General features: G+C 46.6%; 92 protein-coding genes. 43 read left to right on the plus strand and 49 right to left on the minus strand.

Annotated elements, in window-relative coordinates; all coding sequences use genetic code 11:
• Positions 1–43 precede the first annotated feature (43 nt).
• Complete coding sequence (locus QUA20_RS13140; RefSeq protein ID WP_333189255.1) at positions 44–1,429, minus strand: NACHT domain-containing protein; 1,386 nt, start codon at positions 1,427–1,429, stop codon at positions 44–46.
• Positions 1,430–1,578: 149 nt separating this feature from the next.
• On the opposite strand from QUA20_RS13140, the gene QUA20_RS13145 reads away from it, so the two are divergent.
• From QUA20_RS13145 to QUA20_RS13155, 3 genes are all read left to right on the plus strand, one after another.
• The gene (locus tag QUA20_RS13145; RefSeq protein WP_333189256.1) at positions 1,579–1,782 is read left to right on the plus strand and encodes a hypothetical protein; all 204 of its coding nucleotides are present in this window, start codon (positions 1,579–1,581) and stop codon (positions 1,780–1,782) included.
• A 111-nt stretch (positions 1,783–1,893) separates the two neighbouring features.
• Entirely contained in the window at positions 1,894–2,115 is a 222-nt protein-coding gene (gene vapB, locus QUA20_RS13150) for a type II toxin-antitoxin system VapB family antitoxin (RefSeq protein ID WP_333189257.1), read from the plus strand.
• A gap of 1 nt (position 2,116) precedes the next feature.
• Positions 2,117–2,500, plus strand: a complete 384-nt coding sequence (locus QUA20_RS13155) for a type II toxin-antitoxin system VapC family toxin (protein WP_333189259.1) — start codon at positions 2,117–2,119, stop codon at positions 2,498–2,500.
• 138 nt (positions 2,501–2,638) lie between these two features.
• Here QUA20_RS13155 and QUA20_RS13160 read toward each other — a convergent pair whose 3' ends face one another.
• From QUA20_RS13160 to QUA20_RS13200, 9 genes are all read right to left on the minus strand, one after another.
• Positions 2,639–3,535 (minus strand): M48 family metalloprotease, encoded by an 897-nt coding sequence (locus QUA20_RS13160; RefSeq protein WP_172190088.1) that lies wholly within the window; start codon positions 3,533–3,535, stop codon positions 2,639–2,641.
• Positions 3,536–3,839: 304 nt separating this feature from the next.
• Complete coding sequence (locus QUA20_RS13165; RefSeq protein WP_333189260.1) at positions 3,840–5,432, minus strand: B12-binding domain-containing radical SAM protein; 1,593 nt, start codon at positions 5,430–5,432, stop codon at positions 3,840–3,842.
• A 397-nt stretch (positions 5,433–5,829) separates the two neighbouring features.
• A complete protein-coding gene (locus QUA20_RS13170; RefSeq protein WP_333189261.1) occupies positions 5,830–6,795 on the minus strand; it encodes an NAD(P)-dependent oxidoreductase in 966 nt (321 codons plus the stop codon).
• Positions 6,796–6,954: 159 nt separating this feature from the next.
• Complete coding sequence (gene hemE / locus QUA20_RS13175) at positions 6,955–8,019, minus strand: uroporphyrinogen decarboxylase (protein WP_172190091.1); 1,065 nt, start codon at positions 8,017–8,019, stop codon at positions 6,955–6,957.
• 380 nt (positions 8,020–8,399) lie between these two features.
• Positions 8,400–9,185, minus strand: a complete 786-nt coding sequence (locus QUA20_RS13180; RefSeq protein ID WP_333189262.1) for a hypothetical protein — start codon at positions 9,183–9,185, stop codon at positions 8,400–8,402.
• A 168-nt stretch (positions 9,186–9,353) separates the two neighbouring features.
• Entirely contained in the window at positions 9,354–10,283 is a 930-nt protein-coding gene (locus tag QUA20_RS13185) for an LD-carboxypeptidase (RefSeq protein ID WP_333189263.1), read from the minus strand.
• A gap of 326 nt (positions 10,284–10,609) precedes the next feature.
• Positions 10,610–11,371: a type I methionyl aminopeptidase gene (map, locus tag QUA20_RS13190; RefSeq protein ID WP_333189265.1), complete on the minus strand. Its 762-nt coding sequence runs from the start codon at positions 11,369–11,371 to the stop codon at positions 10,610–10,612.
• A gap of 43 nt (positions 11,372–11,414) precedes the next feature.
• Positions 11,415–12,491: a glycosyltransferase family 4 protein gene (locus tag QUA20_RS13195; RefSeq protein WP_333189266.1), complete on the minus strand. Its 1,077-nt coding sequence runs from the start codon at positions 12,489–12,491 to the stop codon at positions 11,415–11,417.
• A gap of 107 nt (positions 12,492–12,598) precedes the next feature.
• On the minus strand, positions 12,599–13,798 hold the full coding sequence (locus tag QUA20_RS13200; protein ID WP_333189267.1) for a HEAT repeat domain-containing protein: 1,200 nt from the start codon (positions 13,796–13,798) through the stop codon (positions 12,599–12,601).
• 913 nt (positions 13,799–14,711) lie between these two features.
• On the opposite strand from QUA20_RS13200, the gene QUA20_RS13205 reads away from it, so the two are divergent.
• Entirely contained in the window at positions 14,712–16,460 is a 1,749-nt protein-coding gene (locus QUA20_RS13205; RefSeq protein ID WP_333189268.1) for a CapA family protein, read from the plus strand.
• Positions 16,461–16,502: 42 nt separating this feature from the next.
• Here the strand turns inward: QUA20_RS13205 and QUA20_RS13210 are convergent, their stop codons facing one another.
• The 4 genes from QUA20_RS13210 to QUA20_RS13225 form a co-directional block, all read right to left on the minus strand.
• Positions 16,503–18,257, minus strand: a complete 1,755-nt coding sequence (locus tag QUA20_RS13210) for a Rieske (2Fe-2S) protein (protein WP_333189269.1) — start codon at positions 18,255–18,257, stop codon at positions 16,503–16,505.
• A 131-nt stretch (positions 18,258–18,388) separates the two neighbouring features.
• Entirely contained in the window at positions 18,389–19,483 is a 1,095-nt protein-coding gene (locus tag QUA20_RS13215) for a PfkB family carbohydrate kinase (protein ID WP_333189270.1), read from the minus strand.
• 104 nt (positions 19,484–19,587) lie between these two features.
• Entirely contained in the window at positions 19,588–19,767 is a 180-nt protein-coding gene (locus QUA20_RS13220; protein ID WP_333189271.1) for a hypothetical protein, read from the minus strand.
• 2 nt (positions 19,768–19,769) lie between these two features.
• Positions 19,770–20,324 carry a response regulator gene (locus QUA20_RS13225; protein WP_172190102.1) on the minus strand — a complete coding sequence of 185 codons (555 nt, stop codon included), beginning with the start codon at positions 20,322–20,324 and terminating at the stop codon, positions 19,770–19,772.
• Positions 20,325–20,522: 198 nt separating this feature from the next.
• On the opposite strand from QUA20_RS13225, the gene lipA reads away from it, so the two are divergent.
• Together lipA and QUA20_RS13235 are read left to right on the plus strand one after the other, a co-directional pair.
• Complete coding sequence (gene lipA / locus QUA20_RS13230; protein ID WP_333189272.1) at positions 20,523–21,479, plus strand: lipoyl synthase; 957 nt, start codon at positions 20,523–20,525, stop codon at positions 21,477–21,479.
• A 168-nt stretch (positions 21,480–21,647) separates the two neighbouring features.
• Positions 21,648–21,752 (plus strand): photosystem I protein PsaX, encoded by a 105-nt coding sequence (locus tag QUA20_RS13235; protein WP_333097955.1) that lies wholly within the window; start codon positions 21,648–21,650, stop codon positions 21,750–21,752.
• 204 nt (positions 21,753–21,956) lie between these two features.
• Here the strand turns inward: QUA20_RS13235 and QUA20_RS13240 are convergent, their stop codons facing one another.
• Positions 21,957–22,322, minus strand: a complete 366-nt coding sequence (locus QUA20_RS13240) for a hypothetical protein (protein WP_333189273.1) — start codon at positions 22,320–22,322, stop codon at positions 21,957–21,959.
• A 78-nt stretch (positions 22,323–22,400) separates the two neighbouring features.
• Between QUA20_RS13240 and QUA20_RS13245 the strand changes: the two genes are divergently transcribed.
• Entirely contained in the window at positions 22,401–22,991 is a 591-nt protein-coding gene (locus QUA20_RS13245) for a DJ-1/PfpI family protein (RefSeq protein ID WP_333189274.1), read from the plus strand.
• A 254-nt stretch (positions 22,992–23,245) separates the two neighbouring features.
• On the opposite strand, the gene QUA20_RS13250 is transcribed toward QUA20_RS13245, so the two are convergent.
• Positions 23,246–24,136, minus strand: a complete 891-nt coding sequence (locus tag QUA20_RS13250; protein ID WP_333189275.1) for a sugar ABC transporter permease — start codon at positions 24,134–24,136, stop codon at positions 23,246–23,248.
• 59 nt (positions 24,137–24,195) lie between these two features.
• On the opposite strand from QUA20_RS13250, the gene QUA20_RS13255 reads away from it, so the two are divergent.
• The 3 genes from QUA20_RS13255 (at position 24,196) to QUA20_RS13265 (ending at position 26,941) form a co-directional block, all read left to right on the plus strand.
• Positions 24,196–24,771 (plus strand): GNAT family protein, encoded by a 576-nt coding sequence (locus QUA20_RS13255; protein ID WP_333189276.1) that lies wholly within the window; start codon positions 24,196–24,198, stop codon positions 24,769–24,771.
• 263 nt (positions 24,772–25,034) lie between these two features.
• Positions 25,035–25,706: a phosphoribosylglycinamide formyltransferase gene (purN, locus tag QUA20_RS13260; protein WP_333189277.1), complete on the plus strand. Its 672-nt coding sequence runs from the start codon at positions 25,035–25,037 to the stop codon at positions 25,704–25,706.
• Positions 25,707–25,906: 200 nt separating this feature from the next.
• Positions 25,907–26,941, plus strand: coding sequence for a class I SAM-dependent methyltransferase (locus QUA20_RS13265; RefSeq protein WP_333189278.1), 1,035 nt, complete (start codon positions 25,907–25,909; stop codon positions 26,939–26,941).
• A gap of 100 nt (positions 26,942–27,041) precedes the next feature.
• Here QUA20_RS13265 and rlmN read toward each other — a convergent pair whose 3' ends face one another.
• A complete protein-coding gene (gene rlmN / locus QUA20_RS13270) occupies positions 27,042–28,151 on the minus strand; it encodes a 23S rRNA (adenine(2503)-C(2))-methyltransferase RlmN (protein WP_333189279.1) in 1,110 nt (369 codons plus the stop codon).
• 366 nt (positions 28,152–28,517) lie between these two features.
• Between rlmN and lgt the strand changes: the two genes are divergently transcribed.
• The 4 genes from lgt to QUA20_RS13290 all read left to right on the plus strand — a co-directional run bounded on the left by lgt (position 28,518) and on the right by QUA20_RS13290 (position 31,999).
• The gene (gene lgt, locus QUA20_RS13275; RefSeq protein WP_333189280.1) at positions 28,518–29,411 is read left to right on the plus strand and encodes a prolipoprotein diacylglyceryl transferase; all 894 of its coding nucleotides are present in this window, start codon (positions 28,518–28,520) and stop codon (positions 29,409–29,411) included.
• 120 nt (positions 29,412–29,531) lie between these two features.
• On the plus strand, positions 29,532–30,338 hold the full coding sequence (gene cobM, locus QUA20_RS13280) for a precorrin-4 C(11)-methyltransferase (protein WP_333189281.1): 807 nt from the start codon (positions 29,532–29,534) through the stop codon (positions 30,336–30,338).
• A gap of 189 nt (positions 30,339–30,527) precedes the next feature.
• Positions 30,528–31,367 (plus strand): dienelactone hydrolase family protein, encoded by an 840-nt coding sequence (locus QUA20_RS13285; RefSeq protein ID WP_333189282.1) that lies wholly within the window; start codon positions 30,528–30,530, stop codon positions 31,365–31,367.
• Between the two features lie 149 nt (positions 31,368–31,516).
• Positions 31,517–31,999 carry a flavin reductase family protein gene (locus tag QUA20_RS13290; RefSeq protein WP_015178074.1) on the plus strand — a complete coding sequence of 161 codons (483 nt, stop codon included), beginning with the start codon at positions 31,517–31,519 and terminating at the stop codon, positions 31,997–31,999.
• Between the two features lie 113 nt (positions 32,000–32,112).
• Here the strand turns inward: QUA20_RS13290 and QUA20_RS13295 are convergent, their stop codons facing one another.
• Positions 32,113–32,634 (minus strand): pyroglutamyl-peptidase I family protein, encoded by a 522-nt coding sequence (locus QUA20_RS13295; RefSeq protein ID WP_333189339.1) that lies wholly within the window; start codon positions 32,632–32,634, stop codon positions 32,113–32,115.
• A gap of 46 nt (positions 32,635–32,680) precedes the next feature.
• Here QUA20_RS13295 and hisH point away from each other — a divergent pair, with 46 nt between their 5' ends.
• The 9 genes from hisH to hpsP all read left to right on the plus strand — a co-directional run bounded on the left by hisH (position 32,681) and on the right by hpsP (position 41,608).
• Positions 32,681–33,316, plus strand: coding sequence for an imidazole glycerol phosphate synthase subunit HisH (gene hisH, locus QUA20_RS13300; protein ID WP_333189283.1), 636 nt, complete (start codon positions 32,681–32,683; stop codon positions 33,314–33,316).
• Between the two features lie 121 nt (positions 33,317–33,437).
• Positions 33,438–33,980: a 16S rRNA (guanine(966)-N(2))-methyltransferase RsmD gene (gene rsmD / locus QUA20_RS13305; RefSeq protein WP_333189284.1), complete on the plus strand. Its 543-nt coding sequence runs from the start codon at positions 33,438–33,440 to the stop codon at positions 33,978–33,980.
• A gap of 258 nt (positions 33,981–34,238) precedes the next feature.
• Positions 34,239–35,699: a phosphoglucosamine mutase gene (glmM, locus tag QUA20_RS13310; protein ID WP_333189285.1), complete on the plus strand. Its 1,461-nt coding sequence runs from the start codon at positions 34,239–34,241 to the stop codon at positions 35,697–35,699.
• 191 nt (positions 35,700–35,890) lie between these two features.
• Positions 35,891–37,537, plus strand: coding sequence for a glycosyltransferase family 39 protein (locus QUA20_RS13315; protein ID WP_333189287.1), 1,647 nt, complete (start codon positions 35,891–35,893; stop codon positions 37,535–37,537).
• Positions 37,538–37,555: 18 nt separating this feature from the next.
• On the plus strand, positions 37,556–38,530 hold the full coding sequence (gene hpsN / locus QUA20_RS13320; RefSeq protein ID WP_333189288.1) for a hormogonium polysaccharide biosynthesis glycosyltransferase HpsN: 975 nt from the start codon (positions 37,556–37,558) through the stop codon (positions 38,528–38,530).
• A 37-nt stretch (positions 38,531–38,567) separates the two neighbouring features.
• Positions 38,568–39,737, plus strand: a complete 1,170-nt coding sequence (gene hpsO / locus QUA20_RS13325) for a hormogonium polysaccharide biosynthesis glycosyltransferase HpsO (RefSeq protein WP_333189289.1) — start codon at positions 38,568–38,570, stop codon at positions 39,735–39,737.
• Positions 39,738–39,780: 43 nt separating this feature from the next.
• A complete protein-coding gene (locus tag QUA20_RS13330; protein ID WP_333189290.1) occupies positions 39,781–40,128 on the plus strand; it encodes a hypothetical protein in 348 nt (115 codons plus the stop codon).
• Complete coding sequence (locus tag QUA20_RS13335) at positions 40,125–40,304, plus strand: hypothetical protein (RefSeq protein ID WP_333189291.1); 180 nt, start codon at positions 40,125–40,127, stop codon at positions 40,302–40,304. Before QUA20_RS13330 ends, QUA20_RS13335 begins: the two co-directional genes overlap by 4 nt.
• A gap of 47 nt (positions 40,305–40,351) precedes the next feature.
• Positions 40,352–41,608: a hormogonium polysaccharide biosynthesis glycosyltransferase HpsP gene (gene hpsP / locus QUA20_RS13340; RefSeq protein WP_333189292.1), complete on the plus strand. Its 1,257-nt coding sequence runs from the start codon at positions 40,352–40,354 to the stop codon at positions 41,606–41,608.
• 73 nt (positions 41,609–41,681) lie between these two features.
• On the opposite strand, the gene QUA20_RS13345 is transcribed toward hpsP, so the two are convergent.
• From QUA20_RS13345 to QUA20_RS13365, 5 genes are all read right to left on the minus strand, one after another.
• Positions 41,682–43,661 (minus strand): TerD family protein, encoded by a 1,980-nt coding sequence (locus QUA20_RS13345; RefSeq protein ID WP_333189293.1) that lies wholly within the window; start codon positions 43,659–43,661, stop codon positions 41,682–41,684.
• Positions 43,662–43,862: 201 nt separating this feature from the next.
• Positions 43,863–44,030, minus strand: a complete 168-nt coding sequence (locus tag QUA20_RS13350; RefSeq protein WP_333189294.1) for a hypothetical protein — start codon at positions 44,028–44,030, stop codon at positions 43,863–43,865.
• A gap of 33 nt (positions 44,031–44,063) precedes the next feature.
• Entirely contained in the window at positions 44,064–44,630 is a 567-nt protein-coding gene (locus QUA20_RS13355) for a TerD family protein (protein ID WP_333189295.1), read from the minus strand.
• Between the two features lie 226 nt (positions 44,631–44,856).
• Positions 44,857–45,282, minus strand: coding sequence for a DUF4359 domain-containing protein (locus QUA20_RS13360; protein WP_333189297.1), 426 nt, complete (start codon positions 45,280–45,282; stop codon positions 44,857–44,859).
• A gap of 225 nt (positions 45,283–45,507) precedes the next feature.
• Positions 45,508–46,473, minus strand: coding sequence for a M48 family metallopeptidase (locus tag QUA20_RS13365; RefSeq protein ID WP_333109567.1), 966 nt, complete (start codon positions 46,471–46,473; stop codon positions 45,508–45,510).
• A 225-nt stretch (positions 46,474–46,698) separates the two neighbouring features.
• On the opposite strand from QUA20_RS13365, the gene QUA20_RS13370 reads away from it, so the two are divergent.
• The gene (locus QUA20_RS13370) at positions 46,699–47,250 is read left to right on the plus strand and encodes an acireductone dioxygenase (RefSeq protein WP_333189298.1); all 552 of its coding nucleotides are present in this window, start codon (positions 46,699–46,701) and stop codon (positions 47,248–47,250) included.
• A gap of 71 nt (positions 47,251–47,321) precedes the next feature.
• Here the strand turns inward: QUA20_RS13370 and QUA20_RS13375 are convergent, their stop codons facing one another.
• Positions 47,322–48,941 carry an NAD(P)/FAD-dependent oxidoreductase gene (locus QUA20_RS13375; RefSeq protein WP_333189299.1) on the minus strand — a complete coding sequence of 540 codons (1,620 nt, stop codon included), beginning with the start codon at positions 48,939–48,941 and terminating at the stop codon, positions 47,322–47,324.
• A 3-nt stretch (positions 48,942–48,944) separates the two neighbouring features.
• Between QUA20_RS13375 and QUA20_RS13380 the strand changes: the two genes are divergently transcribed.
• Positions 48,945–49,070 carry a hypothetical protein gene (locus tag QUA20_RS13380; RefSeq protein ID WP_333189300.1) on the plus strand — a complete coding sequence of 42 codons (126 nt, stop codon included), beginning with the start codon at positions 48,945–48,947 and terminating at the stop codon, positions 49,068–49,070.
• A 106-nt stretch (positions 49,071–49,176) separates the two neighbouring features.
• Positions 49,177–49,782 carry a chorismate lyase gene (locus QUA20_RS13385; RefSeq protein ID WP_333189301.1) on the plus strand — a complete coding sequence of 202 codons (606 nt, stop codon included), beginning with the start codon at positions 49,177–49,179 and terminating at the stop codon, positions 49,780–49,782.
• Positions 49,783–49,884: 102 nt separating this feature from the next.
• On the opposite strand, the gene QUA20_RS13390 is transcribed toward QUA20_RS13385, so the two are convergent.
• From QUA20_RS13390 to QUA20_RS13450, 13 genes are all read right to left on the minus strand, one after another.
• A complete protein-coding gene (locus QUA20_RS13390; protein ID WP_333189302.1) occupies positions 49,885–51,183 on the minus strand; it encodes a cytochrome P450 in 1,299 nt (432 codons plus the stop codon).
• A 201-nt stretch (positions 51,184–51,384) separates the two neighbouring features.
• Positions 51,385–56,343 (minus strand): PAS domain S-box protein, encoded by a 4,959-nt coding sequence (locus QUA20_RS13395; RefSeq protein WP_333189303.1) that lies wholly within the window; start codon positions 56,341–56,343, stop codon positions 51,385–51,387.
• A 637-nt stretch (positions 56,344–56,980) separates the two neighbouring features.
• Positions 56,981–58,987: an ABC transporter ATP-binding protein gene (locus QUA20_RS13400; RefSeq protein ID WP_333189304.1), complete on the minus strand. Its 2,007-nt coding sequence runs from the start codon at positions 58,985–58,987 to the stop codon at positions 56,981–56,983.
• 184 nt (positions 58,988–59,171) lie between these two features.
• A complete protein-coding gene (locus tag QUA20_RS13405) occupies positions 59,172–59,684 on the minus strand; it encodes a hypothetical protein (RefSeq protein ID WP_333189305.1) in 513 nt (170 codons plus the stop codon).
• A 326-nt stretch (positions 59,685–60,010) separates the two neighbouring features.
• Positions 60,011–60,214 (minus strand): hypothetical protein, encoded by a 204-nt coding sequence (locus QUA20_RS13410; RefSeq protein WP_333189306.1) that lies wholly within the window; start codon positions 60,212–60,214, stop codon positions 60,011–60,013.
• 167 nt (positions 60,215–60,381) lie between these two features.
• On the minus strand, positions 60,382–60,819 hold the full coding sequence (locus QUA20_RS13415) for a DUF3574 domain-containing protein (RefSeq protein ID WP_333189307.1): 438 nt from the start codon (positions 60,817–60,819) through the stop codon (positions 60,382–60,384).
• 574 nt (positions 60,820–61,393) lie between these two features.
• Positions 61,394–61,744, minus strand: coding sequence for a hypothetical protein (locus QUA20_RS13420; protein WP_333189308.1), 351 nt, complete (start codon positions 61,742–61,744; stop codon positions 61,394–61,396).
• 333 nt (positions 61,745–62,077) lie between these two features.
• Complete coding sequence (locus tag QUA20_RS13425; protein ID WP_333189309.1) at positions 62,078–63,160, minus strand: ABC transporter ATP-binding protein; 1,083 nt, start codon at positions 63,158–63,160, stop codon at positions 62,078–62,080.
• A 111-nt stretch (positions 63,161–63,271) separates the two neighbouring features.
• Complete coding sequence (locus QUA20_RS13430) at positions 63,272–64,135, minus strand: carbohydrate ABC transporter permease (protein WP_333189310.1); 864 nt, start codon at positions 64,133–64,135, stop codon at positions 63,272–63,274.
• Between the two features lie 105 nt (positions 64,136–64,240).
• Entirely contained in the window at positions 64,241–65,134 is an 894-nt protein-coding gene (locus QUA20_RS13435; RefSeq protein ID WP_333189311.1) for a sugar ABC transporter permease, read from the minus strand.
• A gap of 210 nt (positions 65,135–65,344) precedes the next feature.
• Complete coding sequence (locus QUA20_RS13440; RefSeq protein ID WP_333189312.1) at positions 65,345–66,658, minus strand: ABC transporter substrate-binding protein; 1,314 nt, start codon at positions 66,656–66,658, stop codon at positions 65,345–65,347.
• A 662-nt stretch (positions 66,659–67,320) separates the two neighbouring features.
• A complete protein-coding gene (locus tag QUA20_RS13445) occupies positions 67,321–68,655 on the minus strand; it encodes a DUF4912 domain-containing protein (RefSeq protein WP_333189313.1) in 1,335 nt (444 codons plus the stop codon).
• A gap of 98 nt (positions 68,656–68,753) precedes the next feature.
• Entirely contained in the window at positions 68,754–68,957 is a 204-nt protein-coding gene (locus QUA20_RS13450; protein ID WP_172187033.1) for a hypothetical protein, read from the minus strand.
• Positions 68,958–69,222: 265 nt separating this feature from the next.
• Here QUA20_RS13450 and QUA20_RS13455 point away from each other — a divergent pair, with 265 nt between their 5' ends.
• Positions 69,223–69,345, plus strand: coding sequence for a hypothetical protein (locus QUA20_RS13455; RefSeq protein ID WP_333189314.1), 123 nt, complete (start codon positions 69,223–69,225; stop codon positions 69,343–69,345).
• A gap of 103 nt (positions 69,346–69,448) precedes the next feature.
• Complete coding sequence (cysS, locus tag QUA20_RS13460; RefSeq protein WP_333189315.1) at positions 69,449–70,987, plus strand: cysteine--tRNA ligase; 1,539 nt, start codon at positions 69,449–69,451, stop codon at positions 70,985–70,987.
• 50 nt (positions 70,988–71,037) lie between these two features.
• Here the strand turns inward: cysS and QUA20_RS13465 are convergent, their stop codons facing one another.
• The gene (locus QUA20_RS13465; protein ID WP_172187031.1) at positions 71,038–71,226 is read right to left on the minus strand and encodes a DUF433 domain-containing protein; all 189 of its coding nucleotides are present in this window, start codon (positions 71,224–71,226) and stop codon (positions 71,038–71,040) included.
• A 110-nt stretch (positions 71,227–71,336) separates the two neighbouring features.
• Between QUA20_RS13465 and QUA20_RS13470 the strand changes: the two genes are divergently transcribed.
• Positions 71,337–71,564, plus strand: a complete 228-nt coding sequence (locus QUA20_RS13470; RefSeq protein WP_333189316.1) for a hypothetical protein — start codon at positions 71,337–71,339, stop codon at positions 71,562–71,564.
• A gap of 324 nt (positions 71,565–71,888) precedes the next feature.
• Here the strand turns inward: QUA20_RS13470 and QUA20_RS13475 are convergent, their stop codons facing one another.
• Entirely contained in the window at positions 71,889–72,845 is a 957-nt protein-coding gene (locus QUA20_RS13475; protein WP_333189317.1) for an alpha/beta fold hydrolase, read from the minus strand.
• Between the two features lie 143 nt (positions 72,846–72,988).
• Here QUA20_RS13475 and QUA20_RS13480 point away from each other — a divergent pair, with 143 nt between their 5' ends.
• Positions 72,989–74,101, plus strand: a complete 1,113-nt coding sequence (locus QUA20_RS13480) for an AI-2E family transporter (RefSeq protein WP_333189318.1) — start codon at positions 72,989–72,991, stop codon at positions 74,099–74,101.
• 130 nt (positions 74,102–74,231) lie between these two features.
• Here QUA20_RS13480 and QUA20_RS13485 read toward each other — a convergent pair whose 3' ends face one another.
• Entirely contained in the window at positions 74,232–75,167 is a 936-nt protein-coding gene (locus QUA20_RS13485; RefSeq protein ID WP_333189319.1) for an OmpA family protein, read from the minus strand.
• Between the two features lie 734 nt (positions 75,168–75,901).
• On the opposite strand from QUA20_RS13485, the gene QUA20_RS13490 reads away from it, so the two are divergent.
• Positions 75,902–76,573 (plus strand): hypothetical protein, encoded by a 672-nt coding sequence (locus tag QUA20_RS13490; RefSeq protein ID WP_333189320.1) that lies wholly within the window; start codon positions 75,902–75,904, stop codon positions 76,571–76,573.
• Positions 76,574–76,578: 5 nt separating this feature from the next.
• Positions 76,579–78,657, plus strand: a complete 2,079-nt coding sequence (locus QUA20_RS13495) for an abortive infection protein (RefSeq protein ID WP_333189321.1) — start codon at positions 76,579–76,581, stop codon at positions 78,655–78,657.
• A 175-nt stretch (positions 78,658–78,832) separates the two neighbouring features.
• Here QUA20_RS13495 and QUA20_RS13500 read toward each other — a convergent pair whose 3' ends face one another.
• The 4 genes from QUA20_RS13500 to QUA20_RS13515 form a co-directional block, all read right to left on the minus strand.
• Positions 78,833–80,005, minus strand: coding sequence for a DUF4335 domain-containing protein (locus QUA20_RS13500; RefSeq protein ID WP_333189322.1), 1,173 nt, complete (start codon positions 80,003–80,005; stop codon positions 78,833–78,835).
• 3 nt (positions 80,006–80,008) lie between these two features.
• A complete protein-coding gene (locus QUA20_RS13505) occupies positions 80,009–80,635 on the minus strand; it encodes a DUF3038 domain-containing protein (protein ID WP_172187058.1) in 627 nt (208 codons plus the stop codon).
• 307 nt (positions 80,636–80,942) lie between these two features.
• Complete coding sequence (locus tag QUA20_RS13510; RefSeq protein ID WP_333189323.1) at positions 80,943–81,503, minus strand: hypothetical protein; 561 nt, start codon at positions 81,501–81,503, stop codon at positions 80,943–80,945.
• A 76-nt stretch (positions 81,504–81,579) separates the two neighbouring features.
• Positions 81,580–83,946 carry a cation:proton antiporter domain-containing protein gene (locus QUA20_RS13515; RefSeq protein WP_333189324.1) on the minus strand — a complete coding sequence of 789 codons (2,367 nt, stop codon included), beginning with the start codon at positions 83,944–83,946 and terminating at the stop codon, positions 81,580–81,582.
• Between the two features lie 268 nt (positions 83,947–84,214).
• Here QUA20_RS13515 and rpsB point away from each other — a divergent pair, with 268 nt between their 5' ends.
• The 7 genes from rpsB to QUA20_RS13550 all read left to right on the plus strand — a co-directional run bounded on the left by rpsB (position 84,215) and on the right by QUA20_RS13550 (position 94,207).
• Positions 84,215–85,045 (plus strand): 30S ribosomal protein S2, encoded by an 831-nt coding sequence (rpsB, locus tag QUA20_RS13520; protein WP_333189325.1) that lies wholly within the window; start codon positions 84,215–84,217, stop codon positions 85,043–85,045.
• Positions 85,046–85,360: 315 nt separating this feature from the next.
• Positions 85,361–86,020: a translation elongation factor Ts gene (gene tsf / locus QUA20_RS13525; protein ID WP_333189326.1), complete on the plus strand. Its 660-nt coding sequence runs from the start codon at positions 85,361–85,363 to the stop codon at positions 86,018–86,020.
• A gap of 200 nt (positions 86,021–86,220) precedes the next feature.
• The gene (locus tag QUA20_RS13530; RefSeq protein ID WP_333189327.1) at positions 86,221–87,162 is read left to right on the plus strand and encodes a hypothetical protein; all 942 of its coding nucleotides are present in this window, start codon (positions 86,221–86,223) and stop codon (positions 87,160–87,162) included.
• Positions 87,163–87,312: 150 nt separating this feature from the next.
• Positions 87,313–89,820, plus strand: coding sequence for an ATP-dependent DNA helicase RecG (gene recG / locus QUA20_RS13535; protein ID WP_333189328.1), 2,508 nt, complete (start codon positions 87,313–87,315; stop codon positions 89,818–89,820).
• Positions 89,821–90,396: 576 nt separating this feature from the next.
• The gene (gene fusA, locus QUA20_RS13540) at positions 90,397–92,481 is read left to right on the plus strand and encodes an elongation factor G (protein ID WP_333189340.1); all 2,085 of its coding nucleotides are present in this window, start codon (positions 90,397–90,399) and stop codon (positions 92,479–92,481) included.
• A gap of 352 nt (positions 92,482–92,833) precedes the next feature.
• On the plus strand, positions 92,834–93,478 hold the full coding sequence (locus tag QUA20_RS13545) for a Uma2 family endonuclease (RefSeq protein WP_333189329.1): 645 nt from the start codon (positions 92,834–92,836) through the stop codon (positions 93,476–93,478).
• 294 nt (positions 93,479–93,772) lie between these two features.
• The gene (locus QUA20_RS13550; RefSeq protein ID WP_333189330.1) at positions 93,773–94,207 is read left to right on the plus strand and encodes a hypothetical protein; all 435 of its coding nucleotides are present in this window, start codon (positions 93,773–93,775) and stop codon (positions 94,205–94,207) included.
• Positions 94,208–94,276: 69 nt separating this feature from the next.
• Here QUA20_RS13550 and QUA20_RS13555 read toward each other — a convergent pair whose 3' ends face one another.
• From QUA20_RS13555 to QUA20_RS13565, 3 genes are all read right to left on the minus strand, one after another.
• Complete coding sequence (locus QUA20_RS13555) at positions 94,277–96,907, minus strand: calcium-binding protein (protein ID WP_333189331.1); 2,631 nt, start codon at positions 96,905–96,907, stop codon at positions 94,277–94,279.
• A gap of 302 nt (positions 96,908–97,209) precedes the next feature.
• On the minus strand, positions 97,210–99,168 hold the full coding sequence (locus QUA20_RS13560) for a hypothetical protein (RefSeq protein WP_333189333.1): 1,959 nt from the start codon (positions 99,166–99,168) through the stop codon (positions 97,210–97,212).
• A gap of 871 nt (positions 99,169–100,039) precedes the next feature.
• Positions 100,040–101,425, minus strand: a complete 1,386-nt coding sequence (locus tag QUA20_RS13565; protein WP_333189334.1) for a UDP-N-acetylmuramoyl-tripeptide--D-alanyl-D-alanine ligase — start codon at positions 101,423–101,425, stop codon at positions 100,040–100,042.
• 409 nt (positions 101,426–101,834) lie between these two features.
• On the opposite strand from QUA20_RS13565, the gene QUA20_RS13570 reads away from it, so the two are divergent.
• Together QUA20_RS13570 and QUA20_RS13575 are read left to right on the plus strand one after the other, a co-directional pair.
• A complete protein-coding gene (locus tag QUA20_RS13570) occupies positions 101,835–103,118 on the plus strand; it encodes a hypothetical protein (protein ID WP_333189335.1) in 1,284 nt (427 codons plus the stop codon).
• 286 nt (positions 103,119–103,404) lie between these two features.
• On the plus strand, positions 103,405–103,734 hold the full coding sequence (locus QUA20_RS13575) for an RNA recognition motif domain-containing protein (protein ID WP_172192890.1): 330 nt from the start codon (positions 103,405–103,407) through the stop codon (positions 103,732–103,734).
• 227 nt (positions 103,735–103,961) lie between these two features.
• Here QUA20_RS13575 and clpS read toward each other — a convergent pair whose 3' ends face one another.
• On the minus strand, positions 103,962–104,243 hold the full coding sequence (gene clpS, locus QUA20_RS13580; RefSeq protein WP_172192892.1) for an ATP-dependent Clp protease adapter ClpS: 282 nt from the start codon (positions 104,241–104,243) through the stop codon (positions 103,962–103,964).
• A 287-nt stretch (positions 104,244–104,530) separates the two neighbouring features.
• Here clpS and QUA20_RS13585 point away from each other — a divergent pair, with 287 nt between their 5' ends.
• The gene (locus tag QUA20_RS13585; protein WP_333189336.1) at positions 104,531–105,127 is read left to right on the plus strand and encodes a DUF3172 domain-containing protein; all 597 of its coding nucleotides are present in this window, start codon (positions 104,531–104,533) and stop codon (positions 105,125–105,127) included.
• Between the two features lie 173 nt (positions 105,128–105,300).
• Here the strand turns inward: QUA20_RS13585 and QUA20_RS13590 are convergent, their stop codons facing one another.
• Positions 105,301–106,632: an AMIN domain-containing protein gene (locus QUA20_RS13590; RefSeq protein ID WP_333189337.1), complete on the minus strand. Its 1,332-nt coding sequence runs from the start codon at positions 106,630–106,632 to the stop codon at positions 105,301–105,303.
• Positions 106,633–106,722: 90 nt separating this feature from the next.
• Here QUA20_RS13590 and QUA20_RS13595 point away from each other — a divergent pair, with 90 nt between their 5' ends.
• Positions 106,723–107,280, plus strand: a complete 558-nt coding sequence (locus tag QUA20_RS13595) for an NUDIX hydrolase (protein WP_333189338.1) — start codon at positions 106,723–106,725, stop codon at positions 107,278–107,280.
• Positions 107,281–107,599: the final 319 nt, after the last annotated feature.

The following is a 107,599-nucleotide window of genomic DNA, read 5'->3' on the forward strand; positions in this document are numbered from 1 at the left end:
ACTGAGTATGCTTTCATTGGTATAATATTATTTTTAGTCGATTCTATTGTACCTCATAACATCCGGAAGTGCTGTATCCTTCAATCTCCGTCTGCTCAAACAACACATACTGCGTCTGCTCAAACTTCTTCACCGCTAGATAACTCAGTAACTCCAACTTTCGCTGCACTGACAAATCTCGATAAATCTCATCTCGCTTAATCTCCCGCGACTTGTCCCACTTCTCCAGTAGCAACTCCAAGCCCTTTTTATAAAGCATCGATCGCTTCGAGTAAAACTTCCCATTATGGTGATATACAACACAGGTTAAACTCAGCAAAATCGGCGTAATCGCCAACTGCAGAATCGGCTTATTCTCTTCTCTAAAAAGCAGCTCCAGAAACTCCTGTGCCTTCGTCAGTCCCGCCGACTCATCCCCTCTCACTGCCTTAAACCAATGTTCTGAAAACTCTTCCACTTGCGACTGATTAAAATCCGCTACCTCCACAAACTGAAAGCTTAGAGATTTCCAGTCCATTTCGCCCGTAAAACTCTGCGTTCGACACGTCACAATTATTTGCACCTGCGGATAGTCACGAGCAAACTTCTTAATTTCGTCGGTGATATTCTTTCCATCCTCCCCGGTCACCTCATCTAAGCCATCCAACAGAACCAGCACCCGACCTTGCTTGAGTAGGCTTTCTGCATCTGATAATTGCCAATATTTCTCTAAATAAGGCTTTAGGGGATAGGCTACCTCACCTCCATCCTTCACAAAACGTCCCTCCTTCACAAAATCCCGCAGCCTAATCAAAACCGGAATCCGGTGCGCTTGTAATTTTCCTGCATTGCACTCCGTCACCACTCGTTGCAAATAGGTGGTTTTTCCCGAACCCGGTTTGCCCACCACCATCAGGTTTGTATTCTTCGCCACCACCTCTAAGCCTGACTTTCGTTCCTGTTCCCTGCCCAAGCCAATGCGATCAAAACTGCGATAGCTGGGATTTTTGCTGAAATCCTGCCACAAGTCATCGAGTTCAGACATACGACTACTGCTGAGTTTCTCCAGAATATAGACATCCACAAACAAATCGCCCAAGGGCACCGGACAATCGACAACCCAAAGTGGCATCGTGCCATGTAAGCCTTGGATGTCATCATGGAGGCGCGATCGTACCTGCTGAACTAACGCATCGAGATTAGAGTCTTTGTTTTGCAATGGTTCTGCTGCTTCTGGTTCAGCAATGTCTTCCCACTTGAGCCCTACCTGTGTGCATACATTCATGAAAACATCGCAATCAATTGGGTTGCCTTGCAGCAAACTCCAGATGGTTTGTCGAGAACAACCCACCGCACCAGCCAGGTAAGTTTGTCCTCCTTGTTTTCGTTTCAAGGCTTTTCGGATGTCTTTAATACCTTGTGTAGAAGCTTGGAGTGTTCGCCGTGCCATTAACAAACCTAGAAGTTTATCCTCTCAATTATGGCAAATCTGACAAGTCTGACAAGTCTGACTTGTCTGACAAATAGCCAAACACTTACTCTGACCATGCTTGAGAGCATTTTTGAAATGATGTAAGAGTCGATTTCAAACTACTCCGGATGAAACTTTCCAACAAAAAGAAATGGCTCCAAGTAATCGAGTTTGCGGTGGTTGGCTTTGCGACTTTGTGCGATCCAACAGCAGGCGGGTTACTGTTTCTGCTCAAGCTGTGCTTTCAAATCCTGACAGCCTTGCAGAAAGATGAGCCGACTGAAACAGACAAGGGCAAACAGACAAACCCGCGTTTGTGCGATCGCAAGTAATCGTATTAAGGGAGAGCAATCACAGGGCGTTCTCCCTTCGCACCAAACACCTTCTGACTGCCATTACAGTATAATTGGTGAATATGACATAGTAAAAATTGTACAGAAATCATGACTATCGAGCTACAGATTTTTCAAACTGTCGTCAAGATGCCAGAATCTCTCAAACAAGAGATATTGCATTATGCAAAATATCTACTTGAAAAACACGCCAAAACACAATCATCTCCCGAACAAATTGAACAACCTCATGGTTATGGTAGTTGGGCCGGTCAGATCGTTATGTCTGATGATTTCGATGAACCACTGGAAGATTTAAAGGAATATATGTAACATGGAATCCCTTTTAGATACTCATGCCTTTCTGTGGTATTTGCTTGGCGATTCCAATCTAGGTAGTAAAGCAAAAGAAGCGATCGATACTAAAACAGGTTTATATTTTAGTATTGCCAGTCTGTGGGAAATCTCTATTAAAATTAATGTCGGTAAGCTTCAACTGAATCGACCATTTGAAGACCTGCCGAAAGAATTGCAATACATTAACGCTCAAATTCTACCAATTACACTTGAAGACACTGAGATTTACGCAGGTCTTCCTCTGCATCATCGAGATCCCTTCGATCGCATTCTGGTAGCACAGACCCTGAATCATTCGCTGGTTTTGATTAGTCGCGATGAGGCTTTTGATGCTTATCCAATTCAGCGAGTTTGGTTATGAAGAAGGCAAAAGTTTTATACTAGCGATCGCCCCTACCTATCTAATTAGTCGCTCCCTACAGTTACCATTACAAACATACAGAAACCCGGCTGTTCAAAACACCGGGTTTCTAAATATTGTTGCTGCATTTTCGATCGATCAAATTCCGGGCACGTAGGCCATAACTGGAGTACCTTGCTGCTGCTGCGCGATTTCCAAAAGGCGTTGAATGCGCTCCTCTGTCGGCGGGTGAGTGCGGAAAAGTGATTGCAAACCTTTAGTCGAAAAAGGATTCACAATCAGCAGCGGCGACATCGCAGGATTGCCGTGCATCGGAATTTCACGACCGATTTTCTCCAGTTTTTGCAGCGCGTTTGCTAAACCGATCGGGTTATTGGTAATTTCCACCGCACCGCTATCTGCTGCAAATTCCCTCGTCCGAGAAATCGCCAATTGAATTACAGTTGCTGATAGCGGTGCTAAAATGATTAAAAACAGCAAACCAAACGGATTCGGGCCTTGTCTGCTATCCCGCGTCACCGGGCCGTAAAGCGCTCCAAAAGTCAGAATTCGCCCGACAAATGTAATCGCGCCGGCAATTGTCCCTGCAACTGCTTGAGTGAGTGTGTCGCGGTTGCGGATGTGCGTGAGTTCGTGCGCTAAAACGCCTTCCAATTCTTCGCGGGAAAGCAGATTGATGATGCCTTCAGTAACTGCTATTGTCGCGTGTTCCGGGTCTCTTCCTGTGGCGAATGCGTTCGGAGATTGAGTGGGAACTAGAAATATTTTCGGCACCGGAATTTGGGCTTTTTCGCTCAGCGATGCTACCATATCGTAGATTTCTGGTGCTTCGCTGCGGGCTATCGGCTGAGCGCGGTAAGCCATTAATGCGGCCGTGTCGGAATAGTACCAAGAGCTAAAACTTGAGAAGGCGGCTAGCGCTAAACCGATGTAAAGTCCTTGCTCGTTGCCGATTAAATAATAACTTCCTAAAACGAGAAGGCCGCTTAGGAGTCCTAAGAGAGCGGCTGTTCTGAGTTGATTTGTTCCTAACATGGCGGGTTGAGGGCGATCGAGATTTTTTTATTTTTGAGCTTGTGATTAGATTTTCATATTTGCGGGCGATCGCGCCTCTATCTGCCGAAATAACTGCTGCCGCCAATAGTAGTATTTCACGTTTTCAGTGAGAAACTGGAAATCCCTCGGGAGGCTCTCTCGCCTGCTCTCAAGAGGCGGTAGAGTCGCAGGATATGACATTTCCAGCCAGAACCTGGAAACGAGATTAAAAATAAAATAAACGCAGACAATCTTACATTCATCTGCGTTTACCTGTGTTCATATGCGGTTGAATTCTCGAACCCTAAACCGCTTGCACTTGCTTTTCCTCAACAGCAACAGGTTCTTGATATACCGTTTGAGACTCATTAGCCAAAAAGTCAGCCAATTGAGCTTCAATTTCATCCCGCACAATCTGGCGGTATTCCAGAAAATGCTCGTTGTGAGCACACACAGTCAAATAATGATCCCAAACCGCAGGATTGCGCTTGAGAATGCTGAACAAATGATGCCAAAACTTCCAGCGAGTGCTACGCTTGACTCCCTGCCGCCACACCACAGTTAGCAGTGCTCGCAAGTCTATCCAACTGGGAACTCTCGCAGGTATCTTTGCTGTAGGTGCACCTAACATTAAGAAATGGCGATAAGTCCGGTCTAAATATTTCTCAGCATCGTACACTTCGCAGAATGCCTCGACATATTCGCGGGCAATATCTTCGAGAGGCCGCGTCGGGATAAAGTTCATTAAAGTAGTCTGATTGAGGTTGCCAGATTTGTCGCGCAACCGCCCTTCTTTTGCTAGCCTGTGGGACAATGCAGTGTGCGGCAAAGCTTGCAGCATTCCAAAGGTTGTGCTCGGAATAGCTGCTGCTTCGGCAAACTGGACAATCCGCTGACCGGCACCGGGTTTTTCGCCGTCGAATCCGATGATGAATCCGGCCATTACTCGCAAACCAGTTTTCGCAATTAACTCTACTGATTCGATCAGGGAATTGCGGGTATTTTGGAATTTCTTGGTCATTTGCAGGCTTTCTTCATCAGGGGTTTCAATCCCGAGAAACACTGCATTGAAATTGCAAGCTACCATCATCTCCATCAATTCTTGGTCTTGGGCTAAATCGATGGATGCTTCTGTGTTGAAAGTAAAGGGGAATTTGTGTTCTTCTTGCCAAACTTTTAAGTCTTTTAGCAACAGTTTGACGCTGCGTTTGTTGCCGATAAAGTTGTCGTCTACCATGAACACGCCGCGCCGCCAGCCCAAGTTGTAGAGATAGTCTAATTCTGCTATCAATTGTTGGGGGTTTTTGGTGCGGGGTTTGCGGCCGTAGAGGACGATGATATCGCAGAATTCGCACTGGAAGGGACAGCCTCGGGAAAATTGAATCGACATCGAATCGTAGGCGTCTAATTCCAGCAAGTCGAAGCGGGGAACGGGGGTTGTGGTAACATCGGGTTTTACGCCGTCCGATCGATAAATTCCGCTTTTTTCGCCCCGTTGTATTGCTTCGACGAACATCGGCAAGGTGATTTCGCCTTCGTCGAGAATCAGGTAATCTATGCCCGCTGCTTGAGGTTCTTCGGGTACGGAAGTGGGGTAGGGGCCGCCGCAAGCTACGGATTTACCGCGCCGTTTTGCTTCACGAATTATGTCTAGCAAATCTTCTTTTTGGACAATCATTGCGGACAGAATAACGAGCTCTGCCCATTCCCATTCTGCTTCGGTGATTTGTCTGATGTTGCGATCGACTAACTTAAATTCCCATTCTTGGGGTAAAATAGCTGCTACCGTTACCAAACCCAGCGGTGGCAGCAGAACTTTACGATCGACTAATTCTAGGATTTTCTCGTAAGACCAAAATGTTTTCGGAAACAGGGGATAAACTAGGAGAACTCGCATTATATGTTAAACCTCACATCAGTAAACAACTTGCGATCGGGCTGGCGTGTTTGAGAGTTCGATCGACTCTCAAGACTTAATGTTAAGGCTAAAATTACGATCTTGCACTCGATCGAATATCTGGCGAGGGGTGAAACCCCCTAAGACAAAGATCGTCAGCGCAATTTTTAGCTTGCAGTTCCCTGTTAAAGTTGGCAAATGCTGATATCTTATCGTATTTGACCCTTAATTGACGATAATCGCATTTAAAAAGCATGGGACTAAGGCAAAAAAGAATTTGAAAAACTTACATTATTCGTAAAATACACCTCGGCGCACCCTACATATATTTCGTAAGGTGCACATTCCCTCTTCCCTCTTCCCTCTTCCTTCTTCCCTCTTCCCTCTTCCTTCTCCCCTAATTTGAATCTTTGCCGGGAATCCCGCTAGTTCTTAACATATCGGCCACTGTGCCGCAGTAACTCGGCATTCCTATGCTTTCGGGATTCACAATATTTTGATAGGTAAAATGGCGGTAGCTGATGCAAAATCTATCCCAAGCAGCCACCTGAATTCGGAACAGCCAAATAAAGAAATTGGCTAGCCAAGCTGAAAGAGTAATCCGAAAAAATATTTTTTTATTCAAATACTGGCAAGCTTGTTCTACCACTTCGTTAGCTGTAATTGCCGGATTTCCTAGCACAAAATGTCGCGGTTCCTCGGAAGCAGGCGGATGTTCTACTAAATAATTAACTACTTTGGCAATATCTGCGCCGTGGATGAAGTGAAAACTGCCATCTGCCTTAAACCAGCGAATCAAACCAATCCATTTTGCGACAAGTGGCAGGCCAGATGACAAGTGAGAAACTGGTTTTTCTGCGTCTCCTCCCAATACTAATGTCGGGTAAAGTGCCGTAATTGGAGGCAAATTTTTCAAAGCTGACAAATGCACCATGCAGTTGTATTTTGAGCTAATATAATCTGTCCCCAGTTCCCCGGCCTCTTTCAGCAAATTGTTGTCTCGACCGAGAATACTGGCTGTTGAAAAATAAATTACTTGTTGGCAAGTCTGTGGCGACAGTAGTTGAATTAGCCGGAGAGTTTTGGTTACGTTAACGTCAAACACTTCTTGAGTTCCTCCCCAAGCAGTGGCAGCTAAAATTGCGACATTAATTGTTTGCAGAAGTTCGGCGTGTCGATCGATATCTCGCATATCGCCTTGTAATATATGGATGCCGGGGCGGGCTTTCCAGTCAAATTTTAATTTTTCGGGGTTGCGAACTAATAAGTAAAGTTCGTGGTTTGTCTCTTGAATCAAAGTTTCGGCCATGTAGTGACCGATACAGCCACTTGCACCCGTCACAAAAATTTTTTTGGAGTTCATTTTGCCGCAGGGGAAGAGGGAGGATTTGACGCTTTTTCTACGGTAGGGAAACGGCATTGCCGTTTCCTTTTTTCACTGTAGGGAAACGGCATTGCCGTGTCCCTACAAATATCAGGTGCAATTAACCGGATTTGATCGGATTTTAAAATCCAAATCAAATCAAGCAGCAACTGCAAGCAATTTGTCGGCTTGTTTTGCAGTTTCAAAGAAAAAACGCACGTTATCTTCGGGAGTTCCCGGTAATACGCCGTGTCCCAAATTGAGGATGTGTCCGCGATGACCGGCTTTGCGAATTGTATCAAGAATTCGATCGCGAATAAACGGTTGAGAGCCAAACAACACGCCCGGATCGAGATTTCCTTGAACGTTCATATTCGGGCCCAAACGTCGGCGCGCGTCGGCCATGTCAACAGTCCAATCGACGCTGACGATATCCGCGCCGGATGTGGCCATGCGTTCGAGGATGCCGGCACTTCCCGTGACTAACAGAATTAGCGGGGTGTCGGGATGGGTTTTTTTGACTTGCTCGAATACTTGTTTCTGGTAAGGTAGAGCGAAAGTGTCGTAGTCTTGCGGGGACAGTTGGCCGGCCCAGGAGTCGAACATTTGCACTACTTGCGCGCCGCAGTCGATTTGATAGCGCACGTAAACGGCGATCGCATCTGCGAATTTCGACAGCAACTGATGCAGTAAAGTTGGATCGGAAAATGCCATGTTTTTGATGATGGCATAATCCTTAGAACCTTTGCCCTCAACAGCATAAGCCGCCAGCGTCCACGGCGCGCCCACAAAGCCGAGCACGGTGGATTTGTTGCCGACTTCCTCGCGCAGGGATTTCAGGATGGTTTTGATAAACGGCAAGCTTTCTTCCGGGTTCAGCGGTTGCAGGTTGTCGATTTGCTGCTGAGTGCGGATGGGTGCGTGGATAATCGGCCCTTTGCCTTCGGCGATGTCCATGTCGATGCCCAAACCCGGCATGGGGGTGACAATATCGGAAAACAGAATTACGCCGTCGGGTTGAAACGCACGCCACGGCTGAAGGGAAACTTCGATCGCAACTTCGGGAATTTCGGAACGTTCGCGAAACGAGGGATACTTTTCTCGCAAATCTCGATAAGCCTTCATGTAGCGGCCGGCTTGGCGCATCATCCATACGGGCGGGCGGTCTAGGGTTTCGCCACGGGCAGCCCGCAACAACAAGGGAACTTCATTTAATGCCGACATTTTAACTTTTCTCTACCTTAGATATTTCAATGCCTTTGGTAGCTTACCACTGTGTGATCGTCCTTTTCGACAAAATCTTGTGTGTACAAATGTGTATTTTGTCATGGCCAAAGAAAGTGAGGCGAGGGCCAATCGATTTTAGATTTTAGATTTTAGATTAAAGAATTGAAGCATTGACCCCACGGATAAATTCGGGGGCTCCTTTATCGGATACAGGTTTTTTATTTCTGGACGGATGAATCCGGGGGCTTGTATCCTGGATGCTTTCGGTCAGAGATCGACTGTATATAAAGGCCTGGTATAAATCCTGTGTATACGCAAAGAAACCGGGTTTCTACGAAGAAACCCGGTTTCCGATCCCGCGCTACAGTTTGATCTACTTACCTCGTTACGCACACTCCGCCTACGGATACGCGACATTGATCGCGGCCCTCATCGAACCTCCTATTATCATCCACCCTCGCCGAATCTAAATCTCTAGTCCGCGAATTGTAGTAATAATCTCCCGCCGGAAAGTTTCTAGTCGGGACAGCGCAGTAAGTCGAGTTTTGATTATTATCGTCAAACCTTACTCTCACCACAGAACGTCTCTCGCGACAATCAACAGACCGCAAGCCAAAATCATCTTGCAGAAGCTGTGCTCTGTCAGATCTACTGTCATATCGGTCGTTATCTCGCCCGGTGTACCAATCGTCCCGCGAATTGCGAGATCGTCTGTCGCCCCCATCAATTCCCGCAACTTCTAGGGTGTAGCTACCGCCTCTGGCAGCATCTTTTGCTAATACTAAAAGTTTGTACTCGCCACCACGGGGAATTTGATAATTAAAAGAACGGTCTTGCGTAAAAGCAACTTGTTTGTTGTTCTCGTAAAACAGTACCATCACGGGAGTAAAACCGCGACTTCTATCTGTGTTTAAAAACACTTCAATGTTATCGCCTTCGCGAGCGCTGAACGTGTATTCCTGGCCGCGCAATTCTTCCGTCGGAGAACCCGGAACCCACATATTCCGGAAACGGTAAATCGGGGAAGTGCGGCGAATTACTCCATCTATGCGATCGTTATTCTGTATCTGTTCGCCAACTGCACTAGACGAAATGCCCGTGAGTGCCAATCCTGCAACTAGCACAGTGGCAGCAATACTTTTTAACAAGTTGTGCGTTCTCATATCAACCTCTGGAAAATTTTAAAATCTTTGTGCTTTCTTGGCGCCGACATTTGCATACACAATCCATTTTAAATGTAATTTCTGCCAACCGTGTCAACCTCACCCAACCCCAGGGCTGTTTAGCTGGTGCAAAATCTCATGTTAAATTTATAGACGTCGATCCTTAACCTAAAGTTGCGATTTATCGCCGCAAATCAGCAATCCCGATTCAGCGTCGAGACAAGCCCTAATTCCCATCGGTAAAGCAGCGTTAACCCCCTCGTGGCCGAAGGGCAAATCCGAGACAATGGGAATATTCAAGTCCCCCAGCCGATCGCGCAAAACCTCTTCAATGCTAAAACTGGGAATACTCGGGTCAATCTCGCACCGACTGAAGCGCCCCAAAGCAATGCCCCGCACGCCTGCGAAAGCCCCCGCCATCCGCCACAAAGTCAGCATTCGATCGACCCTGTAAGGAGCCTCGGAAACATCCTCAAATGCGAGAATAACCCCGGTCAAATCCGGTTGATACGGGGTTCCGAGCAAATGAGAAGCCACCGTCAGATTCGCCGGAAACAGCCGTCCCGTGGCTTTTCCGCTGCCCCATCCTTTACCTTGCAAAGATTGTAAGGGACGACCTTCGATGCAGTCAAAAAGTCGATCGACAGACCAATCCGGTTCAGCAGCCAAAGTTGTCAGCATCGGCCCGTGAACGCCCCAAATACCCAATTTGTCGTGATTCCACAGCAAAGCAGTAATGTCGGAAAAGCCGATCAACCATTTCGGCGAATGGGAATCGGGAGTTGGAAATTGGGAGTTTTCCGCCTTTCCCACATTTCCTTTTTCCAAAAGTCGAGTGCTGCCGAAACCGCCACGAGCACACAGAATACCGCGACAATCCGGGTCATTGAGGGCATCTGCTAGCTGTCGGACGCGGTTTTCATCGGAACCGGCCAAATAGCCCCAGCGATCGTCAAAACCCGCTGTTAATTCAACTCGATAGCCGCGGGATTTCCAAATTTCTACACCCTTTTCAAAGTTGGTTGATTCTCGCAGAGTGCCACTAGGGGCAATTACTTTGAGCAAATCTCCTGGTTGCAGAAATTTTATGTTAGTCATTAGTTATTAGTTATTAGTTATTAGTTATTAGTTATTAGTTATATGGTATTTTGTGAATCGATCATAATTCCGTAGAGGCGGGTTTTACAGACAATTTCTGACTGAAACAGACAATCTCGCAAACCCGCCCCCACCCACCCATAAATATAAACCTACATTTTCGGATTCGATGCAAATTTCAGGTTGATATGGGTTATCGGTTGTGGCGGGGCGGGTTTATCTAGATTGTTGATAATCGTTAGATATTGTCGGTGAAACCCGCCCCTACGGGATAGGGTTAATTATTGATTTAGGAGTGAGTTTTTCAGATTGTTTGTTAATGATTGCTAAGGCAAAGTTAGAATTTCCACCCCAGAATCAGTAACAGCCAGAGTGTGCTCGAATTGAGCCGAAAGCTTTCCATCTTGCGTGATCGCAGTCCAACCGTCGCCCAAAATTTCCACTTCCCAAGTACCCTCATTAATCATCGGCTCGATCGTAAAAACCATGCCTTGTCTGAGCTTCTTTCCCGTGCCCCGCTTACCGTAGTGCAGAATTTCCGGTTCGGTGTGAAAAACGCGGTGAACGCCGTGTCCGGCAAAATTTCGCACTACCGAAAAACCCTGTGCTTCAGCATATTCTTGAATCGCTGCACCGATGTCCCCGGTACGAGCACCCGGTTTAACTTCCGCAATTCCTCTTCTTAAACATTCCTCGGTTACTTCAACTAACTTTTTCGCTATCGGTGAAGGTTTTCCGACAAAAAAAGTCTTGGAAGTATCGCCGTGATAGCCGTCAACTAAAGGCGTTACATCAATATTAATAATGTCACCTTCTCTCAGAATTTGTTTAGCATTGGGGATGCCGTGACAGACTACTTCATTGACGCTAGCACACAGAGATTTTGGAAATCCTTTATAGCCTAGCGGAGCGCTTTTTGCTCCGTGTGCCAAAGTCCAGCGTTCGGCTTCGTCGTTAATTTCGAGAGTGCTGACACCTGGTTTAACCATTGGTTCTAGGTGTAGGAGAAGTTCGGCAGCTAAACGGCCGGCTTGGCGCATTTTTTCGATTTCTCTACTGGATAAAAGCACTAAACGTTCGGTTGCCATAGTTTTTTCTGTTTTCTTTTTTTGTGATCGATTAAGAGTTTATTTAACTCAATTTTAGAATAGATTTGAACCAGTGTTCAAAACGATCGCCCAAAGCTCCCAAAGAATATTCTACCTCTGCTTGTCGCCGGCAAGCGCTGCGGTCAATTTGGTCTAAGCGGGCGATCGCACCTACCAAGCCATTTACACTATCAGGCTCCACTAAAAAGCCCGTCAGTCCGTCTCGAACAATTTCGGCGGGCCCCCCGCGCTGGTAAGCAATCACAGGCACACCGCACGCTAAAGCCTCGATCGCGACATTTCCGAAAGCTTCCACCCAACGCGGCGTCATCAACAATGCTCGGCACTGCCGGACTTGCTCTTGCATTTGGGTTGTTGTCAGAAACCCTAAATATTCTACCGGAGCATCCGGGTAATCTGCACAAATTTTTTCCCAATAATCCTCATCTTGCATTTTGCCCATAATTTTTAGGGGAATGCCTGTAATTTTCGCTGCCGCTACTGCATCTTCTAAGCCTTTTTCCGGGGCGATGCGACCAAGCCAAGCTAATTTGGGTTCCGGTTGGCTGCAAAATTCGTATAGCGATAAATCTATGCCGCTTCCCAACAACTGACACTCCTTGGCAAAGGCAAAGGTTTCGGCTTGGGAAACGGTGTAAACTCCGATCGTACCGGGAAATTGGGCGGCGGTTAGTCCGGCGATGCGATCGAGCGATTCAGAAACGGAACCCATGCTGATAAAATGGGCGATCGGAGTCCTAAAAAATGGCGTCAAATAAAACGGCAGCCAATCGTAGGCAAAGTTAACAATGACATCCCATTCATCCTGAACTTGGCGAGCATATTCCCACATATTCGCAAGCACAGCATCGGCCGGCATCACAATAGCAGCATTGTAATCTTGTGTTTGGGCGGTTACTTGCAAATCGCCTGTTATTTCGATTACTGGAATTGATTCTAAGACTGAACCTGCTGGTGCTACGACTGCTATTTTATGACCGCGGCGCTGCAATTCTTTAGCAATGTTAAGGACTGTAAGTTCGACACCGCCGCCCAACCCGGAACCGAGTTTACCTACAGAAGTTGACAGGAACAATAGTTTTAAAGAGTTATTAGTCATTAGTCATTAGTCATTAGTCAGCCTTGACTAATTCTAACATAATCTAAATTCTAAATTTTTCACTCTCAAATCTCAAATCTCAAATTACTTAAAAATTGCTAGATTTATCAATCTCTCCCAGAGCGCGGACGGATGCGATTCAACTGATTGATGGCCCAGCGAGCAGTTTCCTGAACTTCTGGATCTGGATCGTCCGTCGCACGGTGCAACAAGTGACTGATTTGATTCACCAATTCGTAAATCCGCGTCAAGTCGCGAATTGCATTTTTACGCACTTCGGGGTTTTCATTTTGCAGCGAAATTGACCAGGCATTATTCATGGGTTTGAGCGTGCGAATGCCAATTTCCGACAGACTTGCCAAAATTAAACTGTACTGCTTCGAGTCAGAATTTGCTAGCAAATCGAGCAACGGCTCAACTGCTCTGGAATCTCCCTGCTGACCGAGTTCCCAAATTGCTTTGCGCCTTTTTGCCGGATTTAGGTGCTGCAAATCTTCAATCAGTGCTTCAATAATATCAACTTTAGGTCTACCATCCGTTTCTGGAAGGGAAATATCTTTCTTCCGACTCGCTAGGGAATCGGCTCGATTAGTTGTTTCGGGAATGTTGAAACCTGTGTCGCTGTAGCCGTTGCTGTGAGCCTCCAAGGGCGAGGTGTCGGAATTAATTCGATCGCCCTCGACAACTGCATCCTCGGATTCTTGTTCCCCCAATTCCCGGATAAACGGTAAAGGCCGATCGCTGCTGTCGAGATTGTAGTCTTTTGGCAAATCAAAATGGTAGGGCAAAGCTGGCCGCGGTTTTTGTCCCCCAAAAGAAACCTCTTGATGTCCAATTTCCTGCGAGTTTGTAGGAGAATCGGGATTAGTCAATTGGGAGTTTCTTTGGTTGTGGCGATCGACTCTCCCCCGTCTTCGCCTTGAATGATTTGATTCGCCGTTGCTAACTAATTTGAGCATGATAAATACTGCCGCTGCCGTGACGACAACTGCTGCCAAACCCAACATTAACAACCCCCGCTGGCGAGACAAAATGACAATCAAATTAGATATCGGTTTGGGGATTTTTGAATTAGGTTTAGACGTTTTGGACGGCTTAGATTTGTTTTTATCGGGAGCTGGAGACGGTTTAGGAGGGTTGGAGTCCTGGCGATCGTCCGGGGGAGAGTTCGCCTGAGCAATTTCTAGGGAAACAGCCCGGTAGGAGGCATTGAGTACCTGTTGCCTTCCGTCGGCACTGGGACTGAACGCAGCGCCCAGACAGGCAATGCAGGTGAACAAACATACAAAGGAGCGGTAGTGCGCCATAAGACTCAATCCGGTTTTGAGAGGCAACGCCGCATGACGAGCTTTAGTTTAACCTTGAGTTAGCTCGATCCTAGCTGCTATGCGCTTAACTAACTCACAAATAGCACCAGACTCGCCAAAAACCCGGGTTTGAGAGGGCAGCGAGCCAGATCTGATTAACACAATTGCGTCATTGACGTGGAAGTCATTTAACTAATTAGTTTGAGACGAGCTACATCGGCGACCGCGAATAAAGCAGCGGCATCGAGAAAATTGATTGCAGCTCACCTCAGCAAGCGGAGCCTTAGCTGCGTGCAGTGCACGCGCAGCGCCGCGGGGCTTCCGGGGCGCAGGCGGGCAATTGTTGCTCGCCGTCGATTTCTGACGGATAGCGTGGCATGACCAAGAGTTTAACAAGCTTCCGAGCCTGCGGGTCGATCGTTTTTGTCTTAATCTGGACGGAAGTCGGACAAGGTGTATTTGCAGTGGAAACAATAAACTGCATTTTTGAGTGTATTCTTGGCTGCTAAACCGAATATTTTCAGTACATTCCAGGACGCAATCTCGATCGAAGAAACCGGGGTTTTTTATCGAAACTGCTGTAAAAAAGAGAGCGCTGATTTGACCAATGTTAATTTCAAGGGGGGGAATTATGGCGGATAGAAGTTTTTGGGCGATCGACTAAGATAACCGTTAGGAAATATTGCATTCAGCAAGCAAGCGCCAAAAATCATACTATCTTGTAGAACTGGGGATCAGTTTAGTTAGGAGCTATAGTGAGAGCGAGTAAACTGTTTCACGCAGGCGCCGTCTCCCTACGTTTTGTTTATTTGTACCCACTTACTTAAGCTAAATCAATCGGTATTTAATCCTGTGCCGCCAAATTTGATATAAGATCGAGCTAAATTTCTAGTGTGAGAGAGTAGAGGCATTTGTGAGCCAACAAGATATTTTAAATTTAGCAAAAGAAGGCGATGCCCTGGCGATCGCATTTCTGATCGGCCAAGCACTCGAAAGCTTTGGGGTTACGGCTAAAGCCAGCCGAGAAAATGGCACCCTGCACCTGCTGCTGGAAGCAGAACAATTGCCAACAGAAGAAGCCTGCCTCCGAGTCGCAGTCAAAGGGTTGCAGCGGCTGCAACCAAATAACGTTTACTCAGTGACAGTTTACGGACGGCGGGGCGGCCAGCAATTGCCGGGTTGGACTCAGACGGTAGAATTAAAAAAACGCTTGACTTCCGCACCCGTGAGTGCATTAGTTGCCGTGAATGCAGCATTAGCTGCGAGTGAAGCAGTAGCCGCGAGTTTACCCGCTTCCCCAATTCCTGTGGCTTTGCCAAAGCTAGAAAAAACTCAAAATGCCACAACTGCGCCCACTCAAACACCAGAAAAATCTCCGCCCCAACCCCCGAAAATCCCAACTCCAAAACCCACAAACCAAAGGCAGCAAAAGCCATCACCGCAGCCAGAGTTAGCCCGCACTAAAACTAAAAAATCTGGGCTGTCAGTCGGTGTTCTGAGTCTGATTCTCGTGCCGATATCCGGCTTTGTTCTGGCTTCTCAACTTTACAAATCCTCAAGCACCGCTACTATTAACCCTCTAACGTCAAACCCTGCGGTACAAAAAGTGAGCTCGACACCGGCACCTGCAACCGCAGCCAAACCCATTCCAGCTCCAAAATCGCCCTCCCCGGCTGCCAAAAAACCTGCCGCTGTGCCCGCAACTGTCAGCATCAAAGCAGTTGGCGACATGATCCCCGGCACAAATTATCCGTACAACAAACTGCCGCCAAAAAAAGAGCTTTTATTGGAGTCGGTAAAACCGTACCTCAAAGGAGCTGATATTCTGTTTGGCAATTTTGAAAGCACGATGACCGATTATCCTTACAGTTCCAAAGCAGGCGGCGGACGAATGCTGTTTGCCTTTCGGACGCCTCCGAGTTATGCCAAAATTTTCAAAGATGTTGGTTTTGATATTTTGAATGTTGCCAACAATCACTCTTACGATTTTAACGAGCAGGGATTTAAGGACACGATTAAGAACATCGACAGCAACGGCATGAAAGCTGTTGGCAAAAGAGATCAAATTGTTTATCAAAATGTCAAGGGCGTGAATTTTGCCTTTATCGGATTCAGCAACTACGGCGAAGTTCATAATTCCTTGCTGGAACTGAAAGCGGGAGCAGAAATTGTCAAAAAAGCGAAGGAAAAGGCTGATATTGTAGTGATATCAGTTCATGCTGGAGCTGAAGGAACGGGAGCTCTGAATGTGAGAAACAAAAACGAATTATTTTACGGAGAAAACCGGGGAAATATGGTTTTGTTTTCGCGGACGATGATTGATGCGGGAGCAGATTTGATTTTGGGACACGGCCCGCACGTTCCCCGAGCGATGGAGCTTTATAAAGGGAAATTGATTGCTTATTCGCTGGGAAATTTTTTGGGTTATCGCACTTTGTCCACAGCAGGAGCACTCGGTCAATCTCTAATTTTGGATGTGAAAATGACTCCGCAAGGGGATTTTGTTTCGGGTAAGATTATCCCAGTGGAACTTAATCGGCAAGGCATCCCATCTATTGATGACGATTTTAGGAGTGTGGGGTTGATTGACCGTTTGACAAAAAGCGATTTTCCCAAGACTGATTTGAAAATTGATGACAAAGGGATAATTTCCAAGAAATGATCGGGGCAATTATTTACCGAAGAAGTGCCTGATGACGAGAAGCTATACTTCCGGTGACTCCTCAAATAAGCGATCGCCCCGGTGCAATCCATCTGCCATTTGATAAGTTTGTGCTTGCGATCGCACTGTCGGGGCATGGGCGGCTAAATACCTTGCCGCCGCCACTAATACCACAATGCGATCGCCCGCATTCTCTAATAAAGCATACTGGCGAAATGCCGCTTCTACCTGCTGAATAACGTGGAAATCCCGATTTTCCCGCAGCATCAGTTTTCCTAAAACTGCCATCAACCGTTCCGATTTGCCGCCGCTATATAAGTATTTTGCAACTAATTTACCGACTGGATTCACCTGTTGCTGTCTGTCCAACAAATCTGGCAGTTGTTTGAGCAATTCCTCTGGATTCTCAACTACATCTGTTGGTTCTGGAAGTCGCGCAGGCGGTACATTTAAGAAACGGTTGAGATATACGGCGATCGCTGCATCGAAAACTCCCCGCAGCAACTCTATTGAAGGCGATCTTCGCAATCCTTGATGCACCGCATTCGCAAAGGTAAAGGGATGGTGCGCTGAATTCCAGTCGCTGTGGTCGTTATTCGTATTAAACCGGGCTACGCGGAGGGCAGCAGCATAAGTGACTGCACTCGCTAATTCTGCTTCGCTACAACCTTCTTTCAAGGCAGTTAAAAGTGCATCGACGATCGCCAATACATCTTCGCCCAACAAAATCGGAATTAACTGTTCTCTTCCCAACCAATTGCCCCGGTGCGATCGGCCCATTTCTAAAGCTGCCGGCAACTGCGCCATTGCTGACTCTAAAATTGCCACCACATCCACAGGGTAGCGCCAAGAACTCGACTCTTCCATGCGCGCCGCATTCGCCAAACCACCCACCAAACTCGCGAAAACAGTTTCTGCCCCTTGCCAATTCACTGCATCCAGCGCTTCTAACGCCTTGTTAATAAAGTCGAGGCTGTGACCGACATCAATGTAGCGGTGGTCAGTAGCGGCCGCAAACAGCATATCAGCAATTTGTTCTCGTTCAAGAGGCGCGCGTACTGCTGTCAACAAACATCGTTCCGCCGCTTCACTGTCTCTGATTTCAATAAATTGCCGGAACCAGCTTTTGAGTGTCTCTGCATCAACCTCAGAATTAGGCAAGGGGTGAACCGCAAAGTGAGGAGGTGCGCCTGCACTATCGCGGGCCACTGCCGAAAGTCCCTGATAGAGGGCACGGGGTCGGTCTTCTGGATCTAGATAAGGCAGGATATTCATCAAGCAGGTGTGGATCGATAAACCCGTATCCCATCCCGATTTGTTGTAGCGGGTGCCAAATTCTAATCCGATTTGGAAAGGTTCGCTGGCCGTTGCCCCCATATCTAGCAAGGCAATCACTGACTTGGCAATGACTAGAGAAATTCCTTGTTCTAACCCATCTTGAAGTCGCTGGCGCTGGTGGGCGTAAGGGTCAAGCTGTTGTGCTAAATTTACCCAAACTTCCCCGTCGCGAATTTCCGCTGGGAACGATCGCACGTCGTCGGCCCAAGAGTCAAAAGTACCGCCGCTGGCGACATCAAAGCGGGCGTAGTGCCAAGGACAGGTGACTATGCCATCTTTGCAAGTGCTGCCGTTGAGGGGAAAACCCATGTGGGGACAGCGGTTGTCGATCGCGTATACCCGATCGTTGGAGTAAAAAAGGGCGATCGCGTGTTTTTCCAAATTCACTAACAAACTGCCCTTTGTCTCGACTTCTGCAAGTTTCGCAGCGCGAACGTAATAGCCTGAAGTCTCAGCCATAAGTTTTTAAACTAATTTATATATAAACTAGATTAGCTCAATCCCAGGGTATTTGCCTGAAGTAAAACAGGATTAAAAACTCAAGTGCTGATAGATGCTCGAGCGATCGCCAGCAGGTTTATGTTTTGGCTTTATTCCAGATTCATCAGCGATAGCAAAGCTTCTTTCATCTCCTCTACCGTTGTTGTCGCCGTACCGAATTGACGCACGACAATACTAGCCGCCAAATTGCCCAAAACTGCCGCTTCCCAACCGGATGCACCGACGCACAAAGCTAAAGTCATTGCTGCTACAACTGTATCTCCAGCACCGGTTACGTCGAATACATCAGTCTTGTTAAAAGGGGGAATGTCCCAACTTTGAATGGCAAATTCCCCCTTTTCACAAATGGATGTTGGAGGGGGTGAATTTTTGATTTCTTCGCCGTTCGCCCTTTCAAACAAAGTCATCCCTTCTTCGCCGCGAGTAATCAGGATTTTTTGAGCTTGAGTTAAGTTCAACAAATCGCGTCCTGCTTGCATTAAAGTTTGAGGGTTTTTGATAGCATATCCCACTGCTTGCTCCGCTTCTGGCAAGTTCGGAGTAAATAACATTGCTCCAGAATATCGCTGCAAATTTGTTTGAGCGTCTACAATTGTTTTGCCGGGAATCACTGCCGATTCGATCGCCAAATTTGTCAAAACTCCGTCGCCGTAGTCGGAACAAACCACTGCATCTACTGTCGGTATTTGCTGCCGGATGTAGTCGGCCAGTTGCAACTGCAAATCTAAATCCGGCAACTCGTCCGATTTGCGATCGACTCGGACAATTTGCTGAGTCACCGACTGCCGCGCGTGCCCGGAAATGCGAGTTTTTGTGACAGTTGGACGCTGCGAATCGATTAAAATCCCAGCCGTATCAATTCCCGCCGCCTCAAAAATACCGCACAAAGCCTTTCCCTGGTCGTCTTTTCCCACCAAACCAGCAACTTTTACTTTGCCTCCCAGTTTGGCTAAATTGTAGACAGCATTTGCGCCACCTCCGGGTACTTGCTGAGTATTTTCGTAGCGCAAAATCAACACAGGTGCTTCGCGGGAAATTCGCTCTACTTGTCCGGTAAGAAACTCGTCCAAGGTCAAATCTCCGATCGCTAATACCTGCGCTTGATCGAAGCAGTCTAATCTTTTCAATAATTGCTCTGTTGAGGCACGCAGTTGAGGCAAAAAATCGGAATAGTCGTTAGTCATTAACCAAAAAAATGAGACTGAGGAGTTAATAATTGAGTGTGGAACGAGCGGGAATTAAAAATCCTAATATTAATTAATAATTAATTTCCTCCCTTGTTTTATTTTTAACTTTTAATTGATTTTCTCACTGGGATTTTGAGAAACCAGTTGCAGGCTGTTGGCGATCGCACTCGCTCAAACAATTGGGCAAAAAAATGCGGATAAAAGCGCAGCCATTCAGACTCAAGAGAAAGTTTTACGGTGTGGAAGTTTCCTTCTACATAAGTGTCTTCAAAAAACAGCAAAATTATTTCAATTTCTGCTTGATGATGGTAATCACCTGAGTCATTTGTTTTTTGAGTGCATCAATTTCCGCTTGCATTTTTGCCATTTTCACAGTCATCGCCTGAATTTCGGCGGCACCCGCTCCAGAAGTGGGTGCAGCAGCGGCGGCTGCTGGGGCTTCCGGCACCGGTTTCTTTTTCGCCAGTACCATCGCCGATTTGATTGCCTCGGTTAGCTGCTTCTTCTCAAAGGGTTTGGCGATGAATGCAAAAAAATGCTTCTCAAAGGGTTTCGGAATTTTTTCCATCACCTCTTCTTCGCGGCCCGACATGATCACCAAAGGTATCTTAGAAAGCTCAGGATGGGCTTGCACTTTTTGATACACTTCCCAACCGCTGACTTTGGGCAGTAGGAAATCTAACATAATTAGATTTGGCCGGGCTTGACGGATCAGTTTGAGTCCCTCTTCGCCGTCTTTTGCTTCTAGAACTTCAAAGTTACCCTGAGGCAACATCTCTCGGACTCGGACGCGGATGACTTTACTGTCATCGATTACCAAGATTTTTTGACCAGCCACGACTGACTCCTTCAGTAATGAATGAGTGATGATTTGCAACCTTCAGTATATCCCTAACAGAATTCTACCCATAATTCTGGGCGAGTTTAGTTTTGTTGCACTTGGGCGCGATTCTGGTTTAGGGTGAGATTGCTACAAGTTCAGGGACTTTGATTTCGGATAGGATCGAAGGCATTAACTCGATCGCCACTTAATTATATGTCGCCCCAAACTCCTCAAACTCCTACAGTCAAAGCAGTTGCCGCCCAAATGCGGGGTGAAATCGAGGCGATGCCGCAGTGGTTGCGCAGGCCCGTTGGCAAAGCTAGCGAACTTTCGCAAGTGCAAAAAATTATTAAACAGCGGCAAATTCACACGATTTGCGAGGAGGGCAGATGTCCCAACCGGGGCGAGTGCTACGCCCAAAAAACGGCGACTTTTTTGTTGATGGGGCCGACTTGCACCCGCGCTTGTGCTTTTTGTCAAGTAGATAAAGGTCATTCTCCGATGCCGCTAGACCCGGAGGAAGCGCAAAAGGTGGCCGAGGCTGTGCAGTTGTTGGGTTTGCGCTATGCGGTGCTGACTTCGGTGGCTAGGGACGATTTGCCGGATGGGGGTGCGGGTTGGTTTGCCAGGACGATCGCCCAAATCCGCCTTCTTAACCCGCATACTGAAGTGGAGGTGCTGACGCCGGATTTTTGGGGGGGAATCGGGAGGAGTTCAGAGGGGGAGAATTCAGGGCTCGATGAGTTGCAGCGACAGCGGATTCGGACGGTGGTGGAGGCTAAACCGGCTTGTTACAACCACAATATTGAGACGGTGCGTCGGTTGCAAGGGCAGGTGCGGAGGGGGGCGAAGTACGATCGATCGATCGACGTTCTGCGTATTGTTAAGCAATATGACCCAACTATTGCCACCAAATCCGGTTTGATGTTGGGGCACGGAGAAACCGAAGCCGAGATAGTCGAAGCAATGGCCGATTTGCGGGATGCCAAGTGCGATCGGCTCACCCTCGGTCAATACATGAGACCGTCTCTAGATCACCTCCCAGTGCGCAAATACTGGACGCCGGCCGAATTTGACCGTTTCGGGTCGATCGCCCGGGAGATGGGGTTTGAGCGCGTGCGATCGGGGCCTCTCGTCCGCAGTTCATACCACGCCGGAGAGAGCGATTGAAATTAATCTCTATTTAACTCGGTATAAACTCGTTGTTACAAAAAATAACTCTAGAGGATTGTGCATAAGTGCGACGCTCTCTGCTATTTGTAAATAGAGTGACATTATGAATTAGGAGCTTTACCTATGGCAGAGATAGCGAAGAACCAATTAAAATCCGAGTCCGTGATGAAAACGGGCAAATTCCCTTACACCTTTCGCGCAGGCTGGTTTCTGTTGCTGTTAGCTATCAATTTTTTGGTTGCAGCCTATTATTTCCATATCATTGAATAGTTCTGCAAGTTGATTTTTAGCAGACCCTGCTGCTTTCGACCTCAACGTCGGAGAGTGGGAGAGAAGGAGAGGGGGAGAGTTTTGAGTTTTGAGTTGGCGAGAATATGACTTCATCCTTCTAACTAATGACTACTGACTTCTTCCCTCTTCCCTTGAACCTCTTCCTTCTGACTAATGACTGATGACTAATGACTAATGACTTCTCTAGCGATTTCTAGAGGATTCTAGCTTTGACAACCGCTCTTTAATTTTGATAACATCTTGCTTCGTTTCAATTGCCAAAGTTGCTAAATTGTCAAACATCGGGTCTCCCGACCGCACTCTAGGATTTGTCCGACTAGCACCCGGAAGGTTAGGAGACTGAGGCCTGTTAACTCTAGAACCTTGATTCTGCAAACTGTAGATTTGTCCTCTGAGTTCAGAAATTTGAGTTTCTAATTGAGTAATGCGAAATTCTAATTGGGTTGTGGATTGAGCGGGCGTGACAATTGGCGCAACAGCAATTGCTAAGACGCAAGCCAGACAAAAAAGACAGATTTTTATGGCGCGATGGCGAATATTTTTCGGCATAGCTTTAATAATTGAAATTCTACCACTTCTACCATAACAAATCGCCCCTATTTTTGGTCTCTATCAGAAGTATGTCTTATGGCAACTAGGAACGTAGCTATTTTAATGTTCGATGATGTCGAGGTACTGGACTTTGCAGGTCCTTTTGAAGTGTTTGCGGTGACATCAGAATTAAGTAAGGGCGAGCGACCTTTTGCAGTCTCTACGGTAGCCGAACATCCCGGTGCTGTCAACGCCCGCAACGGTTTGAGCGTCAATCCCCACTGCACCATTTCCGATTGTCCCCCACCGGATATTTTAATTGTACCGGGAGGACAAGGTACGAGACAGTTAATCAATAATTCAGCAGTTGTTAATTGGATAAAAGATTGTGCGCCAACCGCAGAATTAGTGCTTTCTGTATGTACGGGTTCGCTGCTTTTAGCAAAAGCTGGCTTGTTGGAAGGTTTGGCAGCAACTACACACCATCTGGCATTGGATTTATTGAGAGAATTAGCTCCCAACACAACTATTATCGAAAATCAGCGATTTGTAGATAACGGCAAAATCATCACCTCTGGGGGAATTGCTGCGGGAATTGATATGTCTTTGCACGTTGTCGGCAAGCTTTTGGGAACAGCACAAGCTGAACAAACAGCAGAGCACATGGAATATAAAATTGGTAATTAGGAATCCAGTTAATTCCGTCCTTATGCAAAACCTGTATATCTAGGGTGCGAAGTGCGCACCTCACCGCTATAATTCTTGCGCGTCAAACTACGCATAACCTAATTATACCAATTCTGAAAATCGAGCATCTCTAGGGACACGGTAATGCCGTGTCCTACTCCCCGCACCGGAAACGGCATTGCCGTTTCCCTACGGTTCCCTTTTAATAATTGGTATAAGATTGAGGATTGTAGCAAGACTTTTTTAAATAGGTATTAAGAATCTTCGCCCCAAACTTTTAGTTGTAAATAGACTAATACCAAAGCTAAAGCCATCAGGAAAGTTGCCGCTGCGGCTGCATAGCCAAAATCAAATTGCGAAAAAGCTTGCTCGTAAATATAATAAACTAGCAAATTAGTAGAGTTTAAAGGGCCGCCGCCGGTGATGACGTAAACTTGCTCGAAACTCCGCAGAGTAAAAATAGCAGTAGTGACGGTAGCAAATACTAAAGTCGGTCGCAAACCGGGTAAAGTGATGTACAAAAATTGCTGCCAAGCATTAGCTCCATCCAATTCTGCCGCTTCGTAACGATTGACCGGAATTGCTTGCAATCCTGCTAAAAATACTACCATATTAAAGCCTAATTGTTTCCAAACACTGAGCAGAATTATCACTGGCATTGCCCAAACTGTGCTGCTAAGCCAAGGAATTGGATTTAAGCCGATCGCCATTAACACACTATTCACCGGGCCTTCGGTTTGAAACAACCACCGCCAACCCAAGCCAACTGCAACTAAAGAGGTAATCGAAGGAATAAAATAAGCGGTACGGAGAGCTCCTCGCCAAGCAAACGAGCGATTTAGCAAAACTGCTAAGCCCAATGGAATCACTAAACTGGGAATGACTGTCGCAGTAGTAAAATAGAGCGTATTTTGGATAATTTGCCAGAAATCCGGGTTGGTGACTAGACGCCAGTAGTTGTTCAAGCCAATCCAACGCACTCCCGATTGGGTAAAGCTGCCGCTGGTAAAGCTGAGGTAAAATAAATAGGCGATCGGCCAAATCAAAAAAATACCCAGAAACAGCAAAGCTGGGGCCAGAAAAGTCCAAGCTGCGATCGCATCATTATCCAACCAGTTAAAACGCCCAAATTTAATCGGAACCATTGGCTTGTAAATTTTAGCTTTTAGTTTTAAATGGTATCACAATATAGGTCAATGTCAAAATGAATCTTCTCGATATATTAGCCAATTTACCCACTATAGAAACTGAGAGACTGCTGCTGAGGAAAATTACTTTAAACGATGCGAGCGATATGTTTGAGTATGCCTCAAACCCCGAAGTATCACAATACACAATGTGGTCAACCCACACCTCGCTCGAAGACACTAAATACTTTCTCAAGTCACTTACAAAAATGTACAAAAGACGAGAGCTGGTAGATTGGGGACTCGTCCATAAAGCCGAAAAAAAGTTTATCGGGACTTGCGGATTTGTGGAATGGAGCATGACGCACAGCCGCGCGGAAATTGGGTACGCACTCTCTAGGAGCTATTGGGGCGAAGGATACATGAGCGAGGCTGTCAATGCAGTGATTGAATTCGGTTTTCGGGAGATGTTGCTGAATCGAATTATGGCTCGCTGTGAGGTTAACAATATTGCTTCGGCTCGGGTGATGGAAAAAGTGGGGATGCAATGGGAAGGGATATTGCGACAGCACCTATTTGTGAAAGACAGATATTGGGATCTGAAAATTTATTCGATTCTCAGGGAAGAGTTTTTTGATAATATTGTAGAATAGGAGTTAATCAGTAGCTCAGCGAAAAAAAATAATATACTTAGGACTTAGGCAATATCTCCATGTAGAGTGCGCCGAAGCACACATTACCCTTTACCTGTATTGTAGAAGACGAGTGAATAGTTTTTATCTTTATGACCAAGAATTTCTTGATGGTACCCGCCACGTGATTTATCCGTGGAATCAATCTAAAATCTAAAATCCTCAAGCCCCCGAATTTATCCGTGGGGTCAATCCAAAATCTAAAATCTAAAATCTAAAATCGAATGACCGCTAATCCAGTATCTGCTAATTCCAATGCCTGCCTGATTTCTCCTGAGATTGGCAAAAGCTTGATCGCGCCGGCCCATCCTCCATTAAAATTAGGAGTTTTAGCATCAGGAAGCGGCAGCAACTTCGAGGTAATTGCCCAAGCCATCCAAAACCAACAACTCAACGCTAAAATCCCAGTATTAATTTACAACAACCCCGAAGCCAAAGCCGCAACCCGAGCCGAAAAATACGGCATTCCCTCGATTCTGCTCAATCACCGCGAGTGCAAAAGCCGCGAAGAATTAGATACAAAAATTGTTAAAACTTTCCAAGAATATGATGTAGAATGGATAGTGATGGCGGGTTGGATGCGGATCGTTACCAAAGTTTTGCTCGATGCTTTTCCCGATCGCGTTATTAACATTCACCCCAGCTTACTGCCGAGTTTCCCAGGAATTCGCGCCGTCGAGCAAGCACTGGCCGCTAAGGTTAAAATCACCGGATGTACGGTGCATATCGCCCGTTTAGAAGTAGACAGCGGGCCGATTTTAATGCAGGCTGCGGTGCCAGTATTGCCTGATGATACCGCAGAAACGCTGCACGCGAGAATTCAGGTGCAAGAGCACAAGATTATGCTCGGTGCGATCGCACTTATTGCCGAATCCAATCGAAAATATTGTGACTAAAAACCTCACCAGTGCCGCATCTATCCCCGAATTGCCCGTCAGCGAATCACCCGAAACAGGCCCGCCGCTGACTCCGCCCAAAAACGGATAGTTGCGAATGACTTAAGTGCTGCAAAGATCAAAATTTTAGAGTCTTGTTCTAGATCCCAGATTCAATGCGAGAGTCAATCTAAAATCTAAAATCTAAAATCTAAAATCGAATGACAGACTCGCATCGCCTGAAATTAATTCTCAAAGAAAGGCTCAAAAAGAGCATCGGCATCAAGGGAGAATTCTATCTGCCTTGCTTGCCATCAATGCTAGACGACTATCTTAAATTACTGTCAGACTTCTTAAACATTCTGGGGCAAAACATCGACGCTGCCCAAACCGAAAACTTGCGAACATTAATCGCCAACGCCTTAGCAGAAGGATTCAAAAATTCCCCCCACGCTAATCTCATAGTCTCCTATTTTCCCGCCAATTCTCAAAGCGGTTTAGCTGGCGGTATTACTCTGAATACCAAGATTCAAGTCGAATCGATGGCCCAGAAATATCATAGCTGGCCGGATATTCGCCCCGAACCTTTATTCGGCAGCCATCCCGATGCCAAAGTTATCGCCACTGCCGCTGAATTAGGCGAACCGGGAAAAGCACCTATTTTAGATGTCGGTGCGGGCCCAGGGCGCAATAGTTTGCCCTTAGCAAGGTTAGGCCATTCCGTGGATGCGATCGAACTAACACCCATATTTGCCGAGAAACTATTAGCAGCAGCAACCGCCGAAAACTTGCCGATAAATGTCACCCAAGGCGACGTTTTAGACCCATTATTGAGGATGAAAACTTATCGGTACAAATTAGCCATCGCTACCGAAGTTCTCTCTCACTTCCGCTACCCCGAACAAGTCCGCCTGTTCCTCGGCAAAATGTCCGATGCCGTTTTAAGCGGCGGGTTTATCTTATTCAGTGCTTTCTTAGCTGTAGATGGGTACGAACCCGACGACATGGCCAAACAAATGTCTGAATTGTGTTGGTCTTATCTGATTACCAGACAAGAATTGCAAGCAGCAATAGAGGGTTTGCCCTTAGAAATTATTTCTGATGAATCTGTGATTGAATACGAACAAAAACATTTGCCTGACTCTGCGTGGCCGCCGACACCTTGGTTTGTCAGTTGGGCCAGCGGGCGCGATTTATTTCCCGTGCAACAAACACCGCCGTTAGAGTTGCGGTGGATACTTGTTAAACGCTTGTAAATAGTTAGTAGGGTGCGTCACAAAGTAGTTTATCGATGCTCGATCGAATAACGCTGTCTAACGCACCCTACGACAATTTTTAGCGGTTAAAAATCCAATCCTAAACCTCGGATGCCCGCAATTGTCCGCAGGCTGCATCTGCTTCTAAGCCGCGAGAATACCGCACGCTAACAGCAATTTTCTTTTCCTTCAAAACCGCAACAAAACTGTTAATTCGATTGGGAGTCGGTCGCTTATATTCAGCTTCCTGAATCGGATTGTAAGGAATCAAATTGACGTGACACTGAAAACCGCGCAAGTGAGTTGCTAACTCGGCTGCGTGTTCCGGCAAGTCATTCACACCTGCTAAAAGTACGTATTCAAAACTCAATCTGCGCCCTGTCGATCGCACATATTCCCGACATTCTGCTACTAACTCACCCAAAGGATAAGGGCGGGCGCTAGGAATTAACTCTTCGCGCAATCTTTGATTGGAAGCGTGGAGGCTGACGGCGAGGGTAACTTGCAGTTGATGTTCAGCTAGTTGGCTGATGCGATTGCGAATTCCTACTGTAGAAATGGTGATGTTTCGCTGTCCAATCCCTACGTCTTGATTCAAACACTTGACAGCAGCTACAACATTATCGAAATTCAGCAGGGGTTCGCCCATTCCCATAAATACGATGTGGCTGACTCGGCGGCCGAAATCTTGCTGTACTGTCAAGACTTGATCGACGATTTCGTGTTTTTCTAAATTGCGCTTGAAACCGCCTTTCCCAGTAGCGCAAAAGTCGCATCCCATCGCGCAGCCAACTTGGGCTGAGACGCACACAGTCAGCCGTTTATCGGTGGGAATGCCTACTGTTTCAATGATTTGACCGTCTGCCAATTTTAAGAGATACTTTACCGTGGCGTCTGGTGCGACCGATCGATAGTGAATGGTCGATCGCCCGATCGGAATTTTAGCAACAGTCTCGCGCCACTGTTTCGAGAATACAGAAATGTCAGAGATCGATCGCGCACCTTTCTCATAAATCCACTGGTACAACTGCTTTCCCCGATAAGCCGGTTGTCCCTGCTGCTGCACCCACTCCGTTAACTCAGCTAAACTCGCCCCCAGCAAGGGCGGAATTTTACCCGACTCAACAGCCAAAGCAGCAGTCTTGCGAGACTGATTCGCACCCTTGGAATTACCAGAAGAGTACACCTGAGAAACGGAAGTAGGAGACATAGGTCATCAGAAAATTTAAAGCCATCCTCCATATTAAAACTTCTCGACCAAAGCTGCCGTTAATCCTCCAGAAGGCACTTATGCAGAAAGCAGAAGGCGGAAACTCGATCCGGCTAAATCCCTTAATAAGGGCAAGTTTAAGAAGAATCCGGTTCCCCCCTTAAAAAAGGGGGGTTAGGGGGCTCTTATTGTGGACTCACAAAAAAAACTCCAGACAGCAATCTGCAAAATCAAGAATCCAGTTAATTTTTGGTAAAATTCCCCAAATATTGCGTGTAAATGACCGCAGCCACCTAAAATAAACTCTGGAGTTTGTTAAAGGGTGTGCAAATTTGACAGCTTTCCATCACAATTAATGCAACTTTTATGGTGCTAAATATTCTTGCGCTGCCCTTAGCGTTTCAATTTACATCGCCGGGCCCAATTATCTTTCAACTTGGCCCCGTAGCCATTCGCTGGTACGGGCTGTTAATAGCTTCTGCCGTCTTGATTGGGGTCAGTCTGTCGCAATACTTGGCCCAAAAACGCCGCGTCAACCCGGAATTGTTGGGTGATTTGGCAATTTGGCTGGTTCTGGGCGCTATTCCCTGTGCTCGAATTTATTACGTGGCTTTCGAGTGGCAGCAATACGCCCAGAGGCCAGAGGATATTATTGCGATTTGGAAAGGCGGAATTGCGATTCACGGGGCGATTTTGGGTGGCACGATCGCAGCTTTAATTTTTGCAAAAATTCAGCGAGTTTCTTTTTGGCAATTGGCAGATTTAATCGCGCCTTCGGCAATTCTCGGTCAGGCGATCGGACGCTGGGGAAATTTCTTTAACTCGGAAGCTTTTGGCAGTCCTACGGATTTGCCCTGGAAACTCTATATTCCCCCAAACAGCCGCCCGCCCGCCTACGCTAATTTTGAATACTTCCACCCCACATTTCTCTACGAATCCCTGTGGAATTTGACAGTATTTGGGTTGCTTCTGACTTTGTTTTTCCGCGATTTGCAGGGCAAAATTCGCTTAAAAACAGGTGCTTTATTTTTGGTTTATATCGCAGCTTACAGTTCCGGTCGAATCTGGATTGAAGGGTTGCGAACTGATAGTTTGATGTTCGGGCCGCTGCGGACGGCGCAAATGGTAAGCTTGACTGGGATTGTTTTAGGGTTGGGCGGGTTGGCTTGGCTTTATTTGGTCGATCAACCTTTACCCGATGTTGTCTCCCCCAATAACGATCGGGCAAATATCACTCAGAAATCCCCAGAGGATAAATAAAAAACCCCAGAGAGGTTAGTCTCTAGGGTTCAAAACCAGGGTGCATCTACCATCTCTTACTTCCAACCAAAATAGGTACATCCGGAAGCGTCCGTAAATTTAGCAAATTTTTTAGCAGCAATGAGTTTGAAAGAGATTGAAGCCCTAATTCCAGCAGTATACATTGTAGGTGCAGGCCCGGGAGACCCGGATTTGTTGACCGTTAAGGCTCAAAAATTACTGGCTGCTGCTGATGTCATATTATTTGCTGATTCGCTAGTCCCAGAGCAAATTTTGCAGGGGGTACGCGCGGATGCTGAAACGATCCAAACTGCCGATAAAACCCTCGAAGAGATTGTACCTTTGATGGTGCAACGAGTGCGCGACGGAAAAAGCGTCGTCCGCCTGCATTCGGGCGATCCCTGTCTCTACGGGGCCGTCGGCGAACAAATGCAAGCTTTGGCCTCCGAGGGAATTGCTTTTGAGGTAATCCCGGGAATTAGCGCTTTCCAACTTGCGGCGGCTAAACTTAAAATTGAGTTGACAGTTCCGGGAGTTGTGCAGACAATTATTTTGACGCGAATTAGCGGCAGAACCGAAGTACCGGAACGCGAAGAATTGGCGAGTTTAGCGGCTCATCAAGCGAGTTTGTGCCTGTATTTGAGCGCCCGCCATGTCGAACAAGCTCAAGCTAAATTGATGGAACATTACCCATCTGATTTGCCTGTAGCGATTTGTTATCGGTTGGGCTGGCCCGATGAAAAAATTGTGCTAGTTCCCCTTGACAAAATGGCTGTTGCTACGCGCGAAAATAATTTGATCAGAACGACAATGTACGTTATTAGTCCGGCGTTGGGAAAATCAGCAGAAGGGCGATCGCGCTTGTACCATCCAGAGCACGATCGGCTTTTCCGACCCTCGAAGGAAGTTCGGCAACGGATTTTGTAACGGATGTAACGGATGTCAGGAAAAAGAAAGTTCGGCAACGGATTATGTAACGGATGTAACGGATGTAACGGATGTCAGTCTCATGGAAGTCGGAAGAGGGAAGAAGGAGCAATTATGAAATAACCAACTACCAATTCCCAATTCCCAATTCCCCAATCTAAAATCTAAAATCTAAAATCTAAAATCGCCATGACTGATTTAACTCGCAGACAATTTATCACTGTCACCGCATTAAGCGCCGGATTTGCGTTAGCAGTTCATCCTATTGCGGCTGCCGTTATCAATACCGATGCTGCTGGTTTAATAGCAAGTGAGGTAAAGATTCCCGTCAAAGACGGCTCAATTCCAGCCTACAGAGCAATGCCAGCCAGCGGTAGCAATTTTCCAGTAATTTTAGTAATTCAAGAAATCTTCGGAGTTCACGCCCACATTCAAGATATTTGCCGCCGTTTTGCTAAATTAGGTTATTTAGCGATCGCCCCAGAAATGTTTGCCCGTCAAGGTGATGTTTCTAAAATTACCGACATCCAAGAAATTATTAGTAAAGTTGTCTCGAAAGTTCCCGACGCTCAAGCTATGTCCGATTTAGATGCAACCGTAGATTGGGCACAAAAGTCAGGAAAAGGCAATATTAATAAGTTGGGAATTACAGGATTTTGCTGGGGTGGCAGAATGGTTTGGCTGTACTCTTCCCACAACCCAAAAGTCAAAGCTGGAGTGGCTTGGTACGGGCGTTTGGTTGGCAATTCTACGGCTTTAACTCCCAAACAGCCGATCGACATTGCAGCAACTTTGAAAGTGCCTGTATTGGGGCTTTACGGCGGCAAAGACGAGGGAATTCCCAACGATACAGTCGAGAAAATGCGGGAAGTTCTCAAAACTGGCAGCAGCGGTTCCGAAATTGTGCTTTATCCAGATACGCCGCACGCTTTTAACGCTGACTATCGCCCCAGTTACCGGGAAAAAGAAGCTAAGGATGCTTGGAAACAGATGCAAGATTGGTTTAAGAAGCACGGAGTTGCACAATAGTTTTGAGTTGTTAATTTTGACTTAAAACTGGTGTCATGTTTGGGATCGAAAAAGGCAAGATTAGCGAATAGCCCTTAAGACAGGTGGGTTTGTGGGCCTGAGATTGGTAAACTGGGCGGTGTAGAATTATCGATCGAACAGGTAAGCCCGTGCTAGACGAACAAGCTAAAAAGACCATCTTGCGGAAAATCCCTCACGGATTGTACATCTGCGGTGTCAAAGACGGGGAGGAAGTCAACGGTTTCACCGCTAGCTGGGTGATGCAATCTTCCTTTACCCCTCCCTTAGTTGTCAACTGCGTCAAGCAAGACTCCAAATCCCACGCCATGATCAAAGCCAGCGGTGTCTTTGCTTTGAGTTTCCTAGAAGCAGGTCAAAAAGACTTAGCCCAAAAATTCTTCAAACAGCAGCGCCGCGTTGGCAATAAATTTGAGGATGTAGAATTTTATCCCGGCGCGGAAACTGGTTGTCCGATTATCTCGGATTCTCTGGGTTACATCGAGTGCAAAGTTGTCGGTGCTGTGGAACACGGGGATCACACGGTTTATGTGGGAGAAGTTTTGGCCGCAGGCGTCCACCGCGAGGGCAATCCGTTGCTGCTAGAAAGCACCGGTTGGAATTACGGCGGCTAAAGACTTGGCAGTTGGGAGTTGTTAGTAAAAAAAACTAACACTGAGAAACCCGGTTTCTTTAAAAGTCCGGGTTTCTGAACACTAAACAAATTTTTATGTTGAATTAGAGCGACCTATTTATTAATTGCGAGAGTTAGGCGACGCATAACTAATAAAAAATCAGCGACAATTCTGTCAGCGTTATCGGGAGTTAAAATTGGTACGTGGACGAAAATACATTTAGCGGCTATTTGAGAATCGCAAATATGTTTTAAAACCGCATAATACAGGGCTTCGCAAACAAATTTTCCGGCTTCGTGACTGATTTCTGTTGCAGCTAAATCAGCGACTAGCGGTTCGAGATTAACTGCGGTTTTCCGAATGTCGCTATCGCAGCAAGCGCAGGATTCTACGGTTAATTTTTGCCGACTTTCGGCCATGCCGCAGCAGATAATAGTGTCTGGTTGAAGTTGGTTGATTTGGGCGATCGCCAAATTCGGTGCTAGCTGAAAATCTACTGGCAGTTTCCTCAAAAAAGTCAGGGAATCAGGCAAAGATTTTATCTGGGAAATCTTGGCTAATAAGTCGTCCGAAGAGTTGGATTTCTGATGGGGAAGCCAAGTATCAAATGAGGTTAGCAGGATTTTCGCCGTCATATTTGTGCAATAATACTGATATTGATAATATAAGGCAAGTAAGTCAATGTCTGTCATTGCAGTAATAGACTATGGCATGGGCAATCTGCACTCAGTCTGTAAAGGCTTGGAAAATGTGGGTGCAGTGCCAAAAATTACAGATTCTCCTGCTATAATCGAGCAGGCTGATGCGGTGGTTTTGCCGGGAGTTGGTTCGTTTGACCCGGCAATGCAGAATTTACGATCGCGCAATTTGATAGAACCGATAAAAAGGGCGATCGCCTCGGGAAAACCTTTTTTAGGCATTTGTTTGGGTTTGCAAATTCTGTTTGAAAGTTCCGAAGAAGGTGTAGAACCTGGATTGGGCGCTATTGCGGGAAAAGTGCGCCGATTTCGCTCGGAACCGGGTTTGACAATTCCCCACATGGGATGGAATCAATTGGAATTTACTCAGCCGGATTTGCCGCTGTGGCAAAATTTACCGTCCGATCCTTGGGTTTATTTCGTGCATTCTTATTATGTCGATCCAGTTGATTGGGAAGTGCGATCGGCAATGGTGACTCACGGCAGTCAAAACGTGACGGCGGCTATAGCTAAAGACAATTTGATGGCCGTACAATTTCACCCGGAAAAGTCTTCGAGTACGGGATTGCAAATGCTGTCAAATTTTGTCAGTCTGGTGAGGGAAAAAGTACCTGCTTAGGTGGCATGAGTCTTGAAAAACCCGGTAGATTGCCGAAACCGGGTTTGACATTTTTAAAAGTCATTTTCCTTCTTCCTTCTTCCTTCTTCCTTCTTCCTTCTTCCCTCTTCCTTCTTCCTAAATGACTTTAAGAATCTGTGGCAACCGCCAAATAAAAACCCTGCCGGGACTCGCAACTCGCCCTACACCTTCGCGAGTCAGAGAAGCTTTATTTAATATTTGGCAAGGGACGATCGCAGATTGCAGATGGCTTGACATTTGTACCGGCAGCGGTTCGATGGGTGCAGAAGCTTTGTGTCGGCAAGCCGCGAGTGTCACTGGCATCGAACAGTCGGCGAAAGCTTGTGCGATTATCCGCGAAAACTGGGAGCAAGTAGCAGACTCGTCCCAAACATTCCAAATACTGCGGGGAAACGCGACGGCGAAATTGGCAACATTAGCGGGGCAGCAGTTCGATCGCATTTACTTCGATCCGCCCTACGCCAGCGATTTGTACGAACCTGTGTTAAACACGATCGCCAGCCAAGAAATGCTAGCACCAAACGGCGAAATGGCCGTCGAACACAGCCCGGAGCGATCGATACAACCGATTTCCGGTCTAGAAATTTGCCGCCATAAAATATACGGCAATACAGCATTAACCTTCTATACCCGCAGTTACTGATAGGCTCAAACCGCAGCAGCGTCACTCCTGGAGACAGAAAGAAACCGGGTTTCCTGGCGTTGGCGCGCCCTCGGGACTAAAAGTTTTTCCATTGCGTACAATACAAATTTTTCCGATGAAGTTAAGCTTGGTGCGTAGGTTGTCAGAGCAAGTTGCCTCAGCAATTGACGAAATAAATGGAGTTTAGGCTGAAAATAAAGACTTTCAGTTGTAACATGAACCCAAAGTGTGAGTGTGAATATTCCTAAAGGAGTGAATATGGTTCAGACACCTTCGCGCCCTCGTGGCAGCGAGTTTCCGGCTGCTAACTCGGTACAGCCAGTCAAACGGGATACGATTCTGGTGGGAGATAGCCTCCCCCTGCCCAATACCAAACTCTTCGGCACAGACGGCATTCGCGGGAAAGTTGGAGAATTGCTGAATGCACCCTTAGCGCTGCAAGTGGGCTTCTGGGCTGGACAAGTTCTACGCCAAAATACCTCCAACCAGGGGCCTGTGATTTTGGGACAAGACAGCAGGAATTCCAGCGATATGCTGGCAATGGCACTGTCAGCGGGTTTGACAGCCGCCGGTTTAGAAGTTTGGAATTTGGGCTTGTGTCCCACTCCCTGCGTTGCTTATCTGGCAAGCATTTCGGAGTCTGTCGGCGGAGTGATGATTTCGGCTTCTCACAATCCCCCAGAAGACAACGGCATTAAGTTTTTCGGCTCAAACGGCTCGAAGCTGTCGCAGCAGTTGCAGGAACAAATCGAAGCGGGAATCCGGGGGGCAAAGGTTCCGGTTGCTAGCTTGGGTTGGGGGCAGCACTACCATCGGTCTGAGTTGATTAAAGATTATGCCACTTCGCTCTGTGATTCGCTGCAAAAGATGAATTTGGAGGGAATGCGAATAGTTTTGGATTTGGCTTGGGGGGCGGCTGCGGGTTTGGCGCCGGCGGTGTTCGCACAAATGGGGGCGGATGTGATCTGTTTGCACGACACTCCTGATGGATCTCGTATTAATGTTAACTGCGGTTCTACTCATCTCGACAGTTTGCAAGCCGCGGTTTTGGAACACAATGCTGATTTGGGATTTGCTTTTGACGGCGATGCCGATCGAGTTTTGGGTGTTGACAACCAAGGTCGAGCGATTGACGGCGATTACATTCTTTATCTGTGGGGCCGGCAGTTGCGCGACTCCCAACAGTTACCGTCCAATTTAATTATTTCTACTGTAATGGCTAACCTCGGCTTCGAGCGAGCTTGGGAAGAATTGGGCGGCAAACTAACTAGAACGAACGTGGGAGATCAGTACGTTCACGCTGAAATGCAGCGCACCGGTTCGATGTTGGGCGGCGAACAATCTGGACATATTCTTTGTCCGCATTACGGTGTCAGCGGCGACGGTTTGCTAACAGCTTTGCATTTGGCTTCGCTGGTGCGCCAGTCCGGGCAATCTTTGGCACAATTGGTAAGTGGCAGTTTCCAAACTTATCCGCAGTTGCTGCGAAATATTCGGGTGGACGATCGCGAAAAACGCCTGAAATGGCACGAGTGCGAGGCAATGCAAAGTGCGATCGATCGTGCTACAACTGCAATGGGAGAACAGGGACGGGTTTTGGTTCGCGCTTCAGGCACTGAACCGCTAATGCGAGTTATGGTGGAAGCTGCCAGCGCCGAATTAGCTAATTTCTGGACTGAAAATTTAGTTTTAGCCGTTCAGCAACACATAGCTATCTGATGGAAATGGGGAATTAGCCTGAAGGAAGAAGGGAGAAGCGAGAAGGCAGAATGAAGAAGGCAGAATAAAGAATCCTCTAGAGAAATATAGAACCGATTGAAACTGATTTCTCATTCTTTATTCCCTCATTCTCCTTCCCTCTCTCCTAAATCACTAAATCCTTCTTTCTTCATTTCCCCATTTCTGATTTTATGAATAGCAAATCAATTCAAAAGGGGCGGTGGCATCGAATTTCGTTAAAAGTTTTAATTGTCGTCATATTAATAACGGGGATATTTTTTCGATTTACTAACCTCGATCGCAAAGTCTACTCCTTCGACGAATCTATCACCTCGCTGCGAATTTCTGGCTACACCTGGACGGAAATGGTGCAGCAAGATTTTCAAGGCAAAACAATTAGCATCGAAGATTTGCAGCAGAAATACCAGCAGATAAATCCCGAAAAAAGTTGGTTGGATACTGTTAAAGGTTTAGCTACAGAAGAACCTCAACTGTCCCCACTGTATTTTATTTTAGCCAGATTTTGGGTGCAGTTGTTCGGTCCGCAAGTGGCAACTGTCAGAAGTCTTTCAGCTTGGATTAGTTTGTTAGTTTTCCCCAGCATTTATTGGCTGTGCTGGGAATTATTTCGCTCTGAGTCTGCGGGATGGGTGGCTGTTACAATCGTCGCTGTTTCACCCTTTCACGTCTTGTACGCGCAAGAGGCAAGACCGTACATGATGTTTGCAGTCCTCGTCTTGCTGTCGAATGCAATTCTGCTGCGGGCGTTAGCGAAGCCCTCGAAGAGGATCGCCCTACAAAATTCTCCCGCCACATCTAAATTGAGCAAGGCTGTTTGGTCTATTTATGCGATCGCCTTGACTTTAGGACTTTATTCTAGTTTATTATTTTTTTTAGTAATATTTGCCCACGGCATCTATGTAATTTTAACTGAAAATTTGCGTTTTTGCAAGACATTAATTGCTTATTTACTAGCTTCAGCGGCGGCAACAATCCTTTTTGCTCCTTGGATTTGGATATTATTTTGTAACGCGCCAAAAATCGAGGCAACAGTAGGCTTACCCCGCATTTCCCTGTCTTTCCTATCTTCACTTAAACCTTTAATTCTCATCACCTGCCGAATGTTTATCGACACGCATTGGGCGGGCGGAATTATCAAATTGTGTTCGAGCGGTATTGCTACAAATTTAATCAGACTGATTGTAGCCGCACTATTGCTGTTAGCGATCGCACATTCAATATACTCACTCTGCCGTTCAACTCCCAAACGAGTTTGGCTGTTTGTATTGACAGCGATCGGAATTACAGCGATAGTATTGATAGCAGTGGGAGGCGTTGCCGATCGCTATCTGGTTCCCTATATTTTAGCAATCCAGATAGCTGTTGCCTACCTATTTACGGTTAAAATTGCAGTCGCTACCAATTCCCGACAACAAAAACTGTGGCAGCTCGGTTTAATAGTGCTAATATCGAGTGAAATAGTTTCTTGTGCCGTCAGCTCACAGTCACAACTTTGGTGGAACAAATATCCTTCTAGCACTAAATACAATCCCCAAATAGCCGCAATTGTCAATCAAGCCCAAAAACCTTTAGTAATCACTCACGGAGGCAACAACATCACAGGAAAAATACTGTCTGTCAGCTATCTGCTAAAGCCGCAAGCACAGCTTTTGCTAGCAGTTAAACCTGAACAAGTAAAAATTCCTGATGGTTTTAGCGATGTATTTCTATACAGAGCTACAGAAGCATTACAATGTGAACTAGAAAAAGTGCAAAAATATAAAATCACACCAATTTACCAGCCGGGCGATGTTTGGCTTTGGCGTGTAGAGAAATAAGGAAAGTGGCAACTGCAAATGATGATTTCTGTTGTGATACCCACCTACAACCGCGAGCAACCCCTGCGAGAGACATTGGCTGATGTGATTCGGCAAAATTACCAGAATTTTGAAGTGCTGGTAATCGATCAAACTCGCACCCACGAATCGGCAACTCAAGTTTATTTAGAGGAATTGGCAAATGCTGGCAAAATTCGGTGGTTTCGAGTAGATTGGGCGAGTTTGCCGGGAGCTCGAAACTATGCAGTGCGGCGCGCAGTTGGAGAGATTATTTTATTTATTGATGATGATGTACAATTGCCAGATGGTTTTTTGGCGGCTCACGCTGACAACTATTTAGAAAAACCTGATGTGGGATGTGTGGCGGGCAGGGTTTTTGACAGAATGAAATTGGATTTTTCTGGAGGCGATTTGGCGATCGAATATTTGCCCTCAGAAGCGATGGATGCAGGCATTGCCTGGTATTTTATCGATTTGGTACATACAGTAAAACCGCAGCAGGTGCTCTCGGCTAGAGGCTGCAATATGTCATTTCGCAGGCAGGTTTTTGCCGAGTGCGGGCTGAGGTTTGACGAGCGATTTGTAGGGAGTGCGGTACGGGAAGAGTCGGATTTTTGTTTGAGATTGCGATCGACTGGCATGAAAATTTGGTACGATCCCAATGCGTGTTTAGTTCACTTTGGGGAAGAGAGCGGCGGATGTCACGATGTCAGCACGCGATCGATCGAATATCAAGTCACATTTTATCACAATCACTTTCTAATGGGATTGACAAATTTAACAGCTTTTCAATGCCTGCGATTTTTTGCCAAACTCTTTGACTGCCACGTTTTGGGGAATCCGCCTTGCCATAAAAGCCGATCGCCCATTAAAATTATCGTTCGATTTAGTTTTTATCTCCTCGGTTTTATGAGTGTCCTCAATACATTAATTCAGTCTCTATGGAACGACGGACAAATTTACACCCGTCAAGATAATATTAACGGTAAATAATTTTTATTACCAATTTCCAATTACCACTGAATAAAAAATGAGAATCCTCGTTGCCAGCCACACCTATATTGTGGACATAAATCGGGCAAAATTGAAAATTTTAGCAAACCTCGAACCCAATATTGAAGTAACAGTTGCAGTGCCGCAGCGTTGGAAACCCGGAGGCGTACAAAATAAAATTATAGAAACACAATTCTGTCAAGAAGGCTCATTTAAAGTAGTCGCAGTCTCCAATTACAGCCAGAACAATCAAGGACTGCTAACATTTGGTACTGATTTAATTGAAATATTAGAAAAGTTTAGACCGCAGATTATCCAAGTTGAACAAGGTTCAAAATCCCTCGCTTGCGCGCAATTAATATTCTTAAATAAACTGCTCAAACTAAAAGCAAAAAATATATTATTTACCTGGTGGAATCTGCCTTATAAATTGAAGTGGCCTGTTTCACTCTTAGAAAATTACAATCTTCAGCACACCGACGGAATTATTGCAGGGAACTTAGATGGATCTAAAATTTTGCGGCAGCGAGGCTATCAAGGTGCGGTGAAAGTAATGCCACAACTCGGAGTAGATGAAACTTTGTTTCGCCGCACTGGTAAAGACGCTGATTTATCCCGCAGGTTCGGCATTAAACCGACAGATTTTGTGGTAGGATTTGTAGGGCGATTTGTCGAAGAAAAAGGATTGTTCACTTTAGCTGAGGCCTTGGCAGGGTTGAAAAAACTCTCTTGGAAGTGGCTGTTAGTAGGACAAGGAAAATTGCGGATGCAACTCGCAGAAAAATGTATTGAATGGGGAATCAGCGACCGAATAATTTGGGTAGAAAGCGTTTCGCACGAGGAAATCCCCCCCTACATTAACTTAATGAACTGTTTGGTATTGCCCTCGCAAACCAGCTATAAATTCAAAACTTTGACCGCAGTGGGCTGGAAAGAACAATTCGGTCACGTTTTAATCGAAGCGATGGCCTGTAAAATTCCGGTTATTGGTTCCGACTGCGGGGAAATTCCCCACGTCATCGGCGATGCGGGGTTAGTATTCCCCGAGGGAAATGCAGGGGTTTTGCGAGAGTGTTTGCAGCAATTGATGGAGCTGCCGGAGTTGGCGGCAGATTTGGGCGATCGGGGTTATCATAGAGCGATGAGCAATTATACCAATAAAGCTTTAGCTGACCAGTTGTTGGAATTTTACAAAGAATTGTTGTAATTTTTAGTAGTAGAATGCAAGTGTTAAATAAAAGCTCTGGTAAATGTCTATTCCTTCCGACATACGACCTTTGGTAGACGAACTCTACCAGGTACTGCACGATACCGAACGCCAAGCAACGCAGGGACTTTTTGCACTTAGAAGAGCAATGTCTCTTTTTCCCCAGAATGAAATACTGATGCAATATTTTTCTTCCATCACCAATTTTCAATTCAACGTAGCAGGTACTCGCTTACAAGCAGAGCACATTGTGGGCAATGTATTGCTGGCTGGTGTGCCCGATGAAGAGGTTAAAAAAGCAACAGATTATTTAGCAGCCTTGCTACATATGGCTCCAGAATCGAAAATTATGATTGACAAAGTAGTTGAGAGATTAGAAGCATTGCCATGAAACAATTACCAGATGAAATCCAACTCCTGGAAATCCTTGAAATTGTGAAAGCTGCGGAAGCAAAAGCCAGTGAAATGTATGAATTTTCCAAGACAATGGCTCACAATACCCAAATTACAGCAACAAAGAGAGAGGAAGCTGAACAGCTAGACGGGCAACCTTTTCCAGATAATTAAATTTGTAATGGGAGATGTTGGTATGTGGATTTAAATAACTATCCCTGATGCGGATTCTCCAAATTATTCCCTCAATTTCCCTAGTCTACGGGGGGCCCAGTCAAATGGTACTCGGACTTTCTGCGGCCCTGGCTTCCCGAGGTGCTGATGTCACAATTATCACCACAGATTCTAACGGAGATATCGGTCAAATTCCCTTAGATGTCCCCTTAAATCAAGCCATCAAACAAAACGGTTATCAGATTATTTATTTCCGCTGTTCTCCGTTTCGTAGATATAAGTTTTCTCTGAGTTTATTGCAGTGGTTGAATGAAAATGCGAAACAATTTGACCTCGCCCACATTCACGCTTTATTCTCGCCAGTAACTACCTTTGCTGCCACAATTGCTAGATATCGCCACTTACCGTATATTATCCGTCCCTGCGGTATGCTTGACCCCGCCGATTTGCAGAAAAAAAAGCGCTTAAAACAGATTTATGCAGCAGTTTTAGAACGTCCTAATTTAGCAGGGGCCGCCGCAATTCACTTCACAAGTAAAGAAGAAGCTAAAATCTCAAAAAGATTTGGTGTGGGGAGCACAGGCAAGATGCCTGTGCCACGGGATTTGGACTTCACAGGCAAGATGCCTGTGCCACGAGATTTGGTGATTCCATTGGGGGTGACAGCAGGTTTGTTTCCTAAGAGATTGCGGCAATCTCAAGTGCCAATCATCTTATTTATGTCGCGCATTGAACCTAAAAAAGGGCTTGATTTGCTAATTCCAGCATTAGAAAGTATTTTAGAAGCCGGCATAGAGTTTCACTTTATTTTAGCAGGTTCTAATCCGCAAGATGCTGATTATGAAACAAAAATTAAAGTGCAAATTCATAATTCAAGCTTAGCAAAATACACAACAATAACTGGCTTTGTGAGCGGTGATTTAAAAGTGGAACTGTTGACAAAGGCAGACTTATTTGTATTGCCTTCTTATTACGAAAACTTTGGCATTGCTGTAGCGGAAGCGATGGCCGCCGGTGTACCTGTCGCTATTTCCGATCGCATACATATTGCCGAAGATATACAGCAAGCAGAGGCTGGTTGGGTGGGGCCTTTGGAAATAGGGGCCATCGCCAATTCAATCAAATCAGCACTTCTGAATCCACAGGAGCGCCAGCGGCGGGGATTGAACGGCAAAGAGTATGCCGAAAAGCATTATAACTGGGAGGCGATCGCCAAGCAAACCATCGATGCTTACCAGCAGATTTTGTCATCTATAGCAGAAGGAAGAAGGAAGAAGGAAGAAGGAAGAAGGAAGAAGCAATAAAATCCATCGTTTCAGCCATTAACAACGTCCTAACCGTCTTGGCGGTTGCTATATTAACTAATGCGAGTGAGGTTTATCTTCTGCTTCTTCTCCTGCTGCGAGTTCTTGTGCTGCTGCTATCTAAATTTTCAGGTGCTATTTTTTCGGGGCTGCTATTGCTTTTAACATCAGTAGAACCCGAAATTGAGGCATCGATCGCCGATTTTCTTCTAATTATAATCGGAACATTAACAGAGCGACCGCAGGGTCTGCCGAAGGAGTCTATGTTCCTTCGATAATCGCAGATTGCAGCCTGTACATTCGGTTCTTGACAATCATTAATAAAGCTTTGTGCTAGTTTGTAATTATTTCCGTCTCCCTCCTTTAAGAAAAGTTCTCCCGCTTGTTGAAAGTCTGCTACTGCTGGCGATTTTGTTCCCAGCATACAGCGAATAGCACCTCGTTCCAAATAAGCCAAACCATAATTAGGATTAACGCGAATAGCTTGTTCGTAATCCCCGATCGCCTTTTGCTTGTTTCCCAATTCATAGTATGCTTGACCGCGACCGAAATAAGCTTCTGCCAAGTTAGGATTAAATTGCAGCGCTCGATCGTAATTGTAAATTGCCTGCTGCTTGTTTCCCTGTTTGGAAGTAGCAATCCCTAATCCGAGGTAAGCTTGAGGTATGTTCGGATTCAGCGCTAAAGCCTGAGTAAAATTGGCGATCGCTCCAGGAACATCTCCCTTTTGAACTTTCAAAGAACCTTGGTTGCTGAAAGTTGCGGCTTTTTGAGCGATCGCCACTCTTTGACCGATCGCAGCGCGATTGGCCCGGTAATTAGATAACTTATTTTGAGCTAGATTATAAACAGGTGTACGTGAATCGATCGCTTCTAAAAGTGCGATCGCCTGTTGCCATTTACTTTGCGACTGATGCCAAACTTCCATCGGATGAGGCGGTTTTTGCACAACTACTGCAGCTTCCATCGCCAATTGTTGAGCTTTTTCTAGACTTTCTGCCGCCTGTAAGTTTTGCGCTACTGGAACCAAACTCGGGCGCAGTTGCAGCAAATCTGCTCTAGCTTGTTGATACGCAAAGCCGGGGAAGTTAGGAATTTTCTCTAAATTGGCGATCGTTTCTTTAAGTCGTCGATCGAAACTTCTGAGCAGATTTACATCGGTGACTTTCCCTGCATTCTGCGTTTCAACTGCCAGTATTTTCGCTTGCTTCAGCGTTTCATTTCCCGATCGCATAACGGCGCTCATCCCTGCACCTGTTCCCAACATCAAAACGCCTAAACTTGCTAATAAAGCTGCGGGTATTTTGCGGCTTCGCGAATTATTAACTTGATTGTTTAGTCGTGATGGTTGTACCCTTCGAGTCTGACGAGATTGTTCCGCTTCCGGTTCTGAATCCACCTCCAACTCCCAAGTCGGCAACTGCAAATCATCTGCTGCTGTTCCCGCTGTCAACTCCCTACTAATGGGAGCAATATTATTGCTATTTCCGCTGTCATACTTGTCAACCAAACTCTGCAATCCTGCTTGATATCCTTCTCCTACCGCCTGAAATCTCCACTCTCCATTCTTTCTATACAAACGACCAAACTCTACAGCAGTCTCTCGCGAAAAATTCTCTTTTAATTCATACCGAACAAGTTCGCTTCCCGTATCCAAATTGCTAATTTTGATAAAAGCATTTTTGATATTGCTAAAATTTGCATTGATTTTATTTGCTTCGTGAATAGTGGCAGCAAAAGTCACTTCCTCAATTTCAGGATTAATTTTCTCTAAAATAACGCCGTAAATAGTCTTATTCTCTTGACCTCGGTTATTTTTGTCAGAAATCGATTGCAGTACCGAACCGTCACAGGATTGCAGATTATTATAAAAGATAAAATATTTATCGTTAGGTAGTTTGCCGTCAGAACCTAGCATAAACGCAGAGACATCAATCTCGTAACTTTGTCCTGACTCTGTCGCCTGCCAACCGAGGGCGATCGCCAGTTTTTTTAAACCAGGCACTTTTTTAGAGATATTAAATCTCTCACCCTTACTTAATTGCATTGCCATCTGCTTATTTGTTAAACCTAAAATTTTATATTCCTAATCTTAATGTTACGTGGCACAATAAGTTCTTTAATTAATGAAATTTAACAGAGTTTCTCTAATCGCGGGCTTGATTAAAAATATCTGCTGCCTGTATCTGAATTTATTGAGATTTACTTAGAGAGAATTACCTAAGTAAAAACCGGAATTTCTGCCCCAAGCGGTTTATACAATTGAACTTAATTTGACATTAGTTGGGAGCATTTTCAAAACTAGGTAGCAAGGTAACAAATTTACCAAAATCTCCAGACGAAACTGTTCCGCTTCCGGTTCTGGCTTCACGTCCAACTCCCCAGCCGGGAACTGCAAATCATCTGCTGTTCCCGCTGCCAACTCGTTAGTAATTGGAGCAATATTATTACTGTTTTAGCTGCAATACTTGTCAACAAAACTTTGCAATCCAGCTTGATATCCTGCTCCTACCGCCTGAAACCTCCACTCTCCATTTTTTCTATACAAACGACCAAATTCTACAGCAGTCTCTCGCGAAAAATTCTCTTTTAATTCATACCGAACCAGTTCGCTTTTCGTATCCAAATTGCTAATTTTGATAAAAGCATTTTTGATATTGCTAAAATTTGCATTAATTTTATCTGCATCGTGAATAGTCACAACAAAAGTTATTTCCTCAATTTCAGGATTAACTCTTTCTAAGATAACGCCGTAAATAGTCTTATTCTCTTGACCTTGGTTGTTTGTTTCAGGAATCGATTGCAGTACCGAACTGTCAAAGGATTGCAGATTATTGTAAAAGATAAAATATTTATCGTTAGGTATTTTGCCGTCAGCACCTAGCATAAACGCCGAGACATCAATCTCGTAGCTTTGTCCTGCCTCTGTCACCTGCCAACCGAGGGCTATCGCCATTTTTTTTAAACCGGGCGCTTCTTGAGAGATATTAAATCTCTCACCCTTACTTAATTGCATTGCCATCTGCTTATTTGTTAAACATTAAACTTTATAGTGTTAATGTTAATATTAAGTGGCACAATAACTTTTCATATTTAATAAAACTTAATATTTGGCTTTAATAGCGGGCTTGATTAAAAATATGTGCTGCCTGTATCCGAATTTATTTAGATTTACTTATATATAATTACGCAAGCAAAAACCGGGCTTTTTACAAAACCCGGTTTCTACAATTAAACTTAATTTGAGATTAGTTTTGAGCATTTTCCGAACTAGGTGGCAGCGTCACGAAATTGCCAAAAGCTCCAACAGTTTGATAGCTTTTTTTGCCTAATTCAGTTGTGTAAATACTGGCTACGCCTAAATTTTGACGCTGCGTTGTATTGTCGAGCAAGCCTTCGATCGTGTCCCGTTGCGAAGTCAGTAAATTCTTGCAACTGCCGATCAAAGTATCTGTAATGCCGCTCAAAGCTTTCGGAACGCGAGAATCTTTGCACACAGTGCTTTCCAACTCGGTTTCGAGTACGCCGGAAGCATAAGTTAGGTATTTGTCTCTCCCAGGATTTGTAAATGCCATGCCGGCGGCCAGAAGAGTCAGGGCGAGCGCGACTTTTCCCACATTGCCGAAAAAATTAGAAGTTGGCTTCTTAGTATTCATTGCGTTATCAATAATCATTTTTTTTAGCCCCGTTGATTTATAAGCTTCTCTTGATTTAAACTACACCTCCTCAGAAACAGATTTCCGAAAGGAGGGGACAGTTTTTAGATTGGAGGCCAGTTGCGAGTAAGTCTCTGACTGGTTTACCTTCCTTTTACGTTTCTCCCTCCCTCAAATCCGGTAAATCTTCAACAAAACATTTAGCCGGTTCCCAGGCAGAGCCTGGAAACGAGGAATTTAAACTTAGTTTCGCTTTGATTTTTGCCGATCGATCTCCCGCTGCAACTCTTCAATTTGACGGCGCAAAGCCTCCGTCTCGCTGTTAGGCGTTTGGGACTTCACATCAACCGCACCCTCAGCTACAGCCCGCTTGTAGTTCCCCAGCTTAATTTGGCGGTATTCCTCGGAACTTGCCCAGTCTCGCAAATACCGCAGGCGTTCCACCGGGAAAGGGTGACTCAGCATCACGCCTTGCCCGCCGTTGTAAAGTAAAAACTTATACACTTGGTTGAGATTGTCTCGATCGAGCTCTTGATAGTTGTCAGACTGGCGGATAAATTCTTGCAAACTGCATTGGTCAGCATATTTACTGCTAACTCCCGCAAGTTTCATCATCGTCTTCATCACACTGTTTAAGTCATCCGTCACCAACAAAGCCGCCCGGTCTGCCGATAATTCAGCCTTGCGACGCCACTCGTAAAAAGCGTAAATTAAACCGCTGCCGACCATATTTCCCAGCCCGAAAGTCATCTCGCCAATTGTCGATGCAACGCTCATCGCCCACGTCGCCATTTGATTTAAAGTTGGATGACCGCATTTAATGTGTCCCAACTCGTGAGCCAATACTACCCTAATTTCTGGCTCTTCCAACAAGTCTAAAAGACCAGTGTTTAATACTACATAAGGCTGGTTTTTCCCTAGGGCATAGCTGTTAACTGAGGGATTCTGAGAAACAAACAAACCAGGTTCTGGAAAAACATCTAAATCCTGCAAGCACTCCCGAAATATATGATAAATGCTGGCATATTGGCGTGGGCCGACTTGAATGCTATTTCCCATTAGGTAAACGAATTGCGGTCGTTCGTAGACAAATTCTACAAATTTGCTGGCAATTAAGTCAAATCCAGGTACGCTGCGCAGCGCTTCCTCAGCTTGCCGATCGAGGGGATGCTGAAATGCTTCGCTAGAAATTCCAGTATAAGTAGGCATAGTTGTTGCAAAAATTACATTTAAGATATCAGTAATGCCATCGCTGCTGGTGCTAGCTGGCGCCTGACTTATAATATTATCGCGACAAATATTGAACTGTTGTGGAACAGGCCGGAAAGCCTGTTCAAATTAGCGTTAAAATTGGGATTCTGGTACAGGCGCGATCGACAAACATCTTTCGCTGTGTCTGTTTATCGCCTCATCCAAAAATTGGAACGTGCAAAAATGGCTATCCTGCAACTCGAAAACGGTACAACCTACACTCAATTAAGCGACATTGCGCGCGAACTCGCGCCTTTAAACATTCAACTCAACCGCTGGCCCGTGGGTGACAGCGCTGAAATTCAAAATTTGTTAGCGAAAGATGCTCTTGACGACAATCAAAAAGAGCAAGTGCTGCAAGCTCTCGACGGCTACTTTCAACAGCTAAACCAAAGTGCAGGCTATCAGGATCGCGACTTACTCGTACTGCACCCAGACATTCCCAACCTCGACACCATGCTGTCCAAATTCAACAAGTGCCACATCCACGCCGATGATGAAGTCCGCTATATCGTAGCAGGCGAGGGCATTTTCGGCTTCGTGCGGCCCGACGGCAGCCAAGTCGAACTCACAGTGCAGCCGGAAGAATTTATCAACGTGCCGGCGAATACAGAACATTGGTTTTATTTGACAGCAGCCCGGAAAATTAAAGCTGTGCGCTATTTTACCACCAAAGAAGGCTGGACGCCTGAGTATACCGATACGGAAATTCGATCGCGTTTAGCTGCTGTTTGAACAGACTTGACGGTTGACAGTTGACATTTGACGGCAATCTTCAAACCATCTAAAAATCCTCAAATCCCGCATCAAATTTTATGGTTTGAAGATTGCAAAATACTCAAAGCAACCGCCTCCGCCACCTTAATTCCATCAATCCCCGCCGACAGAATTCCACCCGCATATCCTGCACCTTCCCCAGCAGGATAAAGACCTTCTGTATTCAAACTTTGATAATCTTCCTTGCGTTTAATCCGAATTGGTGAAGAAGTGCGCGTTTCCACGCCAGTCAAAACCGCATCATCCATCGCAAATCCTTTAATCTGTTTGTCAAAAGCCGGAAGTGCTTCGCGGATAGCTGCGATCGCATAATCTGGCAAACTTTCGCTCAAATCAGTCATCACAACTCCCGGCGTATAAGACGGCTGCACGCTGCCTAGCGCCGTGGAAGACCGATGTGCCAAAAAATCCCCCACAAGCTGCCCAGGGGCGTTATAAGTGCCACCTCCTAACTCAAATGCCCGTTCTTCTAGACGACGCTGAAACTCAATTCCTGCTAAGGGATGACCGGGATAATCCTCCGGCGTAATACCCACCACAATCCCGCTGTTAGCATTGCGTTCATTGCGAGAATATTGACTCATCCCATTAGTGACAAGTCGCCCCGGTTCTGACGCAGCCGCCACTACCAAACCACCGGGACACATACAGAAACTATATACAGAACGATTGTTTTGGCAATGGTGAACCAGTTTGTAATCGGCGGCGCCCAAAAGCTTATGGCCCGCCCGATCGCCAAAACGACAGCGATCGATGATAGTTTGGGGATGTTCCACCCGAAAACCAATAGAAAATGGTTTTGCTTCGATGTAAACCCCGCGCGAAAACAACATTTCAAAAGTATCGCGGGCGCTGTGTCCCACCGCCAAAACTATATAATTACTAGCAATATATTCTCCACTGGCTAGGGTAACTCCCTGCACTTTTCCATTTTCGATGTGGATATCTTCTACACGAGTTTGAAACCGAATTTCTCCGCCTAATGATTCAATTTGAGCGCGAAGACTTTGGACAATTCCCACCAGTTTGAAGGTGCCAATATGCGGTTTATTAATATATAAAATTTCCGGTGAAGCTCCCGCATTCACAAGTTCCGTCAGCACCTTGCGTCCATAATGTTGAGGATCTTTAACTTGGCTGTAGAGTTTGCCATCGGAAAAAGTACCCGCACCACCTTCGCCAAACTGGGCGTTAGATTCTGGGTTAAATTCTGCTTTTTTCTTCCAAAATCCAAAGGTATCAACCGTGCGATCGCGCACGGCTTTTCCGCGTTCTAAAAGGATGGGGCGAAACCCCATTTGTGCCAGCATCAGACCTGCAAACATACCGCACGGCCCTGTACCAATCACAATGGGGCGAATCGTCAAATTGTTGGGGGCTTGCGCTACATAGCGATAACTCGTGTCTGGTGTCACCATTACATGAGGATCTTTTTTGAAGCGTTGGAGAAGTTGCTTTTCCTGTGTCGTCTCTACATCCACAATATAGACAAGGAGGATTTCTGCTTTTTTACGAGCATCGTAGCTGCGCTTGAAGATGGAATAGCCGAGCAATTCTTCGGGGGGAATTTGCAGCTTTTTGAGAATGGCGCTGGCGATCGCATCTTGAGGATGATCTAGGGGGAGTTTTATTTCGGTTATTCGTAACATATAGTGGAAGGAAGAAGGAAGAAGGAAGAAGGAAGAAGGAAGAAGGAAGGAAGAAGGAAGAAGGAAGAAGGAAGAAAGAAGGAAGAAGGAAGAATAAAAATCCCGAACAGAAGTATTATAACTATTTAACCGGACATCCTATGGGCGATCGTCCTCGGTCGCTCAATTTTTTATTTTTGAGTGGATAATTGAAGAAGCGTTATAATAAATAAAAAATTAAGTTTTGTAAAGACCCTTGACTGCAACATTCACACCCAAAAACAGCCGCACCTGGCACGCTCTCAACCCCCTGTGGCAAGGAGCCGAAGACGCAGTACAGAAGGGTTTGCCCCACGCCAAGCTCGCACCGGCATGGCAAATACTGCTCCTGGGCGACGGTTCCCCCACCCGTCACCTGCAACTGCTGACAGGGGAACCCACAGAAGTTGATGTCATCGATATGTCTTTAGTGGGTGAAGACGCAGACGGCGCGCCCCAGCAAATTGTCGCGGTTCCGGGGCCGCGCCTGCGCCGCCAAGTGTGGCTGCGGACTGCTTCGGGACAGCGCTTGGCCTATGCAACTTCTTGGTGGGAAGCGAGCCATGTAGATGAATATTTACAAAATAAATCTTTGCCAATTTGGGCCAGTTTAGCGCGGCTGCGCACAGAATTGTATCGGGACGTGCAAGGCATTTATTTGGGTAATTCGGCTGCTTTGGAATCAGCTTTTGAACAGTCGGGGCCTTTTTGGGGGCGACACTATTTGTTTTGGCATCACGGAAAGCCACTGACGCTGATTTATGAGGTTTTTTCTCCTTATTTAACTAAGTATCTGGGGCCGATGCAATTGGATGTTGATTGAGACTGAGATCTTGCACTATTATCAATAAGGGTTTCTGGGCACGCGAGCGTGCCCACCCCACAAGAACATTTACCTATTGTGGAACAGGCATCTTGCCTGTTCTTAAGAATAGTTCCGCCGAAATTTCACTTGCAAACCGTCGCGGGGATGAGGAGTCGGTACTCGGATTAAATTCAAATCTTGATCCGGTAAAAGCTCCCATTCAAACTCCCGAACAATCTTTGCCGCAAACAACTTCATCTCTAACCGGGCAAATTCTTTGCCCAAACATTCTCGCAAACCTCCACCAAATGGCACGTAACTGAACGGTTTAGCCGATCGATCCGAGCTAAATCGATCGGGGTCGAATCGATCGGGTTCAGGATAAAGTTGACTATCCTGATGGGTTTGATTAATCCCAGAAATCAGGCTCCAACCCTTGGGAATTTCATAGCCGCCGAACTCGCAAGCATTAATTACTGTCCGAAAAACAGCTCCCACCGGTGGAACTAAACGCAGCACTTCTCGCATAACCTGTTCTAAATAAGTCATTTGTTTGAGCTGTTCCAATTTTAGGGGTTCACTTGTGGGGAACTGCTGCTGTTCGGCCCGCACTTTTGCCATCACATCGGGATTTTGAGCTAGGAGAAGGCAAAAAGAGGCGATCGCCGAAGTTAAAGTTTCGTGTCCCGCAAACAGCAGCAACAGCACTTGATCTTTTAGTTCATCCAAACTCAAACTATTTCCCTCGTCATCGCGAGCCGAAATCAGCAAACTCAAAGCATCATTGCCACTAGGGGTTCCTTGCTGGCGATCGCGAATAATCTTTTCAAGTTCTGCCAACAGCAGCTTGCGGCACTTTTTCGCCTTGCCAAACTGAGTCCAAGGCACATCTAAAGGAATCGAAAATAAACCATTGCACCAAGTTTCAAAATAATGTCCTAGCGGCGTTTCCGAACCATTTTCAATCCCTACTAACAACTTACCCGCAACATCAAAAGTGTAATTTCTCAGTTCTGGATACCAAGTCATGGTTTCCATTTTGGCCCATTTTTCTAAATAGCGCTGAGTGATATTTTCCATCCCGCCGATGTACCCGGCCAAAGCTCGCGGCCCAAATGCTTGGTACAGCAACTTACGCCGATTTTGGTGGCTAGCACCCGTTTGCAACGCCAAGGAAAGCGGCCCTAAAAGCGCTCTCGTGCTAGCAGGCCAAGCCACAACAAAATATTGGTTGTCATTGCTTAAAACAAACAAATTAGCCTCTTGGCCACACATAAACACGGTAGGCTGTCCGAAAATGCTGCTTTTGAAAATGGGCCCGTACTGCTGGTGGCGTTTATTGGCAAATTGGGAATCTAGCAAAAAGTTGAGGGTATCGCCAATTAGGGGTAAACCTAAACTGCCGGGAGGTAATGCCATTTTAGATTTTAGATTTTAGATTTTAGATTTTTAATATCATATCAATTTTAGTTGTCTCGTGCATATTGTATACCAGACAATTTTTGGGGGAAATAACTTTTATTTGTTTGTAGCTTATAGGTGAGTCTGTCTTAAGGTTAATAGAAAAAATAGGGTTTTTCCGACTGACTTACCTTACTATTTTTGTGGCATCAAACCAATTTAATTTTCTGTTCTTTTAATCGGAATCTGTATTATAAATTCAGTGCCTTTCCCCACCACCGAGAAACACTTGATTTCACCTTTATGTTTTTCGACAATAATTGAATGAGAAATCGCCAAACCCATCCCCGTCCCCGAACCGATCGGTTTTGTAGTATAGAACGGGTCAAAGATCCGCTGCTTGACTTGCTCGGTCATGCCAGCACCGTTATCAGCAATTGTAATCACAGCGAGAGTACCTTCTACCGCTGTACGAATGCGGATAATTCCCGGATTTTCGAGCGGTTGTTGTAAAACGTCAATAGCGTTAGCGATAATATTCATAAACACCTGATTTAACAGTCCGGCGTAGCACTCCACGAGTGGCAATTGTCCGTATTCTTTAACGAGTTGAATTGCGGGGCGACGGTACTCCGTACCCGCTACGCTAACGGGCTGAACTTTCAGACGGTGTTCTAAAATCATCAATGTGCTGTCGATGCCTTCATGAATATTAACCTTTTTCATGTCAGATTCATCGAGGCGAGAAAAATTGCGCAAACTCCTCACGATATCGCGGATGCGAGTGGCTCCCACCTGCATAGAAGACAGCATTTTCGGCAAATCGTCTAGCACAAAATCTAGCTCTAACACCTCTATTGCCTGCTGAATATCCGGAGAAGGTTCCGGGTATTCATCTCGATACATTTGCACCAGTTTCATCAGGTTTGTGGTGTATTCTTCTGTGTAGGTAAGATTGCCGAAAATAAAGCTGATCGGGTTATTGATTTCGTGGGCAATTCCTGCTACCATCTGACCGAGACTCGACATTTTTTCTGCCTGCACGAGCTGAGTTTGAGCTTGCTGGAGTTCGCACAGAGTTACTTCGAGTTTTGCAGCTTGTTCTTGTGCTATCCGAGCTGAATCGACGCTTTTAGTGTAAAGTTCAGATTGACTGATGGCGATGCCCAATTGAGCGCCAATTGCCTCCATTAACTCCACTTCCTCTTTTGTCCACTTACGCACCTCGCTGCAAGAAACGCAGCCAATAACACCATTTAAACCCCCGGTACTTTTAATCGGCAAATCCAAGACAGACTTGTAACCAACCTCCAAAAAGAATTTTCGTTCTACGGGATCGCTGAGAGTTGCAACATCATCTATTTGATAAACTTCCAAATTAGCGATTTTTTGCGACAGCGTACCCGTTATGTCAGCAGGGAAATAACCCAAATCCGAGAACAAGTCATCATTTTTAGCTTCGTGGACGACATCCCAAGCAGGTGGCGAAGCGTCGGGCAAATACCAGATAAACACACAGCGATCGAGTTGCAGCAAGTCGCGAACCTGCTGCACAGTTGTTGCCAAAATAGTATCTAAATCCAGAGATTCGCGGATATTGCTAGCTAGCTGGTTCAGCAGCGCTTCCTGCTCCGCTAACTTGCGGAATCGCGCTTCCGAAGCTTGCAACTTTCGTTGAGCTTCTTTTTGTTGTGTAACGTCCAAACCCAAACCGATTAAGCCGATCGCGCTGCCGTTGGCCTCTTTTACCTTAGCTTTGATCACCTCTAAATGGTGATTTTCACCGTCAGCAAACTGGATAATTTCATCAGCATAAAAAGGAGTATCTTGACTCCAGATGTGCACGTCAGATGCCATGCACTTCGCAAATGCTTCCCCTCCCAAAATTTCTGAAGAATGAGAAGCTGCCAAAAATCTTTCTTCAGGAACGTTCACAGATTCGCAAAAAGTTTTGTTAACCAACAGCATCTTGCCTTTAGTGTCAGTCAGCCACACCCAAATGGGAGCGTTGTCAATAATTGCCCTCAAAGTTTGCTTTTGTCTGGCGAGAGCTTCTTCTGTTTGTTTGCGCTTAATTCCCAGGGCGATCGCATCGGCACTTGATGCCAAAGCAACCAGCGTTGATTCGTTCAACTCCTGGCGAGAAAACATCGCCATTACTCCCAGCAACTGATTGTCAACAATTAGCGGATATCCAGCAAAAGCCACCATTCCTTCTCGTTTTGTCCATTCTTTGTCCTGGACTCGGGGATCTTCTTGCACAGAATTAGTGATGTGAGGTTTTCGCTCCAAGGCGATTAAACCAATTTTGAACTCACCGACAGCAATGCGGCTGTGAGCGCCGTCAATGTGAGTATATATCCCCGCGCTTGCTTGCAGTTCCAGTACATTTCCCTCTTCATTCAGCGTCCAAATCCGAGCAAACGCAGCATCCAAATGGCGCACAACTGCATCGGCGCAATATTGCAAAGTTGCAAGCAAAGTCTGGTTTTGAGTTAGAGCAATTCCCACATCTGCAGTGAATAGAGAAAGTTTCAATTGTTCTGCTAAAGCTTGTTCTGCTATTTTGCGCTGTGTAATGTCTGTAGCAGCACCGAGACGCTGTTTAATTTTTCCCTCCTCTGTTCTGCTAAATACAATATTCCGGCTGACTAACCAGTGCAAACAATTCTGTCGATCGCGTACCCGATATTCGTACTCAATAACTTCGCCGTCGGGAGCATTTTCTAATTGCTGAAAATATCCGGGAAATTTAGCTAAGTCGTCAGGGTGGATGATGGTGGGCAGTAGATTGCTGCCCATGTTTTCAACTTCTGCCCTCGTATAGCCGAGGGTGTCACTGATTTCGCGGTTGCTGTAGACATTTCGCTGCTCGCTTTCATCGTAAACAAAGAGAAGATTCGGACTGGTATTGGCAATTCGCTCAACAAAACGCTGACTCTCTTGCAGCGCTGCTTCTGCTTGTTTGCGATCGGTAATGTTAGTCGAATTGCCAATCAGGCGGTAGATTCTGCCAGAGGCATCGCGCAGTGGCGTTAGAGCCACGACAAACCAATTTTTTGTCTCCACATCAGTGCTATGTTCGTAAGAAATAGAGCTGCCTGCTTCGAGACAATCAATGTATTTTTGCCGAAAATATGCTGCTATCGGCGGGGGAAAAGCCTCTTCGGGAGTTTTGCCTTTGACATCAGTGCTGCTGATACCTGTAGAGGCTTCTGTCGCTGCATTCCAGCCGGCGTAGCGAAATTCTCGGTCTTCGCTTACATCTACTACGAAAATAATCTGAGCGGCACCGTTGTAAATGCTGTTTAAAAATTCTTCTTGTTCGCGCAATTGTGTTTCGGCTTTTTTGCGTTCTGTAATGTCGGTGAAACTGCCGACAACGCGATAAATTTTGCCTGATGCGTCCTGCAGCGGAGTCAGAGTTAGGATCGACCAGATTTCTCCAGGCACAAAATTAGCGGGATATTCGCGGGAAATCGAGCTGCCTTTTTCCAAACAGTCGATCAAATTCTGCCGGAACATTGCTGCTCTAGCTTCTGGGAAAAGCTCTTCTGGAGTTTTGCCGTACCCGAATTCGCTGCTGATGCCGCCGAGTAAATCTGTTGCTGGGTTCCAGCCGGCGTAGCGAAATTCTCCGTCTTCGCCGACATCTATTACAAAAATGCTGTAATCTACGCCGTCGTAAATGCTGCGCAAAAATTCTTTTTGCTGCTGTATTTGTTCTTCTGTTATTTTGCGATCGGTAATATCGAAGTGCGCTCCCACCCACTGGCGAACGCTGCCGTCTGCGTTCAATACGGGCACACCGCGCACGCTCATGTACCTGTACTCGCCGTCGTGCCTGCGCAAGCGGTGTTCTACTTCGTATAAAGTGCAGTTGGCAATTGCATCAGACCAAATCTTTGCAGTATGTTGTCTGTCGTCTGGATGGATAGCATTCAGCCACCCCCATCCTTTAAGTTCGCCGTAAGTCTGTCCTGTAAATGCACTCCATCCTGTTTGTTCGGTGACAAATTCGCCTGCGGCTTTAGTATCCCAAACAATTTGGGATGTGGCTTCAATTAAGCAGCGGTAGCGTTCCTCGCTTTCTTGCAAGGCTTTTTCGGCGCGTATGCGATCGCTGATGTCGCGAGATATGCCAACTACGCCGATAATATTTTCCTGAGAGTCGCGCCAAGGGTATTTCGCGGTTAGAAACGTTTGCACAGCCCCATTTTTTGGTATATATTCTTCATAATTCAAATATTCTCCTGCCGTCACTCTGCTGTCTATTTCGATAATTTTACTGGCCATTTCAGCGGGAAATAATCCTGCATCGTCTGTGCCTAAAATTGCCTCAAGCGGTTTTTCAAAAAATTGAGCTAGCGCAGAATTAGCGATCGTGTAGCGGCCTTGAATATCCTTGACACAAATGATATCCGGCGTGCTTTCAATCACGGAATACAAGATAGAATTGCTGTACTGGAGTGACTCTTGGGCCCTTTGGCGATCGGTAATGTCGCGGCCGACACCATAGATCAATTCTTCCTCGCAGAAACGGGTAGCAGTCCAGGCTATCCACTTGTAAGAACCGTTGCGACAGCGCCAGCGGTTTTCAAACCCAACGGTATTATTCCCCGCAGCAATACTTTCAGCTTCTTTTAAAGTAGTTTCGCGATCGTCTGGATGCACGAATTCAATGAACAGTTTGCCAATCATTTCTGCTGGGGAATAGCCGAGGATTTTTTCTGCTGCTGGGTTGATGAGTGTTACATAACCGTCAAAACCAATGACGCACAGCATATCTGGCGAGAGGCTAAAAAAGCGATCGCACCCGTCGGGTTGGCTGGATGGGCGATCGTTTTGGGCTGCGACAGCAGAGGCGTTTGAGCGCGCCGATACCGCCAAAAAGACAATATTTGCTATTCCCAAAAATCCCAGTGCGAGTTGGCCACCGTACAAATTATCACGGCTGCCAGCTACGAGCAATTCGTTTAAGACAAGCAGTACAATTATCAAAACTGAGAATAAACTGCCAGGGGCGATCGTCGCTAGGCTGATTTTTTTTTCATACTGCTTGCTGCCTTCTCCCTTTTCTATTCTGGTGACTGCTGGCGTGAATTTTCTCAACAACAGTCGCAGTAAGTTCGATAATTTAGTGCTTTTTGATTCTTCGATATGAACAGAAGATTTCATTTTTTTACTCTTGATTCCGTTTTGGTTTTGGTGAGTCACAATTACAATAAAGATGTTTAAATTTTGTAAAACTTTCCTAGCTTGCGAAATCTATCATTTTTAAAGTTGCGTAAATCTACGCAACTCGGTCAGAGAATTAAGTGTATTTACGCAATTAGCGAGCAATCTCTTTTTAGCTAGGGTGCGCCTTTTCTACTTTTTTCCAATAGAGAAAGTTTATCTATAATACTACGCTACATATTGCTGTTAGTCATCGGACATTTTGCGTAATCTAGCTGATCCTGCACGCAGAGCCTAATTATGTATGCTGCGCATGAAGCTGCTTACCGCTTTAGAGTAGCGTATTATACCACTTTTTGCGTCTAGGAATGACCGGGTTTGATGTATGAAAATACTGCGTGAACTGCCCTGGGTGTGGGTTGAACAGCCCGGAATATTAGTCAAGTTCAAGCAGGTTGAATTTGACCATAAATTATGAAGTTAAAATAAAGATAAACTGCTGATTTGTGAAGATAAAATGAAAAAAATATTTGTAGAAGTTTTTCGTTGCACGAGATATTCGCGCTTAATGGTTAATTAGTAATTGGTAATTGGTAACGGGCAATTGGTAATTGATACCAGTTTAAAACACTAGAGCTCACAAGTGTTTCGATTCATCTGCAGGGGATGGGGGCCAAGCAGCTTGGCGACCTAGTTGCTGTTGCCGAATTCGCTCCAAATTTCCCGCAGGAATAGCAGCTATAAGTTGCCGCGTGTAAGCTTGCTGCGGCTGCCTGTAAATGCGCTCAGCAGTGCCAATTTCCTCGATTTTACCTTTGTTCATGACGATCGCGCGATCGCTCATAAACTTGACCACGCTCAAATCGTGAGAAATAAAAATATAAGTCAGTCCAAACTCTGTTTGCAACTCCTTCAGCAAATTTAAAACTTGCGCCTGCACCGACACATCTAATGCCGAAACCGACTCATCGCAAATAATAAACTTAGGATTCAAAGCCAAAGCTCTAGCAATACAAATTCGCTGCCGCTGTCCGCCCGAAAACTCGTGAGGGTAGCGCCGCATAAAATCGGGATTTAAACCCACTCTATCCAACAAATAAGCCGCGCGATCGCGCTGTTCTTTATGGTTCTTACCAAAGCGGTGAATCACCATCGGTTCCATCACCGCATCCCCAACATTCAGGCGCGGATCGAGAGAACTAAAAGGGTCTTGAAAAATAATTTGCAGATCGCGCCGCAGCCACCGCAATTTGCGATCGTACTCTTTTTGCCTCCGATAATTAGCCATCCACTGCGATGCCGAACTACTTATGGCAGGAGGCGTAATTTCTTGGCCTTCAAAAAACACTTTACCGCTGGCGATCGGAATTAATTGCAGCAAAGCTCTCGCCAAAGTTGATTTGCCGCAGCCAGACTCGCCCACCAAACCCAAAGTCTCGCCCGGGTAAACCTCAAAAGAAATATCGTTGACCGCCATAAACAAGCGTTTAGTTTCGCCAAACATTCCCTGCACCGGAAAACCGACTCGCAAGTTATTAACAGCCAGCAAAGGCTCGGAAATATTCGGCAGCCGAGGCGGTTTTCCATTTGGAAAAGCGGGATTTCCGCCGCTGCTGTCGCCGTCTAAATCGGTATTTTTCTCGACAATTACTAATTCGCCGCTAGCATTTGTGGTGACATCCATAAAATCGGAAACTGTCGGCAAGCGGCGCAGTTGCCGATCGAGAGTTGGGCGGCAAGCTAACAGACCTTTTGTGTAAGGATGTTGGGGATTGCTGAAAATTTGTTCGATCGCACCGCACTCAACAATCTTGCCTCGGTACATCACCGCCACCGTATCGCCAATTTCCGCAATGACGCCCAAATCGTGGGTAATAAAAATCATTGCCATGCCTCTAGAGTCCCGCAACTCGCGCAGCAAAGCTAAGATTGTTGCCTGCACGGTTACGTCCAAAGCCGTGGTCGGTTCGTCAGCAATTAATAAAGTTGGATTGCAAGAAATGGCCATTGCAATCATCACGCGCTGGATTTGACCGCCTGAGAGTTCGTGGGGGTAGCGATCGAGCATAGCTTGTTTTTGGCCGTTGACGAGCTCCATCAAATCGCGATCGTCCTCCCGAACCGCTTCTTGCCGCAAAGCCAAACACCGCTGCCTGAGCTCATCGTCGCCCGCTAGCAGCTTTACCTCTTGCAGCAGAGAAGCTGCTTTGCGCCGCGCTTCTGTCTGCGACACCTTTTGGTGCAAACAAATGGCTTCTGTGAGTTGAAATCCGATCGTATAAACGGGATTGAGCGAACTCATCGGCTCTTGAAAAATCGTCGCAATCTGGCTGCCCCGGTATGTTTGTTTTTCCCTGTCCGGCATTTCCAGCAGATTCACAGGCCCATTGCTAGCGCCGTCTTTTGTCGGAGAAAACCAAATTTCGCCCTCGATTTTCGTTGACGAACTCGACAGCAAACCCATCACAGCCAGGGATGTTACCGATTTTCCCGACCCCGACTCTCCCACGATTCCCAGAGTTTGCCCTCGCTTGACCTCAAACGAAATGCCGTCAACAGCTTTGACTGTTGCAGACGCATCGCCTGCGTCCGCAGATTGAAATTGAACCCGCAGGTTGCGAACTTCTAGGACGGTTTCACTCATGGAGGTCTATGGCAAAAGTTAAATGGAGATTAAGTGGATTGTAGCAGGGCCTGTTGAAGGCAGAAGGCAGTGGGAAAATTTTAAGTTGTGAGTTTTGAATTTTAAAGTTTAAATTCTTTAAATTAAAACTCACAACTCAAAACTCAGAACTACTGGAGTGCCTTCTGCCTGCGCATAATTTTCCTCAAAAACCGATGACTTGAGTATCAGCAGGCAGTGCAGTGGCCTCAGAGACCTTTTTAAACACGGTTGCCTGCTCGTTTAAGGCATTAGGTCTGGCCTGTCCGGGATTAGTGCCTTGCAACTGAAGCCGCATTTGACCTTCGGGAGTCAATTCAAAAACAGTCTCAACGGTTTCTGTGCTGCTGAGGCCGACATCAATGTGCATCGGTTTTTCACCGAGATTAACTTTGTACCTCATTTCTTTGGCGCGGGCGGCTCCGTCGGGGCCTTTAGCCATGAGAAACAATTTGCCTTCTGGGGCAAAGACGAAGGTGAAAGACTGACCGGAGGGGACTGTGCCTTGCCATTGGCCTAGGAGTTGCGTGTCGATGTTGCTGGCGGCCGGGGCTGCTGTTTCTTGGGCAATTGTTGGTGCTGCTGCGGATGCGGGGCTGTGTGAAGCGGTGAAGCTGGCGAGGATGCCGAAGCAAAGACCACCTGCGATCGCTTTGCCAATCATTTTTGAATTAGACATGAGACCGATCTAAAAATTGGTTATTTGTTTTGTACACTGTAGCGGTAAAACCGTACTTTGTTTAGTTTAAATCGGTTTTAGGGATAGAGATAGGTTGAGGTTCAAACCCGCAACGCAGTTCTCATCCCCTGACTAAAGCTTGTTCTGAGCTTATTGAAGAGTCACGGGGATTTCACTTTTTTTTGTTGTAAAATCCAATACAAATTCGGCTTTAATTGAACAGCTCGCTGCTCTGAGTAGATCGTTCTGAACTCAAAACAGCTAACTGACTACTGTGTTCGATCGCACAGATAATTTGGCAAATCGATCGCATTAACGGTCTTTCATTAATTGCTTTCAGGATTGCGATCGACTTGTTCTGTCGGAGATTCCGGCGCGGGTTGCTGTGGATTTCGCGATCGTTTCGTTCGCTCCAATGCCTCTGCGTAAGACCAAGCCACGCTCACAATAAAAGCTTTCGCCATACCGTCCAAATTTTCTGAATCCTCGCTTTCGGGCCGTTCAGCTTTTGGGTTGCCGTCGTTTGTCATGTTTTTGTTTTCTCCCGGGCAGGTTTTTCTAGCGAGTTTTTGCAGTGTGCGATCGATACCCAAAAATTATGATTATGATTTTGCTTGCACCCGCACCCTACTTATCTTTGAGGGTATGACCTTGCTCAGCCAAATAATATCATAAATACACTGATTCGATGACCGCATCAGAAGGAAACCTTAACTTCGCTCGTGGCCCGCAAAACGGACTCTTGCTGGAAAGTGCGTTTGTAAGTTTCGATAATTTCATTAATAGCCTGATTTTTTTCCGGGCTACTTTGATAAATCAAAATAACTATTTTAGAGTTTTCTCTAATCAGAATTCCCGAGCTGTTGAGAAACTGCCCCGAGCCCTCTAATACAGTTAGCCCTTCCCGAAAGCGAGGGGTAATAACTGCCTTGACAAACTCCTGCCATTCTGCTTCCGAAATTGTTTCACCTCCCGGTTTAGTTAACCCAAAATACAGTTCATCTTTGAGGAGATTTGTTTGCTTGGCATTAGTATCCGCAGTTTCGGGAAGTTGAGCGCGGGCAATTGTCGCGGGACAAACAGGCAGGATGAACAGCAGGCCGGTCAAGCAAAGACTGTTAAGATGTTTATTCATCAGGAATTACGCGGAACTTCTATATGTAGGGTGCAACCTAAGCGCCTTACCGCTTATTTCTCAGTCTCTTAGACAGGGACGAAAGTTTGTGTAGTTTGACCTCAAACTCGCATTCTAGAGGCGATCGAAGCCACATACGAGTTTGAGGTTAAAAACGGTTTTAACTGACATATTGCACCATTTTCACGAGCAGGCTTTCCGACCTGTTCCGCTCATAGTTCAATTTTATTCTGGGCCGTTGCTCCAAGTCCGCCCTTGAAATGCTTATGGAGAATCCAGCAATATCTCAGTTTCAACCGCCGAGTCTTATCAAGGGGTTTTTAACGCGGATTTGATTTAATTTAACATAAAAGGCTTCCAACTCAAAAACCCAGTTTCACATGAGAAACCGGGTTTATGAACGTCAGTCTTAGTTTATTTATGCTCGCCTACTTGATTGTCTCTGCCGTATTAAGTAGCTCAACCTATTTAAACGTCAAACTGTTCAGGTGTTGAGAAACCCGCAAGGGCGAACACTCTTGGCGCTGCCCCTACAGCAATCAGGTTTCTCAGTGTTATATTTTTTTAGGGCGACCTACTTATCCTTTAATTCGCGGACACTTCTCTTAGCAGTGTCTTGGTACATCTCTCCCATTTCTTTCACGGCTGCTCCTGCCTCTTGTCCAATCTTCTGAGCTCGTTCGCCCGGAGAGTCTGACGTTTCGCGAGCTTCTTGCCTCCATTCCCGGGTTGTTTGGGGTCTTTCAGGATTGTTTAGCTCCGCTTTTGAGCCTCCTGGAGTGCCGAAAGCCTTGCTACTGTTTCCCGAATCAACATTTGCCGTCAGCAGCATAAAACCGACTAGGACAACACTCAAAAAACTCTTCACTTGAAAGCCCTTAAGCAGGGAACTGATGCGAGCAATGGCTGTGGAAATCAAATTCATCTCGGTAATACTCCCTAAGTTGATTGGTGATAAATTTCAACATTTTTAAATCTCATTGGCTCACTCCAAACTCAGCAGCTAACGCCAGAGAAAGCCAACTTAGCTTCACCTTGCCATTAACCACCTAAATAGAGTTATAGGTTAGCGATAAATTCTGGTAAATACGCCACCTATGTGTGAGCCAATTAGCTTTTTCACACATGAATATCACGTTAACAGCAGCAAAATACTTTTACCTCTAACTAAAGTTATAATTTAATTAGAAGCAAAAAACCTATTTTTATACACATGGTTAGAGAATTTTTAATCAATCATGCTATTCCGGGCAAATTCTTATTGCAAGCGATCGCCCGTTTTTACATCAAACCAGTGCAGCAACTGAGGCGGAAAAACCAGCTCTACAATTTCGGAATTCCAGTGGCGGTCATTTGGCAGCAAAGCCCGCACCGTTACTGGCTCCAAACCTTTAACTCGGACGCTAACTAAATTTTGCATTCCCAAGTTTTCCACTAAATAAACCTCACCTTTAATTGCCTCTGGGGCCGACATCTTGCCGGCCTCTGCATCTGCAAAGCCGACGTGTTCCGGGCGAATTCCCAACACAATTTCTGGCGGCACAGTCGGCATATTTGGGAGTGGAACTCCAAAATCACCTAACATCGCAAAATTGCCCTGGCATTTAAGCACTAGCAAATTCATTTGCGGGCTGCCCACAAAACCCGCTACAAACTGATTAGCAGGACGGGTATAAATTAAGTGTGGCGGGTCTAGTTGCTGCACGCTGCCGCTGTTGAGAACTGCGACTTTTGTAGAAAGCGTCATTGCTTCGGTTTGGTCGTGAGTGACGTAAACTACAGGAGCTTTTTGGGAGGAAAACAATTGTTTGAGTTCTGCCCTAACTTTTTCCCGCAATAATGCGTCGAGATTGCTCAAAGGTTCGTCGAGCAAAAATACTTCCGGTTGGCGCACTAATGCGCGGCCGAGGGCGACTCGCTGCCGCTGTCCGCCTGATAGTTTTCCGGGTTTGCGATCGATTAATTCCGTCAATCCGAGGGATGTTGCAACTTCCGTCACTAACCGATTGATTTCGCTGGAGGAGATTTTGCGAAGTTTGAGGCTCGACGCCATATTGTCGTAGACTGTCATGTGCGGATAAAGCGCGTAACTTTGAAAAACCATTGCAATATCCCGATCGCCCGGTCTGAGATAAGTGACATTGCGATCGCCAATTCTAATCTCCCCCCTAGTCGGCTGTTCTAACCCTGCAATTAACCGCAGCGTGGTAGATTTGCCACACCCCGACGGCCCCAACAAAGTCAGAAATTCCCCTTCGCTGACATCCAAACTAATGTCTTTCACGGGAACAACTTTAGGGCTGTAGGTTTTATTGAGGTTTTTTAGTTGCAATTTGGCCATGATTTTTAAAGTGTTGACTGTTGACTGTTGACTGTTGACTGTGTTGTTTGACTCGTTCCCAGCCAGAGCCCAGGAACCAGTTCAATCTAAAATCTAAAATCTAAAATCGATTTATCCTTTTACAGCCCCGGCCGTTAAACCCTGAACAATGCGCCGTTGGAACACCAAAACCAGCAAAACTAAGGGCAAAGTTCCCAAAACGGTAGCTGCGGCGATCGGCCCGTAAGGAATCTCAAAGACTGACGTGCCGCTGAGTTGAGCCGTGGCGACGGGGATTGTTTTTAGAGATTCGCGAGTCATAAATGTTAGGGCAAATATAAACTCGTTCCAAGCTGAAATAAATGTTAAAATTCCAGTGGTTACTAACGCGGGAAATGTCATGGGTAGTACGATTTGCCACAGCATTTGAAAAGTGTTGTATCCGTCAACTTTAGCGGCATCTTCCAAATCTTTTGGCAACTGTTGAAAGAAACTCCGCATTACCAAAATTGTCAGCGGCAGATTGATCGCGGTGTAAGGAATAATTAATGCTAAATAATTATTGCCTAAATCCAAAGCTTTGACAATTTCCAGCAGTCCCAAAAATAGCAGCACCGCCGGAAATAGCGTTACAATTGTCACAGTTGCCAGGATGATTCTTTCGCCCCAAAGCCGCAACCTGGCTAAAGCGTATGCTGCGGGAGCGCCTACTGCTAAACACAGCAATGTTGAAGTAATCGAAACAAAAGCGCTATTTAAAATATAAAGAGCAAACGGGCGACGTTGGAAGAGGGACAGGTAATGCTCAAAAGTAATTCGTTTGGGAATGTAGACGTTGGGAATTGCCGAAATATCCGCATTTACTTTAAAAGAAGTTAGCACCTGCCAGATAATAGGTGCGAGGAAATATGCGACGACTAATATCGCGGATATTGGCAAGATTAATTGCCGGATGTCAAAGGTTTTTTTTGTGGGTTGTTCGCGGGCGATAGACATGATTTATACCAATGAAAGGAAAAATTCAAACCGTTCAGCAATCTAAAATCTAAAATCTACAATCTACAATCCTCAAATCTAAAATCTAAAATCTACAATCTAAAATCAATTGATGCGGGCTCTCGATAACAGGTAAGCGGCGATCGCAACTGCTGCGACTAACAGCAAAAAAGTACACACCACCAAAGCCGCCCCGTACCCAAAGTCTAAATACCTCATTACCGTGCTGTAAATGTAGATAGAAACCGTCTCGGTTGCCCCCGCCGGCCCCCCTCCCGTCATCACCTGAATCAAGTCAAAAATGCCGAAAGATTGGGCAAATCTAAACAGCAAAGCAATCACAATTTGCGGCATCAGCAGGGGCACGGTAACTTGACGGAAACTCTGCCAGCTACTCGCGCCGTCAATAGCGTGGGCTTCGTACAAATCATTGGGAATTGACTGCAATCCTGCTAGCAAAAGCAAGCTGACAAAGGGCGTAGTTTTCCACACATCTGCTGTAATTACTGCCATCATTGCCAAAGTCGGATCTCCCAGCCAGCTAATGCTATTTTGAATCAATCCCAACCGCATTAAAATGTCGTTAATTACGCCGTATTGGTCGTTAAAAATCCACGCCCAAGCTACTCCCATCAATGCAGTCGGTAGCGCCCAAGGTAGCAGGGAGATTGTGCGAACAATGCCGCGCCCTGCGAAGGATTGATTTAAAACTAAGGCAATGCCCATGCCGAGAATTAATTCCAGCACAACAGAGGCGACAGTAAATACTGTGGTGTTGCCTAAAGTTTGCCAGAAACGCCCGTCACCTAACATTCGACTGTAGTTAGCAAAACCGGAAAAAACCAGTTTTAATTCTGTACCGAGGTTTTGGGTGAATAAACTCAGCCAAAAAGCGCGCAATATTGGGTAAGCAAATACTAGCAGCAGAATTATCAAAGCTGGTGCTACTAATATCCATCCGGTTGTTTGTTCGCGCTGTCGCATCTTGTCTAATTGCATATTTCTCACCTTTAATTTATTTTTGGGCGGGCTAGGAACCCAACCCGCAAGAGAATTAGCTTTTGTGGAACAGGCAAGATGCCTGTTCGGGCGGGCAAGATGCCCACCCCACAATAAAAAAATTCACTCTGTGTGGAACAGGCATCTTGCCTGTTCGGGCGGGCTAGAAAATTCACTCTTTGTGGAACAGGCATCTTGCCTGTTTAGGACTTACGAAGCTTGGGGTTGTTTCAAACTGCCTAATAAATTGCGAGTTTCGCTAGCTGCTGCTTTCATTGCTTGTTCTGCACTCATTCTCCCGGTAAAAGCTGAACTCAAATAGCGCTGCAAAATATCAGAAGCTTGAGCGTATTGTGCCAGGGGCGGGCGCAAAGCTGGCCGTTCCACTACTTTTAGCAGTTGCGGGTAGTGGGGATATTTGGCGACTATTTCTTTGTTTGTAAATAGGGATTTGTAACTGGGAATTAAACCTGTTTCTAAAATAAATTTGCGCTGGGTTTCCTCGCTGGTAAGATACTGAATTGCTTTCCACGCTTGTTCTGGATGTTTTGAGGTTTTGGCAATTCCCCAGCCCCAGCCGCCCAAGCAGGAACCGCCTGTTTTACCGTTACTGCTGAGCATTGGCTCGATCGCAATTTTACCTCTAACATTCGATCCTTCGGCATTTGCCAGCTTCCAAACATACGGCCAGTTTCGCAAAAATAGCGCTTTGCCGTTTTGAAACAACAGCCGGGTTTCTTCTTCGCCGTAGGTGGTGACACCCGGAGGAGAAATGCCGGAGGCGATCGTATTTTTGAGAAATTCAACTGCTTTAATTGCCTCCGGTTTATCTAACCCAACTTCAAAAGTTTGAGGGTTAGCCCAGAAGCCGCCGAAACCGGAGAGAACCTCGACAAACATCGCAGAGACTCCCTCGTATTGTTTGCCTTGCCACAGATAACCCCAAGTTGCTTTTCCCTGTTTTTGCAAGTTTTGAGAGATTTTTACCATCTCTTCAAAAGTTTTCGGCGCTGGAATTTTCGCTTGTTCTAAAATGTCTTTGCGGTAATAAAGCATTCCGGCATCGGAAGCGTGGGGAATTCGGTAAAGTTTGCCCCGATACCGCCCGCCTTCGACGTTACCTTGGATGAATTTTGATAGTTGTTCGGGGGGAATTCTGTCTGTCAAATCGCTTACCCAACCTGCGGCTGCAAATTTGGGAACCCAGACAATATCCATGTTGATTATGTCGTAGGGCGATTCGCCTAAAAGAAAGGCAGATGTGTAAAGATTTTCTATGAGGTTGCTGTCAAAAGGCCCTTCTATGAGGTTGATGCGAATGTCGGGGTTTTTCTGTTCAAATTCTTTGACAAAGGGTTTCCAGTTAACAAGGTCTTGACCTTGCATTAACATGGTGAGCACGACTGGCTGTTGAGTCAGTGCCGGCAGAATAAATAAAAGCAAGACGGCGGTTAATGTGACAGCGAATAAGGCTAAAAGACGAGGCTTCTGCCTTCGTTGCGGCGGAGAATTTATTTTTTGCATTTGTTTTTGAGAAGTGGCTGTGCGATCGCCTTATTTCTCTCATAACTCGCTTTCTTTTGTTTCGCTGAATTTAGCGAGTTTGTGCAATAAAAATTTAAGTAAACTTTAGCTTACTTAATAATGCTTGAGTGAAAAGTGCAATTTTTGATTGAACACTCTCGATAGCGAGTTAAGTAAACATCTATCTACAGATAGATATTGAGATAATTGTCTAATATATAGCAATCCTAAATCATTTGTGAATTTCTTACTCCCTCCCCGCGACTTCGGGGAGTGTTGGGGTGGCGTAAAAAATTTACAACTCATTTAGTAGGATTGCTATAGCAGTTATCAATCGGATGAAATAAAGTAGGAACTTAGGCCTAAGTCCCTACAGATGTTCCCATACAATCTATATTTATCCCTATTTTTAAGAATGGGTATAACTTTTGCCGATCGCCCGATCCGCGATCTATTCTGCTATAAAAACCCGGTTTCTGAGTAAGTCCTAAATACAAAAAACACCGCTCCTCAAAACAGGAGTACGGTGTATAGGGGGTGTTATGGGTTGTTGTCTGGGATTAACCCTAACAAATCACGATCGGCTCAGGCTATGCCTTGTGATGGTTAACAAATTGGCACAAACCTGCATTATCGCCCGGATTGCGATCGACCGCGAGCGATCAGCCCAACCATTCCACAACAGCATCTTCCTTGGTATTGGTGTGCCGTTCAGGGGTTTCGCGGTTGAATTTCATGTGGATAGCGCGGTTTTGTTCGCCGTCGGCTGCTACTGCAAAAATCGGATAGTCGATTAAGCCGTCTTGGAAAGACATCTGGAAGCGGAAAGTGCCGTCAGCATTGAGTTTAATCGGCTGTCCGCCTACGTAGACGGTGGCGTCGGGTTCGGTGGCGCCGTAGACGATCAGTTCGGCATCAGCAACTAACCAGAACTGGCGGGGGCGCATCGGGGCGGCGAAGCCAACTCCCGACATACCGACACCCGACATACCGATACCCGACATGGTGAGGCCGGACATACCGACACCCGACATGGTGAGGCCGGACATACCGACACCCGACATACCGACACCGGACATGGTGGGAACAGCCCACATTCCAACGCCGGAGGGGAAGACGTAGGAACTGAGAGATTGTTCGTGGATGCCGACTTGTTGGACGGAACCGGCGACGTGCTGCATGGAACCGAAGATAGAACCCGATACGCGCAGGGATTCGGCAGATTCTGCCATGCCGAAGATTTGTTCGTAGAGGGCGTTGCCGGTGCTGAAACCAGCGCCATTGCCTGCTTGTGCCATTTTCTTGGCGGGAGGAACCAGTTCGGCGAAGGTTTTGCCTTGCAACTCTTCTTCCCAGTCGAGGGTGATGAATTGGTCTTCAATCCAGTCGCTGGGATAGACGGGAGGAACGCGGACTTGGGCCGATCGAGCTAATACCAGCCAGCGGCCGTCTGCACAGCGGTAGCCGATGTCGATCGCGTAGTCCCGATCGCTCACGGGGATTGGCACGTACCATTCCCGCGCCAGTTCGTCGCAGGGATATTCTTGAATGCTGTGCGGGCTTTGAGTGTCGAGGTTAACATCTGTAACGTCGTAGATCCGCAGGGCGAGTTGCTGTCCTCCTTGGCGGCGCAATTCTTCTTTGCGATCGTTGGGAATGTCCCAGTAAGTGTAGGCCCATTCTGGGTCGCGGGGCATTAAAACAACCCGGCTTTCGCCGTAGCCGTTGGGCAAATCTGCTAAACCTTCATCTACAGACGACAAAGAACCGCCTGTTCTATCTTCTTGACCGAGTTCAAACTTTGCTGCTTCCACTGCTTCTTGTGCCTCTAGTTTGCGAGATGGGCTGTAGGAAAATTTGGTGCGCTGAATTTCTTGAATTGATGCCAGGAGTTGCGATTTCCGCATCCGGCTGTAGCGAGAGACTCCACATTCGCTAGCAACTCTGCGGAGTTGTCGCAAAGTCATCTCTTCTAATGGTGGGCGTTCTTTTGCCATGAGTTTGTTCTCCACTTATTTGGGATGGCGGGTTAGATTTTTTCTTTCAACACAAATGTGTTGACTTTTTGAGTTAGAAACTCTTTTAAATGCAAATATTATCGAGCTTCCAAATCTCTCCAACCTTTGAAGCCTTGCTTGTTTTTAGCTTGTCTTGTCCCCAATGCGATCGGGGGTTGTGACTTCTTGGCTTCTGCGCGCACCGTCCGATCTAAATAAAACTTTTCTGTCGATTCTTGATTGACAAGATCGATTTTGTGAGTGCGATCGGTGCTGCTAGCAACGCTGTGCTGGCAGCACACGCGCTATTCGACTCCCAGAGCTGCTTAGCTTAATCGAAGCATTTCTTTGGGATCGCTTTGTCATGACTTAATGTTGCAGACAAGTTGCGATCGGGTCAAGGGGTCTTTGCCATCAATCATGAGTAGTTATACGCATTTTCGTGATTTTGGGGATCAATATGTCAGGAAACCTTGACAAAAAAACGCTTGTGGGGATCGTCACCAACTATTGTCAAGATTCCCTGACATGAATTAGATGTGAGATTGAGTCGGCCGGGGCGGTACTATGGATAGAGGAGATTTAGTACCAAATTTCCTAGGCTGGCAGTTGGGCGCTCTTTTTCTGCAAGCTTCGCTAACGGGCGATCGCAACTACCAACCAACAGTCCTAGACGCAAAAATAGTTTGACGCGCTACCTATACAGATCGGGTGCGCATTGCGCACCCTACACATAGAGGTTCTGCGTAAATCTTGTAAAATCTAAAATCTAAAATCTAAAATCTAAAATCGAATGACTCTAACGCTTTACAACAGCTTGACCCGTCGCGAATCACCTTTTGAACCCATCGAACCAGGAAAGGTGCGGATGTACTGCTGCGGCGTTACGGTATACGATTACTGCCACGTCGGCCACGCCCGCGCTTACATTGTTTGGGACATGGTGCGGCGTTATCTTGTGTGGCGGGGATACGATGTGCGCTACGTGCAGAATTTTACAGATATTGACGACAAAATTCTCAACCGCGCCCGCGAAACTAATTCCACAATGGAAGCCGTGGCGGAACGCTTCATTGATGAATATTTTGCAGATATGGACAAGCTAAATATTCTCAGGGCCGATGAATATCCCCGCGCCACCCATACAATGGACGGCATTAAACGGCTGATTCACGAATTAGAAAATAAAGGTTATGCCTATGCTTCCGGCGGCGACGTTTACTACAACGTGAGGCAGTTTGCCGATTACGGAAAACTTTCCGGCCGCAAGTTGGAAGAAATGCAAGCCGGGGCTAGCGGTAGATTGGAAACCGCAGAAATAGAAGCTCAAAAAAAGCAAGATTCCTCGGATTTTGCTCTGTGGAAAAGCGCTAAACCCGGAGAACCTGCTTGGGATTCATCTTGGGGAAAAGGTCGCCCCGGATGGCACATCGAATGTTCGGCGATGGTGCGCGATTGCTTGGGCGAAACAATTGACATTCACTGCGGCGGTTCCGATTTAATTTTTCCGCACCACGAAAACGAAATTGCTCAATCTGAAGCCGCGACTGGCAAGTCACTTGCTAATTATTGGATGCACAATGCTTTTGTGACTGTCAAAGGCAAAAAGATGTCGAAATCTTTGCACAATTTTATTACAATTCGCGATTTGTTGGCTGGGAATTGGTCGGGTGATTTGGAATCTAACCCCCCCCAGCCCCCCCTTGGTAAGGGACGGAGTAATAAGGAAGGAAGCGAGAAGTCAAAAGCGGTGGAACCGATGGCGGTGAGGCTGTTTGTGTTAACAGCGCAGTACCGCAGTCAAATTGATTTTACCGAAGAGGCGATCGCTAGTGCTCGAAATGGCTGGAAGACTATCAATGAAGGTTTGCTGTTTGGCCTCCGATACGGTTCTCAACTGAGTTGGGACGTTGAGAAAACTGGACAGGATAGCAAAGCTGTGCAGGACTTTCAATCAGCGATGGACAATGATTTCAATACTCCGAGTGCTTTGACTGTTTTGTTTGAATTGGCTAAGGACTTGGGCAAGGAAGGCAATGTTTTAGTGCATCAAGGCAAAACAGAAACTTCGCCGGATTTGTTGCAGCAAAAATGGCTGACATTGGTGAGTTTGGCGGAGGTTTTGGGTTTAGAAGTTCAGCCGGAAAGTGATAGCAATGATGCTGTTGATGGTTTGAGTGATGCGGAGATTGAGGTGATGATTCAACAGCGGAAAGATGCTCGGAAAGCTAGGGATTTTGCTGAGGGCGATCGCATTCGCAACGAACTTAAGGATCGGGGCATTACTCTGATCGATCAAAAAGATGGTACAACCATCTGGCATCGGGGTTGAAACTAAATTCATAATCTGCGGAGGCAGACTTTGTTTGACAAGAAGCGGTTTCAACCGCCGAATTCTAAACACGCTCTAATGTCTTCCTCCGTCAACTCTGGGAAATCGTCTAGAATCTCTGTATGAGACATTCCCGCAGCCAGCCAACCCAACACATCATACACGGTAATTCGCATTCGGCTGATGCAAGGCTTTCCACCGCGTTTACCTGGTTCGATCGTAATGATTTTGTCGCTCATGACAAAACCGAGTTTAGTACATTTTTTTTGTTTAGCCTAGTCTTGGAATAAGCGATACAATTTACTAAACTTCGCAAGTTGTTCAACCTTAGAGGTAATAGCCTAGCTCTATGAATACCCTCGACCAAGTGCTAGAAACTGCTTTACAACTGTCCTACGAACAGCAGGAAATGCTGATAAAAATCCTGCAAAACCGTCACCGCGAGAGTATCCGCGCCGAAATAGCTGCGGATGCTCAACAAACCTTAGCTGATTTCCGTACAGGCAAATTTCGACAGCAGTCAGCCGAGGATGTTATTTCAAAATTACGCCAGTCTTGGGACGAGCCCGAAGCATGAGACCACTGGTTCTGACTCCCAAATTCAAACGAGCATTCCGCAAGTTTGTGAAACGAAATCCTCACCTCCAGCAACGTATTGAAGACTCTCTTCAACAAATGGAAGCAGATGTATTTTTCCCAACCTAGGTACTCATAAACTAGGTGGCAAACTTGAAGGTCTTCAGTCCTGCTATTGCGGCTATAATTGTCGGATTGTGTTCTCGATTGAAGAGGATACGGAAAAAAATAGTGAAGTCATTGTTTTACTAGACCTCGGGACACATGATGAGGTCTATTAACTGTGTAAATAAGTTATTATTAGACCGCAACTTCAGAAAGAGATTTAATTTTTATTTAACTTGTTCACAAACTCCGCAACAGCCCCGACAAATTCTGCGGTTGATTCGTAGGGCAAAACATTCCGCCCCGGCATTAATAAACCTTCCCCTTTGGGAAAATGGGCTAAATATTGCGCTAATCTTTCATCCGGTTTTTCTTCTTTACCCGCTTGACTGATGCTTGAGGCTTTTTCTCCCATCACAATGAGTGCAGGTCGATCGAACTTTTGAATCGTACCGCTGTAATCCTGGCGCCAAAACCCCGCTAAAAACGAGAAAACCGCGTGCCGGCTGTCAGGATTTGCCGCCCCAGCTTGCAAAGCATTCAACCATTCGCTGTCAACTTTTGTCGCATCGCCAAAGAGTTGTTTGATGGAAAAAGAACGCAAAAATTCAGCGCGTCTGGCGTAGCGGTAAAAAGCGTTTCCCAAGGGAGAATCTAACAAATTCCAGACAATTCTTTGCTGTCTGTCTGTCGAATGTTTGTTCATCACAGCCCAAGCGGGAGGCCCCGCGAGAACTAACCCGCGAATTAAATTTGAGCCGCTTTCCTGCTGCTTTTTTGCTAAAGCCAAGGCTACAGCTAGTAAAGCACCTTGCACGAGGACGATCGCAGGTTTTTTTACTACTGTTTCCAAGAAAAACTGCAACTGTGCAGCCCAATCGTCAGGATAGCAAGCCACAGCCGGCATTTCGCAATCGCCGCAGCCCAAAAGGTCGGGATTGTAAATCGGATTGCTGTTCCCTGCTTTGTACCAACTATCACAAAATCTATGCCAAAAGATTCTTGACAAACCAACTCCTATCGGATGAATTAATAACAAAGGGATGCTATCTTCTGTCGCAGTAGTTGGTTTATAAACATCATAAGCACAGCGATAATTTTGCCATTCGTAAAACAGCGTTGGTGATTTAATAGACGAAATAGTGGAGAAATCTTGGGTTGAATATTGCGGTTGCATATTTTTTTTTTTACTGATGTTACTTTTGATTATAATATGAGTAGGGGCAGATTTTACCCCACATATATTTGGTAACTGAGAAGATAAATAAACTCCCCCTATGGGAGGACATAAGCGCGAATACAAACCTTGATTACTTAATCATGTCAGAACAGCGGATTACTATTTCTTTACCTAACTTGCTGCTAATAGTAGCATCGTCCTTGCTGCTAGTGCTGCTGTGGCAATTGCGCAGCTTGCTAGTAATTCTGATGATATCAGTCGTGCTGGCCGCGTCGATCGTCCCGATCGTTAATTGGGCCGAAACCATGCGGGTTCCCCGCTGGCTGGCAGTGATTATGGTTTATTTAACTCTCATCGGCGGATTTAGCGGGACGGTAGTGTTAATCGGCCCCACGGTAATCGAACAAATAGAGTTACTGCTGCGGCAGTTACCCGTTTATGTCGAAAGTTTGCGAACTGTGGCAACTAATGTATTGAGTCGGTTGAGCGACAATGCCCCAACCTTGGTGGGTCAGTTTGTGGACACTCAATCGCTGACTAATTGGCTGATTCGATCGAGCCAACAACTGGTTTTGCGATCGTACAGTTTAACGAGAGGCATTCTAGGCGGTGTCTTCAGCCTAGTTTTAGCATTATTTATTTCCGGTTACATGGTTGCTGACAGCGACACATTAATTAAAAGTTTGGTGCAGTTTTTCCCAAAACCTTGGGACGCAAGATTAGCAGCACAAGCCGCGCCAATCGGTCAAAGAATGGGGAGTTATATTCGCGGGCGAGTGTTAGTTTCGGGCATTTTAGGGATATTTATTACCACAGGTTTGAGCATTTTGGGAATGCCGGAATTTGCTTTAGGTTTGGGTGCGATCGCCGGCGTTACCAACTTGATTCCCTTCATCGGGCCAGTTTTGGGAGCAGTACCAGCATTAATCGTAGCCTTTGCTAAAGGCGGCTGGCTATTTGTGTGGGTATTGCTGTTATTTGTAATCATCCAGAATTTGGAAACCTACGTGCTCGATCCTTTGCTAGTTGGTTCATCGGTTGGTGTGCATCCTTTATATCAATTGCTGTCTGTCTTGGGAGGCGTTCAAGTATTGGGAATTATTGGAGCTGTAATTGTACCGCCTTGGTTTGCGGGAGTGGCAGCTTTGATTGAGAACTTGTATTTAAAACCGAAGCTTAGGAGCGAACATCGAGATGCCATAGATCAGGCTAAAAATAATTCTGACTTGCCACCTCTTACACCTTCGGCCTGATAGCCTGATAGCGGGGAAGATAGGGAGATGGGGCCATAGGGAGAGGGGAATTGAAATATTTAATTTATCTGGTTTCTGTTGGCATCGGAATAAGATGCTTGAAAAATGACTGATGACTGATGACTGATGACTAAGGACTAATTGCCACTTCAATGCGGCGGTTGCGCTGCCGATTAGTATCGGAACTATTGTCTACCGAAGGGCGACTTTCCCCATAGCCGATCGCCACCCAATGATAATTCTGGCCCACCACACCAGACAAATACTGCACCACAGCCTGAGCCCGCGCCAACGACACATTGCGATTGTCCGCCGCTTCCCCGGCGTCGTCAGTGTGGCCCGCAACCCGCACAGTTGCCCCCTCGTGATTGCCCAACTCCGCCACCAAATTGTCTAAAATCGCACTTGTTCCCGCGCGCAAAGAAATGCTGCCAGTATCAAACAAAACATCGCTGGGCAGAGTCACCATCAGCCCGTCCCCCCCAAACACCGGATTGTTGGCATTTTGTGGCGCAGTATTAACAGTTTCAGCGATCGGACTCCGGCTGCTGCCGATCGCGGGCAAAGCAGGAACAGGACTTGCCGCCGTTTCCGGCCCCGCCAATTGCTGCGACATCAACTGCAACCGCTTTTCCAAACTTTCCGTCGGGCGGCTGCTGCCCAACTGGCTTTCCAAAGCCGCCGTGCGGCCGATCAGCGCGTTGAGCTCGCCCTGCAACTGTCTCAAATCCGACTGCAATTTCTCTCTCTGCGCAGGACTGACTGTGGACTGCGGACTGGGTGTAGCGGTTGGTGTCGGGAGCGCCGGAATTTGCTTTGCTGGTGCGAGTTTCGGGCTGGGGGTCACATTTTGAGTGAGACGCAGCAATCTCTCTGCCAGCGGCATCTCCGTCGCGCCTGAGGGATAAATTTGAGCGATCGCCATCCCCAGAACCCAGGCAAAACCGCTCCCTACCCCCAGCAGCAGCAGCCTAAAAATCAGCGACAGTACAAGCAAACCTTTTCCCCGCGACTTGGAGGCGCGAGTCGGGGGGATGGAAGGTTTTTGGTTAAAAGATCGCGTCATATTTCCTGCTATACAAAACTTGGCTCAATTTTATCTTTGCTTCACCATTCAACTCTAAGTATTTTCGTTGCTTGGTCTGACTCCTGCTTCTACGTGCATGAGTCTGCTCCTGCTGGTCCACTGCCGTAAATTCGGGTGGAGCAACACGCTATTTTTTGTCAGTACAACTATTTTTTTTTAAGCTTTTAGCCATTGTTTAATCATTATTTTCAACCTATTTAACGAATCGTGGTATCCCGTTCGACCTTTTTATAGGCTGGTCAGTTTTACATCGATGGTGGTTTGTTTACAAACCAGAAAAAAATTGCAAACCAGAAAAAAATTGCTTTGGTTTTTGGCTTTATCTAGACCTTATAGCATACAACGGAGCGTCTGTCAATAAAATCGCCATAATTCGCTTGAGAAAAAGTTTAGTAAACTATGAGGTGATTAGGTCAAACTCCCTCTCGGTTCACATACCATATTGATTTCGGTACTATCTGACCTGTGAGATTTTAATAAAACTTGAGTTAAGTTGTGTAACGAACTAAATTAAGATAGCAGACCTTGCCGCCTTTGCCGATCGATTTTAGATTTTAGATGGGAGCACAAATCTAAAATCTGAAAAAGAAACCCGGTTTCTACAAATCTGGGGTTGGGTGGCGAAGTATCGAGGCTAAAACCGGGTTTCTAGTCCGTTGCGTGTAAGCCTGAATCTGTTGGATAATCCAGTAAAACTTTTGGAAGAAAAACCGATGACTGACCCTTTAAATAGCCCTTATCCCGTTCCGTGGGAATGGATTAGTGCCACTCATGCTAAAGTTAGCTCAACTGCCGGCACAGGCCTCCGCTACTATCGCAGTCCTTCCCTAGTTTCAACTAACGGCCAATACGCGGCTTACAGTCGAATTGAGTTGCAAGTGCAGCCGGAATTCGCCCGGTGTCGGGTTAGCAGCGTCATGTTTGTGGAAAATCTCAAAACTGGGGAACTGCAAACAGTGGCGGCTGCTTCGCCGCTGGCGGAAAGCGGAATGTATGCTAGCGATGACACAGATATGTCCGGGACGATCGCCATTTTAGTACCTGTTTCTTGGAATCAAGACGGTTCCCGCGTTCTCGCCCGCGAATTTGAAGCACTTTTCAACTCTTCCGATATGTCCGACTACGGTGTCATTTGGGACAAAAATGATAATTACACTTATACCGTTGCTCCCGCTCGCAGTCTTTACACTCATGCTGTATTGTTGGGTTGGAGTCAAGTTTGTCCCGGACAAGTTCTGTTCCGCGCCGGCAATTTGGGCGATCGATCTTGGCCTCTTTGTGCAGTTGATATGACCGGCAAAACCGTAGCTATCACCGAGGACAAACCCCTAGTTTTCGGCAGTCAAGCCAGCACAGACTGGATCGAACCTAAAACTCGTTTTTAGATATTATGGCGGCATTTTCTTTGAACGGGCCCACAATTTTTTTACTGTCAGGTCAATCTTTCGACCAATTCATTTTGACTCTGGCGCTGATAGTTCTGGCTGTAATTTGTGGTCTAACAGCTTTTATTTTTATTCGGATTTTACTCAATTGGTTGCAGGCGAAATTCGAGGGAAACCGCCATTTTTTTAGACGGTCGTTCAAAAGAAAGGCTGGCAATTCACCCGCTAATATTTCAGAACCTGACAAAGTTTTTTTAGAACCCCAATTCGTAGAAAGTGACAGCAATTTAACGGCTGCTATTTTTGGAAAAAAAAGCAATATTTCAGAAGCGCTCGATCCGGAGATAATCTGCGAAAATTCAGCAGCAGTTGCCTATCTCTACAAGCCGATCGCTCTTTGGCACGGGCGGTTAATTTTGCCATCAAGCGAACAGCGCCAGCCCTACGGTACAGTGTTTATTGAAGTAATAAATGCGCCCAAAAAATATAAAAACTTTATTGGCAAAACAGCTTTTTTGAAATGGAGTACAAATCGCGAAGTACAGTTTTTTTCCCACGCAGTAACGCAAGATATCAACTTTACAAAACAGGCTCAAGATAGTAAAAAATCTGGCAACATTCATCCAGATAGATTGAACGGCTGGCGAAATGTAGGCCCTTTAGAAACTCTAGCAGGCACCAGACTCGAAGACAGCGTGACTGTGATGCTGCGCAGGCCGGTGATTGCGATTAATTATAGCAGCAGCGATCGCTATGAACTCACGATCGATCGCGAACCAGTACAAATTATCGGACGTTTGTGCGCCTTCGTCTCAATTTTGCAACGAAAAGAACCCGACAGCGACAAATTTATTGTCCGGCATTTCAACAAAACATCTCGACAATTTGACGGCGCAGGGGAAATTATTCGGATTCCGCAAGTACAGCCAGACAAAAATGGCGTAGCGAGGTCTACCAATCACCTGATCGAAAAATCGCCCTTAAATCCAGACGGCTGGTACATTTACGGCGAAAGAGACGAAGACAGTATGTTTGTAGTGCAGGCAATCGAACCCCGCAAAATTGCCCAATTAACACCAGATGAAACACATTTCGGTCTACAAAAATCTCTGGCTTATTTAAGCAGCAAAAATTGGGCAAATACACCAGCACAAAAAGGGCAAGCAAAAATAGTATTGTTAACCCCAAATGATGCTACAGAAAACGCTTCAATCTCCCCTTGGCAAGAAGGAGATATCGGCATAGTGATTCACAGTTTCGGCGGTATCGGTGGCAAAAAACGCGAACCTGCACCGCTGGGAATTGTCACCGGACATTTTGCTTTCGGAGTAGCAAAACTGGTGCGCGATCGATTTACCAGCGAACTGCGTTTTGACATAGAATACAAACAAGTTTACGCCCACAATCCCGACGGAATTGTTGCCGGTTCCAGCAAATGGCAAAGCTATATGGGAGACTTACAGCGCGGCTGGTTGGGCGATCGCCCGGTTTGCGATATCATCTGTAAATTAGATTGCGTGTGTTGCGACTACGATTTTGACGGCATCGCCTTGTCGCCTTTAACCGAACTAAACCAGCAACTAGATATCATGATGGCCCGCTACCGCAGCGGAGACGGCACCGGCGCAAGTTTAGTCACCCCAGCAACTTCTTGCGTCCAAGATTCAAGTCAGGCAATTTACGCGACAATTAAAAAAATTACTTCCGAAATAGAGTCAAACCCTCAGATTCAAGACTGGCTGAAAACACATCCCACCGACGCACAAACCCAAAGATTTCACCAGTTAGTAGCTTTAGGAGAAAGTTTAGAAAAAGTATTAATGCCCCTCGGCATTGTCCGTCCAGATTGGCGGAAAAATCCGAGATTGGCGGGGATTGATTCGGAACTGAAAAAAACCTTTTTTGCGGGTATAGTGAACCTAATAAAAGCTGCTATTAGTTACCGAACAATGCTGCCCAGGCGTACCCAAGATGAAATCGCCAAAATTTTCTTAAAACAGGGAGCATTTTTGTGGATAATTCGCACAAATCAAGTCGGAGGATTTGACCCCGACATTGAGCCGATCGCACCAACAGGATTTTAAATCCGCAATCGGTTTGTAGATGATTCGGCGATTGAAATCGCTACTGTAAAAACCAAGTCTGCCTCCGCAGACTAAGAGATTGAGGGAGCATTTAAGCGGGATTTGGTATCAGTCAACAGTCAACAGTCAACCGTTAACAGTCAACAGTTAACCGTTAACAGTCAACAATCAACCATTACCAAGGAGTGACTTGAACAGTGCCGTCTGGTGCAAAAACTACTCGGAAATCAGCCAGCGGTTCCGCAGGCGGCCTGCTGCCAACCGGCTTGTAAAGCAACTCCGACAAAAGCGTTTCGGATCGATCGACTGCTGCCGAATTTTCCGACTTGTAACCGACAATCGCCCCGTCTTTAGCCACACTCACCCGATAAACCAACTCCGCATCAACCGGAGGCTGATTCTTCACAACTCCGTCAATTTGCTGGGAAAGTTTGCCCTTCAACAGCTCAATTTCCCCTGGATCGCTAATTGGCACGGCTGCCACCTCAGGGCTTGCCAAACCTTCAGAAACAGGACTCGGCGTGCTTTCCGGCAAAGTGTTTGACTGCGGTGTGGCGCTAGGTGAAGCGTCCGGCTGCGGCGCGGGGATCGGAGTCGGCGAACTCGATTCAGCGTTCGGAGTTTGAGTCCCAGGCAGCAAACCGCCCGCCGCAGGCGTGGGATTGGGATTCGGCGAACCCGATCCGCCCGGATTCGGCGTTCCCAGATTCTGGCCGGCTGGATTGGGCTGCGGCACCGGATCTCTCGGGCGCTGGACTTCGGGCACCGGCACCAAGAAAAACGCCATCGCCGCCAAAGCCAAACTCGACACCCCCACGACAGCAGGCAAACTCCGCTTCGCCAAAGGTTCGGCAGACTTGACGTAACGCTTGGAAATTGGGGTTAATTGCAGTGACAATTCCGGCAGCGTCTGCGTGTCCGCAAAAAACTGATCGATCGCTTCCACTAAGTCAAATAGCTGTACCGTCGTCAAATCTACTTTTGCCGACAGTTCTGTTTTTTGATCGATTTGGCTTGGGCTGCCTGTTTCGGTGGGTAGAACGGTCAACCGATGCAAATTCCCGTCTATTCTGTGCAACTGCACCATACCCAAATTCGGGCCGTAGCGATCGGGATAATGCACTCCGCTCATAAATTCTTGAGCGTAGCTGCTGACGGCCCTCACCAAGCTTTCAAAAAAGTCTCGTCCCCCGCTTAGGGGCCCGCTGAGACCTGTAACATAGCATTCAGCGCTCATTAGTATGGAAAGCACCGGCCGTATATCTAACTGGCTGGCTGCCGATCCATCGCTCAACCCTTCTAGAACCAGGGTGCAATTTGGCAGACTGTACTGACGCCTAATAGTCATTTTTTATTCAACTTCTCCATCAAACAGGCTAACCCAGAAGCGCTGCATTCCGGCTGTGCCTGTACAAAATAGCAGTTTGCTCAACAAGTTCAAAGCTAGTTCGTTGAGCTTGTCGTCGGAATCGTAAGCTGCAACTAGCGATCGCTTGGGGTTCATGCGCGATCGAAAGTGAGCTCGAAAGCGTTCTAAATACTCAGCCAGCGGCAAGTTCTGGTTGAGGGGGATATTTCTCGATCGCAACTGCTGTGAGTCTAGCAGCAACTGCCGAATTGTCGCGGTTAACTTGCGCGCCATATTACAGGCGATCGCCACCAGCGCTTTTGCCTCCACCATGGTAAGGGAGCGGCGCTGCGTGTAGCGTCTCAGCGGGTTAGTATTGCGCATCAGCCAAAGGGCAACCCGATTTTTGATAATTGATTCCAATTCCAGGTCCTTTGACACTGCCAGCATTTCTTCAGCACCTCCGAGATACAAGGCTTCGATCGCCAGCAACATCAAGTCAATTTGCAATCTGGCCCGGCGGGGACATCCGCCATCGTTCGGCGACAAGTCTGGCAAACTGTCTAAAATCAAGGGTTTTGACTGGGTAAGCGAAGTTTCTGACGGCATTAAGATCACGGCAACATCCATTCCAAACAAACTATACGGGCACGGGGGGTCTTGAGCAAGACAAATTCTCAACCAAGGACTCTTCTGGGATACTTTATTTTTATCATTCACTTTTAGATATATTTTCCAATCTAGCAGCAACCGAGCGTCGCGGGCGAGCTCTGGGGGCGGGAGTTCGATCGCCCACTCCCCCACCCCCGCCTCCAGAGCTTTTTGATTCCTTACTCAGCCTGGGGAGAAGCGGAGAGTAGGAAAGTCGCAGAGTCGGAGAGGGACAAAGAATTTGACAATTACCCATTTCCCATTTCTTATGCCCCATTGGAATCGATCAATGTTCCTTCTTCTGGGGTTGCACCGCCGCTTCTCTTTGAGCCGTAAAATCAGTAGCCGCCGCCCCATCTGTCAGACTAATTTTTCCCTTGAGGCTTTCTTTTTCCACAATTCCTCGCAGTTTAACAGAACTGTTTTGACCCGTTGCTTTGGAGTCGCTGCAACCCGTTAAATTAGGAACAGCACCCGACAAACTCAATCCTTGAGTTTCCCACTTGCCAAATAGAGAAGGTTTCTCCTCGGCTGTTTTTACGCGATCGCCCTCGCTGCTGCCCGATCGCAAATTACCGCTCAAATAAACACCTGACTGCTCGATTGTCAAGACCAAGGAATCAGATTCCAGACATTCGGGCAAACTTTTAGCATCGAAGCGATAACTTCCCCCAATTGCCGGAGCAGCCTTTAAATTTGTTTCGCCGTAAGCAGTTACTACTTTAAACAGCAGCAAAACAGAGCCGATCGCAATCCCGTAAAATGCCAGCGATTTGAGGCTTAAATGATTCATAATCTTGGTAATTAATAATTGGGCATTGGGCATTGGGCATTGGGCATTGGGCATTGGTACTCACTCACAAATAACCAATAACCAATAACTAATAACAACTGCCAACAGTCAACAGTCAACAGTCAACTGACTACCTTTGAGGAAGTACCGATGCCAAGTGCGATCGCACTTTAACGTAACACCGCGTAATCAGCAGCGAAGAATGACACTGCACAGCCAATTCATCAGTATACCGTCCCAAAGTTTGGCGCTCAATTCCCCACTCCCGACTCGTACCTGCAATAGTCAAATCAGCATTAGCAGAAGCCGCCACCACAGCTTGAATTGGCTCAGCAGCCTCCACAATCGGAGTTTCAATGCGCGATCGCACCTCAACCGGCAACTGCTCCATCACTCGCTGAAACTCGTAACTCAGCTCGTTTCCAGATTCCCCGTCAACCGCCACCCGCAACACCGTCAAACGGCGTTCCTCGCTATTAACTAACAGTCTCAGCGCCAATTCTAACCCCAAATCATCGTGAATGTTTGCCGCGTAAGGTACTAACAAGTTATTCAACGTTTCCCGGTTTCTGTCAACAAAAATTGCTACATCCACCTTAGCGTTGCTGAGAATTTGACCGACACGTCCTCCCAAACGATTGCTGCTAAAACTAGGCCTGTGCCATCCTAATAAAATCAAATCCGCGCGATCGATTTGCGCAATTTGTGCCGTTTCCCGGGCTACATCATTAGTAACCCGAATGATAGGATGTACAAATTTTCGCGCGTCAGGCAGTTCCAAACTATCAATCAATTCTGATAATTTCCAGCGGCGCTCTTGAATAATGCGATCTGCTTCCGCAGGCGTACTTTCAAAGGCATAATCCTCATTTAATTCTATCAAACTCAAAGGATGAACCGCCGCCGACTGTAAATCGTCACCGCCCATACCAGCAGCCGGCTGCGCCAGCGCTACCGCTAGTTGCAGTAAACCTTTCTGCGTGCTGGGATTAGAAACCGGTACTAAAATTCGATAAGTTGGCAGCAATTTTTTAGCAGTTTCTTCGCTGCTAGCCGCAATTGGTGAAGCTTCTAATTCTAATTCCTCAGAGCTAACTTCTGAAATATCTAACCGAATTAACCGTTTGGGATAAGTCAACTCCAATAGTGGCGAAGTCATAAAAGTTGTCACTAAAGCCATGATGACTAACATCGTAAATAGTAGCGGCGAAACTACGCCCAGGGAAAGACCGATATTCAGCACAATTAGTTCAGTCAAACCGCGAGTATTCATCAGCCATCCCAGTGCAGAAGCTTCGCGGTTGCTGATGCCACAGACTCTTGCCGCCACGTAAGTGCCGACGTATTTGCCGACAATAGCCACTCCCAAAACAGCGGCGCACAGCAGCCACAATTCGGGACTGTTGAGCAGGCCGATTTGAGTGCGCAAACCGCTGTAAGCAAAAAAGACTGGAAGCAGAAATATCAAGACAAAATCTTCAGTTTTCTCCGCTAATTCTCTGGTTAATCCCGCATTTTTTGGCATTGCGGCACCCAGCAAAAATGCACCGAAGATTAAATGAATGCCGATTAATTCAGTAATTAAGGCAGAAGCTACAACTCCCATGTAAATTCCTGCAAGCACTAACTGTGTTAATCGGCCGGTGCGATTGTAGTGCTTGGAAAGCCGCTGCAACAACCATCGGACTACAGTCAGCATGAAACCGATGTAAATTAAAGATGCAATAATTGTCGGTAAAGCGCCTAGCATTGAGTTAGTTCTAGTAACTGCGATCGCCACTGCTAACAAGCACCAAGCTGTCACATCGTCAACGGCCGCGCAAGTCAGGGCCAGCGTCCCCAATTTTGTATTCTGTAAGTTGTGTTCTGTAATAATTCTTGCCAGCACAGGAAAAGCAGTAATTGACATCGCAGCGCCCAAAAATAGGGCAAAGGCTGTAAACGAAACGCTATTATTTGAAACGATGGGATAAAGCAGGAGTGCTAGCAAGCTTCCCAGAGAAAACGGCACTAGAATGCTGACGTGGGAAGTTAAAATCGCGATATCTAAATTGCTTTTGAGATACTTGGGATTCAGTTCCAAACCAATCAAGAACATGAAAAATATCAGCCCCACCTCAGACAGCACGTTGAGGAAGGGAACGGCTTCGGCTGGAAAAAGTGCTGTTGCTAAATCTGGTGCAACTAAGCCAAACAGAGAAGGTCCGAGCATAATTCCTGCTACAATTTCTCCAATGACTTGAGGTTGTTTGATAGATCGAAATGCTAAACCGACAAGTCGGGAAAGTGCGATGACAATTAGAACTTCAAGCAGGACGAGAATGGGGATGGGCATATCGTTTTTAGCTTTGGGATTTTTGCGGATCGAGAGGGCACGGCAGTAAAGCCGACAGAATGGGCGATCGAAAAAAATGGGTACCAGCTCGATCGAAGCTTGAAGGCACAAGAGGCGCACCAACAACGCCATTCTCTCACAAGCGAACAAAGGCTTTGGCAAGCTCCCACCTGGATTTTTCGTTTTTAATAAGCGCTTGCAAGTAACTCTAACCGCAGCCTGCGCACCCCGCACTAAATCTCACCTCCGGGTGCCCACCGCCCATCTAAACCTAGGGATATCAGATTGTCAGACAAAGTAGCGCGCGCTGTGATAAACTAGAAAAGTTGTTTAAATTCGCACATCCGGGTTTTCGGGTGTTTCGAGGGCGCAAACCTTCAGAAATACGACCGGGTGGAGGATTAACCCGAATACAGGAGTTAAAAATACAATGCCAGTAGTCAGTTTGGCTCAAATGTTAGAGTCAGGGGTTCACTTCGGACACCAAACCCGCCGGTGGAACCCGAAAATGTCTCCCTACATTTTTACAGAGCGCAACGGGGTTCACATCATCGACCTCGTGCAAACCGCTCAGCTTATGGAAGACGCCTACGAGTACATGAGAGTGGCCTCAGAAAAAGGCAAAAAGTTTTTGTTCGTGGGTACGAAGCGCCAAGCTGCCGGGATTGTAGCCCAAGAAGCTCAACGCTGCGGTGCTTATTACGTCAACCAGCGCTGGCTGGGAGGAATGCTCACCAACTGGACGACTATTAAGTCCCGCGTGGAGCGCCTCAAGGATTTGGAGCGCCGCGAGGAAATCGGCGCCCTCGATTTGCTGCCGAAAAAAGAAGCTTCGGTGCTGCGCCGAGAAATGGCCAAACTCCAGAAGTATCTGGGCGGGATTAAATCCATGCGCAAGATTCCCGACGGAGTGGTGCTGGTAGACCAACGCCGCGAGTATAATGCGGTGTTGGAATGCCAAAAGTTGGGAATTCCGATCGTCTCTCTGTTGGACACCAACTGCGACCCGGATTTGGTGGACATTGCGATTCCGGCGAACGACGATGCTATTCGATCGATCAAGCTGATTGTCGGCAAGTTGGCTGATGCCATCTACGAAGGTCGTCACGGTCAGCAGGGCGGCGACTCTGAGGAAGACTACGACTACGACGGTGGTTACGAAGGCGCTGAATATGATGTCGAAATCGAAGAATTGGATGACCCCGATTATGTAGATCCCGACGAAGCTGCTGAGGCCGAAGGCGAAGAAACCGAGAGCTAGTATTGCCCTCGGAATCTGACACCAGCAAATTAAAAATTAAAGATTGAAAATTAAAAATAATTATTATTTTTAGTTGGATATTTTTAATTTTTAATTGTACATGGCAGGAGTCTAAGTCATTAGTAGAGTTCTGGCAAAAGCATTCATTGTGTCAGCGCTAGAATTAATTCTGGCGCTACACCTACAAAGTCGGTACTAATATCGACTGGGTATTTCTTCACTCTGGTCTAATCATTAACATTAAAATTAGTGACTGATGACTAATGACTGATGACTAATGACTAATAACTAATTTTGATTGGGAACTTAAAGAAGATGGCGGACATATCTGCAAAACTTGTTAAAGAACTGCGCGACAAAACCGGCGCGGGCATGATGAACTGCAAAAAAGCCCTCGCTGAAAACGATGGGGATATCGAAACATCCATTGAGTGGCTGCGGAAAAAAGGTCTCGCCGGGGCTGACAAAAAAGCAGGACGGGTTGCCTCAGAAGGGCTCGTAGGTAGCTACATTCACACGGGCGGCCGCGTCGGAGTGCTGGTGGAAGTTAACTGCGAAACTGATTTTGTGGCACGCCGCGAAGAATTCCAAACTTTGGTGCGGAATATTGCGATGCAAATTGCAGCTTCCCCGAATGTGGAATACGTGAAAGTTGAAGATATCCCCGCCGAAGTTGTCGAAAGAGAAAAGGCAATTGAAATGGAGAAGGACGACTTGGGCAACAAGCCGGACAACATCAAAGAAAAGATTGTTCAAGGGCGTATTGACAAGCGCATGAAAGAGTTATCTTTGATGGATCAGCCTTTTATTAGAGATCAGAATATCTCGGTGGAAGAGTTGGTGAAACAAACGATCGCCCAAATTGGAGAAAATGTCCAAGTGCGTCGCTTCGTGCGTTTTGTGTTGGGCGAAGGCATTGAAAAGGTAGAAGCTAACTTTGCCGATGAAGTGGCAGCCCAAATGGGTGCTAAATAATCCCCAATGTAAGATTGAAAATTAAAAATTAAAAATGTGAAAACTTGATTTTTTGCATTTTTAATTTTTAATTTTTACAGGACTCTCGGACGGTGTACAAAACACCCGGTTTATAACCAGTATTAAATGGAAACTCAGACAATTTGTGGCAGAAACCTGGTTTTTTTGCCCGCCTCCTATTTTAATTTTATACGAGAGATATGGTGCGAGCAAGAGAGCGAATAGAGCAAGATTTGGCAGGACTCGAAGAGGCTTTAGCAGCCTTGACTTTGGAGTTTCGCAGTACCTACGATGGTTATTTAACTGCGTTGGGACAAGCAGTGCGGCAGCAATTAATTTTGGCTTGCTATCACCTTTGCACTCAAGCAGTACCGGAGTCCTTTCTCAAGTTGTCCTTCGACGGGCGGCAAAAAATGCAGCAGTCTGTAAGGGCTTTGGCTGCGGCGTCGGAGGAAAAATTGCGATCTCTAGTGACGACAGAATCTGAGGAAGAAGAAGAGGAAGAAGAAGAAGAAGAAGAGGAAGAAGAAGAAGAGGAAGAAGAAGAGGAAGAAGAAGAAGAGGAAGAAGAAAAAGAAGAAGAGGAAGAAGAAATAAAGGAAAAAAAAGAGGGAAAAAACGAAGTTTCCGCCATTAACTATCTATTTTCATTGGCCAATTACCAAATGCCAAGTGCCAATTCCCCCGAAAGTTTGGCGCGCTGGCAAAATAGTATTGAAAAGTCGATCGCCCGTATTATCAAGCTGCTTTCTCGCGACACCAACCGCTTGCTGCAACAGTCGGGAATCTTGCCCAGTCACTTGCCAGAACCTATTCTAGAAGCTGCTTCTCAAGCTGAATTGTCCGGCGACAGCGTTGCTGGGCCACCTAACTTATTAAACTTAATCATTGAAACCGATGCGTCATCAGCATCCCGAAACTTGGCAGAAACATCCGGTAATAGGGCGCTGCACATTACAGCGATTAAACTGCGACTGTCGGAAATAGAGTTTGCTGATGCGGGAACCTCGGCTTGGCGCCAGCAAATTCGCAACCTCTCTGTAAAGTTGAACTCGCTAGGCCGCGATTACCAGAAAAAGCAGCGGGAACTTGCTGTGGTGGACGCTGAGTCGGCTTGGCGATCGAGTTGGTTTGAAGATTAGTCAGTTGACAGTTGACAGTTGTCAGTTGTCAGTTGACAGTTGACAGTTGTCTGGAATTCTTGAGCTATGATTAATAACTAATGACTAATGACTAATGACTAATGACTAATGATTAATTACTAATTACTAATTACTAATGACTGATGACTGATGACTAATAATCAACCAGAATGGCAGCGATTGCAAAAAGCTCTTTCAGTAGAAGCCGATCGCGGATTTAACGACATCCAAGGCAGTCAATACCGCTTCAGCGAGTTTCTGGGCCTGAGTTTGAGACAGTTGGCAGTTGCTGTGGCGGCTTCTTCGCGCGATCGAGCCAGGCAACTAGCCGCTGAATTTGACATCTACCCTCAGAAAGATCTCGAACAGCGCCAACATTCGATCGCCATTACGGTCAGTTTTCTGAGGCAAATGGAGCAAGTTTGGGAACAAGAAACGCGGCACCAGCAAGAACAAGTAGCACAAGTCAGACCCGCAAACGCTCCCCAACCAACCGCCCCAGCAGTTTCCGTTCCCCGAACTGCACCCCTGAGTGCAGCACCCGCACCGGCGGGCCTGACTCTCGACCAACAGTTAACCCGCGTCACCGGCATCGGGCCCGCCAACGGCAACCGCTTGGTAAAACTGGGTTTATACACTGTATACGACTTGCTTTACTACTATCCGCGCAACCACATCGACTATGCAAAGCAAGTACAAATTCGCGAACTCGTAGCTGGCGAAACTGTCACTTTGATCGCAGAAGTGAAGCGGTGCAATTGCTTTTCTAGTCCGAAGAATAAGAAGTTAACCATATTAGAATTAATTTTAAAAGACCGCAGCGGAGAAATAAAAATTAGTCGTTTTTTTGCAGGCCCTCGCTACAGCAATCGCGGTTGGCAAGAATTCAAAAAGCGCGAGTATTGTACTGGTGCGGTGCTGGCAGCTTCCGGGTTGGTGAAGCAGGGTAAATATGGAATTACTTTAGACAATCCTGAGTTAGAAGTATTAGACGACTCCGGCGGTGCGATCGAATCAATGAAAGTCGGCCGCCTGATACCGGTTTATCCGCTGACGGAAGGGGTGGATGCCGGTTCGGTGAGGCGATCGATTTTGGCTGCAATGCCCGCGGCGAAAATGTTGCCAGAATCGCTGCCGGAAGATTTGCGCGAGCGTTACGGTTTAATGGGTTTAGCCGATGCCGTGACTAATATTCACTTTCCGCTCGATCGAGATTGTTTGGCCGCCGCCCGCCGCCGCTTAGTTTTTGACGAATTTTTCTACCTGCAATTAGGACTTTTAAAGCGCCGCCAAACCCAAAGAAAAGCTCAAGCTAGTGCCGTCATCCTTCCTAGCGGCAAATTGATCGAACATTTTTATGAAATCTTGCCTTTTGCCTTGACTAATGCTCAGGAAAGAGTCATCAATGACATCCTCAACGATTTAGCTTCCTCGCAACCGATGAACAGATTAGTGCAAGGCGATGTCGGCGCAGGCAAAACTGTAGTAGCCGTCGTGGCAATGCTAGCAGCTATTCAATCCGGCTATCAAGCCGCTTTAATGGCGCCGACAGAAGTTTTAGCAGAACAGCATTATCGCAAATTGGTAGGTTGGTTTAACTTGATGCACTTGTCTGTCGAACTGTTAACTGGTTCGACAAAAGTAGCAAAGCGCCGGGAAATTCACAGCCAGTTAGAAACCGGAGAATTGCCTGTTTTAGTGGGAACTCACGCGCTGATTCAAGATACGGTGAGTTTCCGAAAATTGGGTTTGGCCGTAATTGACGAACAGCACAGATTCGGCGTGCAGCAGCGCGCTAAATTGCAGCAAAAAGGCGAAGCTCCCCACGTTTTGACGATGACGGCAACTCCCATTCCCCGGACGCTGGCGCTGACGCTGCACGGGGATTTAGATGTGAGTCAAATTGATGAACTTCCCCCCGGTAGGCAGGCGATTCAAACCACTGTAATGTCTGCAAAAGAACGCATTCAAGCTTACGATTTGATTCGGCGGGAAGTGGCTAGCGGGCGTCAAGTTTATGTGGTGCTACCGCTGGTGGAGGAGTCGGAAAAGTTGGACGTGCGATCGGCAATTGAGGAAAAAGAGAAACTTGAAAAAAGTGTATTTCCTGAGTTTAAGGTGGGTTTGCTCCACGGTAGGATGAGCAGTGCTGACAAAGATGAGGCAATTACTAAGTTTCGGGACAAAGAAACGGATATTTTAGTATCTACTACTGTGGTTGAAGTGGGAGTAGACGTGCCGAATGCCACAGTAATGCTAATTGAAAATTCTGAGCGTTTTGGACTGTCCCAATTGCACCAGTTGCGGGGTCGAGTTGGTCGGGGCAGCAACCGTTCTTATTGTTTGTTAATGCCCGGTTCCAAAACTGCGGAAGCTATGCAGAGAATGAAGGTTTTAGAACAATCTCAAGATGGCTTTTTTATTGCGGAAATGGACATGAGATTGCGCGGGCCAGGTCAGGTTTTGGGAACTCGGCAGTCGGGTTTGCCGGATTTTGCTTTGGCGAGTTTGGTGGAGGATCAGGAGGTTTTGGAGTTGGCGAGGGCCGCGGCTCAAATGGTAATTGAGAATGATGAAACTTTGAATCAGTGGCCGGTGGTGCGGGATGAATTGGAGCGGAGATATCAGCGGATGATGAGCGGGTCGATTTTGACTTAGATATTCCTGGACGCAGCAACGGTGTTTTTAATAATATTTTGTATGGTCGGGTTAAGCGAATATCTATCAAAGCCGGCAGTTTATTGCTGCACTCACGCGCCCTCTCCCCGTAGGCTGATTTATTTGCACCTACCTATTTAATGTCAGATTTAATGTCAGAAACCGGGTTTCTTGCCACAAAGTCACGTAAAATCTGAGGTTTTTTGTCAGGAAAACCCGCTTTATACCGTTTTGCTGAGAATGGTGCAAAATATCAAGTTGAGCGAAGGGTCAAAAACAAGAATTTGTTGGGTACGAGTGCCTCAACCCAACCTACTTTCTGAACCCAACCTAACTTTCACAGAAAATTTTTCCCTTGGTCTAGGGTATTTTTATGAATTGTAAGGATTCCCGTACCGATCGAACCAAAAATCCTTCGCAGGAATGACGGGGAAGTGTCAAAATTAAGATAGTTCTGCCAGAAACAGGGGAAAGGAAATCTAGCCTGTACTGGCGCCTAAGGCAACATTGATTCCTCGCTGGTTACGCTTGCAGGTGGTCGCCGACGGTTCGTCGAATTTAATCTCAACAGTAATTATGAAAGATCTCACTCGTTATCGAAATATTGGCATCTTCGCCCACGTAGATGCTGGCAAGACCACCACAACAGAAAGAATCCTGAAACTGACAGGCAAAATCCACAAAATTGGTGAAGTTCACGAAGGCGCGGCGACTACTGACTTCATGGAACAGGAGCAAGAGCGCGGTATTACGATTCAATCCGCTGCTACCACCTGCTTCTGGAACGAGCATCAGCTCAACATCATCGATACCCCCGGACACGTCGATTTTACGATCGAGGTGTACCGTTCGCTGAAGGTTCTCGATGGTGGCATCGGTGTGTTCTGCGGTTCGGGTGGAGTTGAACCGCAATCTGAAACCAACTGGCGCTACGCTAACGATTCCAAAGTCGCTCGCGTCATCTACATCAATAAGCTCGATCGCACGGGCGCAGATTTTTACCGCGTTGTCCAGCAAGTCGATAAAATCCTTGGCGCTAAACCGATGGTAATGGTATTGCCGATCGGCATAGAAGAAAAGTTTTGCGGTGTAGTCGATTTGCTGACCCGCAAAGCCTGGATCTGGGATGAATCCGGCGATCCGATGAACTATGCAATTAAAGATGTCCCCGCCGATATGGTCGATGATGTCGAAACTTGGCGCGAAAAGTTGATCGAACTGGCCGTCGACCAAGACGACGCTGTGATGGAACAGTATCTCGAAGGCAACGAGCCGAGCATCGACGACCTCAAGCGCTGCATTCGCAAAGGTACTCGCGATCGGGCATTTTTCCCCACCTACTGCGGCTCATCGTTTAAAAACAAAGGCGTGCAGTTGGTTCTCGATGCCGTAGTTGACTACCTGCCGAACCCGATGGAAGTCACACCGCAGCCAGAAGTCGATCTCGATGGCGAGGAAACCGGCGAGTTTGCGATCGTCGACCCCAATAGGCCATTGCGGGCACTGGCGTTTAAGATCATGGACGATCGCTACGGTGCTCTAACCTTCACGCGCCTGTACTCCGGTAAGTTGTCCAAGGGCGACACCGTACTCAACACCGCCACAGGCAAAACCGAGCGCGTCAGCCGTTTGGTGGAGATGCACGCCAACTCTCGCGAAGAAATCGAATCGGCCCAAGCAGGGGACATTGTGGCGATCGTCGGTATGAAAAACGTCCGCACCGGACACACCATCTGCGATCCCAAAAATCCCGCAACCTTAGAGCCGATGGTATTCCCCGATCCCGTTATTTCGATTTCGGTCAAACCGAAACAAAAAGGCGGCGAAGAAAAAATGGGAGCAGCCCTCACCAAGATGGTGCAAGAAGACCCATCGTTCCACATGGTGACGGATCAAGAAAGCGGCGAAACGATTCTCAAGGGGATGGGCGAGTTACACCTCGACATCAAAGTAGACATTCTCAAGCGCACCCACGGCATCGAAGTAGAAGTCGGCGAACCGCAGGTAGCCTACCGCGAGTCGATTACCAAGCGCCTCGAAGACGAATACACCCACAAAAAGCAATCAGGTGGTTCCGGTCAATTTGCCAAAATTGGCTACGTGATCGAGCCTGGTGAGGTGGGAAGCGGCTTCCAGTTTGAGTCAAAAGTGACCGGTGGTAGCGTCCCGAGAGAATATTGGCCAGCGGTCGAAAAAGGCTTTGAAAGCTGCATCGACAAAGGCGTCTTGGCCGGATTCCCCTGCCTAGACTTGAAATTCACGCTTCTAGAAGGCGGTTTCCACCCCGTTGACTCGTCAGCAATGGCCTTTGAAATTGCTGCCAAAGCGGCCTATCGCCAGTCTCTGCCGAAAGCGGGGCCTCAGTTGCTCGAACCGATTATGAATGTCGATGTATTCACTCCAGATGATTACATGGGCGACGTGATCGGCGACCTCAACCGCCGTCGGGGGATGATGAAATCTCAGGAGACAGGACAAACAGGAGCGCGGATCAAGGCAGATGTACCGTTAAGCGAAATGTTTGGTTACATTAGCGATTTGCGTACTATGACCTCTGGCCGCGGCCAGTTTTCCATGTCCTTCTCGCACTATGCTCCTTGTCCGAATAACATCGCTGAAGAAGTGATCAAAGCGGCAAAAGAGCGTCAAGCTGCGAAGTAGTGTATTGAGTGCGACGAATCGATTCGTCGCACTCGATCGCCAAGGTTAAAAACTAGAAAAATCTAGTTTTTAACCTTGGTCAATGGGAGTAAGCTCCAGCGGATATAAATTGTATTTTTCGGGCGAGCGAGACGCCCAACCCCAACTCCCCACAAGAGTTCGATCGCACTTCACAGTAAAACTTAGATGCGCCTGGGCTTATACCAATTTTATTTTCACACTCCTAAAAAATACTTTTTAGTCTCCGCAAGAGATGCTCTCTTCAAAAGTCTCTCTAAAAGGGCGATCGCGCATCAATCAATATAATCTTTGCTAAGATACAATCAATAATTTAAAACCCAGGCAGGTAGCCATGACAGCCATCCTGATCCCGAGTCAAAGTACCGGAATTCTGCTGAAAAATATTAGCTGGAAAACATACGAATCCTTGCTGAATGAGTTAGCCCAACAGAGAGGAATTCGCCTGACTTACGATCGCGGAAATTTAGAAATTATGACTCCATCAGCACCCCACGAAGGTAGTAAGAAAATTTTGGGTCGTTTTGTGGAAAGTGTGAGTGAAGAATTAAATGTTGAAATTCGGAGTTTGGGTTCACTAACTTGCAGGCGCGAGGATTTAGCTCGCGGTTTGGAACCGGATCAGTGCTACTACATCCAAAATGAGGATGTGGTTTGGGACAAACAACAAATCGATCTCAATCAAGATCCGCCACCAGATTTAGTGGTGGAAATTGACGTGACTAGCAGTTCGATCGATCGACTTTCTTTATATGCAAGTTTAGGCGTACCGGAAGTTTGGCGCTACGACGGAAATCGTTTAATAATTTATCAGTTGGAAGCACAGGAATATGCAGAAAGAGATGTTTCTCCGACTTTTCCTTTTTTGTCGCAAGTTGAAATGCTGCGCTTTTTGGAATTGAGGAGGACTACAAAAGAAAATGCTTTAATTCGCTTGTTCCGGGAGTGGGTGAGAAGTCAAATTCAGTCAGGAGAGTGAAGGAGGGCGATTCCCTAGGGGATAGCTGGGTTTGACGCTCTTTTTAGCAACCGCACATGAACGCTGACTGACGCGGATGGATGACTCGGGCGAGATACTCAAATTCACCCCAATTTCGCCCTTGCATATCTTAAACCGTATCGCTAATGTTCTCCTCCATCTCAATGTTGATAGAGATGTAACGTGCTCAACAAGAGACGCAACGAGCCGATCGCCTGGTCGCAAAACTGTGAGAATTAAATATTGACCCTGATACGATTTAGCAATTTTATTTCATGAAATAGCGAGGTTGACATGACTCAAATAAATCCCGATCGCACTGCTGGAACAATTGCGATCGACGTTTGCGCTCAATCAAACGGGCAGTATCTTTGTCAGATTTCATTATCTCTGAGCGATCGCCCCGACGATCGCATGAATTTTTACGGACAAACGAAAGAACACGCGATCGCGATCGGCTTAGAAAATTTAGCCTCTCGCTACCGCCAGCAAGCCGAAAAGTCTCAAAATATAGATTGGGACGCGGTGGAAATTTCGGATTCTGGAGAGCCAATTGAAAAGCGTTATCACGTAATTTTGCACTACGAACGAATTGCTAAGGATGAATCTAAGTTTGAGGCAATGCACAATACAATGCTCGGAAATACAGTAGTTGAAAATGCCAAAATATCAATAATTGAGATTGCTCCCGATATCGAAATCGAGGCTACAGAGCGATCGGGATATTGACCTTTGTAATCATGACAAGCAATCGCCATTCTAGTAAACTAGAAAGCGATCGCCCTTTCATCAAAACCTCTAAATCAAAGTGATATTAGCAGTCACAAAACTTCCCAAAAGTCGCTCGCGATTCACCGAGTTAACAACAACCAAAATTTGACCGGAATCAGCAACTCGAATCACAGTGTTGCAATCGACAGCCTCCAGCCGCAAATTAGCAGCCGTCAAACCTCCAGAAAGCCCGATCGAATCAACCCCAATCTCGAAATCTGCGATCGAATCTGCCGAAGCTACATCCGTCGGCGCTCCATTTTGTCGTAGCAAAAACAAGTCATTTCCCGACCCGCCAATCAAAGTATCTTGAGCCAAATCGCCGCTAATCGTATCATTTCCTGACCCGCCGAACAGCAAATCTAACCCTTTGCCACCGAACAACACATCATCGCCATTGTCACCCGTGACAGTATCATTAGCTCGATCGCCCCTGAGTCGATCGTTCCCATCACGGCCGACAACCAAATCGTTATCCTTGCCACCAAACGCAACATCATCGCCAGCAGCACCATCGATCGTATCACTGCCGGGATTGCCAAAGATGCGATCGTCCCCATCACCTCCAAGCAGACTATCAGAACCATCCAAACCAAATACCGTGTCATTGCCTCTGCCGCCATTGATACTATCTTCACCGCTAGTACCAAGTAGCGAATCATCCCCTGAATTTTCCAGAGTCACAATCGGCCCAGGTTCCAGTACAGGCATCGGTATAGATACCGGACTTGGACATGATTCAGTTGCAGGAGTTGGCGTCGGAGTTGGAGTTGGCGTACCTGTAGGCGTCGGTGCAGGTGTTGGTGCAGGCGTCGGTGCAGGCCCTGGCGTCGGTGCAGGAGTTGGAGTAGGCACAGGTGGAGCCGGAGGCGTTGGTACAGGCGTTGGCGTCGGTGGTAGAGGAGGCGTCGGTGCAGGTGTTGGTGCAGGCGTCGGCGTCGGTGCAGGCCCTGGCGTCGGTGCAGGTGTTGGTGCAGGCGTCGGTGCAGGTGCAGGTGTTGGTGGAGGCGTCGGTGCAGGAGTTGGTGCAGGTGCAGGAGTTGGTGCAGGCGTCGGTGCAGGCCCTGGCGTCGGTGCAGGCGTTGGGGTCGGTGGTATAGGAGGTGTTGGTGTAGGAGTTGGTGGTGTCGGAGGGGTTGGAGGCCTGTCAGCAAAACTACTAAAAATTTCCGTACTGCTGAAATTTCCCACCGTTTGGATGACGCCAGAACCAGGAGTAGTCCCAGTCGGTGTAGCAAAGAAGTCCAAAATCTCCACATCTTGAGCATTAAGCACCCCATCTTGGTTCAAGTCAATCACCAAACTGGTGCCATTTCGTCCCAAGCCCGTCTTTCCAGGTGCCAAATTGAGTGAAAGCGTTACTCCCGGAAGGCTGAGGGAATTTATGCCGCCCGTATCTGAAATAAAGCTACCTTCAGTCGTTATAGCATCCAACTGATAAAAATCATTGCCCACCCCTCCAGACAATTCGTCAGCACCGCTGCCAATAAGGGTATTATTGCCATCTCCTCCCAATAGAAAATCATCGCCCAACCCGCCATTTAAGGAATCATCGCCAGCATCCCCGCTCAGAAAATCATCGTCCGCCCCCCCATTCAAGATGTCCTTGCCATCACCACCAAACAAGAAGTCATCGCCATCTAGTCCCGACACAAAGTCATCGCCAGCCAAACCACTTAGGAAATTAACGCTAGTATTCCCTGTCAGAGAATCATTGCCACTGCCGCCTTCAATGTCTTCAATACCGATGAAACTGTCCGTTCCCTGTCCCGTTGCCGTCCCAGTTGTCAGATTAGCGACTACCGCGCCAGTTGCACCATCATAAGAAACCAGGTCAAAACCTTCTCCACCATCAACCGTGTCATTGCCAGCTTCCCCAGACAGGAAATCCTCGCCCAATCCGCCACCGAGAAAGTCATTGCCATCACCGCCGAAGAGGAAGTCACCGCCATCCAATCCTGACAGAGAGTCATCGCCAGCCAAACCGTTTAGCAAATTAGGGCTAGTATTTCCTGCCAGAGAGTCCTTGCCACTGCCGCCTTCAATATCTTCAATACCGATCAGAGTATCGGTTCCCTCTCCCGTTGCTCTCCCTGTGGCGAGATTTACCAGCACTGGAGTTGTCGCTGCGACATAGGAAACTAAGTCAAAACCGTCTCCGCCGTCGATCAAATCGCTGCCAGAGCCTCCAGCCAGAAAATCGTCGCCGAGTTCCCCTTTGAGACTGTCATTGTTATCACCGCCGAAGAGGAAATCGCTGCCATCCCCGCCATCGATCGAGTCTTTGGCAAAACCGCCAATTATTACATCGTCGCCCAATCCGCCTAGAAGGGTAGTAGATTTGTTCGCACTCGCGAGAGTCTCATCGCCGATCAGAGTGTCATCCCCCGCGTCGCCAAGCATGAGGTCATTACCGCCCTGGTTGCCCAGAAAATCATTGCCTTCACCGCCGCTGAGAGTCGAATTGCCGAGTCCGTCAATCAGGGTATCATCACCAAGTCCGCCGAGGAGGGAGTTATTGCCGTCATCGTCCAAAAGAGCGTCCTTACCTCCTTGGCCGACGAGGGTATCATTTCCTGCGTCTCCGAATATCGTGTCATCGTTCGCAGTTCCTGTGAGTAGAGTGTCATTGTTATTGGGTGCAATAATAAGTGCCATGACTGCATTTCCCTGATGTTGTGAGTCTCGGATTTTCTGCTACTTAAACCGTGCTATTTCGGTTTTGTGGATTTAAAGCGGCTTTCCCATCTTTTGGTTTTTGTAAGACATTACCAGCCCGCTCAGGAGTGCTACCGACGTACTAAAGTCCAGGCTATTGGCGGCAATAAATCTTGTTTATTGCTCATCGATGTATGAAAAGAATCAGATCGAGCTTACGCCAGCAACGAAATTTCAAGAGTTTGAGAGCCTTTTTCACAGGTGCGTGACAGGGCTGGTAAGACATTACCCATTGGTGTTGCCTAACCAAAAAAGTCTCTAACACCTTTCACTATCCCCTCTCCTGCGCCGCTGCCGATAATCCCTCCAGCAATCCCTCCAAGCACTGTACCCACTACTGGTATTGGTATCAGCGCTGTGCCAAGGGCTGCACCAGCCGCTGCGCCTCCCCATCCGCCAGCAACGCTACCGGCAGTTTCCTGGAAGTTCTCCCCAAATCCACCATCCTCGTTGTAGGCATTGGTCAGATCAATTATATCGGTTACCACCCCAAGGGGTCTGGCAACCCTAGATACGCCGTTCAGGACTGTAGTGCTTGCTGGAGGGCGAACAGGAGGGCGAGCTGGAGCGTCGTCTATGGGAGGGCGAGCTGGGCTAGCTGGAGCGTCTAGGGGAGGTTCTGTTCTAGGGCGAGCTGGAGCGTCTAGGGGAGGTTCTGTTCGAGGGCGAGCTGGAGCGTCTATGGGCTTGGGAGATTCTATTGCTGGAGGGCGAGCAGGAACGTTGAACCTCGGAGGGTTTATAGTGCGAGGTTTTGGTCTCCGACGTTCAACATCGACTTCTGGGTCTTCCTCTGAGTCTTTCTCGGACCCGACTGGAAGGCGATAGTCTTGGGGTTTGGGAGGTGAGTCTATATTGGGAGGTTCAACCTCGACTCCTGGGTCTTCCTCGGACTCGACTGGGTTATTCTGGGAATTGGGATTTGGATCTACCTTAACGTTCCTGACTGTTGCACCGCTACGTCGATCATCATGTTTTTTCCGATGATCGGGATCATCGCAATCTGGCGGCACCTTCTCCACAAATCGAATGACAGAGGTTGGTGTATACAGTTGTTTTTCATCATTTGGATCACGAATCTGGCCTTTTCTTTCCAGAGCATTATTATCCCGTGCTTCTTGTTCTCTTGACCTTTTTTTTTGTGCTTCCTCCTCGGTTGCCTTCACTTCTATCCCAGTTACCGTTCCATCTTTTGATATCGTGACTATATCAAGACTCCTCTCCTCAGGAGAGTTTGGTGGATCTTGCTCAGTATTTCCAGTTTTAATATTTTCCCAAGTCAATTTTTTGAACTTCATCTTTTTTTTTGTCGTGGAATCTATCCAAAAGCGTTCAATAAAAACTTTGTCAATATCGTCCTTTCGGCACTCCTCGTAGTATTTTTTCCAGGCGTCCCTGGCTGCCCTGCCCTTCCGTTCGCTTTCAATATTTCGTAACCGTTGCGCATTCGATGGCAGAGTCTTAAACAATAGGTTGTTATCATCATCAAAGCTCCAGTATCCGGGGATATAAACTTTTGTTCCGATCTGAAGTTGCTCAGCCTCTTGCTCTGTAAAGCCTTTAAAGCTGCCGTCCGCTGTCTTCTGCAGGAGTTCCTTCCAGCGATTTGCATCACCGAACTTATCTTGAGCGATCTTCGAAAGGGTATCTTTCTCAACAACTACATAGACGTCTTTGTCCGGAAAGACATTTTTGCCCGGAAGTTTATAAGCCTCTCGCTCTGTAAAGCCATTGCCGTCCGCTTTCTGGAGTTCCCTCCAGTCGCTACCCGTTCCCAATTCTTTTTGAGTATCGCCCGATCGAACTGTTGCCGAAAAATTGGAGGGGTTCGGGTTAAGTAACTCGTCATATCCCCCTGCCCGATCGACTCGATCGCCAATCGGAAGTGGTGCGGTAATGGCATCATCCATTAACGCCTTGCCTACTTGTTGAGCAGCGCGATCGATCGGAAAAATTTCCCTTTCATTTCCATATACCGATGAGGCACCAGAGCGAGCTTTCGTTTGAATGGCACTGATGCTGCGATCGTCTGACTCCAAAAGAGGATTCATCGGAATGCCTCCAAGAACACTATTAGAAGGCTTACTCAGTGATTGTCCAAAGAGATCGCGATTAATATCAGAAATGCTACCAGGTAAACCAGTAAAGGAGTCTACTCCGGTCTTCAGGCTGTTTGCAGGATTAATTTCGTTGAGAGACATTGGTATATACTTCTGGCTAAATTATTATCAGTTAGACAAAACCCACAGATGAGAACCAAATTCGTTTAAAGGGACGTTCTTTTTATTGCGGTTCTAGTCTTAGTTACTCAAGAATAGGAATTGGTAATTGGGAATTGGTAATGGGGAATTGGTAATTAGAAAAAGCTATCTGTGTATCCGTGACTGACCTGTCTATCTTGAAATAGTTATCCTTCAGACTGCCGAGTTGAATGTTAGACATTTTGCCCCCTGTCCACAAACTTGCTTGTATTTTAATCGATCGGCATAATTGAGCGATCTACTTTCAATACATCCGGGCTGCTTCCCCGATCGGGTCTCTCCCCCCAACACAGATATCCGCCAATTCTAAAATCTACGATTGTAAACTGCGATCTATTGCTCAGAATTAAGTCGGGCTTTTTTTCTGCAATAAAACTTTATAGATTTTGCTTTGTAAGTAGGCTGTAGCATCTGTGTTGATTTAAGATTTTTTGAAAGAAAGCTTGTTATTATTTCCGATCTCTTGAGGATAGTTTATGCGTGCCAAGTTGACAAGCGATCTGGGCAATTACTGGCTAATGCTTTTATAACTCCTGAATATCCATTTGTCGAATCAAAGCATTTTGTAGGATGCGTTAAGCGATAGCCGTAACGCATCAAGCCTCGGCAGCGAAGCGTTACGCTGCGCTAACTGACGGCTGACGGCTGATAGCTGAATGCTTACATCGGAATAATATAAACGGAGGACACGGCACTGCCGTGTCCCTACAATTAATGGGAGTAGGAAAACGGCACTGCCGTGTCCTCAGTATCATTCCGATGCAACCGGAAACGATATAAATCGCCGAGTCACAACCGCCAAGTTTCTCTTCTATTCTTCCCCGCCCAAATCAGCTCTAACTTTCTCAACAACTCGATTCAACTCCACCGAATGAGAGGCCTTAAATAAAATCCGATCGCCCGGTGTGACAAACTCCATTAAATGCCTTGCTAAATCTTCGCGGGAATTCTCCCTCGCAATATTTTCAACCTCCACAAAAGGCAAACCCGCCGCACCCGCAGCCATCGCCGCCGCTTCCTCAAAATCAGCAAAAACAAATAAAGCATCAAGATGCAAATCTCGCGCCGCCGTTCCCACTTGTCGGTGAAATTCGATCGCCCTGTCCCCCAATTCCTTCATCGTTCCCAACACCGCAATCCGGCGCTTTCCTGGAGTATCTGCTAACAGTCTCAGGGCCGCCAACATCGACTCCAAACCAGCATTGTAAGTCTCATCCAGAATCACAATATCCTGCGGCAAATCGTAGCGGCGCGCCCGTCCATCTGGTAACAGCACAGACAAACCTTGCTTTAAAGCTTCCCAATCAATACCTAAAACTTTTCCTACCGCCAAAGCAGCCAAATAATTTACAGCATTGTGCCGTCCTTGCAGCGGCAGTGGCAATTCCACACCTTCTACAGACATTGTATCATTATTGAGCAATTCTCCACACAAATCGCCGCCTTCTAAACCGTAAGTTAAAGTTTTTTCCTGCCAAACTTTGGCCGCAGTTGCTATTAATCTGTCACAATCGTGATTGAGAATAGCAATGCTATCAGCAGGCATTTCGGCTAACAGTTCGCACTTAGCTTGGGCGATCGCCTCTTCCGAACCCAATCGCCCGATATGCGCCGTTCCTACGTTAGTAATTACCGCCACTGTAGGACGCGCAATTTGCGACAGCAGCGCTATTTCGCCACTCCCGCGCATTCCCATTTCAATTACAGCATAATTGTGTGAGGGCGAAAGCTCTAACAGAGTTTTTGGTACTCCAATTTCATTGTTGTAGTTATATTGAGTTTTAAGAACATTTCCTCTCGTTGACAAAACCGCCGCAATTAATTCTTTAACAGTAGTTTTACCGACCGAACCAGTAACAGCAACTATAGGTATACTGAACTGGTTTCGCCACCAGCGGGCGATCGACTGATAAGCTTTTAAAGTATCGTCCACGCGCAACAGCGGAAAATTAGGCAATTCCTCTTGCCAATGTCGATCGACTATCGCCGCAATCGCCCCCAAATCCCGGGCTTTGGCCACAAATTGATGGCCGTCAAAATTGTCTCCCCGCAGCGCCAAAAATACTTCGCCCCCCTCAAGAGTGCGCGTATCTGTGGCAATACCTGTCCCTAAAGCTGTCAAAACATCGTCAGGCACAGCAGGCAAAGGTACATTTAAAATTTCAAAAAGTCTGGCGATACTTACGCGACAAACCATAACCAGCACTCACCTTTCAAATAATTATTTTCACAGCTAATCCTACCTTGCTTGACCTGACATTTAACTGACAGGGGGCTGCTGGCCAGGATAGACCTTGACAATCCTAATACTAAATCGTCAGCAAACCAAGAAATTCTTCCGTACCTACTCACAGTCTTTACCAATACTTTACAAAGTCTATATTGATTTAAGGCCTTGCTAATTACCAACAATTCATGCCATGCTGATGTTGGTAATTAGTTTTAACTAAGCAAAAAATATCGATCGGCTTAAGCTGCTGACAGCTTCTACCCCTAAGCCTCATCCGGCGAGCAGCTCGGTTGACTCAATTGTTGCGCTTCATCTGCCAATTCATCAAGCTAATAGCGCTGAAAGCTCTTGCCCCAGACTTGGAGGTTAATCCACAGTGAACGACTACAATAGACAGAAAATTTACGAAGAAGAACAGCTACTTTACAAGCACTGGCTGGAGTTGGTACAACGAGAGCAGCCGGCCGAACTCATCAGCCGCTTTCGCACTTTGTTTATTCATGGTACCGGATATCCCGATCGCTCCGTCGCCGAGGCACTCGAAAAAATAGCAGCCTCAGAACACGCCGAACAAGAATTCAAGTACATCCTCAACCGCTGCTGCCACATCCTGATCAACCGCTGGCAAACTTACTCCAGCAAGCAAGCAGCCATCCCTGAATTGATCGCTCTGTTTGAAGAAGCACCCAAAATACTATTTGGCTACAATCAATCGCGGGCGCGAGGCTCGATCCCCAAATTAGTAAATCAATTTACCGAAAGCGAACAGTACCTCACACTCCAACGCTTAGCCAAAGTCATAACTCACAGCAATGAAGATAGCAGCAACAGCAAAATCCCTGCTACCCTTGCCCTCGGAACCTTAATTCCCCGCTATCCTTACCTGTATAAACACTGCCTGCTCAGCGACGACAGCACCTACGAACAGCAGAAAATCATTAAAAAAATCCAAGCTCAAAAGCAGCAGCAATTTGAGGTCAACCTCTCCCAATACGTCGCTCACCAAGTGAGAAAAGCCCAAACAGCACGGCGCGAAACCTCAATTTCCTTCGGAAGAATTATACAGCCTATAACAAACCCAACGCTGTTGAGCGATCCGGAACTGTTCTTTGCCCTCAAGCAATTTGTCGGAAAAGTAGAAGGAGCCGATACCTACAGAGAGCTAGCGGGTCGCTTCACGGCGAACGCCAGCACAACTGCGTCTTACGGCTCATTTAAAGACGACTTGTACGAATACCTGATTTCTTCTGTCACCGACGATCGCTACGGCAAACGTCAATTTAACGAAAAATTGTATAAGCAACTACAAAATACCTTTCCTCACAGCGACGATCAGAAGTTCAACGAATTTTTAATGATCAGAACTTGCAGCCAGTTATTGAACTTTTTAGTAGTAGAGAGTCCTGTGCGGCCCAACCACTTTGTCTTCATCGACCTGATCTCAAATCTCGGGCCGACCCAAACCACAGGTTTGCTGCTGAAAATCGTACTAATTTGCGGCAAAGTCAAGCCCTACCTAGAAAAGCGGCTGGCAATTTTGTTCGGTCACTATGAATTCAGTACCCGAGAAGGCGTGGTGTGGTTAGTCAAAGCCCTGGAAAACGTGAACCTAGCTTTGAGTACCAACTTTGGCAAGGTGGATGTATCTTTCCTGCGGTGAGAGCGCGCGCTACAACTTTCTGTGCTTCCACCTTGACAAAACATCACACCGAGAAACCAGCTTTCTCAATACCCTAAAAGTTTTACGTTTAATTAGAACGACTTAATTAACTGCTGAAACCTACTCAAAAGACGCTATTCTATGTTAAAGTACCAAGTGTGAATCAGATTCAGTTGCAGGCTTTGTTCATTGCTACAGAATTGTCTAAAAACTTGCCCTTCTGTATCGGCAGGGGACTCTCCGAAACTGAAATCTTCGCACTGTCTAAATTTTGGAGTTATTCCTCATGTCGATATACGTCGGTAACTTATCCTACCAAGTTACCCAAGAAGACATCACCACCGTCTTCGCCGAATACGGAACCGTTAAGCGAGTACATCTACCTACCGACAGAGAAACCAGTCGCCCCCGCGGCTTCGGTTTTGTAGAAATGTCAACAGATGCAGAAGAAGATGCAGCCATTAGTGCTCTCGACGGAGCAGAGTGGATGGGTCGCGACCTCAAAGTTAACAAAGCTAAGCCCCGCGAAGATGAAGGCCGGGGTGGCGGCAACCGGGGCGGCGGCGGCCCTGGAAAATTTGCTCGCGGAGGCGGCGGCGGCGGAGGACGTTATTAATTTCCTCTGATAAAGATTTGAGATTGGAGAGTTGAAATTGGCGATCGAGCTCACCTAGCTCCGAACCACTTCCGGCCGTTCCGAAAAACCTATGCTCTTCAAGTTTCCATATCTACCGCTTTAAATATACCAAAAAGCCAAGGGCCTAACCCTTGGCTTTTTGGTATGAGGGTTGACGGTATGAGCCTGAAACGCCCAGGGCGAATCGGTTGCAGTGCCGTCAGGTTCTAATCGTCAGGTTCGATGCTGCTGCTCAATCCGTGATTGTTGAGCGTTTCAGCGTAAAACTCAGCGTGTTCGAGAGCGCAAACAATCACCAGTCCCATCCCGTTAGTGTGGGCTTCCATCATCACATTCACAGCCTGTGGCTGAGTCAGACTCGGTACCGTCGCCATCAAAGTCTGCACCACGTACTCCATAGGATTGAAATCATCATTGTGCAGCAGAACGCGGTAGCGCGGTGCCAGCTTGCGGACTGTGGAACTTTTTTGAATAATTTCGACAGACACTAATCTATACCTCCTGACTTGTAAAATGTTAAAATTTGTCAACAATCTTGAACCGGATTCCTCCGCTGTGCAAGAGTATGTCACTTTCAGTTATTTTATTGAAATCTGAATAATCAGACAAGGCAGCCCCTTGGTCGATCGCGAGCTGTGAACCCCACACCAAAGCCAGAGGGGGTGTCCTGGGCCCTCCGCAACCACTTTCCTAGCGCCATAATATTAGAAAGGCGAGATCGGTTAAAAATAACAAACTACTACCTGTTGAGTCTCCAGAACTGAGGGAACCTTATATGAAACGCAAACCTAAATCCTACAACGACGACAGATTCAGCGACGACGCATCCCGGGGAGATGAAGACTCCGGCTCATTTGGCGGGCAGTCGCGGCGTCAACCTCAGTCCGGCAAACCCTCTTTCCTCAATTCCGCCACCCTTGGGATTTTAACAGCCGTCTTTATTCTGGGAATTGGGATTGGCATTGCTTTTAGCTCCACAGCTACCATTAGCCCAGAGAACGTAGCATCCCGCGAATTTATCGATCGCAGCGCCCCGAACCCAGAACTTTGCGTGCAGTTTGGAGCAAGCGCGATGGTGACAGATATGCGCCTCTACGTCACCCTCAACCCCTTCAACGTCTACATCTCGCAGCCGAGTATGCGCCCCGGATGCGTCCTGCGAACCAATAACTGGGCAATTCTGGAACAAAGAAAACTCATCAGCCAAAACCAAGTGCGAGAGTGCAAAAATCGCATGAACACCTTTGGCTTCACCGGCCCCCTGGAAGCCCAACCCGAAATTAACTGTATCTACCAAAACGACGGCGCTAAAAACCTGTTCCTCAACCAACCGGGTTCGATAGCTCCAACCACTGAAGGTCAAAATTTCTAAATCGCCGATATAGCGGTTTTCAGTTGAGTCAATTACAGATGCTCGGGTAGGGACTTAGGCTTGGCCTAAGTCCCTACTTTATTTCATACAAGGGAAAACTGCTCTCAGTAGATTTTGAAGCCCGAGGTTTGAGGGAAGACTTCCTTGTTCCCTCAAACCTCGGACTTGTTCCTTCAAAAACCGAACTGCGGGAAATCTTCAGTTAACTGAACTTGCAAAATTTGGCCGGGTTGAATCGTAGCAGGTTGAGGAGCAGCGACGTAAGTTGTAGCAACACCACCGGCTGCTCCCGCCAACAAACCGATACCGGAAAAGCCGCTCAGCAAGAACAAAGCTAAACCACCAATACCAGTATTTCGCAACAAACTGCGATCGGAAGGCTGTTGTCGGCGGCCTCCCACAGGTTCCGAGCGAGCGAAGAGAGGGATATTGCGGCCGTTGAGACTAATAGCTTCGACAACAAATCGACTGCCGAGGTTCGTCGTTTCAAATCGGCCGATGACCGGCGTATTAGCAGGTACGATCGTATTGCCGCGACTGTCGAGAATTCCCCCTTGCAGTAGCAGCACTTCCTCTCGGCTGGGTTTCGCACGGGCAAGGCGCAAAGCCTCAGCACCGGGGTATAGCAAACTGAGCTCCGTCCCCGCCGGCAACAAGACATTCGCCCCAGCCGCAGCCTGCAAAACAGCATTCGATCGTCCGCGAGGAAGTGGTTCACCAAAGGTAAGCGTCCGCTGTTGGGGTGCATCAGCAGCCGTTATTTGAGGAGCTAGGCGGGGTACAGCAGTACCTTGTACCCCTGAACCTCCGTCAAGGCTAACATTGACTAAAGGAACTCTTAGCGGTCGGATTTGGTCGTTGGGAGTTGGTGGCTGCGAAGAATTTGTAGCGAGATTCAGGGAAGTAGCAGGGTCAGGTCGATCGACCTTTGGGGCACCAGTTGAGTTGGAATCTGTCGGCTGCTGGTTTTGCGGTACTTGTATTGCAGGCTGGGGTTGAGTTTCGGAAGTTTCCACAATAGGAGTCGGTTCGATCGAAGGACGCAACACCCAGCGATTTTCTACCCCGCTTCTTTGGAATTGAACTTTCCCTGCGCTGAAACCGACTCCGGGAGCCAAATTGACCAGAATTCTCGCCGTTCCCGGTTGAAGTTGACTCACCCCCACAGAACGTACAGTGCCTTGCGGGTATAGCTGAGTTGCATCTACTCCGATCTCAGTATTGGGCAAATCCACAGCAATTTGATTCGGGTTGAGTAGAGAATATGTGGGGATTGTTCCCTCTGGGAGAGTAATTTCTAGCTGATTTGTCGCCGGATCGAATTGCCAACTTGTGACTGTAGAAGCATTTGCTGGTTGCTGTGCTGCCGGCACTGCTGCAACTGCGGCGACGACTGCTAGACTCAGACTCAGTGACTCGATCGCAAACAATCCGAGTGCTAGAGAATCAACAGCCAATTTTTGTAAGTCTTCCCCAAATCTGGTGAGTAATTTTTTGTATGGCATGGCGGCTGGGTGAAATTTTGGATTTGAAATAGATTATGGATGGGAAAATTTTGCCTTCGGATGACGCTGAAAGTTTAGCATTATGGCGATATGAAAAATTTAGCTAAATGGAAATTATTGCGATCGCGCTTCGTTCTTAACAACAAGTGGTGTCAGGTTAGACAAGATGAAATAGAATTGCCAAGCGGACAAATTATAGACGACTTTTTTGTTCAGGTCCGACCCAATATCGCCCTAGTATTTGCCACGACAGAGCAGCAAGAACTTGTATTTGTGCGCCAATACAGGCACGGAGCAGGCGAGATTTTGCTGGAACTCCCGGCTGGAACTTTCAATCCTGCTGAAGAGAGCGGAAAATCTGCTGCCGCCCGAGAACTTGCCGAAGAAACGGGATATGTTGCTGAAGAAATTTTGGAACTAGCAACCTTATATGATAACCCCGTCAAAGATACCAATTGTATTTACCTATTCTTTGCTAAAAATGTCAAGCTTGCCAGCCAAATACAATTGGATATTACAGAAGATATTGAAGTAGTTTTAGTCCCACTTGCCGAAGTTTTTTGTAAAATAGCAAACAGAGAAATTTGCGTATCCGGGAGCATCGCAGCTATTTTTTTAGGATTAGATTTTTTGCACAAACAGCCGTAAAGTATGGTGTGCATGGAGCCATAAACGATCTGGTTAAATTTATATTATTTCCCCGTAAAAGAACACATTATCAGGTTAGTAGTGAGGAATTCAAAGGGAGTTTTCGGAGGACTGAAGTCCTTACTCCCAACCTGATAATGGTTATTTTACGGAACCTAATATGACTCCGCTCTTACCGATTCCCAGCCACAAAATCGAGAGAAGTGAGAGAATTATTAGCCCCAAAAACCTGAGCCAAAACCTCCCCACTGCCAGCAAATTTCACTAAAAAGCCATTCGCAGTCGAGTTAATTTGCAACGCTTCAAAACTCAAACCCTC

Source organism: Microcoleus sp. Pol7_A1, assembly GCF_036701085.1.
Classification (GTDB): Bacteria; Cyanobacteriota; Cyanobacteriia; order Cyanobacteriales; family Microcoleaceae; genus Microcoleus; species Microcoleus asticus.

Coding starts and splice junctions, on each gene's coding strand:
- QUA20_RS13140 (WP_333189255.1), bottom strand. CDS start 1,429: ATGGCACGGCGAACACTCCAAGCTTCTACACAAGGTATTAAAGACATC.
- QUA20_RS13145 (WP_333189256.1), top strand. CDS start 1,579: ATGAAACTTTCCAACAAAAAGAAATGGCTCCAAGTAATCGAGTTTGCG.
- vapB (WP_333189257.1), top strand. CDS start 1,894: ATGACTATCGAGCTACAGATTTTTCAAACTGTCGTCAAGATGCCAGAA.
- QUA20_RS13155 (WP_333189259.1), top strand. CDS start 2,117: ATGGAATCCCTTTTAGATACTCATGCCTTTCTGTGGTATTTGCTTGGC.
- QUA20_RS13160 (WP_172190088.1), bottom strand. CDS start 3,535: ATGTTAGGAACAAATCAACTCAGAACAGCCGCTCTCTTAGGACTCCTA.
- QUA20_RS13165 (WP_333189260.1), bottom strand. CDS start 5,432: ATGCGAGTTCTCCTAGTTTATCCCCTGTTTCCGAAAACATTTTGGTCT.
- QUA20_RS13170 (WP_333189261.1), bottom strand. CDS start 6,795: ATGAACTCCAAAAAAATTTTTGTGACGGGTGCAAGTGGCTGTATCGGT.
- hemE (WP_172190091.1), bottom strand. CDS start 8,019: ATGTCGGCATTAAATGAAGTTCCCTTGTTGTTGCGGGCTGCCCGTGGC.
- QUA20_RS13180 (WP_333189262.1), bottom strand. CDS start 9,185: ATGAGAACGCACAACTTGTTAAAAAGTATTGCTGCCACTGTGCTAGTT.
- QUA20_RS13185 (WP_333189263.1), bottom strand. CDS start 10,283: ATGACTAACATAAAATTTCTGCAACCAGGAGATTTGCTCAAAGTAATT.
- map (WP_333189265.1), bottom strand. CDS start 11,371: ATGGCAACCGAACGTTTAGTGCTTTTATCCAGTAGAGAAATCGAAAAA.
- QUA20_RS13195 (WP_333189266.1), bottom strand. CDS start 12,491: ATGACTAATAACTCTTTAAAACTATTGTTCCTGTCAACTTCTGTAGGT.
- QUA20_RS13200 (WP_333189267.1), bottom strand. CDS start 13,798: ATGGCGCACTACCGCTCCTTTGTATGTTTGTTCACCTGCATTGCCTGT.
- QUA20_RS13210 (WP_333189269.1), bottom strand. CDS start 18,257: ATGGCTGAGACTTCAGGCTATTACGTTCGCGCTGCGAAACTTGCAGAA.
- QUA20_RS13215 (WP_333189270.1), bottom strand. CDS start 19,483: ATGACTAACGACTATTCCGATTTTTTGCCTCAACTGCGTGCCTCAACA.
- lipA (WP_333189272.1), top strand. CDS start 20,523: ATGTCGCCCCAAACTCCTCAAACTCCTACAGTCAAAGCAGTTGCCGCC.
- QUA20_RS13235 (WP_333097955.1), top strand. CDS start 21,648: ATGAAAACGGGCAAATTCCCTTACACCTTTCGCGCAGGCTGGTTTCTG.
- QUA20_RS13240 (WP_333189273.1), bottom strand. CDS start 22,322: ATGCCGAAAAATATTCGCCATCGCGCCATAAAAATCTGTCTTTTTTGT.
- QUA20_RS13245 (WP_333189274.1), top strand. CDS start 22,401: ATGGCAACTAGGAACGTAGCTATTTTAATGTTCGATGATGTCGAGGTA.
- QUA20_RS13250 (WP_333189275.1), bottom strand. CDS start 24,136: ATGGTTCCGATTAAATTTGGGCGTTTTAACTGGTTGGATAATGATGCG.
- QUA20_RS13255 (WP_333189276.1), top strand. CDS start 24,196: ATGAATCTTCTCGATATATTAGCCAATTTACCCACTATAGAAACTGAG.
- purN (WP_333189277.1), top strand. CDS start 25,035: ATGACCGCTAATCCAGTATCTGCTAATTCCAATGCCTGCCTGATTTCT.
- QUA20_RS13265 (WP_333189278.1), top strand. CDS start 25,907: ATGACAGACTCGCATCGCCTGAAATTAATTCTCAAAGAAAGGCTCAAA.
- rlmN (WP_333189279.1), bottom strand. CDS start 28,151: ATGTCTCCTACTTCCGTTTCTCAGGTGTACTCTTCTGGTAATTCCAAG.
- lgt (WP_333189280.1), top strand. CDS start 28,518: ATGGTGCTAAATATTCTTGCGCTGCCCTTAGCGTTTCAATTTACATCG.
- cobM (WP_333189281.1), top strand. CDS start 29,532: ATGAGTTTGAAAGAGATTGAAGCCCTAATTCCAGCAGTATACATTGTA.
- QUA20_RS13285 (WP_333189282.1), top strand. CDS start 30,528: ATGACTGATTTAACTCGCAGACAATTTATCACTGTCACCGCATTAAGC.
- QUA20_RS13295 (WP_333189339.1), bottom strand. CDS start 32,634: ATGACGGCGAAAATCCTGCTAACCTCATTTGATACTTGGCTTCCCCAT.
- hisH (WP_333189283.1), top strand. CDS start 32,681: ATGTCTGTCATTGCAGTAATAGACTATGGCATGGGCAATCTGCACTCA.
- rsmD (WP_333189284.1), top strand. CDS start 33,438: ATGACTTTAAGAATCTGTGGCAACCGCCAAATAAAAACCCTGCCGGGA.
- glmM (WP_333189285.1), top strand. CDS start 34,239: ATGGTTCAGACACCTTCGCGCCCTCGTGGCAGCGAGTTTCCGGCTGCT.
- QUA20_RS13315 (WP_333189287.1), top strand. CDS start 35,891: ATGAATAGCAAATCAATTCAAAAGGGGCGGTGGCATCGAATTTCGTTA.
- hpsN (WP_333189288.1), top strand. CDS start 37,556: ATGATGATTTCTGTTGTGATACCCACCTACAACCGCGAGCAACCCCTG.
- hpsO (WP_333189289.1), top strand. CDS start 38,568: ATGAGAATCCTCGTTGCCAGCCACACCTATATTGTGGACATAAATCGG.
- QUA20_RS13330 (WP_333189290.1), top strand. CDS start 39,781: ATGTCTATTCCTTCCGACATACGACCTTTGGTAGACGAACTCTACCAG.
- QUA20_RS13335 (WP_333189291.1), top strand. CDS start 40,125: ATGAAACAATTACCAGATGAAATCCAACTCCTGGAAATCCTTGAAATT.
- hpsP (WP_333189292.1), top strand. CDS start 40,352: ATGCGGATTCTCCAAATTATTCCCTCAATTTCCCTAGTCTACGGGGGG.
- QUA20_RS13345 (WP_333189293.1), bottom strand. CDS start 43,661: ATGGCAATGCAATTAAGTAAGGGTGAGAGATTTAATATCTCTAAAAAA.
- QUA20_RS13355 (WP_333189295.1), bottom strand. CDS start 44,630: ATGGCAATGCAATTAAGTAAGGGTGAGAGATTTAATATCTCTCAAGAA.
- QUA20_RS13360 (WP_333189297.1), bottom strand. CDS start 45,282: ATGATTATTGATAACGCAATGAATACTAAGAAGCCAACTTCTAATTTT.
- QUA20_RS13365 (WP_333109567.1), bottom strand. CDS start 46,473: ATGCCTACTTATACTGGAATTTCTAGCGAAGCATTTCAGCATCCCCTC.
- QUA20_RS13370 (WP_333189298.1), top strand. CDS start 46,699: ATGGCTATCCTGCAACTCGAAAACGGTACAACCTACACTCAATTAAGC.
- QUA20_RS13375 (WP_333189299.1), bottom strand. CDS start 48,941: ATGTTACGAATAACCGAAATAAAACTCCCCCTAGATCATCCTCAAGAT.
- QUA20_RS13390 (WP_333189302.1), bottom strand. CDS start 51,183: ATGGCATTACCTCCCGGCAGTTTAGGTTTACCCCTAATTGGCGATACC.
- QUA20_RS13395 (WP_333189303.1), bottom strand. CDS start 56,343: ATGAAATCTTCTGTTCATATCGAAGAATCAAAAAGCACTAAATTATCG.
- QUA20_RS13400 (WP_333189304.1), bottom strand. CDS start 58,987: ATGAGTGAAACCGTCCTAGAAGTTCGCAACCTGCGGGTTCAATTTCAA.
- QUA20_RS13405 (WP_333189305.1), bottom strand. CDS start 59,684: ATGTCTAATTCAAAAATGATTGGCAAAGCGATCGCAGGTGGTCTTTGC.
- QUA20_RS13410 (WP_333189306.1), bottom strand. CDS start 60,214: ATGACAAACGACGGCAACCCAAAAGCTGAACGGCCCGAAAGCGAGGAT.
- QUA20_RS13415 (WP_333189307.1), bottom strand. CDS start 60,819: ATGAATAAACATCTTAACAGTCTTTGCTTGACCGGCCTGCTGTTCATC.
- QUA20_RS13420 (WP_333189308.1), bottom strand. CDS start 61,744: ATGAATTTGATTTCCACAGCCATTGCTCGCATCAGTTCCCTGCTTAAG.
- QUA20_RS13425 (WP_333189309.1), bottom strand. CDS start 63,160: ATGGCCAAATTGCAACTAAAAAACCTCAATAAAACCTACAGCCCTAAA.
- QUA20_RS13430 (WP_333189310.1), bottom strand. CDS start 64,135: ATGTCTATCGCCCGCGAACAACCCACAAAAAAAACCTTTGACATCCGG.
- QUA20_RS13435 (WP_333189311.1), bottom strand. CDS start 65,134: ATGCAATTAGACAAGATGCGACAGCGCGAACAAACAACCGGATGGATA.
- QUA20_RS13440 (WP_333189312.1), bottom strand. CDS start 66,658: ATGCAAAAAATAAATTCTCCGCCGCAACGAAGGCAGAAGCCTCGTCTT.
- QUA20_RS13445 (WP_333189313.1), bottom strand. CDS start 68,655: ATGGCAAAAGAACGCCCACCATTAGAAGAGATGACTTTGCGACAACTC.
- QUA20_RS13455 (WP_333189314.1), top strand. CDS start 69,223: ATGGATAGAGGAGATTTAGTACCAAATTTCCTAGGCTGGCAGTTGGGC.
- cysS (WP_333189315.1), top strand. CDS start 69,449: ATGACTCTAACGCTTTACAACAGCTTGACCCGTCGCGAATCACCTTTT.
- QUA20_RS13465 (WP_172187031.1), bottom strand. CDS start 71,226: ATGAGCGACAAAATCATTACGATCGAACCAGGTAAACGCGGTGGAAAG.
- QUA20_RS13470 (WP_333189316.1), top strand. CDS start 71,337: ATGAATACCCTCGACCAAGTGCTAGAAACTGCTTTACAACTGTCCTAC.
- QUA20_RS13475 (WP_333189317.1), bottom strand. CDS start 72,845: ATGCAACCGCAATATTCAACCCAAGATTTCTCCACTATTTCGTCTATT.
- QUA20_RS13480 (WP_333189318.1), top strand. CDS start 72,989: ATGTCAGAACAGCGGATTACTATTTCTTTACCTAACTTGCTGCTAATA.
- QUA20_RS13485 (WP_333189319.1), bottom strand. CDS start 75,167: ATGACGCGATCTTTTAACCAAAAACCTTCCATCCCCCCGACTCGCGCC.
- QUA20_RS13490 (WP_333189320.1), top strand. CDS start 75,902: ATGACTGACCCTTTAAATAGCCCTTATCCCGTTCCGTGGGAATGGATT.
- QUA20_RS13495 (WP_333189321.1), top strand. CDS start 76,579: ATGGCGGCATTTTCTTTGAACGGGCCCACAATTTTTTTACTGTCAGGT.
- QUA20_RS13500 (WP_333189322.1), bottom strand. CDS start 80,005: ATGACTATTAGGCGTCAGTACAGTCTGCCAAATTGCACCCTGGTTCTA.
- QUA20_RS13505 (WP_172187058.1), bottom strand. CDS start 80,635: ATGGATGTTGCCGTGATCTTAATGCCGTCAGAAACTTCGCTTACCCAG.
- QUA20_RS13510 (WP_333189323.1), bottom strand. CDS start 81,503: ATGCCCAATGCCCAATGCCCAATGCCCAATGCCCAATTATTAATTACC.
- rpsB (WP_333189325.1), top strand. CDS start 84,215: ATGCCAGTAGTCAGTTTGGCTCAAATGTTAGAGTCAGGGGTTCACTTC.
- tsf (WP_333189326.1), top strand. CDS start 85,361: ATGGCGGACATATCTGCAAAACTTGTTAAAGAACTGCGCGACAAAACC.
- QUA20_RS13530 (WP_333189327.1), top strand. CDS start 86,221: ATGGTGCGAGCAAGAGAGCGAATAGAGCAAGATTTGGCAGGACTCGAA.
- recG (WP_333189328.1), top strand. CDS start 87,313: ATGACTAATAATCAACCAGAATGGCAGCGATTGCAAAAAGCTCTTTCA.
- fusA (WP_333189340.1), top strand. CDS start 90,397: ATGAAAGATCTCACTCGTTATCGAAATATTGGCATCTTCGCCCACGTA.
- QUA20_RS13545 (WP_333189329.1), top strand. CDS start 92,834: ATGACAGCCATCCTGATCCCGAGTCAAAGTACCGGAATTCTGCTGAAA.
- QUA20_RS13550 (WP_333189330.1), top strand. CDS start 93,773: ATGACTCAAATAAATCCCGATCGCACTGCTGGAACAATTGCGATCGAC.
- QUA20_RS13555 (WP_333189331.1), bottom strand. CDS start 96,907: ATGGCACTTATTATTGCACCCAATAACAATGACACTCTACTCACAGGA.
- QUA20_RS13560 (WP_333189333.1), bottom strand. CDS start 99,168: ATGTCTCTCAACGAAATTAATCCTGCAAACAGCCTGAAGACCGGAGTA.
- QUA20_RS13565 (WP_333189334.1), bottom strand. CDS start 101,425: ATGGTTTGTCGCGTAAGTATCGCCAGACTTTTTGAAATTTTAAATGTA.
- QUA20_RS13575 (WP_172192890.1), top strand. CDS start 103,405: ATGTCGATATACGTCGGTAACTTATCCTACCAAGTTACCCAAGAAGAC.
- QUA20_RS13585 (WP_333189336.1), top strand. CDS start 104,531: ATGAAACGCAAACCTAAATCCTACAACGACGACAGATTCAGCGACGAC.
- QUA20_RS13590 (WP_333189337.1), bottom strand. CDS start 106,632: ATGCCATACAAAAAATTACTCACCAGATTTGGGGAAGACTTACAAAAA.
- QUA20_RS13595 (WP_333189338.1), top strand. CDS start 106,723: ATGAAAAATTTAGCTAAATGGAAATTATTGCGATCGCGCTTCGTTCTT.